This window comes from Aeromicrobium sp. Leaf289 (assembly GCF_001423335.1).
Taxonomy (GTDB): Bacteria; Actinomycetota; Actinomycetes; order Propionibacteriales; family Nocardioidaceae; genus Aeromicrobium.
In genome coordinates this window covers 1-111,480 of sequence record NZ_LMNK01000002.1, presented here as the reverse complement: position 1 = coordinate 111,480, position 111,480 = coordinate 1, and the positions used below count along the sequence as shown (strand labels likewise).

At 73.2% G+C, this 111,480-nt stretch carries 108 protein-coding genes, 1 pseudogene and 4 riboswitches (1 of these 113 only partly in view); of the genes and pseudogenes, 66 read left to right on the top strand and 43 right to left on the bottom strand.

The features are described 5' to 3' along the window. Together ASF37_RS04460 and ASF37_RS04455 are read right to left on the bottom strand one after the other, a co-directional pair. On the bottom strand, nt 1-1,355 hold the 5' portion of the coding sequence (locus tag ASF37_RS04460) for an APC family permease (RefSeq protein WP_056579261.1). Its footprint begins 52 nt before the window's first position; 1,355 of the gene's 1,407 nt are visible here — the first part of the coding sequence; its start codon is at nt 1,353-1,355; its stop codon lies off the left edge, out of view. Beyond that, a complete protein-coding gene (locus ASF37_RS04455) occupies nt 1,352-2,578 on the bottom strand; it encodes a S9 family peptidase (protein ID WP_056579259.1) in 1,227 nt (408 codons plus the stop codon). Before ASF37_RS04455 ends, ASF37_RS04460 begins: the two co-directional genes overlap by 4 nt. Before the next feature lie 76 nt (nt 2,579-2,654). On the opposite strand from ASF37_RS04455, the gene ASF37_RS04450 reads away from it, so the two are divergent. Then, nucleotides 2,655-3,251 (top strand): TetR/AcrR family transcriptional regulator, encoded by a 597-nt coding sequence (locus tag ASF37_RS04450; RefSeq protein WP_056579258.1) that lies wholly within the window; start codon nt 2,655-2,657, stop codon nt 3,249-3,251. A 9-nt stretch (nt 3,252-3,260) separates the two neighbouring features. Here the strand turns inward: ASF37_RS04450 and ASF37_RS04445 are convergent, their stop codons facing one another. After that, complete coding sequence (locus ASF37_RS04445) at nt 3,261-3,818, bottom strand: TetR/AcrR family transcriptional regulator (protein WP_056579257.1); 558 nt, start codon at nt 3,816-3,818, stop codon at nt 3,261-3,263. 63 nt (nt 3,819-3,881) lie between these two features. On the opposite strand from ASF37_RS04445, the gene ASF37_RS04440 reads away from it, so the two are divergent. The 5 genes from ASF37_RS04440 (at nt 3,882) to ASF37_RS04420 (ending at nt 7,288) form a co-directional block, all read left to right on the top strand. Then, on the top strand, nt 3,882-4,733 hold the full coding sequence (locus ASF37_RS04440; RefSeq protein ID WP_056579256.1) for a hypothetical protein: 852 nt from the start codon (nt 3,882-3,884) through the stop codon (nt 4,731-4,733). After that, nucleotides 4,730-5,110 (top strand): nuclear transport factor 2 family protein, encoded by a 381-nt coding sequence (locus tag ASF37_RS04435; protein ID WP_056579254.1) that lies wholly within the window; start codon nt 4,730-4,732, stop codon nt 5,108-5,110. Before ASF37_RS04440 ends, ASF37_RS04435 begins: the two co-directional genes overlap by 4 nt. 76 nt (nt 5,111-5,186) lie before the next feature. Then, on the top strand, nt 5,187-5,462 hold the full coding sequence (locus ASF37_RS04430) for a hypothetical protein (RefSeq protein ID WP_056579252.1): 276 nt from the start codon (nt 5,187-5,189) through the stop codon (nt 5,460-5,462). A 51-nt stretch (nt 5,463-5,513) separates the two neighbouring features. Further along, nucleotides 5,514-6,326, top strand: a complete 813-nt coding sequence (gene yidC, locus ASF37_RS04425; RefSeq protein ID WP_056579249.1) for a membrane protein insertase YidC — start codon at nt 5,514-5,516, stop codon at nt 6,324-6,326. Nucleotides 6,327-6,391: 65 nt separating this feature from the next. Beyond that, the gene (locus tag ASF37_RS04420) at nt 6,392-7,288 is read left to right on the top strand and encodes an SDR family NAD(P)-dependent oxidoreductase (RefSeq protein WP_162239938.1); all 897 of its coding nucleotides are present in this window, start codon (nt 6,392-6,394) and stop codon (nt 7,286-7,288) included. A 52-nt stretch (nt 7,289-7,340) separates the two neighbouring features. On the opposite strand, the gene ASF37_RS04415 is transcribed toward ASF37_RS04420, so the two are convergent. Continuing rightward, complete coding sequence (locus ASF37_RS04415; protein ID WP_056579246.1) at nt 7,341-9,038, bottom strand: endo-1,4-beta-xylanase; 1,698 nt, start codon at nt 9,036-9,038, stop codon at nt 7,341-7,343. A gap of 217 nt (nt 9,039-9,255) precedes the next feature. Here ASF37_RS04415 and ASF37_RS04410 point away from each other — a divergent pair, with 217 nt between their 5' ends. Beyond that, the gene (locus ASF37_RS04410; protein ID WP_156368125.1) at nt 9,256-10,329 is read left to right on the top strand and encodes a hypothetical protein; all 1,074 of its coding nucleotides are present in this window, start codon (nt 9,256-9,258) and stop codon (nt 10,327-10,329) included. Between the two features lie 8 nt (nt 10,330-10,337). On the opposite strand, the gene ASF37_RS04405 is transcribed toward ASF37_RS04410, so the two are convergent. Beyond that, nucleotides 10,338-11,342, bottom strand: a complete 1,005-nt coding sequence (locus ASF37_RS04405; protein ID WP_056579242.1) for a hypothetical protein — start codon at nt 11,340-11,342, stop codon at nt 10,338-10,340. Nucleotides 11,343-11,375: 33 nt separating this feature from the next. On the opposite strand from ASF37_RS04405, the gene ASF37_RS04400 reads away from it, so the two are divergent. Beyond that, entirely contained in the window at nt 11,376-12,542 is a 1,167-nt protein-coding gene (locus ASF37_RS04400) for a DUF4185 domain-containing protein (RefSeq protein ID WP_056579240.1), read from the top strand. Here ASF37_RS04400 and ASF37_RS04395 read toward each other — a convergent pair. Continuing rightward, a complete protein-coding gene (locus tag ASF37_RS04395; protein ID WP_056579238.1) occupies nt 12,506-13,270 on the bottom strand; it encodes a hypothetical protein in 765 nt (254 codons plus the stop codon). The two genes, ASF37_RS04400 and ASF37_RS04395, sit on opposite strands and share 37 nt — an antisense overlap. A 75-nt stretch (nt 13,271-13,345) precedes the next feature. Between ASF37_RS04395 and ASF37_RS04390 the strand changes: the two genes are divergently transcribed. Beyond that, nucleotides 13,346-15,037 (top strand): acyl-CoA dehydrogenase family protein, encoded by a 1,692-nt coding sequence (locus tag ASF37_RS04390; RefSeq protein ID WP_082495274.1) that lies wholly within the window; start codon nt 13,346-13,348, stop codon nt 15,035-15,037. Between the two features lie 36 nt (nt 15,038-15,073). Here the strand turns inward: ASF37_RS04390 and ASF37_RS04385 are convergent, their stop codons facing one another. Both ASF37_RS04385 and ASF37_RS04380 read right to left on the bottom strand, forming a co-directional pair. After that, nucleotides 15,074-16,468: an FAD-binding oxidoreductase gene (locus tag ASF37_RS04385; protein ID WP_235499953.1), complete on the bottom strand. Its 1,395-nt coding sequence runs from the start codon at nt 16,466-16,468 to the stop codon at nt 15,074-15,076. Then, a complete protein-coding gene (locus ASF37_RS04380) occupies nt 16,435-16,821 on the bottom strand; it encodes a universal stress protein (RefSeq protein WP_056551926.1) in 387 nt (128 codons plus the stop codon). Before ASF37_RS04380 ends, ASF37_RS04385 begins: the two co-directional genes overlap by 34 nt. Nucleotides 16,822-17,015: 194 nt before the next feature. On the opposite strand from ASF37_RS04380, the gene ASF37_RS04375 reads away from it, so the two are divergent. The 4 genes from ASF37_RS04375 (at nt 17,016) to ASF37_RS04360 (ending at nt 20,076) form a co-directional block, all read left to right on the top strand. Next, complete coding sequence (locus tag ASF37_RS04375) at nt 17,016-18,311, top strand: family 16 glycosylhydrolase (protein WP_156368124.1); 1,296 nt, start codon at nt 17,016-17,018, stop codon at nt 18,309-18,311. Between the two features lie 28 nt (nt 18,312-18,339). Continuing rightward, nucleotides 18,340-18,795 (top strand): type II 3-dehydroquinate dehydratase, encoded by a 456-nt coding sequence (gene aroQ, locus ASF37_RS04370; protein ID WP_082506391.1) that lies wholly within the window; start codon nt 18,340-18,342, stop codon nt 18,793-18,795. Then, nucleotides 18,792-19,169 carry a hypothetical protein gene (locus ASF37_RS04365; protein ID WP_056551921.1) on the top strand — a complete coding sequence of 126 codons (378 nt, stop codon included), beginning with the start codon at nt 18,792-18,794 and terminating at the stop codon, nt 19,167-19,169. Before aroQ ends, ASF37_RS04365 begins: the two co-directional genes overlap by 4 nt. 310 nt (nt 19,170-19,479) lie before the next feature. Further along, a complete protein-coding gene (locus ASF37_RS04360; protein ID WP_055961231.1) occupies nt 19,480-20,076 on the top strand; it encodes a hypothetical protein in 597 nt (198 codons plus the stop codon). Here ASF37_RS04360 and ASF37_RS04355 read toward each other — a convergent pair. Continuing rightward, nucleotides 20,018-20,881 (bottom strand): S9 family peptidase, encoded by an 864-nt coding sequence (locus ASF37_RS04355; protein WP_056579235.1) that lies wholly within the window; start codon nt 20,879-20,881, stop codon nt 20,018-20,020. The genes ASF37_RS04360 and ASF37_RS04355 overlap by 59 nt on opposite strands. A gap of 94 nt (nt 20,882-20,975) precedes the next feature. Between ASF37_RS04355 and ASF37_RS04350 the strand changes: the two genes are divergently transcribed. After that, nucleotides 20,976-22,466 carry a potassium/proton antiporter gene (locus ASF37_RS04350; RefSeq protein ID WP_055961225.1) on the top strand — a complete coding sequence of 497 codons (1,491 nt, stop codon included), beginning with the start codon at nt 20,976-20,978 and terminating at the stop codon, nt 22,464-22,466. 43 nt (nt 22,467-22,509) lie between these two features. On the opposite strand, the gene ASF37_RS04345 is transcribed toward ASF37_RS04350, so the two are convergent. Both ASF37_RS04345 and ASF37_RS04340 read right to left on the bottom strand, forming a co-directional pair. After that, the gene (locus ASF37_RS04345; RefSeq protein WP_056551915.1) at nt 22,510-23,034 is read right to left on the bottom strand and encodes a LytR C-terminal domain-containing protein; all 525 of its coding nucleotides are present in this window, start codon (nt 23,032-23,034) and stop codon (nt 22,510-22,512) included. Next, a complete protein-coding gene (locus ASF37_RS04340) occupies nt 23,031-23,333 on the bottom strand; it encodes a type II toxin-antitoxin system VapB family antitoxin (RefSeq protein WP_055961218.1) in 303 nt (100 codons plus the stop codon). Before ASF37_RS04340 ends, ASF37_RS04345 begins: the two co-directional genes overlap by 4 nt. Before the next feature lie 49 nt (nt 23,334-23,382). On the opposite strand from ASF37_RS04340, the gene ASF37_RS04335 reads away from it, so the two are divergent. The 3 genes from ASF37_RS04335 (at nt 23,383) to ASF37_RS04325 (ending at nt 26,661) form a co-directional block, all read left to right on the top strand. Continuing rightward, nucleotides 23,383-25,197 (top strand): helicase HerA-like domain-containing protein, encoded by a 1,815-nt coding sequence (locus ASF37_RS04335; RefSeq protein WP_056579234.1) that lies wholly within the window; start codon nt 23,383-23,385, stop codon nt 25,195-25,197. A gap of 125 nt (nt 25,198-25,322) precedes the next feature. Continuing rightward, entirely contained in the window at nt 25,323-26,093 is a 771-nt protein-coding gene (locus tag ASF37_RS04330; RefSeq protein ID WP_156364620.1) for a phosphatase PAP2 family protein, read from the top strand. 10 nt (nt 26,094-26,103) lie between these two features. After that, nucleotides 26,104-26,661: an antibiotic biosynthesis monooxygenase gene (locus ASF37_RS04325; RefSeq protein ID WP_056579233.1), complete on the top strand. Its 558-nt coding sequence runs from the start codon at nt 26,104-26,106 to the stop codon at nt 26,659-26,661. A gap of 4 nt (nt 26,662-26,665) precedes the next feature. Here ASF37_RS04325 and ASF37_RS04320 read toward each other — a convergent pair whose 3' ends face one another. The 5 genes from ASF37_RS04320 to ASF37_RS04300 form a co-directional block, all read right to left on the bottom strand. Further along, nucleotides 26,666-27,130 carry a universal stress protein gene (locus ASF37_RS04320; protein WP_055961205.1) on the bottom strand — a complete coding sequence of 155 codons (465 nt, stop codon included), beginning with the start codon at nt 27,128-27,130 and terminating at the stop codon, nt 26,666-26,668. A 31-nt stretch (nt 27,131-27,161) separates the two neighbouring features. Then, nucleotides 27,162-28,550 (bottom strand): APC family permease, encoded by a 1,389-nt coding sequence (locus ASF37_RS04315; protein WP_082506390.1) that lies wholly within the window; start codon nt 28,548-28,550, stop codon nt 27,162-27,164. Nucleotides 28,551-28,626: 76 nt separating this feature from the next. Then, nucleotides 28,627-28,812: a CstA-like transporter-associated (seleno)protein gene (locus ASF37_RS04310; protein ID WP_055961200.1), complete on the bottom strand. Its 186-nt coding sequence runs from the start codon at nt 28,810-28,812 to the stop codon at nt 28,627-28,629. Further along, complete coding sequence (locus ASF37_RS04305) at nt 28,809-31,001, bottom strand: carbon starvation CstA family protein (protein WP_056552116.1); 2,193 nt, start codon at nt 30,999-31,001, stop codon at nt 28,809-28,811. The genes ASF37_RS04310 and ASF37_RS04305 overlap by 4 nt, the downstream gene beginning before the upstream one ends. A 173-nt stretch (nt 31,002-31,174) precedes the next feature. Continuing rightward, on the bottom strand, nt 31,175-32,839 hold the full coding sequence (locus ASF37_RS04300) for an LPXTG cell wall anchor domain-containing protein (RefSeq protein WP_056579230.1): 1,665 nt from the start codon (nt 32,837-32,839) through the stop codon (nt 31,175-31,177). A gap of 140 nt (nt 32,840-32,979) precedes the next feature. On the opposite strand from ASF37_RS04300, the gene cobU reads away from it, so the two are divergent. Genes cobU through ASF37_RS04285 form a run of 3 tightly spaced genes read left to right on the top strand, consistent with a single transcriptional unit; the run spans nt 32,980 to nt 36,459 of the window. Next, nucleotides 32,980-33,522: a bifunctional adenosylcobinamide kinase/adenosylcobinamide-phosphate guanylyltransferase gene (gene cobU, locus ASF37_RS04295; RefSeq protein WP_055961195.1), complete on the top strand. Its 543-nt coding sequence runs from the start codon at nt 32,980-32,982 to the stop codon at nt 33,520-33,522. 52 nt (nt 33,523-33,574) lie between these two features. After that, on the top strand, nt 33,575-34,927 hold the full coding sequence (locus ASF37_RS04290) for a M20/M25/M40 family metallo-hydrolase (protein WP_056579228.1): 1,353 nt from the start codon (nt 33,575-33,577) through the stop codon (nt 34,925-34,927). Continuing rightward, entirely contained in the window at nt 34,924-36,459 is a 1,536-nt protein-coding gene (locus ASF37_RS04285) for an MFS transporter (RefSeq protein WP_235499952.1), read from the top strand. The genes ASF37_RS04290 and ASF37_RS04285 overlap by 4 nt, the downstream gene beginning before the upstream one ends. Here the strand turns inward: ASF37_RS04285 and ASF37_RS04280 are convergent, their stop codons facing one another. Further along, nucleotides 36,460-37,296, bottom strand: coding sequence for a hypothetical protein (locus ASF37_RS04280; RefSeq protein WP_056579226.1), 837 nt, complete (start codon nt 37,294-37,296; stop codon nt 36,460-36,462). It lies immediately after the preceding gene. A 105-nt stretch (nt 37,297-37,401) separates the two neighbouring features. Here ASF37_RS04280 and ASF37_RS04275 point away from each other — a divergent pair, with 105 nt between their 5' ends. The 6 genes from ASF37_RS04275 (at nt 37,402) to ASF37_RS04250 (ending at nt 45,134) form a co-directional block, all read left to right on the top strand. Beyond that, on the top strand, nt 37,402-38,883 hold the full coding sequence (locus ASF37_RS04275) for an aspartate aminotransferase family protein (RefSeq protein WP_056579223.1): 1,482 nt from the start codon (nt 37,402-37,404) through the stop codon (nt 38,881-38,883). Then, the gene (locus ASF37_RS04270; protein WP_082480859.1) at nt 38,880-40,244 is read left to right on the top strand and encodes a lysine N(6)-hydroxylase/L-ornithine N(5)-oxygenase family protein; all 1,365 of its coding nucleotides are present in this window, start codon (nt 38,880-38,882) and stop codon (nt 40,242-40,244) included. Before ASF37_RS04275 ends, ASF37_RS04270 begins: the two co-directional genes overlap by 4 nt. Nucleotides 40,245-40,270: 26 nt before the next feature. Beyond that, a complete protein-coding gene (locus ASF37_RS04265; RefSeq protein ID WP_056574862.1) occupies nt 40,271-40,873 on the top strand; it encodes a GNAT family N-acetyltransferase in 603 nt (200 codons plus the stop codon). Then, nucleotides 40,870-42,717: an IucA/IucC family siderophore biosynthesis protein gene (locus ASF37_RS04260; protein WP_056579222.1), complete on the top strand. Its 1,848-nt coding sequence runs from the start codon at nt 40,870-40,872 to the stop codon at nt 42,715-42,717. The genes ASF37_RS04265 and ASF37_RS04260 overlap by 4 nt, the downstream gene beginning before the upstream one ends. Before the next feature lie 94 nt (nt 42,718-42,811). Then, nucleotides 42,812-44,611, top strand: a complete 1,800-nt coding sequence (locus tag ASF37_RS04255) for a penicillin acylase family protein (protein WP_082506388.1) — start codon at nt 42,812-42,814, stop codon at nt 44,609-44,611. A gap of 1 nt (nt 44,612) precedes the next feature. Then, nucleotides 44,613-45,134, top strand: coding sequence for a GNAT family N-acetyltransferase (locus ASF37_RS04250; protein WP_056579216.1), 522 nt, complete (start codon nt 44,613-44,615; stop codon nt 45,132-45,134). On the opposite strand, the gene ASF37_RS04245 is transcribed toward ASF37_RS04250, so the two are convergent. From ASF37_RS04245 to ASF37_RS04225, 5 genes are all read right to left on the bottom strand, one after another. Beyond that, nucleotides 45,131-45,721, bottom strand: coding sequence for a hypothetical protein (locus ASF37_RS04245; protein ID WP_056579214.1), 591 nt, complete (start codon nt 45,719-45,721; stop codon nt 45,131-45,133). The two genes, ASF37_RS04250 and ASF37_RS04245, sit on opposite strands and share 4 nt — an antisense overlap. Then, nucleotides 45,718-46,677: an NADPH:quinone oxidoreductase family protein gene (locus tag ASF37_RS04240; protein WP_055961164.1), complete on the bottom strand. Its 960-nt coding sequence runs from the start codon at nt 46,675-46,677 to the stop codon at nt 45,718-45,720. The genes ASF37_RS04245 and ASF37_RS04240 overlap by 4 nt, the downstream gene beginning before the upstream one ends. A gap of 80 nt (nt 46,678-46,757) precedes the next feature. Then, nucleotides 46,758-48,017, bottom strand: coding sequence for an NADH:flavin oxidoreductase/NADH oxidase family protein (locus ASF37_RS04235; RefSeq protein WP_056579212.1), 1,260 nt, complete (start codon nt 48,015-48,017; stop codon nt 46,758-46,760). A 58-nt stretch (nt 48,018-48,075) separates the two neighbouring features. Next, nucleotides 48,076-49,473, bottom strand: coding sequence for a cytochrome P450 (locus ASF37_RS04230; protein WP_255353922.1), 1,398 nt, complete (start codon nt 49,471-49,473; stop codon nt 48,076-48,078). 1 nt (nt 49,474) lies between these two features. Continuing rightward, entirely contained in the window at nt 49,475-50,941 is a 1,467-nt protein-coding gene (locus tag ASF37_RS04225) for an NAD(P)/FAD-dependent oxidoreductase (RefSeq protein ID WP_056579211.1), read from the bottom strand. Between the two features lie 67 nt (nt 50,942-51,008). Between ASF37_RS04225 and ASF37_RS04220 the strand changes: the two genes are divergently transcribed. Continuing rightward, nucleotides 51,009-51,623 carry a TetR/AcrR family transcriptional regulator gene (locus tag ASF37_RS04220; protein ID WP_055961153.1) on the top strand — a complete coding sequence of 205 codons (615 nt, stop codon included), beginning with the start codon at nt 51,009-51,011 and terminating at the stop codon, nt 51,621-51,623. 461 nt (nt 51,624-52,084) lie between these two features. Here the strand turns inward: ASF37_RS04220 and ASF37_RS04215 are convergent, their stop codons facing one another. Beyond that, nucleotides 52,085-52,576, bottom strand: a complete 492-nt coding sequence (locus ASF37_RS04215; protein ID WP_055961150.1) for an inorganic diphosphatase — start codon at nt 52,574-52,576, stop codon at nt 52,085-52,087. Nucleotides 52,577-52,675: 99 nt separating this feature from the next. Between ASF37_RS04215 and dacB the strand changes: the two genes are divergently transcribed. From dacB to ASF37_RS04185, 6 genes are all read left to right on the top strand, one after another. Further along, on the top strand, nt 52,676-54,109 hold the full coding sequence (dacB, locus tag ASF37_RS04210) for a D-alanyl-D-alanine carboxypeptidase/D-alanyl-D-alanine-endopeptidase (RefSeq protein WP_056579210.1): 1,434 nt from the start codon (nt 52,676-52,678) through the stop codon (nt 54,107-54,109). A 134-nt stretch (nt 54,110-54,243) separates the two neighbouring features. Then, nucleotides 54,244-55,395 (top strand): peptidoglycan-binding protein, encoded by a 1,152-nt coding sequence (locus tag ASF37_RS04205; RefSeq protein WP_056579209.1) that lies wholly within the window; start codon nt 54,244-54,246, stop codon nt 55,393-55,395. A gap of 61 nt (nt 55,396-55,456) precedes the next feature. Next, entirely contained in the window at nt 55,457-56,143 is a 687-nt protein-coding gene (locus ASF37_RS04200) for a hypothetical protein (protein WP_056574836.1), read from the top strand. 79 nt (nt 56,144-56,222) lie between these two features. Beyond that, complete coding sequence (locus ASF37_RS04195) at nt 56,223-56,465, top strand: hypothetical protein (protein ID WP_055961137.1); 243 nt, start codon at nt 56,223-56,225, stop codon at nt 56,463-56,465. Between the two features lie 3 nt (nt 56,466-56,468). After that, nucleotides 56,469-57,692, top strand: a complete 1,224-nt coding sequence (locus ASF37_RS04190; protein ID WP_082495268.1) for a cupin domain-containing protein — start codon at nt 56,469-56,471, stop codon at nt 57,690-57,692. A gap of 27 nt (nt 57,693-57,719) precedes the next feature. Continuing rightward, complete coding sequence (locus tag ASF37_RS04185) at nt 57,720-58,628, top strand: sucrase ferredoxin (RefSeq protein ID WP_056579208.1); 909 nt, start codon at nt 57,720-57,722, stop codon at nt 58,626-58,628. 6 nt (nt 58,629-58,634) lie between these two features. Here the strand turns inward: ASF37_RS04185 and ASF37_RS04180 are convergent, their stop codons facing one another. Further along, nucleotides 58,635-59,513, bottom strand: coding sequence for an SDR family oxidoreductase (locus ASF37_RS04180; protein WP_056579206.1), 879 nt, complete (start codon nt 59,511-59,513; stop codon nt 58,635-58,637). Between the two features lie 479 nt (nt 59,514-59,992). Here ASF37_RS04180 and ASF37_RS04175 point away from each other — a divergent pair, with 479 nt between their 5' ends. Then, a complete protein-coding gene (locus ASF37_RS04175) occupies nt 59,993-60,847 on the top strand; it encodes an exonuclease domain-containing protein (protein WP_056551865.1) in 855 nt (284 codons plus the stop codon). 7 nt (nt 60,848-60,854) lie between these two features. On the opposite strand, the gene ASF37_RS04170 is transcribed toward ASF37_RS04175, so the two are convergent. From ASF37_RS04170 to ASF37_RS04155, 4 genes are read right to left on the bottom strand one after another with little or no spacing between them, the layout of a single operon-like run. Next, entirely contained in the window at nt 60,855-61,706 is an 852-nt protein-coding gene (locus tag ASF37_RS04170) for an alpha/beta fold hydrolase (RefSeq protein ID WP_056579204.1), read from the bottom strand. 32 nt (nt 61,707-61,738) lie between these two features. Next, the gene (locus ASF37_RS04165; protein WP_055961122.1) at nt 61,739-62,539 is read right to left on the bottom strand and encodes a 1-acyl-sn-glycerol-3-phosphate acyltransferase; all 801 of its coding nucleotides are present in this window, start codon (nt 62,537-62,539) and stop codon (nt 61,739-61,741) included. Nucleotide 62,540: 1 nt separating this feature from the next. Then, nucleotides 62,541-63,251 (bottom strand): lysoplasmalogenase family protein, encoded by a 711-nt coding sequence (locus ASF37_RS04160; RefSeq protein ID WP_055961120.1) that lies wholly within the window; start codon nt 63,249-63,251, stop codon nt 62,541-62,543. Nucleotides 63,252-63,260: 9 nt separating this feature from the next. Then, nucleotides 63,261-64,247: a GGDEF domain-containing protein gene (locus ASF37_RS04155; protein ID WP_055961117.1), complete on the bottom strand. Its 987-nt coding sequence runs from the start codon at nt 64,245-64,247 to the stop codon at nt 63,261-63,263. 128 nt (nt 64,248-64,375) lie between these two features. Here ASF37_RS04155 and ASF37_RS04150 point away from each other — a divergent pair, with 128 nt between their 5' ends. From ASF37_RS04150 to ASF37_RS04140, 3 genes are read left to right on the top strand one after another with little or no spacing between them, the layout of a single operon-like run. Next, nucleotides 64,376-65,515, top strand: coding sequence for an acyl-CoA dehydrogenase family protein (locus ASF37_RS04150; RefSeq protein ID WP_056580377.1), 1,140 nt, complete (start codon nt 64,376-64,378; stop codon nt 65,513-65,515). 18 nt (nt 65,516-65,533) lie between these two features. Beyond that, a complete protein-coding gene (locus tag ASF37_RS04145; protein ID WP_056579202.1) occupies nt 65,534-66,295 on the top strand; it encodes an SDR family NAD(P)-dependent oxidoreductase in 762 nt (253 codons plus the stop codon). Beyond that, a complete protein-coding gene (locus ASF37_RS04140; protein ID WP_056574817.1) occupies nt 66,292-67,074 on the top strand; it encodes an enoyl-CoA hydratase/isomerase family protein in 783 nt (260 codons plus the stop codon). Before ASF37_RS04145 ends, ASF37_RS04140 begins: the two co-directional genes overlap by 4 nt. Here ASF37_RS04140 and ASF37_RS04135 read toward each other — a convergent pair. Continuing rightward, on the bottom strand, nt 67,046-67,720 hold the full coding sequence (locus ASF37_RS04135; RefSeq protein ID WP_056551858.1) for a TetR/AcrR family transcriptional regulator: 675 nt from the start codon (nt 67,718-67,720) through the stop codon (nt 67,046-67,048). The genes ASF37_RS04140 and ASF37_RS04135 overlap by 29 nt on opposite strands. 76 nt (nt 67,721-67,796) lie before the next feature. Here ASF37_RS04135 and ASF37_RS04130 point away from each other — a divergent pair, with 76 nt between their 5' ends. After that, a complete protein-coding gene (locus ASF37_RS04130; RefSeq protein WP_156368122.1) occupies nt 67,797-68,432 on the top strand; it encodes a hypothetical protein in 636 nt (211 codons plus the stop codon). Nucleotides 68,433-68,523: 91 nt separating this feature from the next. Here ASF37_RS04130 and ASF37_RS04125 read toward each other — a convergent pair whose 3' ends face one another. Next, nucleotides 68,524-69,102 (bottom strand): TetR/AcrR family transcriptional regulator, encoded by a 579-nt coding sequence (locus tag ASF37_RS04125; protein ID WP_055961103.1) that lies wholly within the window; start codon nt 69,100-69,102, stop codon nt 68,524-68,526. Between the two features lie 125 nt (nt 69,103-69,227). Between ASF37_RS04125 and ASF37_RS04120 the strand changes: the two genes are divergently transcribed. Both ASF37_RS04120 and ASF37_RS04115 read left to right on the top strand, forming a co-directional pair. Beyond that, on the top strand, nt 69,228-72,245 hold the full coding sequence (locus tag ASF37_RS04120) for a BTAD domain-containing putative transcriptional regulator (protein WP_162239937.1): 3,018 nt from the start codon (nt 69,228-69,230) through the stop codon (nt 72,243-72,245). Nucleotides 72,246-72,378: 133 nt separating this feature from the next. Further along, nucleotides 72,379-72,960, top strand: coding sequence for a M23 family metallopeptidase (locus tag ASF37_RS04115; protein WP_056579198.1), 582 nt, complete (start codon nt 72,379-72,381; stop codon nt 72,958-72,960). Between the two features lie 61 nt (nt 72,961-73,021). Here ASF37_RS04115 and ASF37_RS04110 read toward each other — a convergent pair whose 3' ends face one another. Then, nucleotides 73,022-73,861, bottom strand: a complete 840-nt coding sequence (locus tag ASF37_RS04110; RefSeq protein ID WP_056579197.1) for an NAD(P)H-binding protein — start codon at nt 73,859-73,861, stop codon at nt 73,022-73,024. Nucleotides 73,862-73,942: 81 nt separating this feature from the next. On the opposite strand from ASF37_RS04110, the gene ASF37_RS04105 reads away from it, so the two are divergent. Continuing rightward, the gene (locus tag ASF37_RS04105; RefSeq protein WP_056579190.1) at nt 73,943-74,374 is read left to right on the top strand and encodes an Rrf2 family transcriptional regulator; all 432 of its coding nucleotides are present in this window, start codon (nt 73,943-73,945) and stop codon (nt 74,372-74,374) included. On the opposite strand, the gene ASF37_RS04100 is transcribed toward ASF37_RS04105, so the two are convergent. Beyond that, nucleotides 74,371-75,081: a TetR/AcrR family transcriptional regulator gene (locus tag ASF37_RS04100; protein ID WP_055961088.1), complete on the bottom strand. Its 711-nt coding sequence runs from the start codon at nt 75,079-75,081 to the stop codon at nt 74,371-74,373. The two genes, ASF37_RS04105 and ASF37_RS04100, sit on opposite strands and share 4 nt — an antisense overlap. A 101-nt stretch (nt 75,082-75,182) precedes the next feature. On the opposite strand from ASF37_RS04100, the gene ASF37_RS04095 reads away from it, so the two are divergent. Continuing rightward, nucleotides 75,183-76,646, top strand: a complete 1,464-nt coding sequence (locus ASF37_RS04095) for an MFS transporter (RefSeq protein ID WP_056579189.1) — start codon at nt 75,183-75,185, stop codon at nt 76,644-76,646. 46 nt (nt 76,647-76,692) lie between these two features. On the opposite strand, the gene cobF is transcribed toward ASF37_RS04095, so the two are convergent. The 4 genes from cobF to ASF37_RS04075 form a co-directional block, all read right to left on the bottom strand. Further along, entirely contained in the window at nt 76,693-77,415 is a 723-nt protein-coding gene (cobF, locus tag ASF37_RS04090; protein WP_235499951.1) for a precorrin-6A synthase (deacetylating), read from the bottom strand. Between the two features lie 44 nt (nt 77,416-77,459). Next, nucleotides 77,460-81,053: a cobaltochelatase subunit CobN gene (gene cobN / locus ASF37_RS04085; protein WP_056579188.1), complete on the bottom strand. Its 3,594-nt coding sequence runs from the start codon at nt 81,051-81,053 to the stop codon at nt 77,460-77,462. Nucleotides 81,054-81,082: 29 nt separating this feature from the next. Further along, a riboswitch (cobalamin riboswitch) is annotated at nt 81,083-81,195 on the bottom strand. 4 nt (nt 81,196-81,199) lie between these two features. After that, nucleotides 81,200-81,838, bottom strand: coding sequence for a (2Fe-2S)-binding protein (locus ASF37_RS04080; protein WP_056579187.1), 639 nt, complete (start codon nt 81,836-81,838; stop codon nt 81,200-81,202). Beyond that, nucleotides 81,835-82,362: an SRPBCC family protein gene (locus ASF37_RS04075; protein ID WP_055961072.1), complete on the bottom strand. Its 528-nt coding sequence runs from the start codon at nt 82,360-82,362 to the stop codon at nt 81,835-81,837. Before ASF37_RS04075 ends, ASF37_RS04080 begins: the two co-directional genes overlap by 4 nt. Before the next feature lie 81 nt (nt 82,363-82,443). On the opposite strand from ASF37_RS04075, the gene ASF37_RS04070 reads away from it, so the two are divergent. From ASF37_RS04070 to ASF37_RS04035, 8 genes are all read left to right on the top strand, one after another. Continuing rightward, nucleotides 82,444-82,950 carry a hypothetical protein gene (locus ASF37_RS04070; protein ID WP_056579186.1) on the top strand — a complete coding sequence of 169 codons (507 nt, stop codon included), beginning with the start codon at nt 82,444-82,446 and terminating at the stop codon, nt 82,948-82,950. Between the two features lie 33 nt (nt 82,951-82,983). After that, a complete protein-coding gene (gene cobT, locus ASF37_RS04065; RefSeq protein ID WP_235492832.1) occupies nt 82,984-84,063 on the top strand; it encodes a nicotinate-nucleotide--dimethylbenzimidazole phosphoribosyltransferase in 1,080 nt (359 codons plus the stop codon). An 11-nt stretch (nt 84,064-84,074) separates the two neighbouring features. After that, nucleotides 84,075-84,198, top strand: a riboswitch (cobalamin riboswitch). Nucleotides 84,199-84,250: 52 nt separating this feature from the next. Beyond that, nucleotides 84,251-85,285 carry an ABC transporter substrate-binding protein gene (locus ASF37_RS04060; RefSeq protein WP_056579185.1) on the top strand — a complete coding sequence of 345 codons (1,035 nt, stop codon included), beginning with the start codon at nt 84,251-84,253 and terminating at the stop codon, nt 85,283-85,285. Then, on the top strand, nt 85,282-86,367 hold the full coding sequence (locus tag ASF37_RS04055; protein ID WP_235499950.1) for an iron ABC transporter permease: 1,086 nt from the start codon (nt 85,282-85,284) through the stop codon (nt 86,365-86,367). The genes ASF37_RS04060 and ASF37_RS04055 overlap by 4 nt, the downstream gene beginning before the upstream one ends. After that, nucleotides 86,364-87,131 (top strand): ABC transporter ATP-binding protein, encoded by a 768-nt coding sequence (locus tag ASF37_RS04050; RefSeq protein WP_056551822.1) that lies wholly within the window; start codon nt 86,364-86,366, stop codon nt 87,129-87,131. The genes ASF37_RS04055 and ASF37_RS04050 overlap by 4 nt, the downstream gene beginning before the upstream one ends. Nucleotides 87,132-87,369: 238 nt before the next feature. Then, nucleotides 87,370-88,272 (top strand): hypothetical protein, encoded by a 903-nt coding sequence (locus ASF37_RS04045; protein ID WP_055961058.1) that lies wholly within the window; start codon nt 87,370-87,372, stop codon nt 88,270-88,272. Then, nucleotides 88,269-88,925 carry a precorrin-8X methylmutase gene (locus ASF37_RS04040; RefSeq protein ID WP_055961054.1) on the top strand — a complete coding sequence of 219 codons (657 nt, stop codon included), beginning with the start codon at nt 88,269-88,271 and terminating at the stop codon, nt 88,923-88,925. Before ASF37_RS04045 ends, ASF37_RS04040 begins: the two co-directional genes overlap by 4 nt. A gap of 4 nt (nt 88,926-88,929) precedes the next feature. Continuing rightward, a complete protein-coding gene (locus ASF37_RS04035) occupies nt 88,930-90,435 on the top strand; it encodes a precorrin-2 C(20)-methyltransferase (protein ID WP_056579184.1) in 1,506 nt (501 codons plus the stop codon). A gap of 80 nt (nt 90,436-90,515) precedes the next feature. On the opposite strand, the gene ASF37_RS04030 is transcribed toward ASF37_RS04035, so the two are convergent. Both ASF37_RS04030 and cbiE read right to left on the bottom strand, forming a co-directional pair. Beyond that, nucleotides 90,516-91,268 (bottom strand): cobalt-precorrin-4/precorrin-4 C(11)-methyltransferase, encoded by a 753-nt coding sequence (locus tag ASF37_RS04030; RefSeq protein WP_056574783.1) that lies wholly within the window; start codon nt 91,266-91,268, stop codon nt 90,516-90,518. Next, nucleotides 91,265-92,488 (bottom strand): precorrin-6y C5,15-methyltransferase (decarboxylating) subunit CbiE, encoded by a 1,224-nt coding sequence (cbiE, locus tag ASF37_RS04025; protein ID WP_056579183.1) that lies wholly within the window; start codon nt 92,486-92,488, stop codon nt 91,265-91,267. Before cbiE ends, ASF37_RS04030 begins: the two co-directional genes overlap by 4 nt. A gap of 61 nt (nt 92,489-92,549) precedes the next feature. Then, nucleotides 92,550-92,682: riboswitch (cobalamin riboswitch) on the top strand. Nucleotides 92,683-92,703: 21 nt separating this feature from the next. On the opposite strand from cbiE, the gene ASF37_RS04020 reads away from it, so the two are divergent. The 10 genes and pseudogenes from ASF37_RS04020 (at nt 92,704) to ASF37_RS03980 (ending at nt 102,399) form a co-directional block, all read left to right on the top strand. Then, entirely contained in the window at nt 92,704-94,737 is a 2,034-nt protein-coding gene (locus ASF37_RS04020; RefSeq protein ID WP_056579182.1) for a VWA domain-containing protein, read from the top strand. Then, complete coding sequence (gene cobO, locus ASF37_RS04015; protein WP_055961035.1) at nt 94,737-95,351, top strand: cob(I)yrinic acid a,c-diamide adenosyltransferase; 615 nt, start codon at nt 94,737-94,739, stop codon at nt 95,349-95,351. The genes ASF37_RS04020 and cobO overlap by 1 nt, the downstream gene beginning before the upstream one ends. Next, nucleotides 95,348-97,807: a cobyrinate a,c-diamide synthase gene (locus ASF37_RS04010; protein WP_056580369.1), complete on the top strand. Its 2,460-nt coding sequence runs from the start codon at nt 95,348-95,350 to the stop codon at nt 97,805-97,807. The genes cobO and ASF37_RS04010 overlap by 4 nt, the downstream gene beginning before the upstream one ends. Beyond that, nucleotides 97,804-98,007: pseudogene (locus ASF37_RS17550) on the top strand (NAD(P)-dependent oxidoreductase); the annotation flags it as partial. The gene ASF37_RS04010 and the pseudogene ASF37_RS17550, both read left to right, overlap by 4 nt. Continuing rightward, nucleotides 98,008-98,805 (top strand): uroporphyrinogen-III C-methyltransferase, encoded by a 798-nt coding sequence (gene cobA, locus ASF37_RS04005; protein ID WP_255353934.1) that lies wholly within the window; start codon nt 98,008-98,010, stop codon nt 98,803-98,805. A 4-nt stretch (nt 98,806-98,809) separates the two neighbouring features. After that, the gene (locus tag ASF37_RS04000; protein WP_056579180.1) at nt 98,810-99,241 is read left to right on the top strand and encodes a histidine phosphatase family protein; all 432 of its coding nucleotides are present in this window, start codon (nt 98,810-98,812) and stop codon (nt 99,239-99,241) included. 69 nt (nt 99,242-99,310) lie between these two features. Beyond that, a riboswitch (cobalamin riboswitch) is annotated at nt 99,311-99,378 on the top strand. 59 nt (nt 99,379-99,437) lie between these two features. Next, the gene (locus ASF37_RS03995; protein WP_055961027.1) at nt 99,438-99,659 is read left to right on the top strand and encodes a CbtB-domain containing protein; all 222 of its coding nucleotides are present in this window, start codon (nt 99,438-99,440) and stop codon (nt 99,657-99,659) included. A 130-nt stretch (nt 99,660-99,789) separates the two neighbouring features. After that, the gene (locus tag ASF37_RS03990) at nt 99,790-100,623 is read left to right on the top strand and encodes a CbtA family protein (protein WP_082506386.1); all 834 of its coding nucleotides are present in this window, start codon (nt 99,790-99,792) and stop codon (nt 100,621-100,623) included. A gap of 28 nt (nt 100,624-100,651) precedes the next feature. Then, on the top strand, nt 100,652-101,419 hold the full coding sequence (locus ASF37_RS03985; RefSeq protein ID WP_056551801.1) for an adenosylcobinamide-GDP ribazoletransferase: 768 nt from the start codon (nt 100,652-100,654) through the stop codon (nt 101,417-101,419). Beyond that, entirely contained in the window at nt 101,416-102,399 is a 984-nt protein-coding gene (locus ASF37_RS03980; RefSeq protein ID WP_055961014.1) for a cobalamin biosynthesis protein, read from the top strand. Before ASF37_RS03985 ends, ASF37_RS03980 begins: the two co-directional genes overlap by 4 nt. Here ASF37_RS03980 and ASF37_RS03975 read toward each other — a convergent pair. Together ASF37_RS03975 and ASF37_RS03970 are read right to left on the bottom strand one after the other, a co-directional pair. Then, nucleotides 102,341-103,090, bottom strand: coding sequence for a cobalt-precorrin-6A reductase (locus ASF37_RS03975; protein ID WP_056579179.1), 750 nt, complete (start codon nt 103,088-103,090; stop codon nt 102,341-102,343). The genes ASF37_RS03980 and ASF37_RS03975 overlap by 59 nt on opposite strands. Then, a complete protein-coding gene (locus ASF37_RS03970; RefSeq protein ID WP_055961008.1) occupies nt 103,087-104,595 on the bottom strand; it encodes a cobyric acid synthase in 1,509 nt (502 codons plus the stop codon). The genes ASF37_RS03975 and ASF37_RS03970 overlap by 4 nt, the downstream gene beginning before the upstream one ends. Before the next feature lie 39 nt (nt 104,596-104,634). Here ASF37_RS03970 and ASF37_RS03965 point away from each other — a divergent pair, with 39 nt between their 5' ends. Continuing rightward, complete coding sequence (locus ASF37_RS03965) at nt 104,635-105,174, top strand: GNAT family N-acetyltransferase (protein WP_056579178.1); 540 nt, start codon at nt 104,635-104,637, stop codon at nt 105,172-105,174. 7 nt (nt 105,175-105,181) lie between these two features. Here the strand turns inward: ASF37_RS03965 and ASF37_RS03960 are convergent, their stop codons facing one another. Next, complete coding sequence (locus ASF37_RS03960) at nt 105,182-105,577, bottom strand: pyridoxamine 5'-phosphate oxidase family protein (RefSeq protein WP_156368120.1); 396 nt, start codon at nt 105,575-105,577, stop codon at nt 105,182-105,184. 102 nt (nt 105,578-105,679) lie between these two features. Here ASF37_RS03960 and ASF37_RS03955 point away from each other — a divergent pair, with 102 nt between their 5' ends. After that, the gene (locus ASF37_RS03955) at nt 105,680-106,828 is read left to right on the top strand and encodes a zinc-binding dehydrogenase (RefSeq protein WP_056575369.1); all 1,149 of its coding nucleotides are present in this window, start codon (nt 105,680-105,682) and stop codon (nt 106,826-106,828) included. A 14-nt stretch (nt 106,829-106,842) separates the two neighbouring features. Here ASF37_RS03955 and ASF37_RS03950 read toward each other — a convergent pair whose 3' ends face one another. Together ASF37_RS03950 and ASF37_RS03945 are read right to left on the bottom strand one after the other, a co-directional pair. After that, nucleotides 106,843-107,436, bottom strand: coding sequence for a flavin reductase family protein (locus ASF37_RS03950; RefSeq protein WP_235492830.1), 594 nt, complete (start codon nt 107,434-107,436; stop codon nt 106,843-106,845). Then, nucleotides 107,433-108,482 (bottom strand): NAD(P)-dependent alcohol dehydrogenase, encoded by a 1,050-nt coding sequence (locus tag ASF37_RS03945; protein ID WP_055960999.1) that lies wholly within the window; start codon nt 108,480-108,482, stop codon nt 107,433-107,435. Before ASF37_RS03945 ends, ASF37_RS03950 begins: the two co-directional genes overlap by 4 nt. A 139-nt stretch (nt 108,483-108,621) precedes the next feature. On the opposite strand from ASF37_RS03945, the gene ASF37_RS03940 reads away from it, so the two are divergent. The 4 genes from ASF37_RS03940 (at nt 108,622) to ASF37_RS03925 (ending at nt 110,976) form a co-directional block, all read left to right on the top strand. Then, entirely contained in the window at nt 108,622-109,155 is a 534-nt protein-coding gene (locus ASF37_RS03940) for a DinB family protein (RefSeq protein ID WP_056574760.1), read from the top strand. 49 nt (nt 109,156-109,204) lie between these two features. Then, a complete protein-coding gene (locus tag ASF37_RS03935; RefSeq protein WP_055960993.1) occupies nt 109,205-109,384 on the top strand; it encodes a hypothetical protein in 180 nt (59 codons plus the stop codon). A gap of 73 nt (nt 109,385-109,457) precedes the next feature. Then, nucleotides 109,458-109,937 carry a hypothetical protein gene (locus tag ASF37_RS03930; RefSeq protein ID WP_056574757.1) on the top strand — a complete coding sequence of 160 codons (480 nt, stop codon included), beginning with the start codon at nt 109,458-109,460 and terminating at the stop codon, nt 109,935-109,937. A 73-nt stretch (nt 109,938-110,010) separates the two neighbouring features. After that, nucleotides 110,011-110,976 carry an NAD(P)-dependent oxidoreductase gene (locus tag ASF37_RS03925; RefSeq protein ID WP_056574753.1) on the top strand — a complete coding sequence of 322 codons (966 nt, stop codon included), beginning with the start codon at nt 110,011-110,013 and terminating at the stop codon, nt 110,974-110,976. Nucleotides 110,977-111,480 lie beyond the last annotated feature (504 nt).

The window sequence follows — 111,480 nt, the reverse complement described above, 5'->3', positions numbered from 1 at the left end:
ACGACCTGCCAGGCGACGAGACCAATGATCGGGAAAACGACCGGCATCAGCGAGATGGCGAGGGCGTCGCTCCCGGTGACGGTCGAGTAGTTGGTCGCGATCAGCACGCCGACGGCGCCCAGACCGACGGCGGACACGATGGGAGCCCAGCGGGTCTGCAGCGCCGGCCCCGGAAGGCGCCCACGAAACGCCGCGACGGCCGCGCTGATCGACGTCATGCACGTCAGCACGATGAATCCGAGTGACGTGATGCCGCTGGCCGCCGGGAAGACGGTCGACAGCGGGGCCGCGCCGGAGGCCGCAGCGCCGGTCAGGATCACGGCGCAGATCGCCACCTGGGTGAGCACCGCCGTCACCGGTGTGCCGCGTCGGCTCGTACGCGCCCACGCCCGAGGCAGGAGTCGAGCCCGGGCGAGGGCGAAGAAGTACCGCACAGAAAGGTTGTGGAAGGAGACGGCGGCGGCGAAGAAGCTGACGGCGACCGTCACGGTGATGACGGCGCCGACGTCGGAGCCGAGGAGCCTCTCGGCCGCTCCGTTCAGCAGGGCACCCGGGTCGGCAGCCGCTGCCGTCGGTGCGTCGTCGTAGGCCGCGATGAGCGCCCACGTCGAGGTCAGGAACACCAGGACCAGGACTCCGAGGGCGATGTACGTGGCGCGCTTGATCTTCTGGTGAGGGGCGTTGCACTCCTCGCCGTAGGAGGCTGCCGCCTCGTAGCACGCGAAGGAGAGGAGCACGAACACGAGGGTGAGCGAGAAGTTGCCGCTGAAGACCTCGCTCGGTGTGAAGCCGGCGGCATCGAACCTGGACGGGCTGTCAAGGAGGACCGCGACCACGAACACCACGAGGAGCACCAGCTGCAGCAGCGAGATCGCTGCCGTGACGCGCGTGGAGACGTCGGCTCCGACGAATCCGAGCAGTCCGACGATCCCCAAGGCCGCTGCTGCGTACAAGAACCATGGGAGGTCCAGGCCCACGTACTGCGACAGGGCGACGTCGATGAAGAATCCGAAGGCGGTGACCATGGCCAGCGTCGCCACGTTGTACGCGAGCAGCGCGACGTAGGCCACCGCCGCGCCGAGCGTCGTGCCCAGGCCGTAGGTCACGAAGGCGTGGTAGGCGCCGGCGCTGACGACCTGCTGGCTCAGTGCGACATACCCCGCGGTGAAGACGGCCAGCAGACCGCCGACGAGGACGATCCAGCCCAACGTGCCGACCCCGGCGCCCGCTCCCACGCTGAGCGCGAGGTTGGAGGCCATCGCGGTGAGCGGTGCGGCGGCGGCGATGACCATGAAGACCATGCCGGGGACCCCGATCACGCCTCGGCGCAGGGGGGGCGACGTGAGGTCGCTCATGACAGCACCCCGTCCAGCCAGTTGAAGATCACAGCGTTGGCCTGACGGAACACGTCCACCTGGTTGTGAAGCGATCCTCCGTGCTCCGCGCTGAAGCTGACGAGCTCCGAGGGTGCGGTCAGGTGGGCCATCAGCATCTCCGGCTGCCCCTGGAAGGCGAAGTCGTCGCTTGCCTCGAGCACAAGGACGGGGCAAGCGATCGACTCCGCCACGCCGTCCCGGAGGTGGAAGTCGCCGTAGCGATCGAAGAGCGCCCTGCCGTGCTCGGCTCCCATGACCCACGTCCCGTGGTCGATGACCCAGCGGATGGTGTCCCGCTCGGCCGCGAGTTGCTCCAGCAGCAGGTCCAGCTCCTCGTCCTCCTCCGCGCGCAGGCGTCGGCGCAGCTCGGTCGGTTCGATCCCGGCGTCGCGGAAGACCAGGTCGCTGGGCACCAGGCCTCCGTCGTAGACCCCGTCCCAGGCGACGACGGCAGCGAGGCGGGGCTCGAAGGCTGCTGCTCGAGCCGCGAGGACCCCGCCGAGGCTGATGCCGATCAGGGCGATGCGCTGGTCGTCGACATCGTCGCGCTTCGAGGCGTAGTCGACGACCGGCGACACGACCTTCTCCCAGTCCGGGCGGAAGGGCAGGCCCTGCTCGCGGATGACGCGCCCCTGGCCGGGGCCCTCGAAGGCGATCACGTGGAACCCCCGCTCCTGTCCGGCGCGTCCGCCGAAGGACCACACCTCCTCTCCCGTGCCGTCGAAGCCGTTGTGGATCAACACGGTCGGGCGGGGCTCGCCATCCCGCGCGCCGTCGGCGCGGTAGAAGTAGCCGGGCAGGGTCGTGTCGCCGTACGGGATCTCGACAGGGGTCACTGGGGAGGGCATCAGGCTGGTCGCACGGCGGAAGGACTCGACGGCGTGGCGTGAGGCGGCGGTGATGCGCTCGTCGGCCGGGTCGGCGTGCAGGAAGAACTCCGAGGTCCTGAAGTAGTTGGACGACCGGAGGAACCCCTCGCGGGCTGAAACGACGTGGCCGCTGCGCTCGGCCTTTGCGGCGACGTCGTACAACCAGGACGCCGTCGAGTGCCAGGCGTCGTGCCATGAGTCGACGTCGCCGTGGACCACGCGCTGGGCAGTGGCGAAGCACTCGCCGATCTCGGCAGCCCCGTACGCCACCTGGCCCATCGTGCGCTGGAGCTCGAACTCGAACTGCGAGCCCGCCGGGAATCCGCTGGTCATAATGGTGTCCTCCGTCTCGTAACGAAACGGGTGCGTTTCGTTTGGATTCGGCTAAGATAAGCGTGTGACCCGTGTCATGTCAACGGATTCCATCCAGGGCCAGACTCCGCGGCTTCGCCACCGCGTCACCGATGCCGTGGTGGCAGCGGTGCTCGAGGAGCTCGCCGAGGCGGGCTACGGGGCCCTCACCATGGAGTCCGTGGCTCGTCGTGCCGGCGCCAGCAAGGCCACGCTCTATCGACGCTGGGGTGCCAAGGAGGAGATGGTCCTCGACGCCGTCGCGAGTGTGAGCCAGCCGCCAGAGTCGTCGGGGGACGCGACTGACGTCCGTTCGGCGATCGTGGAGATCCTGGCAGGCGTCGCCGCCTGGCTCGGCGACCCCATGATCCGCCGGATCCTCCCGGACCTACTCGCGGAGGGCCTGAGGAGTGAGGCGATGGGCCGGGCGCTGACCGCCCACATCGGCGAGCCGCGGCGGTCGGCTGTCGAGCGCGCCCTCGAGGGGGCCCGGCGGACGGGTGAGGTCCGACCCGACGTGCACCTCGAGCTCCTGCTCGACCTGACGGCGGCACCGATCTACTGGCGTATCAGCGGCCTTCGCTCCGAGGTCGACGAGGAGTACCTCGCGGAGCTCGCCGACCTGATCCACCGGTACGTCGCGCCATCGCCGTGATCCGCCTGCTCAAGCCGGTGTCCCGAGCAGCTGCAGCGTCGTCCTCCTGACGGACGTGCGCAGCTCTTCCGGCGTCCAGCCGCGCGAGCCGAGGAGGTGCTCGACGAGGTCCGACCTGACGGACCCCAGGATCAGGTGCGTGGTGAAGTCGACCGACCCGGCTCCGGACGAGACGACGCAGTCACGGATGGTGTCGAACCACCATGCATAGTGGGTCGCGTCGAACGGGCTCCCGGCTCCGACCTCCTCGAGGGCGAGCGCCAGTCGCCGGTGCCGCACCTTCAGGTCGAGGAGGGCCTCGACGATCGACACCAGTCGCTCGGTCGGGTCGTCGGTGCTTCGCGCCGCGAGGTGGGCCATCGTCGGCTCCGCGCAGGCGGCCATCGCTGCTCGCAGGAGTCCGGCCTTGTCGCCGAACGCGCGGAACACGGTGCCCTTGCCGACCCCGGCGCGCGCCGCGATGGCGTCGACGGACACCGGCACACCGGTCCTGGCCTCGGCGTGGAGGTCGATGGTGGCGGCCAGGACGACGCGATCGTTCCGTTCCGCATCGGCTCGTTCTCGCACCCCGGCATCATCGCACCTCCCGCTGAAGCGGACCGCCAGTCCGTATCTGCTACCGTCGGCGGCATGACGTCTGACCGAGAGAGAGTCCTGGTGACGGGAGCGACCGGGACGACCGGGCGACTGCTCCTTCGAGGTCTGGCTCTGCACGCCGACGTGGTGCCGGCGAGTCGCACCGCCGACAGGTCGGTCCCCAGCGGCGTTCGGTTCGTCTGGGGCGAGCCGCAGACGTACGTCCAGGCCCTCGCCGGAGTGAGCGCCGTCTACCTCGTCCCGCCGACCGGGGTGCCTGACCCGGCCGGCCTGATCACCGAGTTCGTGCGACTCGCCACCGATCGGGGAGTGCGCCGCGTGGTCCTGCACGGGGCGCAGTCCATCTCCTCGTCCGACCCGGGTCTGGGCGCCGTGCAACGGGCCCTTCCGTCGCTCGCGCCCGAATGGGCGGTGCTCCGACCGTCGTGGTTCATGCAGAACCTGGTGGGCGACCACCACCTCGCACGGACGCTGCGAGAGGAGTCGGTCCTCCGCACGGCGACGGCCAAGGGTCGGGTGGCCTTCGTCGACGTCGAGGACCTGGCCGCCGTGGGGGTGGCGGCGCTGGTTGGTGGTCGACTGGACCGTGAGGTCGTCGTCACCGGACCGGAAGCCCTTGGCTACGACGAGGTCGCCGCAGTCCTCAGCTCCGAGACCGGACGGAAGGTCCGGCACGTGTCCGTGGACGAGGACAGCCTGGCAGCGAGCCTTGCCCCCGCGTTCGGCCCCGCGTTCGGTCGGCTGCTCGCCGGCATGGACACGCGGATCGGTGCGGGGGAGTGGAATGACCCGACCGACGAGGTCCTGAGAGTCGCAGGAAGGCCACCGGCGACGCTGCGGGACTTCGTCCGTCGTCACGCCTCCGAGCTGGGGGCGAGCCGGTGAACGGGGTGCCTGCCGTCTACCTCGAACACGTCCAGGCGGCGGCGTCGGGCGACGGTGCTGCGCTGTCGCGCGTCTGGGCTGCCGACGGTGTGGTCGAGTTTCCGTACGCGGCGAGCATCGGCACCGCGGTGCGTCTGGACGGCCTCGAGGCGATCGTCGGGTACTTCGATGGCCTCGACGTCTTCGGCGAGTTCGCGTTCGGGACGCGTCAGGGGTGGCAGCTCGAGGAACGGCACTGGCTGGTGGAGATGCATGCGTCGAGCACCATCAGGGCGACGGGAGCGTTCTACGAGCAGGACTACGTGGTGCGGTTCAGGACGCACGCGGACGGTCGGATGGCCTGGATGCGTGAGTACTTCGACCCGACCCGCATGTAGCCCGCGACGCGGCGGGTCGACGACCGGAAGACGTCAGCGGCACCCCGGTCGTCGGATCGGGCTCTATGCTGATCGGGTGGGAGAGACCGCGATGCTGAGCCGGATGGCCGGCCTGCTCGCGTTCGTCCTCTGTCTCACCGCGACCGGCGAGTCCGCCACCACGGTGGGCGTCGCGGTCGTGCTGGCCGCGGCGCTGCTCGTCTCCGCCAGCTCGCGCGTGGTCGTGGCGCATCGCACCGGCGGAGTCGGGGTGGTCCGCGGCGAGGTCGCGGTGCCGGTTCCCGTGCTCTCGTCGCGCATCGCGGACCCGGTGCGTCAGCCGGTGCGTCCGCGCGCTCCCGGTCTGGTCTGAGGTCGCCTTCGGGCGACGCGCCCGATCCGACCCTCAGACCAGGAGATCCCCATGCTCGACCCGTTGAAGCACGTCCTGTCCACCCTCATGTCCACCGCCCACGCCCTTGCCGAGAACCTCGGGGCCGACCCCGGTGGTGCCGTCGGCTGGTGCCTCAGCATCGCCGCGATCGTGGTGGTGGTGCGTGGTCTGCTGCTGCCGCTCACGGTCCACCAGGTGCGCAACGCGCGGCGCATGGCGGTCGCCAGGCCCCACCTGCAGGAGATCGCCCAGCGCTACAAGGGACGCACCGACCCCGACAGCCTGCGCGCCATGATGGAGGAGAGGCGCGCCCTGTCAGCCGAGCACGGGGTCTCGAGGCTCGGGTGCCTGCCCGTGCTGGTGCAGCTGCCCGTCTGGTTCGCGCTGTACCACTTGATCTCCGACGTTGCCGCCGGCTCGGCCGTCGGGTCGATGGACGCCGACCAGGTGGCGCTGTTCGACCGCGCCCAGCTGTTCGGCGCCGGCCTGGCCGACAGCGGCGTGCTCGGTCAGGACGGCTCGCACCTCGCCGTGGTGCTGACCCTCGCCGTCGTGGCCGCGGCCGTGTCGTTCGCGACGCAGCACTTCTTCGCCCTGCCCAACACGACGACGGACGGCATGCCGGAGGCGGTGCAGCAGGCCACGCGCCTGATGCCCACGCTGTCCTCCGTCGGGCTGCTGGCGGCGGGCGCCTTCGTGCCGGTGGGGCTCCTCGTCTACTGGGTCTTCAGCCAGGTGTGGACGCTGGGTCAGTCATTCGTGGTGTGGCGCTGGTTCCCGACGCCGGGCACGCGGGCGGCGGAACGATCGTCAGCGCGACGGACGTCGGCCGTCGAGGGCTGAAGGGCGACGGTGGCACGATGGGTCCGGCTCGTCCGCCCGGAGGAGCCGGACCCGAGGAGTCGAGCATGGCGCGACACCACCAGGACCTGAGCGTCGTCGACGGTGCGACGGTGCTCGTCACCGGCGCCAACAGCGGCATCGGGTTCCACGCCGCCCGGCAGCTGGCCGGCGCCGGTGCTCAGGTGGTCCTGGCGTGCCGCGACGTGGCAGCGGGGCAGGCAGCGGCGGACGAGATCGGCCGCGGTGCCCTCGTGGAGCATCTCGACCTGGCGTCGCTGGACTCCGTGCGTGCGCTCGTCGACCGATGGGGCGGGCCGCTCGACCTCCTGGTGAACAACGCCGGGGTCATGGCCCCGCCGACGCGGCGGTCGACCCAGGACGGCTTCGAGCTGCAGTACGGCACGAACCACCTGGGCCACGTCGCGCTCACGGCCGGACTGCTCCCCGTGCTGCTGGAGTCCGAGCGGGCACGCGTGGTCACGGTCGCGTCACTGGCGCACCACGCAGGAGACGGCTCCATCCTCGAGGCCGGCCATCCCGCGTCCTACGACGCGCGGCGCGCGTACGGCAACAGCAAGCTGGGCAACGTGTTCCTCGGCCACGAGCTGCACCGCCTCGCCGCGGAGGCCGGGGCGCCGCTCGCGTCGGTGGTGTGCCACCCGGGCGTCTCCTCGACGCGGCTGTTCTCCAGTCGCGACGGCATGGGGGCGCGGGCCGCCGTGCGCATCGCCGCCCGCCTGGCCGGACCGGTCTTCCTGCAGTCGTCGGCGCAGGGGGCGACGGCGATCCTCGACGCCGCCACGACGGCGCCCTCGGGCGCCTACCGCGGTCCGCAGCGGCTCAAGGAGACCCGCGGCCCGATCGGCGACGCCAGGCTTAGCGACCACGCGCTCGACCTCGACCTCCAGCGGCGGGCGATCGCACTGGCGCTGGAGCAGACCGGGTCGACTCTCGCGCTGTAGACGGCCGGCGCCGTGCGGTCCCCCCGCCGAGACAGCCCGCACTGCTCGACGGTCAGTCGGCGAGGACGCTCATGACCGCGTCGTACGCGGGCGTCGGCTCTCCGTCGTCGAACAGGAGGTCGTGGCCCTGCTGCACGCCGTCGTCGTCGAGGTACCAGTCGTACCGATCGTCCACCCCCCATGTCGTGTAGGAGACGCAGGCGTCCGATCGGAGGCAGGAGGCGAGGACCGTGGCGTACTGCTCCGCCTGGGCGTCCTGCCCCTCGCTGTCCGTGACGTCGTTCTCGGAGATCCGGACGTCCAGCCCGGCATCGTCGAAGCTGTCGAACGTCGTGGCGAGGTCATCGGCCGAGATCGCATCGGTGTCGAGGTCGTAGACGTGAGCCTGGAGGCCCACGCCGTCGATGTGTCCACCCCGAGCGTTCGTGTCGAGAGCCAGCTGGAGGAGGGCGTCCTGGCGGGGACCCGGCACGTCGGCGCCGTTCTCGTTGATGAACTGCCTGACGTCCGGGTCGGCGTCGTGAACCGCCTGCGAGACGACCACCGGGTAGGTCGGCCCGAAGACACGGTGCCAGACGTTCTCCTGCAGGAAGGTTCCCTGGTCGACGTCGAACGGTTCGTTGACGACGTCGAGCGACTCGAGCCGACCCTTGAAGTGCGTGACGACGGTGGTCACGTAGTCGAGCAGGACCTCGGCACTGGCCTGGCGCTCCTCCTCGGAGCCGGTGGGGAGCTCCCGCATCCACCGGGGCATCGCCTCGGTGAAGGCGATCGTGTGGCCGTGCACGGCGATTCCCTTGCTCTCCGCGAGGTCGAGGAGGGCATCGGCCTCCTCGAAGCGGTACTCCCCCTGCCGCGGGGAGAGCGCCTGCGGCTTCATCGCGTTCTCCGGGGTGAGGGCGCCGAAGTTGCCCACGAAGCTGCTCGCGTAGTCCTCGTCCGAGGCGAGCGGACCCAGTGCCACGGCCGCGCCGATCAGGAAGTCCGGACGAGAACGGGCGGCACGAGCCTGCAGCCCGTCGGGAGCCACGCTCGCGTCGGCCGCCACGGGAGCTGCGGTGCTCAGGGAGGCGCCACGCGGCGCCGCGGCCGTGAGCGAACGGACCGCGAAGGACCCCTTCTCGCTCGACAGGCCCAACCACAGCGCGCCAGAGTCGAAGACGTCGCCGAGGGGCAGGGAGGACACCGTGTCCCCACCGCTCGCGATGTCGAGCCGGTCGCCGGAACGGTGCACGGAGAGCTCCGCCTCGGGGTCGGGAACCGTGGCGCGCACGTCCCGCACAGGCTGAGGGTCGGCCACGTCCTGCTGGGGGGAGCCGTCGAAGAGTGCGATCCGCAGGTCGTCGCCGCGGAGCGTGAGGTGAAGTCCCGCGGGCTCGATCCGGAACTCGTCGGCGATCACCGGTGGGCTGTCGTAGAGCGACAGGGTGGCATCGGCGGTCACCTCCGCGAACGACACCCCGAGCGTGAAGTCGTCCGCGGTCGCCAGATGCGTTCCCAGGTCGACCGGCGGGTTCGCCTGCCTCCTCCCGCCGTCCTGCTCGACGATGCTCCTCCCCGTCGCCGTCACCTGGAGACCGTCGGTGTCCTCGACGATCCCGGGCACGTGCCGCCAGTCCTCCTGCAGCAGGTCGATGACGGTGCCCGGTCTGGTCGCCATGTCCGGCGAGCTGCCGCCGGCCAGGGCGAGGACCAGGCTCGCCGACGCCAGGCTCGCGACGCGCCATCGCCGAGCGGTCAGGACCGTCATCGACGAACACCGTCATGGGAAGCCGGAGACGTCGCGTCAGTCGACGTGCAGCGCCGCGTCCTCATCGGTGGTGAACACGCACCGACACCACGAAGGCGAGCCACGAGGAGAACCTAGCAAGCCTCGATCGTGCGATCGCCCGGGTCGCGTCTGGTGGTCAGCACGTTGACCGTGACCCCGGACGCATCGCGGGCCGACGGCGGGGAACGTCCGTGACATGAGCAGCTCTCCCGCTGGACGAAGCCGACTGGCCGCCCAGGTCCGCGACGGCGTCGCGCGCCATCCCCGCGTACCGAGAGCGGCCAAGGCGGCGGTGGCCGCCGTGCTGGCGTGGCTCGCGGTCCAGCCCCTCGGCGGTGCTGCCGACGAGTACCCGTACTACGCCCCGCTGGGCGCGGTCATCGCCGTCTCCGTGACGGTGGCCGACTCCGTCAAGGCGTCCGTGCAGGGGGTGATGGCCATCCTGCTCGGGGCCGCGCTCGCCGTCGTGGCTGCCGCCGTGGTGCCGACGGTGCCGGGCCTGGCCGTCGTGGTGCTCCTCGGCACGCTCGCGGCAGGGTGGTGGCGCTTCGGCGAGATGGGCGACTGGGTGCCGATCGCAGCCCTGTTCGTCCTCATCATCGGCAGCAGCGGTCTGGTCGACTACCTCATCGGCTACGTGCTGCTCACCGGGCTGGGCGCGGCCGTCGGGGTCGCGGTGAACGCAGCCCTTCCGCCGATGCCGCTGGTGCCGGGGGACCGTCAGATCATCGTCGCCCGCGAGGCGCTCGCCGCGCAGCTCGACGACCTCGCCGACGCACTGCGCAGCGACCCGCCGCTGGACCGCGAGCAGTGGCTCGCCCGGCACCACGACATCCGTCCGCGCGCGCAGGCCATGGGACGGCTCGTCACCCAGGCCACGCAGGTGCGTCGGGTGAACTGGCGCGCCCGCCGGTGGCAGGAGTGGGCCGACCGCCAGGTCGAGCACGCACGGGCGCTCGAGCGCCTCTCGCTGGTGGTCGACGACCTCGCCGGCCTGCTGGCGATGACCGAGCACGCCGACCGCGAGGACGTCGCGCTCGGTCCGCGTCTGCGGCAGCCCGCGGCCGAGGCCATGGAGGCGGTCGCCGTGATGCTGCGTGAGGAGAAGGACGAGGACGGTCCGCCGTCCCAGGACGTGCGCGACCGCGCCGACGCCGCCGTCGAGGTGCTGGCCGACTCCGTGACGGAGCGGGTGCGGGCCGGGGTCACCGAGGTGCTCGCGGCCGGGGCCGTGGTCACCGCCCTCCGGCAGCTGGTCGCATCGGTGTGACGGTGCGGCTACCGGGTCCGGCGGTGCTCGACGTGGCCGTCCCCGCGGTCGTCGGACCTGGACGACTCCTCGTCGCGCCGACGCTCCCGCCGAGCCAGGGCCGATGTGGCGAAGGAGGCCGCCACCCAGGCGACGAGCACCCCGAGCGACGTCGCGACGCCCGCCCCTTGGCGGAAGGCCACGGCGCGGGCAGCGTCGAGGCCGGCCGCGTGCGGCAGCCATGACGTCACCGAGCGCCAGGCGACCGGTTGCTGCCACGGGTCGGTCCCGGCGAGCGCCGGCAGTGCGGTCAGGAGCAGGACCGCGATCGCCACGGCCAGGCCCCAGACGTCGAGCACGCTGAGCAGGGCCTGTGCGACCGCGCAGGCCGCCAGCGTCGTGGCGCCCAGCACCAGCCACCATCCGAGCCAAGGGCCGGACGTGGCCGCGGCCGCGGCGATGGCGAGCGCGAGCCCGACCACGGCGCTGAGCACCACCGAGGCCGCGGCCCGACGGACCCCGTCCTGCGCGGTGCGCGCCTGCGGTCCGCGCCACCAGGCGAGGGCCGCGACGCCGAGCATCCCCGCCGCCACCGCCGCCAGCGGGGCGAGGTCGACCACGCGTCGATCGAGCACGGAGGCCCTCGGTGGCACCTCCTCGACGTCGAGGGTTCGACCCAGGGACGCGGAGAGGGCTCGCACGTGCGCCACCACGGCAGCGGTCAGCTGAGGATCCTGCGACCCAGGGACCAGCACGAGGTCGCGCTCGGTCGCCAGGTCGACGACCACCACGGCCGTGGCTGCACCCGACTCCAGTCGGTCCACGCCCTCGCGACGGTCCTGCGTGGTGGACGCGTCGAGGATGCCCGCGGCGTCGGCGCGGTCGGCGAGCGCCTGCCCGACGACGGCCGGCGCGACGATCGTCACCGGCGCCTCGTGGGGGTCGTCGCCGACCACGAGGGCCGAGACGAGGACCAGGCCGACCACCTGGGTCACCACGACGAGGGCGAGCGGCACCCAGCGTCGTCCGGACATGGCTGGACCCTACCGACGTGAGATCGTGACGGCATGGTCCTGCCGCGTGCCCCGTGGCGCGTGCGGGTCCTCGCCGTCACGGTTCCGGCCCTGGTGGCCATGCTGGCCCTCGCCTCGCTCGCCGCCCCCGACGTCGAGGAACCGGCGCGCGTGGGTGCGGCCGAACAGACCCGGTGCCTGCCGATCGAGCCGATCCGCTCGGTCGCGGACCTCAACGACCTGGTCGCGAAGGTGCGGGGCCGGGGAGAGTTCGAGGGCGCCGACGTCGGCGCGGACGTCACGCTGCAGGACGGCCGACGGCTGTGGGTCTTCGGCGACACCCTCCGCTCGGCCGACTTCGACGGCCAGCGCTTCGTGCGCAACTCCATGCTGGTCTTCGACGACGAGTGCGCCGAGGTGGTGCTGCCGCCTGACAAGGGCGCGCTGATCCCGGACCGCGCCGACGGCGTGGGCTACTGGCCGATGTCGATCGCGAAGGTCGAGCGCACCGGCTACGACCTGGTCGGCGTGAGCGCCCAACGGGTCGAGGGCGCCTCCGCCCCGGACGGTGAGCTCGCGTTCGACAACCTCGGCCCCGCGATCGCCCTGTTCATCGTGCCGCGCGGCCGCACGCCGCAGCTGCTGTCGGTCCGCGACGTCGGCGCGGACCGGTCCGGCACCGAGCGGCCCACGTGGGGTGCCGCCGCGACGGTCCACGACGGCTGGGTCTACCTCTACGGCACCGCGAACCCGGGCGAGCGGCTGGTGTTCGGCTTCGACCTCCGCGTGGCGAGGGTGCGTCCCGACGACATCCTCGACGTCGGTCGGTGGCGCTACTGGGACGGCGAGTCGTGGGGCCGCAGGGCCGAGGACGCCGCGTTGCTGGTTCCTGCGCAGGGTGGGGTGTCGCAGACGTTGAGCGTGTTCGAGCGCGCCGGCCGGTGGTACGCCGTGAGCAAGCGCGACGAGTTCCTGGGCACCGACCTCGTGATCTGGTCCGCGCCCTCGCCGACCGGTCCCTTCACGGCGGGGCCGCCGCTGGCGTCGATCCCGTCGTCGTCGAAGGGGCGGCTGCGCTACATGCCGTTGGCGCACCCGGACCTGCTGCCCGAGGAGGGCAGCGTGGTCGTCTCCTACAGCCAGAACGACACCGATCCCGCGGTCGTGGCCGAGGACCCGTTCCTCTACCGGCCGCGGTTCCTGCGGGTTCCGCTGCCCTGACGCGTGGCGGGAGGCTCGCTGACCGGGGCCAGCACCGCTGCCAGCTCCGCCTGGTAGGCGGCGTAGGCGGTCGCCAGGGCCGGACCGTTCCAGGTCTTCGGTCGCAGCGACGGGGGCAGGGCGGGGTCGGTCCGCAGGTGCCGAACCAGCGCGGCAGCGACGGCGAGCCGGTCGGCGGGCGAGAGGTCCTCTGCGAGCGCCGCGAGCAGTGCATCGCCGGTGCGCGTCCAGGAGTCGAGGTCCCACAGCCGGCCGACGAGCGCGCGGACGTCGGACGGGTTCGACGTCGCGACCACGGCCAGGTCCGCCGACCAGTCGGGCAGGGGGCGGTCCAGGTTCGCCGGCCGCGTCCACACGCCCTCGCGCAGCTCCGCCAGCCGCAGCTGCTCCATCTCCAGGCGGAACGCCACCCGGTCGCCGGCCGCGCGGCCCGTGGCCACCACGACGACGGTCTCCCAGGTGCCGTCCCACGAGCGGTAGGGCGGGTCGAGCGCGGCGTCCTGGAACCGTTGGCGCGCCCGGAGCCGTTCGCCGATCCTGTGCACCCCGTCGGTGCGCTCGAGGTCGCCGGCCGCCACCAGCCGGGTGAGTGCCGCCCGCACCGTGGACTCGGGGACGTCGAAGACCTCGCCGAGGGCGACGAGCTGGGCGGCCGTCAGCTCGGGAGGGTGTACGGCGAGCAGCAGGCTGAGCACGATCGACCGCGCGCTGAGGGGGCGGACCTCCATCGGTCTCCCCCCTCGATCGAGCGACTGGACATTGCACTTTCTTGACAACTGTAGCGATGATGCAATGCTTGGTGCATGACCACCACGCCGTACCCCGCCGCCGACGGCCACGCTACTGCTCCGACCGGTGTGCAGGACGCCAACCAGGCCCCGCCCCTCGCGCCCTACGACGCCTCCGCCGACGTGGCACTCCTGGAGGCCCTGCACCGCGAGGGAGCCGGCTGGAACGAGGCCGACGTCCGGCGCGTCGGGCAGCTGGCGGGCGGGGTCGAGGCCCAGCAGTGGGCCGAGGACGCCAACCGGTTCGACCCGGAGCTGCGCACCGTCGACCGCTACGGGAACCGCGTGGACGAGGTCGAGTTCCACCCGGCCTGGCACCACCTCATGCGCACCTCGATCGCCGAGGGGATGGGCGGCGCGGCCTGGGTCGACGACCGGCCCGGCGCCCACGCGGCCCGCACCGCGAGGGGGCTCGTGTGGGGTCACACGGAGGCCGGGCACGGCTGCCCCGTGACCATGACGTACGCGGTCGTGCCGGCGCTGCGCCACCAGCCCGAGCTCGCCGCCGTGTACGAGCCGCTGCTCACGTCGCGCATCTACGACCCGGGGCTGCGGACCCCCTCGACGAAGCGCGGCCTGCTCGCCGGCATGGGCATGACGGAGCGCCAGGGCGGGTCCGACGTGCGCACCAACTCCACGGTCGCCCGACCCACCGGCGAGCCGGGTGTCTTCACGCTGCACGGCGCGAAGTGGTTCACGTCGGCCCCGATGTGCGACGTCTTCCTCGTGCTCGCGCAGTCGCCCGGCGGCCTGTCCTGCTTCCTGGTGCCGCGGATCCTGCCCGACGGCACGCGCAACCCGTTCCACATCGTCCGCCTCAAGGACAAGCTGGGCAACCGGTCCAACGCGTCGTCGGAGCCGGAGTTCGACGGCACGGTCGCCTGGCTCGTGGGCGACGAGGGGCGTGGTGTCCGCACCATCATCGACATGGTCGGCTGCACCCGTCTGGACTGCGCGGCCGGCACCAGCACCCTCATGCGCAAGGCGCTGGTGGAGGCCGGGCACCACGTGTCGCACCGCTCCGCCTTCGGCGCGCTGCTCGTCGACCAGCCCCTCATGCGCAACGTCCTGGCCGACCTCGCCGTCGAGTCCGAGGCTGCGACGTCGCTGACCATGCGGCTGGCGGGTGCCACCGACCGGGCGCTCCGGGGCGACGAGCAGGAGCAGGCGTTCCGGCGCATCGGCACCGCCCTCGGCAAGTACTGGATCACCAAGCGTGGCCCGGCCTTCACCGCCGAGGCCATGGAGTGCCTCGGGGGCAACGGGTACGTCGAGGAGTCGGGCATGCCGCGGCTCTACCGCGAGGCCCCGCTCAACTCCATCTGGGAGGGCTCGGGCAACGTGAACGCGCTCGACGTCCTGCGCGCGCTCGGACGGGAGCCGGTCGTGGCCGACGTGCTCATGCACGAGATCGGGCTCGGGAAGGGTGCGAACCGCCACCTCGATGCCGCGGCCGACCGACTGGGCGCCGACCTCACCGCGGCAACGGCCGACCTCTCGAGCATCGAGTTCCGTGCGCGTCGGCTCGTGGAGCAGATGGCACTGGCACTCCAGGGCTCGCTGCTCGTGCGGCACTCCACGCCGGCCGTGGCCGACGCCTTCTGCTCGTCGCGCCTCGGCGGGCAGGGCGGGCTGGCCTTCGGGACGCTCGACGTCGGGGTCGACACGGCCGCGATCCTCGAGCGCGCGCTCCCCGACGCCTCCTGAGCCCTCCCACGTCGGCCGGGCGGCGGTGGCCGCGGCTCAGCCCTCGGGGCGTGGCGACAGGACGTTGCCGGGGTTGAGGCGCCCGGCGGGGTCGAACGCGGCTTTCACGGCGTGGTGCACGTCGAGGGCCACGGGGTCGAGCTCGCGCGTGAGCCAGCCGGACTTGAGCCGGCCCACGCCGTGCTCGCCGGTGACCGTCCCACCCAGCTCGAGGGCCAGGGCGGTGATCGCGTCGAAGGCGCGGTGCGCCGCCGCCACGTCGGCCGGGTCGCGCCGGTCGAAGATGATCGTGGGGTGCATGTTGCCGTCGCCGGCGTGCCCGAACACCCCGATCCTCAGGTCCTCGTCCGCGGCGACCCGCTGGATGCCGGTGACCAGGTCGACGACGGCCCGCCGCGGGACGCACACGTCGTCGAGCAGCCAGTCGCCCAGGCGCTCGAGAGCAGGAAGCGCCTGGCGTCTGGCCTCGAGCAGCTGCGCGCCCTCGGCGGCATCCGTGGTGAGCGCCACGTCGACCGCTCCGGAGGCGTCGCAGATGCGGCGCACGGCCTCCACGGTGGTCTGCGCCTCGGGCAGGTCGGTCTGCACCAGCAGCATCGCGGCGGCGTCGATGCCCATGTGGGTGTGTGCGTCGACGGCCGCGAGCGTGGTGGCGTCGAGGAGCTCGAGCATCGAGAGGTCGATGGCGTCGGCGGAGAGCCGTTCCACCGCCCGGCCGGCGTCCTCCAGGTCGGCGAAGGTCGCGACGACGGTCGAGGGTGGAGGGGGAGCGGGTCGCAGGCGGAGCGTGACCTCGGTGATCACGCCCAGCGTGCCCTCGGAGCCGACGAGCAGGCTGGTCAGGTCGTAGCCGGCGACCCCCTTCACGGTGCGTCGCCCGGTGCGCATCACGCGTCCGTCGGCGAGGACCGCCTCCAGGCCGAGCACGTAGTCACCGGTCACCCCGTACTTCACGCAGCACATGCCGCCGGCGTTCGTGGCCACGTTGCCGCCGATGGTGGAGATCGCGACGCTGCCCGGGTCGGGTGGGTAGAACAGCCCGACGTCGGCCACGGCCGTGCGCAGGTCGGCGGTGATCACGCCGGGCTGCACCACCGCGACACGCTCCTCGACGTCGATCGAGAGGATCCGGTCGAGCCGACGGGTGCTGAGGACCACCGACCCGGCGGGAGCGTTGGCGCCGCCGGCCAGTCCGGTGCCGGCCCCGCGGGTGACGACCGCCAGGCCTGCCTCGTCGGCCGCGACCACGCAGGCCGCGACCTCGCGGGTCGTGCGTGGCGACAGCACCGCCACCGGCAGCGCGCGCTCCACCAGCTGGGCCTCGTCGTGCGCGAACCCGGCCACGACGTCGGGGTCGGTCTGCACCACCTCGGCGGGCAGGCGGCCGAGCGCGGAGGTCAGCGTGGTGCCTTGACCGCCACGACGGGGCACTCGGCCTCGAGGAGGATCCGCTGCGACGTGGAGCCGAGCACGAGCTTGCCCACGGGCGAGCGGCGTCGCTGACCGATCACGACGAGCGAGGCGTCGTGGCGGTGGGCGTTGTCGAGGATCGAGTCCGCGGCACCGCTGGAGCCCACGAAGTGCACCACCTCGTGCTCGACGCCGGCGTCGGCCAGGCGCGACTCGAGCTGCTCGACGACCGACTCGGGCGTGACGTCGGGGTGGGGCGTGTCCGAGGCGATCACCACCACCTTCGCGCCCACGGCGGCAGCGTGCTCGACACCCCAGCTCCAGGCGGCCTCACCCTCGGGCGTGGCGACGTATCCGACGACGATCGTGGTCATTCGCTCCTCCTTCGCGCTGCCTCCACGGTACCGGTCGAACGTCTTCCGCGATCGGGATGCGAGATGGGGCCGAAAAGGACTAAAGTCCCGATTGAAACCGGGACAACGTCCGCATGTGGTGGTTGGGAGGCCGCCATAGGGCACGAGTGACGCGCAGAGCGTTGGGCGTTGTTCCGCAACAGAGGGAGAACACCATGCAGACCGCCGTCAGGCGGCGCTGCGCGGGCGGGGCGACACGTGTCGTCCTGCTCGTCGTCGGCGCCTTGTTGATGTCCACGCTCGTGGCGCCGAGTGCCGACGCCGCCCGTCGGTACACGGTGACGGCGAAGAAGAGCGCCACCGCCACCTCGACCGTGACCCGGTCGGCCGTCCACGACGGGTACCGGGGCACGGCGACGATCCGACGGACCGCCCGCGCGGTCGCAGCCGCCAAGGCGACCAGCACGAGCAAGAAGAAGGCCACGTCCTTGGCCCGGTCGCGGGCTCTCTCGCGGGCACGGGCCACGGCCAGGAAGCGGGCCACCGCCAGCGCCAGTGCAGCGGCCACCTCGCTCGCGCGGTCGCGCGCCGTGGCCGCTGCGAAGGCCAAGCCCGCGCCGAAGCCTTCTGCCTCGCCGACCCCCACTCCGACGGCGACGCCCACGCCCACGCCGACCCCGACCCCGACGCCGACCCCGACGCCGACGCCTGTCCCGACCACCGGGTCCGACGCGTCCGCCGACGCCTGCGGCCCCACGCGGCTCAAGACCGACGGCTCGGCCTGGAGCTGCACCTTCAGCGACGACTTCGACGGCGACGCCCTCGACAGCAGCAAGTGGCTCGTCGCCACGAGCGAGGCCACCGGCCTCACCTACGGCGACTGCTGGGTCGACCGCCCGGAGAACCTGAGCGTCGCGGACGGCAGCCTGCGCCTGACCACGCGGATGGAGGACGAGCCGGTCACGTGCACCGCCGAGGGCAAGACCGTGACCACCCGCTACACGTCGGGCTCGGTCACCACCTGGGGCCGGTACACGCTCGACCGCGGACGAGTCGAGATCCGGGCCAAGATGCCCACCACCACGCAGCCCGGCGTGCAGAGCGCGCTCTGGCTCTTCCCGGAGACGATGAAGTACTGGGACGTCGCCGGCTCGGGCGAGATGGACATCGCCGAGTTCTACTCGCAGTACCCGGACCGGCTCATCCCGACCATGCACTACGCCACGACGTCGCCCGGCTTCACGAACTACTACTGCATGGTCCAGGACCCCACCCAGTGGCACACCTACTCGCTGGAGTGGGACCGCGACCGGATCCGGGTCGAGTACGACGGCGCGGTCTGCCTCGACCACAAGATCACGCTCGTGGGCCAGCTCCTCCAGGGCCAGCCCTTCGACCAGGACTACACGATCAACCTCACCCAGATGCTGGGCTCGGGAGCCAATGCGCCCACGTCGGACACGCAGCTCCCTGCGACGATGGAGGTCGACCACGTGCGGGTCTGGCAGTGAGGTGAGCAGGGCCCGATAGCGTGACCACGTGAACGACGTGTCTGCGCGCCGCCTGCTCCTGGTCAACGGTCCCAACCTCAACCTGCTCGGCACCCGCGAGCCCGAGGTCTACGGCAGCGCCACGCTCGCCGACGTCGTCGCGCTCGTGGAGCGCACGGCCGACGAGCTCGGGTACGCGGTGAGCGCGATGCAGAGCAACCACGAGGGTGTGCTCATCGACGCCGTCCACGACGCGCGAGGCACCTGCGCCGGCATCGTCATCAACCCCGGTGGCCTGACGCACACGTCGGTGGCGCTGCGTGACGCGCTCACCGGAGTGGCGCTCCCGTTCGCCGAGGTGCACGTGTCCGACGTGCACGCCCGCGAGGAGTTCCGCCACTTCTCGTACCTGACCGACGTCGCCGCCCTGACCGTGGTGGGCGAAGGGGTCGACGGCTACGCCCGCGCCGTGCGCGAGCTCGTGGCGCAGCTGGAGTCCCGGTGAGCGGCCCGCGCAACGTCCCGCACAAGAAGCAGCTGGCGGTCTCGCGGCGGGTGCGGGTGCCCGGCCCCGACGCGGACTGGTCGGCGCTGCACGGGTTCGCCCAGACCTTCGACGCGGCGTTCTTCCTGTCCTCCTCGACCGCGACGATCGTGCAGACCGCGTACCGGCCCGCCTTCGACGCGGTGGAGCGCGGCGAGGACCTCGACGGCTCCCTGGGCATCGCGCTGCTGCGTGCGGCGCTGTGGTTCCAGGCCCGATCCGACACCTTCTCCGGGGCCACGGACTTCTCCGGCCCCGAGGTCGAGCGCTTCTACCGGGCGGTCTGCGCGGAGCTGCACTCCCGCACCCACGGCTGGGTCGACGACCAGTCCTGACCGACGTCCCCCAGGCCTTCGCGGATCCTGGGCTGCGCTGCGCGGCTCGTCGTCGGTCGATCGTCAACCGCAGAAGCCGTCCTGAGGTGGAGGATCCACCGATGGACGGCGTGCTCGGCCGCACCGGGCGCCCCTGCTCCGTCGAGGCCTCTCGGAGACCAGGCCCGCACGGAGTGGAAGGCAGCGCAGCCGCAGGCCCGGCCCGAGTGGAGGCAGCGCAGCCGCAGGTCCAGCTCGAGTGGAGGCGGCGCAGCCGCAGGTCCGGCCCGCTCGTCCGGCGGGAGGGGCCGATCCTGCCTACCGTGGGCGGATGAGCCGCTACCTGATGATCGTCGCCGTGGCCGTGCCGCCGTTGTTCACGGCGGTCCTGGGGCTGACCCACCCGGCCGTGCTCACCGTCGAGGACGCCGGGCACTGGCAGATGATGCACACCGTGCTGCTGCCGGTCTTCCCGCTGCTCGCCCTCGGACCATGGCTGGTGGCGCGCACCCACGATCGCGTGGTCGGGGTGGTCGTGGGCGTGCTCGCCTACGTCTACGCCTGCTTCTACACGAGCCTCGACGTGCTGGCCGGCATCGCCGGCGGTGCCATCAAGGACGCGGAGGCCGGCGGACTGGGCATCGTGTTCCCGGTGGCGGGTGACCTGGGGGCCATCGGGTCCTACGCCTACATCGGCGCCACCGCGCTGGCCGTCGGGGTGGCCAGCCGGGCCGGGGTCGTGCGGGCGCTGCCCGGTGCCGTCCTGGTGCTCGTCGGGTCGGTCATGTTCTGGCAGGAGCACGTCTACCGTCCGTGGGGCGTGCTCTCCATGGTGCTGCTCGCCGCGGGCTGGACGTGGCTCGTGGTCGCTACAGCCCCTCGAGCACGTTCAGCGTCGACGCCCACGCCTCGCTCTGCGGGTCGATGACGACGAAGTGGTCGCCGTCGACCGGCGCGAGGTTCGCGTCGGCACCGGCGGCCCGCGCCGCGTCGACGTAGGTGCGCGACTGCGAGTACGGCACGTTCGTGTCGGCGCGACCGTGCACGCACCACACCGGCACGTCGAGAGGGACCTGCTGCAGGGGATCGGCGTCGGGGACGTCGGCGACCGGTGCACCGAGGAAGGCCTCGACCGCTCCGGCCCCCAGGTCCTCGCGGACCGCTCCCACGAGGTCGAGCACGCCCGCCTGCGAGACGGCCGCCGTCACCGGCACGCGCGCGTCGCGCCAGCGGTCGAGGCGCTGACGTCCCGCGGCCCACACCGCGAGGTGCCCGCCGGCCGAGTGCCCGAGGGTGACCACCCGGCTGAGGTCGAGGTCCTCGACGTCGGCCAGCGCGTCGATGCCGGCGCTCACGTCGTCGGGCGTCTGCGGCCAGCCACCGCCGGAACCCTTCCCGCTCCCGACCCGTCGGTACTCCAGGTTCCACGCCGTCCACCCCTGCGCCGCCAGCGACGCGGCGAGCGGACGTCCGAGGGACAGGTCGTACTCCGCCCGCCAGAAGCCGCCGTGGATCACGACGACGACGCCTCGTGACTCGCCGGTCGGCCGGGTCAGCTCCGCGAACTGCGCGGGGTCGGTGCCGTAGGTGATGCGCTCCACGGAGCCCATCGTCGCACCGCCGTCCCCACCGCTGGGGCCGCCTCCGGACGAGCAGGCCGCGAGCACGCCTCCGCCCAGCACCGTCGAGCCGACGACCGCGGAGCCGAGGGACAGGAACCGACGTCGACGCATCCGTCCATCCCACCGCACGCAGCTCGTCCCTGCAGGTTAACGGGCGGTCGGCGGCCGATAGGATCAGCACTCGGCGAGCGCGGGAGGCCCGGAGATGGACATCCACGACCTCGACGCGTTCCTGCTCGTCGGGTCGGCCGTCCTCATCGCCGCGATCCTCGCCGTGCGGCTCTCGGTCACCGCCGGCCTCCCCTCGCTCCTGGTGTACCTGGGCATCGGCCTGCTCATCGGCGAGGAAGGTCTCGGCGTGCAGTTCGACGACGCCGACCTGGCCCTGGCCATGGGCTTCGGCGCGCTCGTCCTGATCCTCGCCGAGGGCGGTCTCACCACCCGCTGGGAGCACGTGCGCCCGTCGATCGGCCTGGGCCTGCTGCTGGCCACGCTCGGCTCCGTGGTCAGCGTGCTGGTGGTCGCCCTGGCGGCCCACTACGTGCTCGACCTGCGCTGGGAGATCGCGGTGCTCCTCGCCGCCGTCCTCACCCCCACCGACGCGGCCGCGGTCTTCTCGGTGCTGCGAGCCGTGCCGCTCACCCCGCGCGTCAAGGGGGTGCTGGAGGCGGAGTCCGGCCTCAACGACGCTCCCATCGTCGTGCTCGTCACCGCGATCAGTGCAGGCCAGATCGCCGACGGGGGCATCGCGTCGTTCGCGGGACTGATCGTGTTCGAGATCGTCGTCGGCGGCATCGTCGGCCTGGTCGTCGGCTTCGGCGCGGGCCGGCTGCTGCGCAGCATGGCGCTGCCCGCCTCGGGCCTCTACCCGCTCATCGTGCTCGCGTTCACCGTCCTGGCGTACGGGCTCGCGGTGCTGGGCCACGCCAGCGGCTTCGCGGCGGTCTACCTGTGTGCCCTCGTGCTCGGCAACACCGAGCTGCCGCACCGCGTGGCGACCCGCTCCTTCGTGGAGGGCGTCGGCTGGCTCGCCCAGATCGGGCTGTTCGTCATGCTCGGCCTGCTCGCTAGCCCCTCGGAGTTCACCCTGTGGCACATCTGGACCGGTCTGGTCGTCGGCGCCGTGCTCACCTTCGTGGCCCGGCCGCTCTCGGTCGCCAGCTGTGCGGTCTGGTTCCGCGTGGGCTGGCGCGAGCAGCTGTTCGTGGGGTGGGCCGGCCTGCGTGGCGCGGTGCCGATCATCCTGGCCACCATCCCGCTCGCCGCCGACGTGCCCGGCTCGCGCGACCTGTTCGACATCGTGTTCGTGGCCGTCGTGGTCTACACGCTCGTCCAGGCCGCACCCCTGTCGCGGCTGGCCCGCTGGTGCGGGGTGCTCCACGACGAGGTGCGCGACGTCGAGGTGGAGGCGGCACCGCTCGAACGGATCTCGGCCGACCTGCTGCAGGTGCACGTCCCGAGGAAGTCGCGGCTCGCCGGCGTCGAGGTGGGCGAGCTGCGGCTGCCGCAGGGCGCGTCGGTCTCGCTCGTCGTCCGCGACGGTGAGCCGTTCGTGCCGCACCGCACCACCCGCCTGGTCCGGGGCGACGACCTGCTGGTCGTGGCCACGCGTGACGTGCGCGAGGCCACGGAGCAGCGGCTGCTCGCCGTCGGGCGCCACGGTCGGCTCGCGGGCTGGGACCGCGAGGAACCCTGACCGGGTCGGGCGGCGGGTACGACGGCTGGGTCAGACGGCTGGGTCAGACAGCTGGGACGGTGGGCAGGCAGACCGTGAAGCGGCGGTCGTTCTTCGTCGTGCGCACGTCCTTGCCGAGCTTCTTGAAGTCGTCGCCGACGATCACCGTCACGGAGTCGCCGTCGACCTCGATGTCGGGCTCGGCGTACTGGACCTTGGAGCCGAACTGCGCGGCCACCAGCCGGACCCGCGGGTCGTCGCGGTCGTTGGTGAGCACCACGGCGACGTCGGCGTCGACCTTGCTCGTGGAGTTGCCGATCTGGCCGGCCAGGAACCCGCGACGCTGGAGGTTGATGCTGACCCGGTTGGCTAGGCCCGCGCGGGAGCTGGCGTTGTAGACGTCGACGGTGATCAGGTTGCTCGTGACCTCGTCCTCGGCCGCGACCACGCGCGTCTCGCACGTGGGCCCGGCGTCGATCGTCTCGGCCGACGCGGTCAGCAGGCGGAAGCCCACGAAGAGCCCGGCGACGAGCACCACGACGCTGCCGAGCAGCACGAGCGGTCCGGCGGCACCGCTGCGGGCGTTCATCGGGACCCGCTCAGGGTGTAGACGCGGGCGTGGAGCATGGCGCGCTGCTGGAGCGCTGCGCGGACCGCACGGTGCAGGCCGTCCTCGAGGAACAGCTCGCCCTTCCAGGCCACGACGTGCGCGAACAGGTCGCCGAAGTAGGTGGAGTCCTCGTCGAGCAGGTTCTCGAGGTCGAGCTGCGTCTTGGTGGTGGTGAGGTCGGCGAGCCGGACCTGGCTGGGCGAGACGTCGGCCCACTCACGCTGCGACAGGCCGTGGTCGGGGTACGGCCGCCCGTCGTTCACCCTCCGGAAGATCACCTCGTCAGTGTAGACAGGTGTGCCGTCGCCGAGCGGTAGCCTGACCGGCATGAGCAGCCCGGACGAGGTCGGAGCCCCGAAGTCGGCGCAGCAGGCCGCCGAGGAGGCCGCGCAGGCCGCTGCCGCCGCCGAGACCGTAGCCGCGGAGGCCAGGCGCCGCGCCGACGAGCTCGCTCGCGCCGCCGCGGAGCAGGAGCAGCAGCGGGCCCAGACCGAGCCGGCCCAGACCGAGCCGACCCAGACCGAGCCGACCCAGACCGCGCCGACCCAGACCGCGCCGGCCGTCGCCGGCGACCTGAGCGAGCACGCGGAGCTCGTGCGCAGCGGCTACGCCTTCGAGGGCTCGGTGCTGGAGATTGGCGCCCTCGTGGAGGCCGACGTCGCCGTGCCGGGGGCCCAGGTCCGGATCCCGCTCGGCATGCTCAACCGGCACGGCCTGGTCGCCGGAGCCACCGGCACTGGGAAGACCAAGACCCTCCAGGTGCTCGCCGAGCAGGTGGCCGCCCAGGGCGTGCCGGTGTTCGCCGCCGACATCAAGGGCGACCTCTCGGGCATCGCCGTCCCGGGCACGCCGAACGAGAAGCTGGCCGCACGGTGCGAGAGCATCGGCCAGACCTGGCAGCCGACCGCCTCGGCCACCGAGTTCTTCACCCTCGGCGGCCTCGGCACGGGGGTCCCGATCCGCGCGAGCATCGACTCGTTCGGGCCGCTGCTGCTGTCGAAGGTGTTGGGCCTGAACGCCACCCAGGAGTCGTCGCTGGCGCTCGTCTTCCACTACGCCAGGAACAAGGGGCACGCCCTGGTCGATCTCGGCGACCTCCGGTCGGTGCTCACCTGGCTCACCGGCGACGGCAAGCCGGAGCTCAAGGAGCTGGGAGGGCTCTCGGCCTCCACCGCCGGGGTGATCCTCCGCGAGCTCATCGCCTTCTCCGACCAGGGCGCCGACGTGTTCTTCGGTCGACCCGAGATCGACGTGTCCGACTTCCTGCGCACCGCGCCCGACGGCAGGGGGATCGTCTCGCTGCTCGAGGTCCCGTCGGTCCAGGACAAGCCGGCCCTGTTCTCGACCTTCCTGCTGTACCTGCTGAGCACGCTGTTCGAGACCCTGCCCGAGGTCGGCGACGCCGACAAGCCGCGCCTGGTGTTCTTCTTCGACGAGGCCCACCTGCTGTTCAAGGACGCCTCGAAGGACTTCCTCGACCAGGTCACGCAGACCGTGCGGCTGATCCGGTCCAAGGGCGTCGGCGTGGTGTTCGTGACCCAGACCCCGAAGGACGTCCCGTCCGACGTGCTCGCCCAGCTCGGATCGCGCATCCAGCACCAGCTGCGGGCGCACACCCCCGACGACGCCAAGGCCCTGCGCTCCACCGTGTCGACCTACCCGACGTCGACGTACGACCTGGAGGAGGTGCTCACCCAGCTCGCCATCGGCGAGGCCATCGTCACGGTCATGAACGAGAAGGGGGCACCCACGCCGGTCGCGTGGACCCGGGTGCGGGCACCGCAGGGCTCGATGGATCCGGCGCCGGCCGCTCACGTCGCCGCCGCGGTGCAGGCCTCCTCGCTCATGGCCCGCTACGGCACGCCCGTCGACCCACCGTCCGCGTCGGAGTCCATCGACGCCGCCCGCGCCGCCGCAGGAGCCCAGGCCGATGCCGACGCCCGGGCCGAGCAGGCGTCGAAGGAGGCCGAGCGGGTCGCGCGCGAGGCCGACCGGATCGCACGGGAGTCGGGAGGTCGTGCACCGCGGTCCCGGCGCACGACCCGCTCGAGGCGGTCCGAGCCCGGTCAGTCCGCCCTCGACGAGGCGTCCCGCGTGATCGCCCGCGAGATCGGCAAGCGGATCTTCGGTCGTCGGCGCTGACCTCCCTGCGCCGTTGCTGCGGCCTCGACCCCGACGGACCCTGAGGCGTCCCGGGGTCGGTGTCGGTGGTGGATCGGGGGTCGTCCCCGAGGTGCGATCGTGGACGGTCGCGCCATGCTGGAGCGGTGAACAGGACGCGACTCGCCCGTGGATCGCGGGTGACGCCACGCTTCGTGGTGCTCGAGGTGTCCCTGCTGGCCGTGCTCTACGTCGGCTACAGCGCGTCGCGGCTGCTGGCGTCGGACGACCGGGCCGAGGCGCTCGACCGGGCGCGCGCCCTGCTGGGGCTCGAGCAGACGTGGCACCTCGACCTCGAGCGGGAGCTCAACACCTGGCTCGCGCAGCACGACCTCCTCGCCGTCGCCTCGAGCTACTGGTACGCCACGGCGCACTACGTGGTCACCGCGGCCGTGCTCGTGTGGTTGTTCGTGCGTCGCCCGGGGCTCTATCCGCGCGCCCGGACGGCCCTGGTCGTGGCCTCGCTGGCCGGCCTGGCGTGCTACCTCACCATGCCGATGGCGCCGCCGCGGTTCGTCGAGGGCTACTCCGACGTGCTCGCGCTGCACTCCCAGGCCGGGTGGTGGGGCGGCGACGCATCGGCGCCCAAGGGACTGGGCGACATCACCAACCAGCTCGCCGCGTTCCCGTCGCTGCACGCGGGCTGGGCGCTGTGGGTGGCGATCGTGGTCGCGAACGCCGGGGTGCACCGCGCCTGGCGGGCCGTCGGCGTGGTCTACGCCCTCGTCACGGCGTTCGTGGTGGTCGCCACCGGCAACCACTGGGTGCTCGACGTCGTGGCGGGCTGGGCGGTCGTCGCCGTGGCCTGGGTCGTCGTGGAGATCGTGGTGCTCCGGCGCGGGGCGGTCGGCGAACGCGTGGAGTCAGCGACTTCCTAGGCTGGGGTGCATGAGCGTCCCCGTCACCGTGTCCGTCACGCGCCACGTCGACCCGGCGCACGAGGACCAGATGCTCGCCTGGCTGCGCGCCGGCTCCGAGCTCGCCGAGCGCTTCGACGGGTTCCTGGGCTCGGGCTGGGTGCGGCCGGCGCCCACGTCGAGCGAGTGGCACATGCTGTTCCGCTTCGCCAGCGCCGACGACCTGGAGGTGTGGATGTCGTCGAGTCAGCGTCGCTGGTGGCTCGACAGCGCCCAGGGCATCGTCGACGAGTCGCGCCTGGAGAAGCGCACCGGCATCGAGGGCTGGTTCGACGAGCCGTCGGGGGTCGACGTCGAGGACCTGCGCCCGCCCGTCTCCGCACCGCCGCGCTGGAAGCAGATGGTCTCCATCTTCCTGGTCTTCTTCCCGCTGAGCCTGGCGGCCAACGCGCTGGGCGCGCACCTCGTGCCGGACCTGTGGCTGCCGTGGCGCGTGCTGCTCACCGTGTGCGTCATGACGCCGCTCATGACCTACGTGCTGCTGCCGTGGATCACCCGGCTGCTGGCGCCCTGGCTGCACCGGACCTGAGGCGCTACGCCTTCTTCTTGGTGCGTCGGGCGGGCTTGGGTCCGGGACGGTGCACGAGCACCGGGCAGGTGGCCTGGTTGAGCACCTTGTGCGACACCGAGCCCATGAGCACGGCCTGGGTGCGGGTGCTCTGGCTGGCCAGCACGATCAGGCCGGAGTCGAAGCGCTTGGCGGCCTTGATGATCTCGTTGGCCGGGGAGCCGCTGTAGACGTGGGTGGTGACCGTCGGGCCCCAGCCGTCGAGCGCCTCGGCGACCTTGAGAGTGGCCTGCTCGGCCTCGCGGCGGAACGACATCTCCACGCCGCCGCCGTCCTTGCTGCCCTCGGTGGCGAACGGGACGGCCGCGAGCGGGCTCACGACCGCGACCACGCTGACCTTCGTGACGGCCTCGTGGTCGACGAGGTTGCGCAGGTACTTGGCGGACTCGAGGGACTGCTTCGAGCCGTCGGTGGCGACGAGCACGTGCATGGCTACTCCTGAGTGGGTCGGTGCGGGGAGACTATCCGGCGAGGTCGCTGGGGTCGAGGGGCTCGGGATCGGCAGAACGTGGATCGGCCTTCATGGCGAAGGCGTTGACGAAGTACATGGCCACGCCGATCGCGAGGATGGCGGCGCACCACACGATCGACCCGGGGTCGTCGATCATCGTGTGGATGAGGATGCCGAGGTTGGCGACGACGCCGGCGTACAGGATCAGGGTCGGCGCGGAGTAGTGGTCGTGGTCGACGGCGGTGCCGCGGAGCTTGAGCGCCGCCAGGCACACCATGCCGTAGACGACGATGAGGAACAGCACCGTCACCGTGGCCAGGCGGTCGACGTCGGCGATGGCCAGCAGCAGGCAGACCAGCGCGGCGGTGAAGATGATCGAGACCCACGGGGTGCGCCGCGTGGCGTGCGTGCGGGCGAAGACGCGCGGCACGATGCCCTGGCGGGCCATGCCGTACATGATGCGGGACTGCGCGACCAGCGAGACGAGCGTCGTGTTGGTGACCGCCACCAGGGCGATGGCCGAGAACACCATCTCGGGCACGGGGATCGGCCCGGCCTGCACGACGGTGAGGAGGCTGCCGTCCTCGCCTCCGTTGGCGGCCAGCTCGTCGATCGGCGCCACCATCGAGGCGATGAACGCGATGACCATGTAGAGGACGCCGGCGAGCGTCATGCCGCCGAGGAGTGCCTTGGGGAACGTTCGGCTCGGGTCCTGAGTCTCCTCGGCGATGTTGGCGGCGTTCTCGAAGCCGGTCATCGCGAAGAAGGCCAGGGCCACGCCGCTGAGCACGACGATCGCGGGGTTGCCGTCGTTGAGCTGGAACGGCTGCTCGAGGTTCGCGTCGCCCTCGGCCACCACGACGGCACCGACGGCCAGGATGATGAGCAGGCCGGCGGTCTCGATGATCGTCATGATCATGTTGGTCCACACGGACTCGGTGATGCCGCGGAAGTTCAGCAGCGACAGCGCGACGATGAACAGGATGGCCACGAGCGTGACCGGCACGCCCTCGACGAACGACGTGAAGTAGGTCCCGCCGAACACCCGCGCCAGGGTGCCCGCCGCGGCGATCGTGGCCGCGAGCAGCGAGAACGTGACCATGAAGGTGAGGAACCGGTTGCCGAACGCCTTGTGCGTGTAGAGAGCGGCGCCGGCGGCCTGCGGGTACTTGGTGATCAGCTCCGCGTAGGCGAACCCCGTCAGCAGGGCGACGGTGACGCCGACGACGAACGAGAGCCAGAACGCACCACCGACGGTGAACGCCATGACGCCGATGAGCGCGTAGATCCCGGAGCCGAGCACGTCGCCCAGCACGTAGAAGAACAGCAGGCGGCCGGAGATGGAGCGCTTGAGCTCCTCCTGCTGGCCCCCCGGCGTGGTGTCGGTCCGCTCGGACATGACGCCCCTCCCGCATCGCGTGTTCCGATGATCGTGGCCCCACCCGTGCGGGTCCGCAACCCCAGCCGCGGCCGAATCAGCAGCAGCGCGCCATGGGGGCGTGCTCCACCTGGTCGGCACGGTGCCGCTCGAACGCCCGCCGGGTGGTGGGCTCGACCCCGTCGCGCTCGCACGCGTCGAGGTAGTCGTCCCACGCCGCCTCGCCGGTGAACTCGCGGACGAGGCGGCGCAGGCCCGCGAGCCGCTCGCCCAGGCGGCTCATCGTCGGCCTCCCACGCGGGAGGGGTCGCGCTCCTTCTCCCACGCGGCCACGGCCTCCTTCTCCTCGCGGGTGGCGATGAAGTCGGCCGGTGCGACGATCTGCGACGGGGTGTGCGGCACCTCCGTCGTGGGCAGCGACCCGGCCTTGATCGCCCGCACCCAGATGACCACCGCGTTGGCCACGATCACGATCACCAGCAGGGCGAAGGTGGCCTGGATGACGCCGTTGGTCGTGGAGTTGCGGATGATCTGGTCCATCTGGCTCGCGTCGGCGGCCGGGGCCAGCACCTCGCCGGAGTCGCGTGCGGTGCGGTAGCGGTCGGCCTGGGCGAAGTAGCCGATGGCGGGGTTGTCGCTGAACACCTTCTGCCAGCTGGCCGTCATCGTCACGATCAGGTCCCACGCGAGCGGGATGCCCGGGACCCAGGCGTACTTCACCTTGCCGTGCTTGATGAACAGCGTGACGCACAGCGTGAGCGCGATCGCGGCGAGCAGCTGGTTGGCGATGCCGAACAGCGGGAACAGCTGGTTGATGCCGCCGAGGGGGTCGCTGATGCCGATCCAGAGGAAGTAGCCCCAGGCGCCCACCGTGACCGCGCTGGCCGCCCAGGCGGCGGGACGCCAGGAGACGTCGCCGAAGCGGGTCCACACGTTGCCGATCGTGTCCTGCAGCATGAACCGACCCACGCGGGTGCCGGCGTCGACCGCGGTGAGGATGAACAGCGCCTCGAACATGATCGCGAAGTGGTACCAGAACGCCCGGAGCCCGCCGCCGAACGCGTCGGAGAAGATCTGCGAGAGACCGAAGGCGAGGGTCGGGGCGCCGCCGGTGCGCGAGATGATGGTCGACTCCTCGATCGAGGCCGCGGCCGCGGTGAGGTCGCCCGGGGAGAGCGTGAAGCCGAGCTGGCTGACGAACGCCGCGGCCCCCTCGGGCGTGCCGCCGGTCGCGCCGGCGGGGGCGTTCATGGCGTAGTAGAAGCCCTGGTCGATGACGACCGCGGCGATGAGCGCGCTGATGGCGACGAACGACTCCATCAGCATGCCGCCGTAGCCGATCATCCGGACGTGGCTCTCCTTCTGGATCATCTTCGGCGTCGTGCCGGAGGCGATCAGTGCGTGGAAGCCCGACAGCGCGCCGCAGGCGATCGTGATGAACACGAACGGGAACACCTTGCCCGCGAACACCGGGCCGTCGCCGTCGGTGGCGAAGCTCGTGACCGCGTCTGCCTGCAGGGTGGGTGCGGCGATGACGAGGCCGACGGCCAGCAGGACGATGACGCCGATCTTCATGAACGTCGACAGGTAGTCGCGGGGCGTCAGGAGCATCCACACCGGCAGGATCGAGGCGACGAAGCCGTACACGACCAGCGCGACGACGAGGCTCTCCTTGCTCAGGGTCAGCGTGTCCGCCAGGCCGGTCTGGTCGATCCAGCCGCCGCCGATGATCGCGAGCAGGAGCAGGACGACACCGATGACCGTGACCTCGAGGACGCGCCCGGGCCGGATGTAGCGCAGGTAGAAGCCCATGAACAGGGCGATCGGGATGGTCAGGCCGATGGAGAACACGCCCCACGGCGACTCGGCGAGCGCGTTCACGACCACCAGGGCGAGGACCGCGAGGATGATGATCATGATCGCGAAGACGGCGATGAGCGCGGCCGTTCCGCCGATCACGCCGATCTCCTCGCGCACCATCTGGCCGAGGCTCTTGCCGTCGCGCCGCATCGAGAGGAACAGGACGACCATGTCCTGGACGGCGCCGGCCAGGATCACGCCGACGATGATCCAGATCGTGCCGGGCAGGTAGCCCATCTGCGCGGCGAGCACGGGCCCGACGAGCGGCCCGGCGCCGGCGATGGCCGCGAAGTGGTGGCCGAACAGCACGCGTCGGTCGGTGACCTCGTAGTCGACGCCGTTGTCGAGGCGCTCCGCCGGCGTGGCGCGGGTGTCGTCGACCTCGAGCACCTTCCTCGCGATGAAGCGGGAGTAGAAGCGGTAGGCGATGGCGTACGACGACAGTGCGGCGAACAGGATCCACAGGGCCGACACGTCCTCGCCGCGCGAGAGCGCGAGGACGGCCCAGCAGACCGCTCCCACGAGGGCGACGGCCGACCAGACGACGATCGTGCGGACCCGGCTGCCGCCGGTGTCGGCGGGGCTCGGTGCGGACGGAGCTCGGGTGCTCATGGGTTCCCCCTCAGGACGCGTGACGGCGCGCAGGACCACCGCGCCGACCCATCCGACCACGGGTGACGCCGCTCACGCCAGTTGCGTACGTTGCGTCGCGCCGAGCGGCACCGTCCCCGCGGCGAGCGGCCCCCATCGGTGGATCCGCAACAGCTGGCGTCGGGGGCGCAGGGTCAGGCGCTGCGGCGTCGACGCGCGACGAAGGTGGCACCGCCGGCGAGGAGCAGGCCGGCGCCGAGGGCGAGGAGTGCCGGCTGCACGGGCGCGCCGGTGTCCGGCAGGGCCGAGCCGGACCCACCCGGGCCGGACCCGTCCGAGCCCGCGGCGACGACGTCGAAGGGCTGCCAGGCCGTCACGATGCCGGTGGACGGGTCGATCGCTCCGACGTGATGCCGACCCGAGAAGCCGGTGGGCACGTCGACGCTGACGGCGCCGGACGGCAGCGGGCCGGTGAAGACGACCTCGATCGTCGAGGCGCGGACGATCACGCGGAGCTGGTCCTGCTGGGCTTGCTGCATCTCCGTGATGAAGCCGATGATCTGCCGCATCATCTCCTCCAGCGCCTGCTGCTGCTCCTTGGTCGCGTCCCCCAGCTGCTGCTCGTAGGCGGCCTTGGCCTCCTCGAGCTGCGCGTCACGTTCATCCTCCACGGGCCGGGGATCGAAGCCGATCGAGCCGCCGGGGCGCGAGCCGATCGGCGCCCGGGTGGGCATCTTCGCGCCGACGACCTGCTCGGTGAGCTCGAGCTGCGCGTCGATGGACTTCTTGAGCTCGTCTGCCAGCCGGGGGCCGGGACTCGCCGCCAGTCTCGCGAGCTGCTCCTGCACGTCCTGCGCCGCCTGCTTGGCGTCCTGGGTGGCCTGCCCCACCTGCTCGAGGCGGCGCACCTGCGACTCGCTGAGGCCCGGCCCCGCGGGATCGGTGCCGCCGGATCCCCCGGGGTCGAGGGTGCGGGTGATGCTGCCTGCCGTGCCGGTGAGGGTGAGGGCACGGCTGCCCGCCAGGGCGCTGAACTCGACCCGACCCGAGCTGTCGGACTGCGCGCCGCGCCGGGTGCTGCCGTCGACCAGCGTCACGTCGGTGCCCGGCTCGAACCCGGTGCCCACCACGGCGCCACCACCCTCGCGCACGGTCAGGCCGAGCACGGTGGTGCGCACCTCGGTCGATCCCACGGCGCCGTTCTCGAGCTCGAGGATCGCGCGGTTCACGCCGGGCTGGGCGAGGAACTCGTCGCCGTCGTTGCGGACCGTGACGTCGACCCGTCCATCGCCACCGGCCGTCCCTCGGGCGACGTTGTCACCCAGGTAGCCGCTCGCGCCGATCGCGGCCGGCAGGCCCTGGGCCGAGAGGCGGACCCCGTCGGCGGCGAGCTTGTCGGCGGTGACCCAGGCCGGGGAGGCCGTCACGACGAAGGGGTCGGGCAGCACCTCGATGGTCTGCGCCGCCAGCTGCGCGTCGCCGTCGTGGAGGGTCAGGCGGTGGGTTCCGACGCTGATGGTCGGGAAGGTGACGTACTCGTCGAACCCGCCTCCCGTGACGCCGAACGTCTCGACCGCGGTGCCGTCGAGCCTCAGCTCCACGGACTCCGCCCGGACGTCGGAGGCCGACACCGGGACGCCGAGGTACCGGTAGCGGGTGAGGCCGTCCGGCGTGCGCGCGTCCAGGCTCGCCTGTGCGGGCAGGGGTGCCGTCGTGGTGGGGGACGAGCTCGCCGACGCGACGGCCGCCCTCGGGGCGGACCCGTCGTCGGGAGCGGTGGCGGCCGAGGTCACGGCCGGGACGGCGACCATCACGAGACCGGTCAGGACGACGAGGACGAGGGCACGCAGGAACGACACGGAGTCTCCAGGGACGAGGCAGACGCCGGCCGGGTGCTCGACCGGTCGCTCGAAGCCTAGGGAACCGAGGCTCCCGGCGTCCGCCGAACGCACGAAGAACTTCCAGGTTCGGCGGGACCGCGCGGGAGTAGGGTCGCGGCATGAAGGCTCTGGTCACAGGTGGGGTGCGGTCGGGCAAGTCGTTCCACGCGGAGTCGCTGGTGGTCGCGCACGAACGGGTCGTCTACGTGGCGCCCGGCCCGGCGGCCGACCCCGACGAGGACCCCGAGTGGGCGCAGCGGGTGGCTCGGCACCAGGAGCGACGGCCCTCGCACTGGACGACCGTCGAGACCACCGAGCTCGTCGGCGCGATCGAGGGCGGTGACGCCGACGCCGACACGGCGGTGCTCATCGACTGCCTCGGCACCTGGCTCACGAGCCAGATCGACGAGCTCGACGGCTGGGACGCCATCCGCGAGGAGTGGGAGCAGGTGCTGCTCGACCGCGTCGACGCCGCGGTCGAGGCCCTCGCCCGGACGCAGCGCACGGTGGTGCTCGTGACGAACGAGGTGGGGCTCGGCGTGGTGCCCGAGCACCGGTCCGGCCGGATCTTCCGCGACCTGCTCGGTGTCGTGAACCAGCGCTTCGCCGCCGAGTGCGACGAGGTGCTGCTCGTCGTGGCCGGCCGGGTCATCACCCTCTGACGCCGTCCGGCTCGCGGGGCGGGTGACCCCGGCCGCGGGCTAGCGTCGGGGAGTGCATCCTGACGTCGAGGTCCTGCGCGCGACGATCCGCGTGCCCACCGTCGCCGAGCGTGACCCTGACCTGACCGACCCGGCGCCCTTCGACCAGCTGCACGCGCTCCTCGCCGAGCACTTCCCGCTGCTGCACGAGCGGCTCGAGCGGGTCGACCTGGGCGAGGCCGCACCGCGCGCGCTGCTGTGGCGGTGGGCCGGGACGTCCTCGGACCGTCCGGTCGTGCTCATGGCCCACCAGGACGTGGTGCCGGTGACGCCCGACGACCCGTGGACGCACCCCGCCTTCGCCGCCGACGTCGTCGAGACCCCCGAGGGACCGGCGATCTGGGGCCGAGGCACCCTCGACGACAAGGGGCAGCTGGTGGCGATCTGCACCGCCGTCGAGCGTCTGCTCGCCGACGGTCTCACGCCGGCGCAGGACGTGTGGCTGTCCTTCGGTGCCGACGAGGAGGTGTCCGGACCGTCGGCACCCGCGGCGGTCGACGAGCTGCGGCGACGCGGCGTCGAGCCGTGGTTCGTCCTCGACGAGGGCGGCGCCGTGGCGGGCCAGGCCTTTCCCGGCGTGGGTGCCCCGGTCGCCGTCGTCGGCGCCACGGAGAAGGGCACCACCACGCTCTCGCTCACCGTCACCGGGCGCGGGGGTCACTCGTCCACGCCCGCGCCCAAGGGCCCGACCGCCCGCCTCGGACGCGCGCTGTGGCGCCTCGACCAGAAGCAGTTCCCGATCAACGTCCCGGGCCCCACGGTCGACCTGCTGCGTCGGCTGGCCGGCCACCTGCCGCTGCCGCTGCGTGCTCTCCTGACCGGCGCCACCCGGACCCCGCCCGGCGTGCTCGGTCGTGCGCTCGTCGCGGCCGGGCCCGAGACCGCCGCCATGGTGCGGACGACCATGGTGGCCACCACGCTGTCCGGTGCGCCCGCCCACAACGTCATCGCCGCCCGGGCGCGGGCCGAGGTGAACCTGCGGATCATGCCGGGGGAGAGCGTGGCGTCGGCGCTCGACCACGTGCGCGACGCCGTCGGCGACCAGCAGGTGGCGGTCGACGTGGTCGAGGCCAACGAGCCGAGTCCCCTCTCGCCCACGACCGAGCCCGAGGCCCTGGGTGCATTCGCGCTGCTGGAGCGCACGATCGCCGACGTCTTCCCCGACGCGATCGTGACGCCCTACGTGATGATGGCCGGCACCGACAGCCGCTTCTTCTGCGACATCTGCCCCCGCGTCTACCGGTTCGCCCCGCTGCGGATGAGCAAGGAGCAACGCGCCTCCATCCACTCCTTCGACGAGCACGTGCACGTGGCCGCCTGGCTCGAGGGCGTCGACTGGTACGTCGCGCTGCTGAGGTCGCTGTGAGCACCCCGGCGGGGGTGCCGGGCCGTGGGCGGCAGAGCACCCCGGCGGGGGTGCCGGGCCGTGGGCGGCAGAGCACCCCGGCGGGCGTGCCGGGCCGTGGGCGGCAGGTCAACACTGGCCTGTGGGCGGTGGTCGGCTTCCTCGTGGCCGTCGAGGTCGTGAGCGGCATCCTGCAGGGCTTCTACACGCCGATCTTCTCCGACATCGCGCGTCACCTGGGCATCCGCGACGCCGACGTGAACTGGTTCGAGGCCGCGCAGCTGGTGCTGTCGGCGCTCGCGGTGCCGCTGCTGTCGCGGCTGGGCGACCTGTGGGGCCACCGCAACGTCCTGCTCGTGTCGACGGCGGTCACGGCGGTCGGCTCCTGGGCCCTGGCCTTCGCGCCCGGCTTCTCCACGTTCCTCGTCGGCTGGGCGCTGCAGGGTGCGTACGTGGTGTGGCTGCCCGTGGAGGTGGCGATCATCCACCGCCGCACGGCCGGCTCGCCCGACCAGCACCGCCTCACCCGTCGGTCGGCCGCCTTCCTGGTGGCGGCGCTCGAGACCGGCGTGATCGTCGGTGCGCTCACGTCGGGCGCCCTGGTGGAGTCGACGTCGATGACGGTGCTGCTGTCGCTGCCCGCCGTGGCCGTGACGCTGTGCCTCGCGATCGTGTGGTTCGGCATCGAGCGTGACCGCGGACAGGCGTCGGGCGGGTACGACTACGGCGGGCTCGCGTGGCTCACGGTGACCCTCGGGCTGCTCATGGGCGGGCTCATCGCCATCCGGCTGATGGGCGTCGGCTCCCCGGTCCCGTGGTCGCTCGTCCTGCTCTCGTTCGCGGCGCTCTCCGTGCTCGTCCGGTACGAGCGAGGGCTGGCCGCCCGACCCGACGACGGGGTCGCTCCGCTCATCGACGTGCACACGTTCGTCCGCGCGGCCCAGTGGCCGGTGCAGCTGACCGCGTTCCTGTTCGGCATGTCGGTGCTGGGCGCGCAGATCCCGCTGTCCACCTTCGCGCGGACCGATCCCGACGTCGCGGGCTTCGGCCTCGGCGCGTCCGCGGCCTTCGTGTCCACGCTCATCGGCGTCTACGTCGTGACGATGGTGGTGGGTGCCCTGCTCCTGCCGGTGCTCTCGCGCACGCTCGGCCCGCGCGGGGCTATGGTGGCGGGCTGCACCGTCGTCGGTGTCGGCTACGGACTGTTCCTGCCGCTGCACGACACGACCACCCAGACGCTCACCAACATGGGCGTCGCCGGCGTCGGGTCCGGGCTGCTCGTGGCGGCGCTCCCGGCCGCGGCCGCTGCAGCCGCGCCGCCGGAGGCCACCGGCTTCGCGACCGGCATGACCAACGCGACCAAGACGGTGGGTGGCGCGATCGCGTCGGCCGTGTTCGCCATCGCCCTGGCGTCGACCGGGTCGATCGACGACCCGACGCTCGGCACCGCGCCCCTCTCGGGCTACCTGACCGTGTGGGCCGTGTGCTCGGTGAGCGCCTTCGCGGCCGCCGTCGTGCTGACCTTGACCCGCAGGACGTCCGAGACGCGGTGACTAGGGGGCCTGGGCGCCGATGGGGTTGGGGTAGGTGATGGCACCGGCGGCGACCACGGCGCGGGCGGCGGCGACCAGGTCGGACTCCACCGACACCGCGTGCGCCGTGGCCTCGGTGTCGAGGGCGGCGTCGACGGCACGGTCCGTGGCGTCCTCGAGTCGCTCGCGGGCGGCCCGGCCGGTGTCGGTGGGTGCGCCGTCGGCGTCGACCCAGCCGCGACGGCGCAGGTCCTCCAGCGCCTCGGCCCACTCGTCCTCGGTCCAGCCTCGGACCGAGCGCTGACGCTCCGGAGCCCGGCCGAGCGCCACCTGCAGGGCGTTCGAGGCGGCCCCGCCGAGACCGGCGGTGACGAGCACCGACACGTGGGCGTCGCCGCGCAGCTCGCGCAGCACGCTCGCGTGGCGCCACAGGGCACCGACCGCGTCGTCGGGCACGGCCAGCGACGACTCGGCCGCGGCCAGCGGCTTCCCCGCGAGGTCGGCGCGACCGACCACCTGCGCGAGGCGCGCGGCCAGACGCTCGACGTCGTGCGCGGCGAGGGCGGGACCGAGCACGTCACGGGCGATCGCGAGCCGCTCCGCCAGCACCGCCTGCGGGTCGGCCATCCGCCACGCGTCGGGGACGGCCCGCTCGACGAGTCGCGGCGCGAAGCCGTGGAAGGTGGCCACGACCACTGCGGCGGCGGGAGTGCCGAGGGCGCCGGCGCGCGAGGCGGCGTAGCCCATCCAGTAGCCCTTCAGCCCCAGGGACTCGTAGCGGGACTGGGCATCGGGGGCGAAGTAGACCACGGAGTGCAGGGCCTCGATCGAGCGCCAGAAACCGGTGAGCGGGTGCACGGGCGTCTCCGAGGGGTGAGGTGTGACGTGGCTCCCAGCAGGTTGCCGGGGCGGTCCGGGTTTGCTTAGGTAAGGCTTGCCTACACGATCTTCGGGGGAAGGAGCATGGTGGACGACCACCTGTTCAGCCCGGCCAACGCCGAGCACTATGCCACGACCATGCGCGCCGGGCTCGACGTGCTCACCGAGCACCTCGGCAGCGTCCGGACGCCCTTCAGCGGACGCTCGGTCACCGACGTCGCACGCGCCGTCGACGCCGTCGACCTGGACCGGCCCGTCGACGTCGACGCCGCGCTCGCCGAGCTCCGCGACGTGTACCTCGACGACGCAGTCTGGTTCCACGACCCCGGATACGCCGCCCACCTGAACTGCCCCGTGGTCGTCCCGGCGCTGCTGGCCGAGCTCTTCGTCTCGGCCGTGAACTCCTCGCTCGACACCTGGGACCAGAGCGCGGGCGGCACGCTCATCGAGCGCCGGCTGGTGGACTGGACCGCCGGACGCATCGGGTTCGCCGTCCCCGCCGAGGGCGGGACCGCCGATGGCGTGTTCACGTCGGGCGGCACGCAGTCGAACCTGCAGGCGCTGCTCATGGCACGCGGCGAGACCTTCCTGCGCGGCCACGTCGACCCGGGGCTCGCCTACGCCGACTCGCTCGCTCGCTTCCGGGTGTTCTGCTCGGCCGACGCGCACTTCAGCGTGCAGAAGTCGGCCACGATCCTCGGCCTCGACGCCGATGCGGTGGTGCCCGTCGACGTCGACGCCCGGCATCGGATGGACCCCGTCGCCCTGGAGCGGGCGCTGCACGACTGCCTCGCCCGCGGCCTCGTCCCCATGGCCGTGGTGGCCACGGCGGGGACCACCGACCTGGGTGCGATCGACCCGCTCGGGGCCGTCGCCGACCTGTGCGCCGAGCACGGCGTGTGGATGCACGTCGACGCCGCGTACGGGGGTGGGCTGCTCGCGTCGCCTCGACGTCGGCACCGGCTCGACGGCATCGAGCGGGCCGACTCGGTCACCGTCGACTTCCACAAGACGTTCTTCCAGCCCGTGAGCGCGAGCGCCGTCCTGGTGCGCGACACGGGGGTCCTGCGGCACGTGACCTACCACGCCGAGTACCTCAACCCGCGGACGGCCGACCTGCCGAACCAGGTCGACAAGAGCCTGCAGACCACCCGCCGGTTCGACGCGCTCAAGCTCTGGCTCACGCTGCGCGTCATGGGTGCCGACGCGATCGGGCAGGGCTTCGACACCGCGATCGACCTCGCCCACGCGACGGCGGACTGGGTCCGCGAGCAGGACGACCTGCAGCTGCGGGCCGAGCCCGAGCTGAGCACCGTCGTGTTCCGCTACCGGCCCGACGGCCTCGCCGACGACCTCGCCGACGACCTCAACCCCCGGATCCGGCGCACCCTCTGGGGCGACGGTCGCGCGGTCGTCGCCGGCACGAAGGTCGACGGGCGGGCGTGGCTCAAGCTCACCCTGCTCAACCCGGCCGCCACGCTCGAGGACGTCGTGGCCGTGCTCGAGCGGGTGCGCTCGACCGGTGAGGACCTGCTCGAGCGCGACCACGAGGAGGTCGACGCATGACTGTGCCTGATCGCCGCCCACGGCCCGGCACCCCCGCCGGGCGGGGCCGGCAGGAGGTCCTCGACTTCGTGGCCGTCGGCGCCGGACCGTTCAACCTCGGACTGGCCGCCCTCGCCGAGCCCACCGGCCTGCGGGGCGTGGTGCTGGAGTCCCGCGACGACGTGTCGTGGCACGCGGGCATGATGCTGCCCGAGGCCACGCTGCAGGTGCCGTTCATGGCCGACCTCGTGACCATGGCCGACCCGACGTCGCCCTACTCGTTCCTGGCCTACCTCAAGCAGGTCGGGCGGCTGTACCCGTTCTACATCCGCGAGAGCTTCTACCCGCTCCGCCGCGAGTACGACCGCTACCTGCGCTGGGCCGCCGAGCGGCTGCCCGTGCGCCTGGGTCACCACGTCCAGTCGGTCCGCCGCGACGGCGAGCTGTTCACGGTGACCGCCTTGACGGCCGACGGCCCCACCACGCTGACGGCCCGCCACGTGGTGCTCGGCGTGGGCACGCGTCCGCACGTGCCCGACGCGGCGCGCGCGCTGCTCGAGGGTGGGCACGGTGGGACCGTCGTCCACACCGCCGACTACCTGCCGCGCAAGGAGGCGCTCCAGGCCACCGACTCCATCACGGTCGTCGGCAGCGGGCAGAGCGCCGCCGAGGTGTACCGCGACCTGCTGGAGGACGCCGGGCGGTGCGGCTACCACCTCACGTGGGTGACGAGGTCGCCGCGCTTCTTCCCGATGGAGTACACGAAGCTGACGCTGGAGATGACGTCGCCGGAGTACACGGCGTACTTCCAGGCGCTGCCGACGCAGGTCCGCGACCGGCTGGTCGGCGAGCACAAGCCGCTCTACAAGGGCATCAGCGGCGACCTCGTCGACGACATCTACGACACGCTCTACCGGTTGAGCGTCGACGGCCCGGTCACGACCGACCTGCTGGCCGGCACCACGCTCACGTCGGCGTCGTGGGACACGCAGGCGGGTCGGGTCGGCCTGGAGCTGCGCCACGACGAGACCGACGTGCCGTTCCGCACCACCACGGCGTCGCTCGTGCTGGCCACCGGGTATCGGGCCGGCCTGCCCGACCTGGTGGAACCGCTGCACGACCACGTCAGGTGGGACGAGCGCGGCCGGTACGCCGTCGCGTCGGACTACACGATCGACGCCGACCACCGGGTCTTCGTGCAGAACGCCGAGGAGCACACGCACGGCTTCGTCGCCCCCGACCTGGGCATGGGGGCCTTCCGGTCGTCGGTGATCGTCAACGCGATGGCGGGCCGGGAGGTGTACCCGGTGGAGGAGCGCATCGCCTTCCAGACGTTCGGGGCACCCGCCGACGACCGCGCCCTGTCGGGGGTGGACCGATGAGGCCCGGGTCGATGAGGCCCGGATCGATGAGGATCGGGCTGGAGCCGCTCGACGTCGACCGCCACGCCCCGCTGCTGCACGCGTGGGTGACCCACCCGCGGTCGGTGTTCTGGATGATGCAGGGCGCGAGCGTCGACGACGTGCGACGCGAGTACGCCGACATCGTCGCGAGCCCCCACCACGACGCCTGGCTGGGCCGGACCGGCCCCGGCGGGGGTGCCGGGGCGTGGCCGGCAGAAGGTACCCCCTCGTTCCTGGCCGAGACCTACGACCCGGCGCACTCTCCCCTGGCGTCGATCCACAGGACGCAGCCGGGCGACCTCGGCATGCACGTGCTGGTGGCGCCGACGGACACGCCGGTGCACGGCTTCACGGCGGCCGTCTTCGCGGCCGTCGTGCGGCACTGCTTCACGCTCCCGGGCCACGACGGCGTCACGACCCGCCGGGTGGTGGTGGAGCCCGACGCCCGCAACACCGCCATCCACGACCTCAACGCCCGAGCCGGCTTCGTGGCCGAGCGCGAGATCGACCTGCCCGACAAGCGGGCGCTGCTGAGCACCTGCACGGCGGAGGGCTTCGCCGCCAGCGAGCTCGGCGCGACCGACGACCCGACGGGAGACGTCGCATGACCCCCACCGCCCTGCTGGGGACGCCACACATCCTCGAACCCCAGGCCCTGGACACCGCCGACCACCTGGAGCCGGTGACGCTCGAGCGCGCCCAGCGTCGGCTCGTCGCGAAGGCCCTGGGCGAGCTCACGCACGAGCGCCTCCTGTCGCCCGAGCCGGTGGCCGATGCGGGGGGCTGGTGGGAGGTGCGCACCACCTCCTCGAGGTGGCGGTTCCACGCCCACGTGCACGAGCCGGAGCACTGGTCGGTCGACCCGTGGTCGGTGCTGCGGTCCGACGACTCCACCGAGGGGGGCGAGGCGACGCTGCCGGTCGACGTGCTCGAGCTGGTGGCCGAGCTGCACGACGAGCTCGGCATCCCCGACCACCTGGTGGCGGTGTACCTGGAGGAGCTGAGTGCCACGCTCGCGGCGGCGTGCTGGGCCGACACCCACCACGCGCACACCGTCGAGGACCTGCTCGACGCGGACCTCGCCACGGTCGAGGCCGCCATGCACGAGGGGCATCCCGCGTTCCTCGCCACGAACGGTCGGATCGGGTACGGGCTCGACGACTACCGCGCGTTCGCGCCCGAGACCGGCAGCGACGTGCAGCTGGTGTGGCTGGGCGTCCGCCGTGAGCACGCCGTGCTGGCCCTGGGGGAGGGTCTCGACGAGGACGCGCTCTACGCCGACGAGCTCGACGCGGACCAGCGCGACGCCTTCGACACGCGGCTGCGCGACCTCGGTCTCGATCCCCGCGACTACCTCCTGGTGCCGGCGCACCCCTGGCAGTGGACGAACAAGCTGGCCGTGACCTTCGCGGCCGACGTCGCCCGACGTGACGTGGTGCCGCTCGGCACGAGCCGCGACGCCTACCGTGCGCAGCAGTCGGTGCGGACGTTCCTCAACGTGTCCGACCCGTCGCGCATGTACGTCAAGACGGCGCTGTCGGTGCAGAACATGGGCTTCATGCGGGGGCTGTCGCCGCACTACATGCGCGGCACGCCCGCCATCAACGACTGGGTGCACGCCCTCGTCGAGGACGACGCCGAGCTGCGTCGGTGCGGGTTCACGGTGCTGCGCGAGCGGGCCGCCGTCGGCTACACCGGTGGGGTCTACCAGCGCGTGGCCGGTGCACGCCGCGGGCCGTACCAGAAGATGTTCGCCGCGCTGTGGCGCGAGACGCCGCGGCTCGGGGCTGGGGAGCGGGCCGCGACCATGGCGTCGCTCCTGCACCGCGACCGCGAGGGGCGGAGCCTGGCCGCAGCGACGATCCGGGCGTCGGGGCTGGCGCCGGCGGACTGGGTGCGCCGCTACCTCGACGCCTACCTGCGGCCGGTCGCGCACTGCCTGTGGGCGCACGACCTGGCCTTCATGCCGCACGGGGAGAACCTGATCCTCGTGCTGCGGGACCACGTGCCCGTGCGCGCGGTCATGAAGGACGTGGGCGAGGAGGTCGCGCTGCTCGCGGGAGACGGACCCGAGGCACACCCGCTCGACTCCCTGCCCGAGGCCGTGCAGCGGATCCGGGCCCGGGTGCCGGAGGGCCAGCAGGCGCTGGCCGTGCTCACCGACGTGCTCGACGGCTTCCTGAGGTTCCTCGCGGCGATCCTCGCCGACGACGGGGTGCTGTCGGGAGAGGAGTTCTGGACCGTGGCGGCGGCGTGCCTGCGCGACCTGCAGGCCGACCACCCCGAGCTGGCCACCCAGTACGCGCGGTACGACCTGCTGGCACCCGACTTCGAGCACTCGTGCCTGAACCGGCTGCAGCTGCGCAACACCCTCGAGATGGTCGACCTCGCCGACCAGGCGCAGTCGCTGCAGCTCGTCGGACGCCTGGCCAACCCCCTCCACGGCCGATGACCCCGGCCCCCACCCCGCCTCCCGAAGGGTTGTCGACGGCTCTCTCGGGCGGGAACCGTCGGCAACCCTTCGGGACGCGGGTCGGGGGTTCGTCGTGACGGTGCTGAGGGTCGAGGCGACGTCGCTGGAGGGGCTGGCGTTCGCGCAGGGTCGGGCGACGGCCGAGGTGTCGCGGGAGCGTCTGCTCGAGGACCTCGCGCACGTGGAGTCGACCACGAGCACGCCGTGGGACGCGTTCTGCGCCCGGTCGCTGCTGGCGCGGACGGCCCGGCGCGCCCACGAGCGGCTCGACGACGAGACGCGGGCGTTCGTCGACGCCTACGCCGCGGGCGTCCGCGCGGGTGGGCTCGACGCCTGGCGTGACTGGACGTCGCTCGGTGTGATGGCCGTGCACCACGCTCTGTTCGGCAGCCTCGGCCACCACCTCTGGCGTCGGCACGTGGCGCGGGTGCTGGGACCCGATGCCGTCACGACGCTCGCGCAGGAGGTGCCGGCACTGTCGGGCAGCAACGCCTGGGTCGTCGGTGGGCGGCGCTCGGCCGACGGGCTGCCGCTCGTCGGTGCCGACCCGCACCGCATCGTCACCGTGCCGGGCGTCTACCAGCAGGTACGGCTCGTCACCACGGACGAGGACGTCGACGTCGTCGGCCTCACCTTCCCGGGGGTGCCGGGCGTGCAGCACTTCGGGCACACCGGCACGGTGGCGTGGGCCATCACCAACGCGATGGCCGACACCCAGCAGCTCACCGACGTGTCGGCGCAGGAGCCGCGCGACGTGGTCGACGGCGTGCCGGTGACGGCGCACGGGCCGCTGGTCCTCGAGCACCCGGACGGCTCCGGCGTGGCCGTGCGCACCGTGCCCTGGCTCGTCGATGACCTCGGCCTCGCCGCGCTGCTGCCGCTGCTGCGGGCCCGGTCGGTGGCCGACGTCGACGCCGCGCTCGACCACTGGGTGGAGCCGGTCAACGACGTGCTGGTGGCCGACGTCGAGGGTGCGGTCCTGCACCGCGTGGCCGGCCGGGTTCCTTGGCGCGCTGCCTCGGGGGAGTGGGCCGGATGGGTCGTGCCGCACCGCCGCGAGGTCGGGGCCGACGAGCACCAGGTGACGGCCAACCACCGCCAGGGCGAGCACAGCGCGGCGCTCGCCGACGAGCTCGCCCCGCCGCACCGTGCGCGCCGGCTCGAGCAGCTGATCGACGAGCGCCCCGTGCTCGACGTGGAGCAGGCCGCGGCCCTGCACGCCGACACGCTGCTGCTGCCGGCCGAACACTGGCAGCGCCGGCTCGCCGGCCTGGACCTCGCAGGCGAGCCCGAGCAGGTGCGCGAGCTGCGTGACCGGATCGTCGCGTGGGACCGGCGCATGGACGCCGACTCGGTGGACGCCGCACTCTTCGCGGCGCTGCGCTCGGCCGTGGTGCGTCGCCTCGTCGAGCACCCGGCGCTCGCCCCGCTGCGGGAGCCGTCGGCGGACCTGTGGACCGGGCCCGGCGAGCTGTTCGCCCCCTGGCTGCGCCCCGAGCCGCGGGTGGCGCTGGCCCTGGATCGATGGCTGGAGCCCGCCGGTGTGCCGGTGCCGGGAGTGGACCTGGAGGAGGTCCTGCGCCTGGCACTGCGCGAGGCGGCTCCGCAGCTGTCGGCGCCGACGGCGTGGGGCGACGTGCACACCTTCACCCCGCTCGGCGGGCCGGCCCTCCGACTGGGCGGTGACGAGGGGTGCGTGCTGTCGACGTCGTCGGTGCCGGGCGTCGACGACCGCGTGTGGCGGGGGCCGGTCGCGCGCCTCGTGTGGTGCCTGGCCGACCGGTCCCGCAGCCGGTGGACCGTCCCCGACGACCTGGAGGTGTGGGCCGCCGGGTCCACGTCGCCGATGCAGCCCGACCACGAGGAGCCCTGACATGGCGGACACGCCCCCCTTCACGCACAGACCCGTCGACCCCGTGGGCGACCTCGACCTGCTGCACGGCTGGGTGACGCAGGAGCGTGCCCGGTTCTGGGGCATGACCGACCACACCCGCGACGAGGTCGGCGAGGTCTACGCCTACCTCGACTCCCTGGGGACGCACCACGCCTACCTGGTCCACGAGCACCGGGCCGACACCGTCCCGGTCGCCGTCTTCCAGACCTACGAGCCCGAGCACGACCCGGTGGGGGAGGCCTACGACGTGCAGCCGGGTGACCTGGGGGTGCACCTGTTCGTGGGCCCCGGGGAGCGTCGGCCGGGCTTCACCGGCTCGCTCGCGAGGTACCTGCTCGGCGTGGTGCTCGAGGATCCGTCGGTGCGGCGCATCGTCGTGGAGCCAGACGTGCTCAACGAGCGGTCGGTGGCCCGGTTCCGTCGTGAGGGCTTCGAGGTCGGTCCCGTGGTCGACCTCGGGCACAAGACGGCGCAGCTCGCGTTCCTCCCGCGTCCCCGCTAGGGCGTGTGGGCGAACGGGTCCCCGGTGGCCGCGTCGTAGAGCTCGACGTCCGACAGCGGGACGGTGCGGCGGGAGACGCCGACCTTCGTCCAGGCGAAGCCCTCCGGCGGGTCCTCGCCGACGGCGACCAGGTGCACGCCGTCGACACCGTCCTCGAACGCGGCCACGTAGTCACCTCCACCCGCGTAGCGGGCCCGCAGGCCGACGTGCTGCGCGGGCCGCACGTCGCCGCGGCCGTTGCGCCAGCCGTAGGCGGGGGTGTCGTAGTACGAGACGACTCGACGTCGACCGTCGGCCTCGAGCCGCCAGAGCTCGGTGCCCGACGGCGCGCGCGTCTCGGTGAGCACGCCGTCGCGCACCTCGACCCCCGGCAGCTCCGGGACCACGAGGAAGTCGACGAACCGACCCGCGCCCGGAGCCGGCGCGGGGTGGCCGAACGCCGCCCGTGCCGCGTCGGCGTCGGCGTAGGTGGCCTCCGCGAGCAGCACGACCGGACCGACGACGACGTCGAGGCCCGCGAGCATGATCCCGGTGGTCTGCCCCGGAGTGAGCAGCGCGAACCAGCGGCGTCGGGCGGAGTGCGTCACGGGGTGAGCAGCACCTTGCCGGTGGCGCGTCGCTCGTCGATGGTGGCGAGTGCCTGAGCCGCCTCGTCGAGGCCGAACGTGGCGCCGATCGGCGGCGTGAGCGCACCCGACTCCAGGTGCGGGGCGATGGCCGCCCACTCCTGGGCGACGTGCCCGGGACGGGCGAGCGCGTAGGCGCCCCAGCCGACGCCCACGACGCTGAGGTTGTTGAGCAGCAGCCGGTTGACCTTCACCTCGGGGATGTCGCCGGCGGTGAAGCCGATGACGAGCAGGCGGCCGTCCTCGCGGAGGCTGCGCAGGGAGTCGGTGAAGCGGTCGCCGCCCACCGGGTCGACGACGAGGTCGACCTTGCCGGACGCCTTGACCGCGTCGAGGAAGCCGTCGGCCAGCACGAACTCGTCGGCGCCGGCGTCGATGGCCACGGCGCCCTTCTCGGCGGTCGACGTGACGGCGATGACGTGGCCGGCGCCGAACGCCTTGGCCACCTGGATGGATGCCGTGCCGACGCCTCCGGCGGCCCCGTGCACGAGCACGCGCTCACCCGGTGCGATCCGCCCGCGCTCGACGAGGGCGAAGTAGGCCGTGAGGTAGTTGAGCGGCACCGACGCGCCCTGCTCGAAGGAGACGGCGTCGGGGAGGTGGAACGTCATGTCGGGCTGGGTGACGGCGTACTCGGCGAACCCGCCGAGCATGCAGAACCCGGCCACCCGGTCGCCGGGGGAGAAGCCGGACCCCTCGGGGGCGGTGACGACCTCGCCCGCGACCTCCGAGCCCGGCACGAACGGCAGCTCCGGCTTGAGCTGGTACAGCCCGCGGGTCTGCAGCACCTCGGGGAACGAGACGCCGGCGGCCCGCACCCGCACGAGCACCTGCCCGTCGGCGGCGGTGGGGTCGGGGAGCTCGGTGACCTCGACGGCCGAAGGCCCGTCGAGCGTCGTGATCTGCACGGCACGCATGGCCCGACCCTAGGGCCGTGGAGCACCGCTAAGCAAGCGCTTAGTGAGAGTTCGTGGCGTCGCGCCGGAATCGTTCGGGGTCAGTGCCCGCGACGCAGACGGATGCTGTCGCGGCCGTTGGTCGCGAGGTACCGGGTGACGTTGAGCAGCGCGTGCCGGTCGGGTGCGGGCTCCTTGCCGTCGGCCATCCGCCACATCTGGACGGTGTAGTAGGTCAGCTCGGTGAGGTTGTCGAGCATGCGGATCCCGCTGCGCCGGGGGCGGACCGTGCTCGCGTCGGCCCGTCCGTCGAGCAGCCGGCCGGGGACGTCGGGCTCCACGGTGAGCGGGCGGCCGAGCCCCACGAGGTCGATGCCGCCGTCGCCGAGGGCGTCGGCCATGCCCTCGACGGTGCGGAACCCACCGGTGACCATGAGCGGGAGGTCGGGGAGCTCGGCGCGGACCTGCTCGGCGAACGCGAGGAAGTAGGCCTCGCGCCGTCGGGTGGAGTCCTTGAGGCTGGGGTCGACGCCGAGCATCGCGGCCGAGGCGTACGTGCCGCCGGAGACCTCGAGCAGGTCGATGCCCTCCGCGGCGAGCGCGTGGACGACGGCGAGCGACTCGGCCTCGTCGAAGCCGCCCTTCTGGAAGTCGGCGGAGTTGAGCTTGACCGAGACCGGGACGTCGGGACCGACGGCGGCGCGCACGGCGCGGACGACCTCCAGCAGGAAGCGACGGCGCTTCTCGGGCGTCACGCCCCACGCGTCGGTGCGGCGGTTCGACAGCGGCGACAGGAACTGGCTGACGAGGTAGCCGTGCGCGCCGTGGATCTGCACGCCGTCGAACCCGGCCTGGGTGACGACGCGGGCAGCGGTGGCGAACCGGGCGACGACGTCCTCGATCTCGGCGCTCGTCAGCGCGCGCGGCTCGGCGAAGACGCCTGCCGTGCCGGGCACGGCGACGTCCGAAGGTGCGACCGGGTGCGCGGACAGCGAGCGCGGGACCTGGCGGCCGGGGTGGTTGAGCTGCACCCACGCCGCGCTGCCGCCGGACTTCATGACCTGCGCCCAGGCGGCGAGGTCGGCGGCGTCGCGGTCGTCCTCGACGACGACGTTGCCGGGCTCGCCGATCGCCCGGCGGTCGACCATGACGTTGCCGGTGATCATGAGCCCCGTGCCGCTGTGGGCCCAGCGGGCGTAGAGGCGCCGCAGCCGACTGCCCGGCGAGTGGTCGCGGCGGGCGAGCCCCTCGCTCAGGGCGGCCTTGACCAGCCGGTTGGGCAGGGTCGAGCCGCTGGGCAGCGTGAGCGGCGCAGTGAGCACCGACCGGTCGACGGTCGCGGGGGCAGGGTTCGTGGACATGGGTCCTCCGACGCAGTGGTCTGTCAGGGATGCGGGTCAGCGGGAGCGCAGCACGGTGTCATCGCGCGCGGAGCACGACGGGCGCCTTGTCGTCCGGGACGTTCGTGATGTTGCGCAGGCGCGGCCCGGTGGGCTTCTCGGTGTGCACCTCGAAGCGCTGCAGCACCTCGCGCAGCACCACCGTGCCCTCCATGAGCGAGAACGCGGCGCCGATGCAGCGCCGCACGCCACCGCCGAAGGGGATCCAGGTGCCGGCCGTGACCTCGCCGTCGAGGAACCGGCCGGGACGGAACGCGTGGGCGTCGGCGAACGAGGACTCGCGGCTGTGCGACAGCATGATCGACGGGGTGACCGTGGTGCCCCTCGGGAGACGTCGGCCCGCGACGACCTGGTCGCTCTGCAGGGACCGCGCCACGAAGTCGATGATCGGGTGCAGCCGCATGGCCTCCTTCAGGCACGCCTCCAGGAAGGTCTCGTCGCCCTCGTCGGCGGCTCGCGTGGCCCGGGCCAGCAGCACCGGGTCCTTGCCCAGCTCGTGCAGCGTCCACGACAGCGCCGACGCCGTCGTCTCGTGCCCGGCCAGCAGGAGTGTGACGAGCTGGTCGCGCAGCTCCTCGTCGCTCAGCCCGTCGGTGCCGTCCGCCGCGCGTGGCCCGGCATCCCCGCCGGGGGCGGCCTCGGGGTCGTCACCGGCGCGCAGCAGCCGCGACAGCACGTCGTCGCGACCCTCGAGGTCGCCCCGTTCGTGCTCGGCGCGACGCTCCCGGATCTCGGCGTAGAGCAGGTCGTCGACCTCGCGCAGGTTGGTGAAGAAGCCGCGCCACGGCGGGACCTTGCGCAGCCGCGGGAAGATCCACGACAGCAGGATGCCCGCGTCGATGTCGACGATCCGTGTGACCTTGGGACGCAGCACCGAGAGCCGCTCCTCGTCGGTCACGCCGAAGACCACCTGGAGGATGACCTCGAGGGTGATCGCGTTCATCGCGTCGAGCGTGACCAGCCGCTGCCCGTCGTGCCAGCCCTGGACGGCCTCCTTGGCCAGACCCTCCACGAGCGGTCGGTAGCTGCGCATCGCCGGGCCCGTGAACGCCGGCATCAACAGCTTGCGGCCGCGCTGGTGCTCGGCGTCGTCGGTGAGCAGGAGCGAGTGCTCGCCCATCACCGGCTTGAGGATCGCGTTGCCCTCGCCGGCGTGGAACTGCGCCGGGTCGGCGGCGAAGATCTCCTTCACGTCTGCGGGGTCGGAGTGGATCACGAGGGTGCGCGGTCCGGGCAGGATCTGCACCGAGAACGTGTCGCCGTACGTGGCGTGGGCGTCGCGGATCAGCGGCCCCCGCTTGCGCATGAACCGCATGGTCATGAGCAGCGGGTTCCCGCGCGGACCCGGAGGAACGTCGTAGCTCTGCTGGTCCGCCGCCCCGGCCGGTCGTGGGGTCCCGGCACCCCCGCCGGTCACGTCAGGCCGCCTTCTCCCACGCGAAGTCCTGGGCCTCGACCTTGCGGGTCACCCACCAGTAGCGGAAGGTGAAGCCCGGCCAGATGGTGCGGTTCTTGCCCTGGCTGTCGAGGTACCAGCTGGTGCAGCCACCCTGGCTCCACACGCCCTTGCTGACCTTCTCCTGCAGGGCGTCGTTGAACTGGCGCTGCGCCTGCGGCGTGGGCTCCACGGCCTGGGCGCCGCGCTCGTCCATCTCGTCGAGCATCGACAGGATCCACTTCGTCTGCTGCTCGATCATGAACACGACCGAGTTGTGGCCGAGGGCCGTGTTGGGGCCGAGCAGGAAGAAGAAGTTCGGGAAGTCGGTGACCGAGATGCCCAGGTAGGTCTCGATCCCCTTCTCCTTGAACGTCTTCGACAGGTCGCGGCCACCCTTGCCGGTGACGTGCACCCACTCGAACGCGTCGGTCACGTGGAAGCCGGTGCCGTAGATGATCACGTCGGCCTCGCGGAACGTGCCGTCCTTCGCGCGGATGCCGTCGGCGGTGATCTCCTCGATGCCGTCGGTGACGAGCTCGACGTTCTCGCGGTTGTAGACCGGGATGTAGTTGTCGGTCTTCAGCACGCGCTTGCAGCCGAGGCGGTAGTCGGGGATGAGCTTCTCGGCCACCGCGGGGTCCTTCACCGTCCTGCGGATGTAGCCCGAGACCTTCTTCTCCATGACGCTGGTGATGTTCTGCAGCGGTCCGGTGAAGCCCAGCTGCTGCGCCTCGTTGAGCCAGTACATGGCGTTGCGGTAGGCGCGCGTGCCGCCGGGCAGCTTCTTGATGAAGGCCTTCTTGCGGCCCTCGATGTCGTGGTTGTGCTTCGGGACGACCCAGGGGGCGCTGCGCTGGTAGACGTCGAGCTGGGCGACGTCGCCGACGATCTGCGGGATGAACTGGATGGCGCTGGCGCCGGTGCCGATGACGGCGACCTTCTTGCCGGTCAGGTCGACGTCGTGCTGCCACTGCGCGGAGTGGAAGCGAGCACCCGCGAAGCTCTCGGCGCCCGGCAGGTCGGGGATGTTCGGGATGTGCAGGCCGCCGATCCCGGACACGACCACCCGGGCGTCGTAGGTCTCCTTGGAGGTGCTGACGGTCCAGCGCAGGCGCTCCTCGTCCCACTCGGCGCCGGTGACCTCCGTGCCGAAGTGGATGACGTCGTAGAGGTCGTGCTTCGTCGCGACGCCGCGCATGTACTGCCAGATCTCCTGCTGCCCGGAGTACTCGCGGCTCCATCCGGGGTTGAGCTCGTAGGAGAAGGAGTACATGTGGGACTGGATGTCGCACTCGGCGCCGGGGTAGGTGTTGTCGCGCCAGGTGCCGCCGACGTCGTCGGCCTTCTCGATGACGACGAAGTCGTCGCGTCCGGCCTCGCGCAGCTTCATGGCCATGCCCATGCCGCTGAAACCGGTGCCGATGACCAGGATGTCCGTGGAGATCATGTTTCGGATACTATCGGTATCTGAGTCCCGTGACCAGGTGGTGCGGGACACGTCGAGGGAGGCAGCGATGACCGTCGAGAGCGAGCGCACCGTCACACGGGCGCAACGTCAGGCGCAGACCCGCGAACGCCTCGTCGAGGTCGCCCGCGAGCTGTTCCTCGCCGACGGCTACAACGCCACGTCCCTCGACAAGGTGGCCGTCGCGGCCGGCTTCTCCAAGGGTGCGGTGTACTCCAACTTCTCCGGCAAGGAGGAGCTCTGCATGGCGGTGCTCGACACGATCCACGAGGAGCAGATCTCCGGGGTCGTCGCCGCCTTCACGGTCGACGCCGACCTCGACGGCCGCATCGACGCCTTCGCCTCCTGGGCCCGCGAGAAGCTGGGCCACCCGCGCTGGACCGCGCTCGAGGTGGAGTTCGCGGCCGTCGCGCGGCAGAGCCCCTGGGTCGCCACCGAGCTGGTCAAGCGGCACCGCATGCTCGTGGCCGCCAGCGCCGACCTCATCGAGCGGGTCATGGCCGACGCCGGACTCGCCCTCGGCATGGAGGCCCGCAAGGCCGCCACCGCCCTGCTCAGCCTCGGCATCGGTCTGGGCGCCATGCGCTCGCTCGACGGCGAGCTCGACGTCGACGTCTTCGCCGAGACCATGCGCGCCCTGCTCCGCGGCTCCACGTCGGCCTGACGCGCGACCAGGCTCAGTCCCTCCGTTTCGGACAGTTCCGGGGCGGTCCGGGGCCCACGTGTGCCCCGTACCTGTCCGAAGCGTGTGGCCCGCGGCTGCGCTGCTGCGGGTGGGTCCGGGCGCGGTCTCCGAAAGGGCCTCGACGGTGCGGGTGCGTCGGGCTCGGCCGAGCTCCCCGGCCCCCGCCAGGCGTTATGACGCTTTGAGGTCGATCTTGACGGCGCGGACCGACCTCAACGCGTCAAGACGTCCGTTTCGGACACTTGCGGGGCGGTTCGGGACCCATCAGTGCCCCGGAAGTGTCCGAAACGGGAGGCGCAGCCCGGGAGCCCGGTCGGCGCGCTGGTGGCGTTCCGGTCGAGGCCCTTTCGGAGGCCGCCTCGCGACGGATCTCAGCCGACGCAGCCGCAGGTCGAGACGGACCCGAGCCGACGCAGCCGCAGGGCCGCGCCGGAGGAAGGTCAGTAGCCGCCGTTGTCCTTGAAGCGGTCGAAGCTGCGGTTGACCTCGGCCTCGGCCTCGACGCGGCCGGTCCAGGTGGAGCCCTCGACGGACTTGCCGGGCTCGAGGTCCTTGTAGACCGTGAAGAAGTGCTCGATCTCGAGGCGGTCGAACTCGGGCACGTGGTGGATGTCGCGCAGGTGCTCCTGGCGCGGGTCCGTGGCCGGGACGCAGAGGACCTTGTCGTCGCCGCCGGCCTCGTCGGTCATGCGGAACATGCCGATCGCGCGGCAGGTGATGACGCAGCCGGGGAACGTCGGCGACGGCAGCAGCACCAGGGCGTCGAGCGGGTCGCCGTCGAGGCCGAGGGTGTCGTCGATGAAGCCGTAGTCGGCGGGGTACTGCGTGGCGGTGAACAGCGTGCGGTCGAGCCGGATGCGGTGGCTCTTGTGGTCGACCTCGTACTTGTTGCGCTCACCCTTGGGGATTTCCACGGTGACATCGAAGATCACGGGTCGGGCCTCTCGTCGCTGCTGGTTGCCTGAGCGCACCGGGCGACCGCCGTCGGGCGGGACCGCAGGGATGGGCGCTTCGTGCATAGTCTGGCCCATGTGACGCGACGAGATCGAGGCAGGGTCGCTCTGCCGTGGGCGCTGGGCGGGCTGTTCCTCGCCGTCGTGCTCGTCGCCGGAGTCGGCCTCGGCTGGACGTCGGGCCGGCTCAACCCCGTCGTGTGCGGCGGCCCGTGCGGGCCCGAGGCGGTCGCCCCGCCGGAGGCGCTCACCCTCGATGCCGCCCCGCAGCGCGTTCAGCCCGATCCCGTCATGACCGGCGCCCTCGACCCCGACGCCGTGCGTGCCGCCGTCCAGCCGCTCCTCGAGGACCCTGCCCGCCGCGCCGAGCTGGGCGACCGGCTCGGCGTCGCCGTGGTGGGGCTCGACGGCACGTCGGTGTTCGCCCGCGACGCCGCCGAGGCGTTCGTGCCGGCCTCGACGACGAAGCTGCTCACGGCGTACGCCGCGCTCTCCCTTCTCGAACCCGGATCGCGCTTCAGCACCTCGACCGTGCTCGACGGCAACGAGGTCGTGCTCGTCGGCGGCGGTGACCCGTACCTGGCGTCGAGCCGACCCGAGCGGCCCACGCGCGTGGACCGCGCCGACCTGCGCACGTTGGCCGAGCGCACCGCCGCGGCGCTCGACGACGCCGGCGTCGGTGAGGTGTCTCTCGGCTACGACGCCGGCCTCTTCACGGGTCCGTCGGTGAGTCCGGGCTGGGAGGACTCCTACGTGCCCGGGCAGGTCGTCACGCCGGTGAGTGCGCTGTGGGCCGACCAGGGGGTGCGCGACGGGATCCGGTCCGGGGACCCGGCCCGCGCCGCGGCCGACCGGTTCGCAGGCTACCTGCAGGACGAGGGCATCGACGTCGACGGCGACCCGGACCGGGCCGACGCGCCGCCGGACCCGCAGCGGGTGCTCGCCGCCGTGCAGAGCGCCACCGTCGCCCAGATCGTCGACGCCACGCTGGTCCGCAGCGACAACGAGGCCGCCGAGGTCCTCCTGCGGCACGTGGGACTGGCGGCGGGCGGCCCGGGCAGCTTCGAGGGCGGCACTGACGCGGTGGCGGCCACGCTCACCGAGGCGGGCGTGCCCGTCCAGGGCCTGCGGCTCGACGACGGCAGCGGTCTGGCGCGGTCGAACCGGATCGCCCCCGAGACCCTGGCCGGGGTGCTGCGCGTGGCGGCGTCGCGCGCCTCCACGTCGGAGCTGCTCGCCGACCTGCCGGTCGGCGGACTCACCGGCACCCTCGAGGACCGCTTCGACGAGGACTCCGCGGGTCGGGGTCTCGTGCGCGCGAAGACCGGCACGCTCACCGGTGTGCACTCGCTGGCCGGGTACGCCACCGACGCCAGAGGGGTGCCGATCGTCTTCGCGGTCATGGTCGACGACACCGAGGGCGTGAACCCGTTCGTCACGCAGGCCGCGATCGACGACGTGGCGGCGGCGCTGGCGGCCTGCACCTGCGGTCCCGACGCGACCCAGTCCTGATCTCGGCCGCCCTGACCCCACTGCCCCGCGAAGAACAGTCCTGTAGTTCACGCGAAGCCGTGACACGTGTGACGGATGAGACGCACGATGGTCGTCCGCCGGGTGGGGAAGCCCGACGGGCGAGGGAGATCATCATGCGCAGGCTCGGGCTCGCGTGCGCCGCCGCACTCATGTGCGCGGCCACGCTCACCGCCGTCGGTGGCACGTCGGCGGCGGCCCAAGCCGCGACCGGGACGACACCGGTGCCGCTCCCCGCGAAGCCGAAGGGGCTCAAGGCCCCCGTCGCGCTGCCCAAGGCCGTCGACCCGCCGTCGGCGTACGCGCCGCAGGTCGCGTGCCAGCCCGGCACGCCGGCCGGTGTCGCGAAGACACGCGACCTCGTCATGCGGACCTACGGCGTCGGGGGGAAGGGCAACACGGCGCGAGGCTGCTCCGAGGGGGTGTCCGAGCACGCCGACGGGCGGGCCTGGGACTGGATGGTGGACGTGAAGGACGCCGAGGAGAAGAAGGCCGCCGCCGACTTCCTCGCCTGGCTGACGAAGGACGGCGGCACCAACGCCCGGCGTCTCGGCATCATGTACGTCATCTACAACGAGAAGATCTGGGCCGTCTACCGGTCCAAGGAGGGCTGGCGCCCGAGCTCGGGCCACCGCGACCACGTCCACCTGTCGTTCAGCTGGAACGGCGCCCGAGGAACCACCAGCTTCTGGACCGGGAAGGTCCACCCCGTCGACCACGGGCCGTGCTCCCGCTTCGCCGGGCAGCCGGCCGTCATGAACTCGAAGGCGCGCACCACCCGCTGCTACGCGGCCGTCCCCCTGGTCAAGAGGACGTCGTGGGCCACGATCGCGCTCGGGTCCCGCGCGGGCACCGTGAAGACCGCCCAGAAGGCGCTCGGCGTCAAGCAGACCGGGACCTTCGACGCCGCCACCCGCGAGGCCGTCAAGGCGTACCAGAAGAAGCACGACCTGCCCTGGACCGGGACCATCGACCAGCCGACGTGGGCCTCGCTCGTGCCCGCGAAGGTCACCTCGGACGTGGCCAAGGGCCTCTCGGCCGCCGAGGCCGCGGCCTACGGTGCGGAGCGCTACACCTCCTCGATGCCCGAGCGGACCACCGGGAAGGCCGTGCTGGTGCTGCAGGTCGCGCTCGGCATGAAGCGCGCGGACCGCAACGGGTACTACGGACCCCTCACGGTCGCGGCGGTCCGGGCCCGGCAGAAGGCGATGGGCCGCTCCCAGACCGGCACCTGGACGAAGGGCGACTGGGCGGCCCTCGCCTCGTGACGTGGCCGACAACCCCGTCGTTGGAGTGGTGCGGCGAGGCGGTGCGCGGGATCATCGAGGCATGAGCGAAGACGAGGGACGTCAGCCAGACGAGCGCGCCGGCGAGCGCGATCGCACCCACGGCAAGGACGAGCGCCGGTACGTCCCGTCCGACGTCGACCCCCAGCGGTGGGTCAAGCGGCTCGTGTGGGCCCTCGTGCTCGTCGCGGTCGTGTACGCCGGGGCCCTGGTCGCGTCGGCGTTCTTCCCGCGGTGGTGGGCCCAGCGCATCGGCGACCAGGTGAACGGCGACCTCACGAGCGGCATCCTGTGGGGCCTGTTCTACGGGTTCGTCTTCACGATCGTCCCCCTGATGATCGTCGTGCAGCTGCGTCGCCGGTTCTTCAACTGGACGTGGCGGGGCATCCTGCTGGTCGTGGCGATCGTCCTGGCGGTGCCGAACTGGCTGACCCTCGCGGTCGTGCTGGGCACGGGCAACGCGGCGCACGCGGGCGAGCGCATCATGGACGTCGAGGCTCCTGGGTTCCGGATCGCGACGGCGATCGGTGCCGTGGGTGCTGCCGGACTGGTGGTGGTGCTGCTCGTGACGGGCGTCGTCGCGACCCACCGACGCAAGCAGGTGCGCACGCTGAAGGGCCGGCTCGACGAGCGCGAGAGCGGCCCGGTCGACGGTTCCCGCGACGGCACCGGCGCCGGCCCGGGGACTGGCACCGGGACTGGCGCCGGGCGACGCACCGACCGGTCCTGACGCCGAGTTGCGAGCCGCGGCCACGGTGCCAATGTGGGAACCGCGGCACCCGCCGCACAGTCGACCCCAGGAGGAACACATGAGCGAGCTCAACCCAGAAGGTCCCGCTGACGGTGGCGCCGAGGGCACGCCGGGCGTGCAGGACGGTGGCGCTGACGGTGGCGCCGAGGGTCCCGCCGACGGTGGCGCCGAGGGCACGCCGGGCGTGCAGGACGGTGGCGCCGACGGTGGCGCCGAGGGTCCCGCCGACGGTGGCGCCGAGGGCACCCCGGGCGTCCAGGACGGTGGCGCCGACGGTGGCGCCGACGGTTCGGCCCAGTAGGTCGTGACCACCACCGAGCAGGGAGGGGTGGCCGGTCTGCGGACCGGTCACCCTGCCCTGCGTCGTCTCGTCGTCGACCCCGTCGGCTTCGCCGCCGACACGTGGGGTCGGGCGCCGCTGCTCACCCGCGCGGCCGACCTGCCCGCGCGGTTCGACGACCTGTTCGGCGAGTCCGCCGTCGACGAGCTCGTGTCGACGCACGGGCTGCGGACACCGTTCCTGCGCGTGGCCAAGGACGGCACGACGCTGAACACGCGCGCGTTCACGTCGGGCGGTGGCGTGGGGGCCGGCATCGCCGACCAGGTCGACGACACCCGCCTCACGTCGTTGTTCGCCGACGGCGCCACGCTCGTGCTGCAGGCGCTGCACCGCACGTGGCCCGCCGTCGTCTCGTTCTCCCAGGCCCTGGTGGCCGACCTCGGGCACCCGGTCCAGGTCAACGCCTACGTCACGCCACCGCAGTCCCGCGGGTTCGACGACCACTACGACGTGCACGACGTCTTCGTGCTGCAGATCTCCGGAGCCAAGCACTGGCGGATCCACGCCCCGGTGCACGAGGCGCCGCTGCGTGACCAGCCCTGGACCGACCGTCGTGACGCGGTGCGGGTCGAGGCGGAGCGCGAGCCGCTCATCGACGCCGTGCTCGAGCCCGGCGACGTGCTCTACCTGCCGCGCGGCACGCTGCACGCTGCCACCGCGCTGGGCGACGTGAGCACGCACCTGACCTTCGGCGTCCACACCTGGCACCGGCACCACGTGGCCGAGGAGCTGGTCACGGCCGCGCTCGCGGTGGTCGCTGACGACCCCGACGTTCGTACGTCGCTGCCCCTGGGCGTCGACGTCGCCGAGGCAGGCGACCTCGAGGCGCACGCCGAGCTGGTGCGCGACCGGCTGCTGTCGGCGCTGCGCTCCGTGCCCGTCGAGACCCTGGCGGCCGCTCTCGGGGCGCGCGACGACGCATCCGGGCGCCCTGAGCCGGTGGGCCCGCTGGCCCAGCTGCGCACGGCGCAGAGCCTCCACGACACCACGCCGCTGAGGCTGCGCGAGCAGCTGGGCGCACGCCTCGACGGCACCACGCTCACCGGCCGCGCCGGAGCGGTCGACGTGTCCGCCGTCGACCCCGGGGCGGTCGCCGCCCTGCTCGACGGCCAGGCCGTCCCGGCCGGGTCGCTGGGTCTCGACGCAGCCCGCCGGCTGGTGTCGGCCGGCGTCGTCGTGCCCGCGTGACCTGCTGCGCTGAGAGAGGATCGGCTCGTGGCCGACCTCGATGACCTGTGCGCGGCGCGGGCCCGTGAGCGGTCCGACCCGCTCATCGGCACGGCCCTGCACGTCCGTCGGTTCCTGCTCGTGGAGCACCAGGGACCGTGGCCCTTCCACGCGCTCGAGTCCGAGGGTCTCGACCCGGACGTGGTCGCCCGGCTGGTGGCCGCCACGCGAGAGGTCGGCGCGCGCACGATCCTGATCCGTCGTCCGGGTCGGCGGTCCGAGGCGTCGGGCCGTCGGGCGTGGGCAGTGGCGGACGTGGAGGACGGCCGCATCCGCTGGGGCGCCTGGACCGATGCCGCGGACCTCCTCGAGGCGTGCGCGGTGCTGCGCGAGGACTCGGGCGGACCCGGCTGGAGCGACGAGGCCGCGGTGCTGGTGTGCGCGCACGGACGGCACGACACGTGCTGCGCCGTGCGCGGTCGCCCGGTGGCCGCTGCGCTGGCCGAGCGGCTCGGCGACGTCGTGTGGGAGTGCAGCCACGTCGGTGGCGACCGGTTCGCGGCCAACGTCGTGGTGGTGCCCGACGGCACCTTCTACGGCGGTCTCGACGCCGACACCGCGGTCGGCGTCGTCGAGGAGCACCTGGCCGGGCGGGTCACGACCGCGCTCCTGCGTGGCAGCAGCGCCCTGCCGCCGGCTGCGCAGGCCGCGGCCGTCGCGGTGCACGAGCGATGGGGCCCGGCGGGCCCGCGTGACGTCCGCTCGGCGCAGGTGGACGACCTCGGTGACGGACGCTGGAGGGTCCGGCTCGACTGCTCCGGTCCGTTGCCGTCGGCCGTGGTCGCCGACGTCCGCGCGGTGCACCGCGACCCTGCCGTGCTCACCTGCCAGGCGCCCCGTGCGACCTCCGCCCGTGCGTTCGTCGTCGACGCGCTGAGCCCTGCAGCGTCGGCCTGAGTCGGGTCAGCGCGGCACGAGCGGCTCGTCGCGGGTGCGACGCAGCACCGTGGAGGCCTTGCGGTTGAGCAGGCGCATGGCGGTCGTGTAGCCGAACGGCGCGAAGCGCTGCGCCAGGTGCCCGACCTGGATGTCGCGCGACGTGAAGACGAGGTAGCGCCCCTTCTCGATGCCGCGGAGCATGGCGTCGGCTGCCTCCTCGGGGGACACGGCGTGCTTCTCGAACCGTCCGACGGCCTTGGCGACCCGGGGGTCGTCGCGGTCCACGCCGACGATGTCGACGGTGCCGACGAGCGGCGTCCGGACCGCGCCGGGGCAGACCAGGGTCACGCCGATCCCGTGCTGCTCGAGGTCGAAGCGCAGGACCTCGCTCACCCCCCGCAGGCCGAACTTGGCCGCGCTGTAGGGCGCGTGCAGGGGCAGTCCGAACAGGCCCGCCGCGGACGAGACGTTGGCGACGTGCCCGCCGCGACCGGCCTCGATCATGCGGGGCACGAAGGAGCTGAGCACGTGGATGGGACCCATGAGGTCGATCTCGACGGTGCGTCGCCAGTGCTCGGGGCGCAGGTCCTCGATACGTCCCCAGGTGGAGATGCCGGCGACGTTCAGCACCACGTCGACCGCGCCGACGTGACCGTGCACCTCGTCGGCGAACGCGCTCACGGCGTCGAGGTCGCTGATGTCGAACGCCGCGTGGTGCAGCACCGAACCGCCGGCGGCGTGCACGAGTGCGACGGTCTCGTCGAGCCCGTCGGCGGCGACGTCGGTGAGCACGAGGCGCCCGCCCCTCGGGGCCAGGCGCAGCGCCGTGGCGCGACCGATGCCGCTGGCGGCACCGGTGATCACGACGGTCTTGCCCTCCAGGGAGGTGCGGGTGCGGGCCATGGTCGTTCCTCTCGACGAAACCAGTGCGATCGTACCAGTTGGTGTCGGGTGGGGCGACGGTTCTGGTCGAACGATGGCGAGCCCTCGACCTGCGGCTGCGTCGGCTGCGGTCGACGTCGCGGCGGCCTCCGAAAGGGCCTCGACCGGAGCGGGACCAGCGCCCTGCCCGAGCCCACGGGCTGCGGCATCCGTCTCGGACAGTTCCGGGGCACGTTTCGGGGTCGAAGGGCCCCGCAGCTGTCCGAATCGGCGCGGGCTAGGGGCGGGGCCGGGGAGGTCGGGTGGGTCCGGTGCCCCTCCTCCGTCGAGGCCCTTTCGGAGGCCACCTTCGAATCCCGCCGCGCCGACGCAGCCGCAGGTCCACTCTTCGGACAGTTCCGGGGCGGTCACCCCGGTCCCGACGCCCCGGAAGTGTCCGAATCGGAGGGACGCGACCGGCCGCGCGTCGGTGCCGGAAAGCGTCCGCCTCGACCCCTAGCGTGATCCCCGAGGACGACGGAGAGGCAGGTGGTCGGGCGATGCGGGCCAACCGGTTCGACGGCTTCTGCTCCGCGTGCGCCCAGCACGTGCACGCCGGGGCCGGGCACCTCACCGGCACGCCCGGGGCCTGGCGCACGTGGTGCGTCGCCTGCTCGCCGCGGCCTCCGCAGCGCGGCGACCACGACGGGTGGCACCGGCTGCCCCTGGCCTCGCTCGACCTCGAGACCACCGGCACCGACCCCCTGCGCGACCGGGTCGTCAGCTACGCGCTGCTCGACGAGCCCGGGTTCGAGATCACCGGGCTCGTGCAGCCCGGTGTCCCCGTGCCCGAGGCGGCGGCGCAGGTGCACGGCATCACCGACGCGATGCTGGCCGACGCGCCCACGCCCGCCGAGGCGCTGCCGGTCGTGCTCGACTGGGTGCAGACGCTCGTCGAGCGCCGGGTCGGTCTCGTGGTCTTCAACGCCTGCTACGACCTCTCCATGCTGCGCGCCGAGGCGGTGCGGCACGGGCTGACCCAGCCGGACTGGGACCGGCTGCTCGTCGTCGATCCCTATGTCGTCGACTGGGGCGTCGAGCGAGGCGGTCTCGGACGTCGGCGGCTCGGCGACGTCGCCGCCTACTACGGGGTCACGCTCGACGGTGCGCACGACGCCACGTGCGACGCGGTCGCCGCGCGGCAGGTCGCGGTCGAGCTGGCCGCCCGGCACGCGCACGTGGGCGGCCTCGACCTCGACACCCTCATGGCCAGCCAGCGGTCGTGGTACGCCGAGCGCGCCGAGGACTGGAACGCCTACGCCCGCAAGGCCGGGCGCGACCTCGACGACCCCGCCGGCTGGCCGCTCGTCGGCTGACGGGCGCCTACGCCGCGACGGTGCCGCGGACCCGGGCGAGGATCGCGGCGGCTGCGGCCGCCGGCTCCTCCTCGGGGATCCAGTGCGACGTGCCCTCGAGCACCGTGTAGCGGTAGTCGGCCGTCACGTGCTCGCCGCACGCGTCGGCACCGGACCGGCCGATGGCCAGGTCGTCGGTGCTCCACACGTAGGTGGTGGGCACCTCGACGTCGGGCAGGTCGCCCAGGTCGGACGTCATGGCGCGGTACCAGGCCAGCGCCGCGGTGAGCGCGCCCGGCTCCTGCAGCTGCGCGACGTAGGCGTCGACGAGCTGGTCCGGGACCGCGCCCTGGTACATCGCCCGCAGACGTCGGGCGTCGTCCTCCAGCAGCAGGGTCTCGGCCTTGCCCTCCTGGCGCAGGAGCCCGATGTAGGAGGCCTTGTCCTTCGCCTCCTCGTCGCCGCGCAGGGCGGCGTTGTAGGCGGCCAGGTGGGGGACCGAGAACGTGGTCAGGGTCCGCAGCCGGTGTCCGTGGTGGGCGGCGACGTACCAGGCCACCGCCGCACCCCAGTCGTGGCCGACGAGGTGGAAGGTCTCGAGGCCGAGCGCGTCGGCGAGGTCGACCACGTCCTGGGCGAGCGCAGCCGTCGTGTAGGCCTCGACCGCGTCGGGTCGAGCGTGGGGGGAGTAGCCCCGCTGGTCCGGCGCGACGACGCGCAGGCCGGCCTCGGCGAGCACCGGTGCCACCTCCGACCACGTCAGGGAGGTCGCGGGGAAGCCGTGCAGCAGCACCACGGGCTCGCCGGAGTCGGGGCCGGTCGTGCGCACGTCGAACGTCAGGTCGCGGACGGGGACGGGCTCGGTCTCGTCGAACGTCATGCACCCATCCTCACGCACGGCGGGGCCGCCGGTCAGGAGGGCGGGGCGCCGATGCGCTGGAGCGCCGCCGCGTCGAGCGCGGCGCCGGTGGCGACGTCGGGCGCGGTGCCGCCGCGGTCGGCGTGCACCCACCAGCGGTCCGCGTCCGAGGCCGGCTCCTGGGGGTAGTGCGCGACGGCGTCGTCGAGCAGGTCCTCGAGGGCGGTCCTCAGGCGCATCGTCAGGTCGTGGACGCTCTCACCCTCGAGGGGCAGCAGGGCCTCGCCCACGACCACGTCCACCACCACGCCGCGGCGCAGGGTGCGTCGGCCGTCGACGGTGAGCAGCCGGTGTCCGCCCCACACGACGCACGGCACGAGCGGCACCGGGGCGCCCGTCACGCGCGCCCCGTGGAGGGCGAGCCCGGCCGCGCCCGGCTTGAGCGCCTTGACCCGGAACGAGCGGCTGATCGTGGCCTCCGGGAACACGCCCACCGCCTCGCCGTCGGCCACGAGACGCCGGGCGCGTCGGTAGGCGCTCGCCCCGGCCCAGCGCTCCACCGGGACGTGGCCCATGGCCCGCATGGCCCGGCCGACCAGCGGCAGCTCGAACACCGAGGCCTTGCTCATGAAGCGGACCAGGCGGCCACGCTCGCGCGCGGCCCAGCCGACCAGCACGAAGTCGAGGAAGCCGGTGTGGTTGCTCGCCAGCACCACGGGACCCGCTGCGGGGAGGTTCTCCAGACCGCGTCCTCGCAGTCGGACGCCCCATAGGCGCAGCACGACGGCGCCCAGCCGGTTCACGACCCGGTAGGTGCGATCGGTGCGGTGGTGTCCGCCGGTGCCACGTGCCACGTCAGGGGTTCGGCGCGGACGGGGTCTCGGACGGGAAGCAGTCCGTGGCGCGCGCGACGTGACCGGTGCGCAGGCCCCCGGCCGCCAGCAGCAGGATCGCCGCGCCGTAGAGCGCCATGATCGGCACCGACACCACGGCCGACCCGGGATCGACCCGACCGGCCTCGCCGAGGGCGATGATGCCGTCGGAGACCAGGAACAGCCCGCCACCGATCCCCGCCAGTCGGTCGACGGTCGAGGCGGTCACCGCCGTGGCCAGCAGGAGCGCCGCGTAGACGGGGATCACCGGGCGCAGGTCGGCGGCGAGTCCGCCCCACGCCCACGCGACGACCACGACGCCGGCCACGAGGTACAGCGCGACCAGCGCGGCGGACGGCCGGTGCACCCGCAGGGCCCCGGCGCGCACGAAGAGCGTCACGAAGCACACGTGGGCCGCGGCGAACGAGGCCATCCCGGCGACGAACAGGTCGTCGAGCTCGAGGAGGAGGTCGCCCCCGAGGCAGAGCAGGAGTGCCAGGGCGAGCAGGCGTGGACCGCGGGAGGTCAGCACCCAGGCGACGAGGACGGGGGCGAGCAGGCACTTGGTGACGCTGTCCCAGGGGGTCACGTCGGCGGCCAGCAGCACGAGGTGCACGACGAGCACCCCGAGGAAGGCCGCGACGAACGGGGTGGCCGCGCGCCACGGCGCACGAGCGGTCTCGAGCAGGCTCATCGGCGCAGGCTACCCCGCGGGGGCGAGGTCGCGCGGGTCGTCGGTGACCCCGTTCTCGACGCGGCGGGAACGCTTGTCCTCGTACATCGAGACGTCGGCCCGCCGGAACGCGGCGTCGGCCGGTTCGTCGCCGGGGTACACGAGCGACCACCCCACGGAGACCTCCACGTCGTGCTGCGCGAAGGACGCGCGATAGCGCCGCAGCATCTCCCCGAGCGACCGTGGGGACACGTCCTCGACCAGCACGGCGAACTCGTCGCCGCCGTACCGGGCTGCGGTCTCCCCGTCGCGTCGTGCCGCGGTCAGGGCGGCGGCGACTCGTCGCAGGACGGCGTCTCCCTCGGTGTGGCCGAGGTCGTCGTTGACCGCCTTGAGACCGTCGACGTCGGCGACGACCACGGCGGCGAGATCGCCGTACGCGCTCGTGCGCACGGCCGCGTCGGCCAGCAGGGCGTCCCAGCCGCGTCGGTTGACCAGGCCGGTGAGCGCATCGGTCTGGGCCAGCGCCTCCGCGGAGCGCCGCGCGCGGTCGCCGCTCTCGAGCCGGCGCGCCAGGGACACGTGGGCGCCGAGCAGGTGGCTCAGCAGGCCCAGGAGCTCGACGTCGACGTCGGCCGACTGCTGGAGCGGTTCGACTCCGAGACCGCAGAGCATGCCGAACATCTCGCCCTCGGCGTCGATGATGGGCTGGCTCGCGTAGCTGCGCGTGGCCCCGATCGTGAGGTCGCGGTAGTCCGGGTGGGTCGTCACGTCCTCGACGACCGGGTCGGCGCCCAGGTCGACGACCCGCCGGCAGAAGCTGTCGGCCCAGTCGCGCCGGTCGCCGACGGCGATGAGGCTCTCGCCGCCGACGTGCAGGTGGACCTGCTCGCCCCCGACGACCCGGTTGACGGACCAGTCGCTGATGGGGGTGTGCTTCCGCAGGTACGCCACGACCCGGTTCGCGACGGCGCTGAACGTGTCGGAACCTTCGGGCGGGAGGTCGAGGGTGGTCATGCACCCATCCTGCCCGGGTCCCGGTGGCCGTGAGGTGCGAACCGGAACGTGGCCGGTACCAGAACGGGAGCGACGGTACTCACCCTGGTACGCTCGGGCTCGTCCAGACCATGGAGGGGAAGGCCGTCATGCCCGTCGAACGCCTCATGCCGACCGAGGAGTCGGCCGACCTGGTCGCGCTGACCCGCGAGCTCGTCGACGACAAGCTGCGACCGCGCGTGGCCGAGGCGGAGGCCACCGCCACGTTCCCGCGCGACGTGTTCGCCACCCTCGGTCGCGCCGGCCTGCTCGGGCTGCCGTACCCCCAGGAGCTCGGCGGAGGAGGGCAGCCCTACGAGGTCTACCTGCAGGTCGTCGAGGAGATCGCCTCCGCCTGGGCCAGCGTCGGCGTCGGCGTCAGCGTGCACGCCCTCTCGTGCTTCGGGCTGTTCGAGGCCGGCACGGACGAGCAGAAGCAGCGGTGGATGCCCGACATGCTGGGCGGTGAGCTGCTCGGTGCCTACTGCCTGTCGGAGGCCCACGCCGGCTCCGACCCCGCCGCCATGCGCACGAAGGCCGTGCGTGAGGGGGACGACTACGTCATCAGCGGCGCCAAGGCCTGGACCACCCACGGCGGGCAGGCCGACTTCTACAAGGTCATGGCCCGCACCTCCGACGACGGCGGGAGGGGCATCTCCTGCTTCCTCGTCCCGGCCGACGCCGAGGGCCTCACGGCCGACGTCCCCGAGCAGAAGATGGGCCTCATGGGCTCCACCACCGCCACGATGCTGTTCGACGGGGTGCGCGTGCCGGCCGAGCGACGCCTCGGGGCGGAGGGCCAGGGGCTGGCGATCGCGCTGGCGGGGCTCGACGCCGGACGCCTCGGGATCGCCGCCGTGGCCGTCGGGGTGGCCCAGGGCGCGCTCGACGCCGCCGTCGCGTACGCCAAGGAGCGCGAGACCTTCGGGAAGGCGATCATCGACCACCAGGGCCTCGGGTTCGTGCTGGCCGACATGGCCGCGGCCGTCGACTCGGCCCGTGCCACCTACCTGCACGCCGCCCGCCTCAAGGACGCCGGCCGTCCCTACGGTCGCGCGGCGTCGGTGGCCAAGCTCGTGGCCACCGACAACGCCATGAAGGTCACCACCGACGCCGTCCAGGTGCTCGGCGGCGCCGGCTACACGAAGGACTTCCCGGTCGAGCGCTACATGCGCGAGACCAAGGTCATGCAGATCTTCGAGGGCACCAACCAGATCCAGCGGCTCGTCATCAGTCGTCACCTGAAGTAGAGAGAGAAGGACACCCCCATGCAGCTCACCGGAACGTCTGCCGTCGTCACCGGCGGTGCCTCGGGCCTCGGCGCGGCCACCGCCGCCGAGCTGGCCGCCGCCGGCGCCACCGTCGTCGCGATCGACCTGGCGCAGTCCATCGAGAAGGCGCCCGACGTGGACGGCGTCGTCTACGTCGAGGCCGACGTGACCGACGAGGGCCAGGTGCGCAACGCCGTCGCCGCCGCCGGTGAGCACGGTCCGCTGCGCGTGGCCGTCAACTGCGCCGGCATCGGCACCGCCGGGCGCGTGCTCGGCAAGGGCGGTCAGGGCATCCACGACCTCGCCGCGTTCGCGCGGACGATCAACGTCAACCTCGTCGGGTCGTTCACCGTGCTGGCCGTCGCCGCCGAGGCGATGGCCGCCACCGAGCCCCTCGAGCACGGCCAGCGTGGCGTGGTGGTGAACACCGCGTCGATCGCGGCCTTCGACGGCCAGATCGGGCAGGCCGCCTACTCCGCCAGCAAGGGCGGCGTCGTGGGCATGACCCTGCCGGTCGCGCGCGACCTCGCGCAGTACGGGATCCGCGTCAACACCATCGCCCCCGGCATCATCGACACCCCCATGCTCGCCGCGGTGGGCGACGACATCCGCGCGGCGCTGGCCAAGGGCGTCCCCTTCCCGCAGCGACTCGGTCGTCCCGAGGAGTACGCCCAGCTGGTGCGCATGATCGTGGAGCACGACTACCTGAACGGCGAGACCATCCGCATGGACGGCTCACTGCGGATGGCGCCGCGATGAGTGGGGCCGTGGACGGTGGGGCCCCCGTCCTGCTGAGCGTCGCCGACGGCGTCGCCCACGTCGAGCTGAACCGGCCCGACGCCTCGAACACGATCGACCTGCCGTGGACCGAGGCGTTCACGAGCGCGCTGCAGCAGGTGGGCGACGACGACACCGTGCGTGTCGTGCTGCTCACCGGTCGGGGCCGCATGTTCTGCGCCGGGGGCGACCTCGGCGCCATGGACGCGGCGCCCGACCGGTCGGCGTACCTGCAGGAGCTGGCCGACGCTCTGCACGTGGGGGTGCGTCTGCTCGACGGCCTCGACAAGCCGGTGGTCGTCGGGGTGCACGGCGCTGCGGCGGGCGCGGGCCTGTCGCTCGTGCTCGGCGGCGACCTGGTCGTGGCCGGTCGGTCGGCGTCCTTCGTCACCGCCTACACGTCGGTCGGCCTGACGCCCGACGGAGGGCAGTCGTGGCTGCTGCCCCGGGTGGTCGGGCTCCAGCGTGCGCTCGAGCTCACCCTCACGCCGCGTCGGCTCTCGGCCGACGAGGCCCAGGAGTGGGGGATCGTCGGGCGCGTCGTGGAGGACGAGGCGGTGGCCGACGAGGCGCACGCGCTCGCTCGACGTCTGGCCGACGGTCCGGCCGCGGCGTTCGGCCGGGCGCGACGTCTGCTGCGCAGCTCCTACGACACCGGGCTGTCGGACCGGCTCGACGTCGAGGCGCGCACCATCGCGGCCTCGGTGGCCGAGCCCGAGAGCACTGCGCTGATCACGCGGTTCCTGTCACCCCGTCGCTGACGACGCCGCCGGCGGCGGCCCCGCCGAGCACGGGCTCGATGCACAGCTGGAGCACGTCGACCAGGGCGTCGACCAGGTCCTCGCGGGAGCGCGCGCCCGGGTCGGCGAGCCAGCGCGACACGACAGCGTCGGCGAGTCCCACGAGCCCGGTGGCGTAGACGTCGCGCAGGGGCAGCCGGCCGGAGGCGTCGGGACCGAGGAGCTCGCCGGCGATGGACGCCACGACGGTGACGACCACGTCGGTGATGCGATCGACCGGGCTGCCGGACCCGGGAGCCGACGGGAGCGCGCGCACGAAGTCGTAGAGCGGGCGGTGGTCGAGGACGAAGTCGAGGTAGGCGTCGAGCGTCCCCCGCAGGCCCGCCTCGATGCCGTGGTCCGCGGTCATGCGGGCGATCACGTGCTCGAGCAGCATCGACACCACGCGGTCGGCGATCGCGACGTCGAGGTCGTGCCGGTTCTCGAACTGGCGGTAGAGCACCTGCCGCGTCACGCCGCAGGCGCGGGCGATGGACTCCACGGGGGCGTCGGGGCCTTCGCGGTCGAGCACCTCGATCGCCGTCCCGGTGATCTCCTCGCGCCGGCGCTCCCGGTGCCCGACCCAGCGGCTCGCGCGGCCGTCGGGCGGGCCGGGTGGCGTGGTCATGGACACACCCTATTCGCGATGCTGTGACGACGTGTAACTGTTACGTTCTGTAGCAGTCACTCTCCCGGAGGTCGTCGTGTCCCCTCTCGCCGCCATGCCCGCCTGGGCCGCCCGCGTCATCGCCGTGCAGATCATCGCGGTGCTGACGATGATCGCGATCGGCCTGGTCGTCCTGCTGCCCTACCTCCCGCGGCTCGCGGCTGCCGGCGCGGCGCTGCCCCAGATCACCGAGTCGGCCGAGCGGTCGCCGACGACCCTCGACCAGGTGGAGCGCATCGACGGCAACGTCGAGAAGGTGGTGCCCCCGGTGCTCGAGGCCGTGGCGGTGCTTCCGGAGGTCGGGGAGCAGCTCACCGAGCTGCTCGGGGTCGCACGCTCCCTCGGGTCCGCCGCCGACGGCGTCGTCGCCGCGGCCGAACCGTTGGCCGCCGTCGGCACCGACATCCGCGCGCTGCAGGAGCGGCTCGACGGCCTGGAGACGCAGCTGGGCAAGCTCGAGGCGCTCGGTGAGCCGCTCGACTCCCTCGCGGCGTCGGCCGAGCCGCTCCCCGGCCAGCTCGAGCAGCTCACCACGGCGGCGACGGCCATCGCGTCGCTCGTGGACGTCGTCGACCAGCTGGTGGCCTCGATCGGCCGCATCGAGCAGCACGCGGCCAACCTCGACCGCAAGACCGGCCCCGTCCTGCTCCCGGACCTCACCGGCGTCCGCTGACGACCCGGCTCGTCTCCCCGTTTCGGACACTTCCGGGGCGGTTCGGGGCGTCGAGGTGCCCCGGAAGTGTCCGAAACGCGGGGACGAGCGGTCAGTCGGAGCGGGTGGCGTGGTCGACCAGCACGGCCAGCTGGTGGAAGGCGGCCGCGTCGTCGAGGCCCGTGTCGGCCTCCACGGCACCGCGGTGGATCGCCTCCAGCACGAGCCCGGCGACCGCGCCGACGAAGCGTGGGTCGAGGCGTCGCCGCCCCGAGGCCTCGACGAGCTCCTTGACCCGCTGTGCCGCCAGGCGCACGTTGGTGCGGTAGACGTCGCGGGCGGGCTCGTAGGCGTCGAGGTCGGCGAAGTAGGTGGGACCGGCGGGGGCGAGCTCCTCGGCGATCGCGTCGAGGTACACGCTGATGCGCCGGCCGGTGTCGGGCTCGGCGGCCACGCGACGCTCGACCGCCTCGGTGGAGCGTCGGAACGACTCGCGCACGGTCGCCTGGATGATCTGCTCCTTGCTCGCGGCGACCACGTAGAGCGTGGACTTGGAGCAGCCGAGACGGCGGGCGAGGTCCTCGAGGCTGAAGGCCAGGAAGCCCTCGGCGTGGAACAGTGGGATGAGCTCGTCGAGGAGGGCGCCGCGGCGTGCGTCGTCGCGGGCGGCGACGCTCGTCGGACGGACCATCGCACCAGGATACCCGGCGCAGTACCACAGGGGCTGTGTCGGTACTGGGAGCGTCGTGTCCACCGACTGGACGACGGCCCGGGCGAGGTCTGCCGGGTCCCGGGACAGGCACTACTGTCGGCAGCGTGGCACGGGGGCGTCGGGTCGAGGTGGCCGTGCTCGCGACCGTTGTCCTGCACGTCGACGACGAACCCGTCCGGCTGTCCGGTCTCGAGCGAGCGGTCCTAGCGCGCATCGCCCTGACGAGGTCGGCCACCGCCGCCTCCCTGCTGACGTGGCTGTACGGCGAGGACCCGCCGGCGTCGGCGCCGAACCGCGTGCAGGCGTTGATCTCGGGGATCCGACGCAAGTGCTCTGCCCCGGTGATCGAGACCACGCCGGGCGGGTACCGCCTCGTCCCCGACGTGCAGGTCGACGTCGAGCGGCTGGCGGTGCTGCGGGACCGCGCCCGTGAGCTGGCGGCGGTCGCGGACCCGGCCTGCCTGCGGTCCTTCCGCGAGGCGTCGACGCTCCTGGGTGACGAGTCGTTGCAGGACGTGCCGTCCACGGCCGCCGTCGAGATCGAGCGGTCCCGGCTCGACGCCGAGCGGCTCGCCCTGTGGGAGGAGCACGCCGCCGCCGCGCTCGCGCTGGGCCGCGCCGACCAGGTGGTCGCCGACCTCGCCACGCTGACGGCTCGGCACCCGTTCCACGAGGCGTTGCTCGCCCAGTACGTGCTCGTCCTGGCGTCGACGGGGCAGCAGGAGCGTGCTCTCGGGGTCTACCGCGAGGCCTACGACCGGCTCGACAGCGAGCTCGGGGTCGAGCCCTCCGCGCGGCTCCGGGAGGCGCATGCCGAGGTGCTGCGGGGGCCCCAGGTGCCCGCGCCGGCCGGTCGGGTCGCCCACGTCCCGCGCACCCTGCCGCGGCGGGCGCCCGGCTTCGTCGGTCGAGACGAGGAGATCGACCGCATCGTCGGGGCCGTCGCCCAGGTCGACGACGCGCCCCTCGTCGTCCACCTCACCGGTCTGGCCGGCATGGGCAAGAGCGCGCTGGCCGTGGAGGTCGGCCAGCGCCTGCGCGACGACTTCCCGGACGGCTCTCTGCACCTCGAGGCCGGCAGCGCGCCCGCGCTCGAGGTCGGTGCGGTCCTCGCCACCTTCCTGCGCCTGCTCGGGGTGCACCCCGACGCCGTCCCTGGCGGCACCGCCGAACGGGCCGCCCTCTACCGGTCGCTGCTCGACGAGCGGCGCGTCCTCGTGGTGCTCGACGGCGTCGACGCACACGCCGGGGCGACGTCGAGCGAGCTGTCGCTCCTGCTTCCGGCGTCGCCGGGGTCGATGGCGATCGTGTGCTCGCGCTACGACCTCGCCTGGTTGCAGCCGGACCTCCACGTGCAGGTGGGGCCGCTGTCCGGCACCTCCGGCCGAGCGCTCCTGGCCGGGGTGCTGGGGGACGACCGGATCCGTGCGGACCATGACGGTGCCGACCGGCTCGTCTCCACGCTGGGCGGCATGCCGCTCGCGCTGCGCCTCGCCGCCGGACGCGCGCGGCAGCGTCCGGACGTGGGGCTCTCACGCCTGGCCGAACGGCTGTCGTCCGGGGGACTGGGCACCGACGACGTGGCCGCCGCACTGGCGACGAGCCTCTCCGACGTGTGGGAGCGCGTGCCCGAGAGCGTGCAGGAGGTGGCCCGACGGGTCGCGCGACTGCCGGTGGCGACCTTCAGCGCCTGGGTCCCTGGCGCGCTGCTCGGCGACGACGCGGCAGGAGAGCACGCGATCGACGCGCTGTGCGCGGCGCACCTCGTGGAGCCGGTGCGCCGCAGCGGCCAGACCCCCCAGTTCCGACTCCACGACGTCGTGGCCCGGTTCCTCGTGGGCTCGCACGACGACGATGTCGACGTGGCCGACGTGGCACTCGTCGCCGAGCAGCTGCTGGCACGTGCGGTGGTGCCGTACCGGGACCATCCGACCCAGCTCGTCCCGGTCCCACCGGCACCGGGTCGGGCCGTCGGCGACGGTCCTCGGCGGGGCACGCCGGCCCTCCAGGAGCGCGAGTCGGCCGTGGCGTTCTTCGCGACGGAGAACGCCACGGCGCGGACCCTCGCGAGGACGCTCGCGCCGGTGCGGGCCGACCTCGCGTGGAGGCTGCTGGCGATCACGGCCCCGGCGCACCACGTGTCGCCGTCCGAGGGCGACTGGCTCGACGCCCTCGACGTGGTCGAGAAGCACCTCGACGCCATGGACGGCGACCGTCGACTCGGTGCGGCCCACCTCGACCTGTGCCGTGCGTGGCACCTGCAGTCCCGGGCCTCCTCCTCGGAGCCGGCGCGGGCACTCGCCGACGCCGCACGTCGGCGGCTCGTCGAGCAGGGGGCGCACGCACCTGCGACCGCCGCAGCCGTCGTGGCGGCGTCGTCGGCGCTCTCCGTGGGTCGGCGCGACCTGGCGGAGGCCGACCTCGCCGGGGCCGACGAGTCGCTGGACCACCTCGACGACGCGGTGCTCGCAGGCTGGGTCGAGATCATGCGTGGCACCGTCCACCACGACTACGACGAGCTCGACGCCGCAGCGGGTGCCTTCACCCGCGCCCGCGAGCTCCTGGCCGCCACCGCGGCGCGCGGCGCGTTCCGCCAGGCCACCCTCGAGCTGTCGCGCACCTGCCGGCGGCGGGGCTCGATCGACGCCGCCGAGGCGCTGATCGTCGAGGCGCTGGAGCTCTTCGACGGCGGGGTCGACGACCACGTCCACGGCTACGTCGTCGACGCCCGCGCCGAGGTCGCCGTCGCCCACGGCCAGGCGACGGAGGCGTTCGAGCGGGCGCAGGAGGCGCGGGCGTGGGCCCGGCGTGCTCGCGACGCCTTCCTGGCGGCCCGGTCGCGCCGCTCGCTCGCCGGCGCGCTGCGCCTGCTCGGCCGCCTCGAGGAGGCCGAGTCCGAGCTGGTGGCCAGCGTGGAGGAGCTCACCGCCCTCGGCCGGACGCTCAGCGCCGCTGCGTCGCTGCGCGACCTCGCCGTGCTGCTGGAGCTGATGGGCAGACCCGACGACGCCGGGGAGGCGTCGCGGCGCGAGCGTGAGGCGCGCGCCGCGGCGCGCCTGCACCGTTCACGGGTGGATCCCACGGGACCGACCCCTCGTGCGGTCCCGTCCGGCTCCTCCTAGGTCGTCCACGTCGTCGATCGTCGCGGACGCCGCTGCGAGGACGCTGCGAACGACGCGGAGCAGGATCGCAGCGCCGGTCGACAGCCTGGTGGGGTTGGCGCGGCAGAGGCTGCGCCCCGACATCGGAGGACCCATGAACACACGACGCACCCTCGTGGCCGCCGCGGCCGGCTCGATGGCCTCGGCCGCCCTGCTCGCCGGATCACTGGCCACCGGAACGGCCACCGCCTCCACGGTCTCGACGGAGGCCGAGGCGTCGCCCCAGGCCCGTCCGGCCTTCAAGGTGCCGTTCCGCTGCGGCCAGACCTGGCGAGCCGACACCCGCGACGGCCACAGCCCGTCGAGGTACGCGATCGACTTCAACCGAGGTGGCGGCAACGACGACCTCGGGCTGCCCGCGGTCGCGAGCGCGGCCGGCACCGTGACGAAGGTGCGTCGCCTGACGACCAGCTACGGCCACTACGTCGAGATCTCCCACGGCGGCGGCTGGTCGACGCTCTACGCGCACCTGCAGGAGGGCAGCATCAACGTCTCGGAGGGTCAGCGCGTCACGGCGACCACGCTGGTGGGCAAGGTGGGCAGCTCCGGCGGGGACTTCACGTCCCACCTGCACTACGAGCAGAAGCTCAACGGCGCGGTGCAGCCGGCGGTCATGGGTGGACGCGCCGCCACGTACCCGGCCACGCCCGGACCGAGCTTCACCCGCCCCTGCTGATCGGGGTCGCACGACGTCGGGGTCCGCACCTCAGCGGGCCCCGACGTCGTCGTGCGGGCGCTCAGGCCAGCGCGGTCGCCAGCGGGGTGGCCGGCCGGCCGGTGAGGTCCTCCACCGCGGAGGTGACCTCGGCGAGGCGGCCCTCGCGGATGGCCGTGCCGAACGAGGCGAGGAGCTCGGCCACGAAGGTGGGCAGTCCGGCCTGCTCCAGTCCTGCGACGTAGGCGGCGTCGTCGACCTGGACGACCTGGACCGGCTCACCCCGGCGCTCGGCGGCGAGGGCGGCGATGTCGGCGGCCGTCACCGACGTGGGTCCCGTGACATCGAGTGCCGTGTCGTCGACGTCGGTGCTCAGGAGGGCGCCCACTGCGGCGGCCGCGCAGTCGGCCCTCGTCACGTACGCGGCGCCGGCCTCGCCCGTGTTGGTCACGTAGGTGCCGGACGCCGCGGCCTGCGCCACCACGTCGGACTGCATGTCGGCGTAGAGGTTGTTGCGCAGGAAGGTCCAGCGCAGGCCGCTGTCACGCAGTGCCTGCTCGGTGCCGAGGTGGTCGGGCGTCACGAGCGCGGGGTTGTCCTCGCTCGGGTCGGGCAAGGACGTGTAGAGCACGCGGCGGACGCCGGCCTTCGTGGCGGCCTCCACGGCGGCGCGCTGGCCCTCCAGTCGGGAGCCGACGACGTCGGTGGAGACGAGGAGGAGCTCATCGATGCCGGTGAACGCCTCCACGAGGCCCTCGGGGCTGTCGAAGTCGGCCGCGCGGGTGGTGGCGCCTGCGGCGGCGATCTTCTCGGGGGAGCGGCTGAGGAGGACGACGTCGGCGGGGGCGACCTTCTGGAGGAGGAGCTCCGCAGCGAGCGAGCCGAGCTGTCCGGTCGCGCCGGTGATGCCGTAGGTGGTCATGAAGGTTCCTTACTGTCATCAGTCTGGTTGCTGTTGGTCACAACTATAACCACACTGGTGGCGGTATGGCATCATGGGGGCATGGCCAGCCCGCAGAGCACCCAGTTCGCCGTGGCCGTGCACGTCCTCACCTACCTCGCAGGAAGCGGGGCGGGGCCGTCGTCGCCGCATCCTCGCACCGTGGGTGCGACGGAGCTCGCGGCCAGCACGCAGGTGACGCCCGTGCACGTGCGACGTGTGCTCGCTCCCCTGAGGGAGGCCGGCATCCTGGCGTCCACGCCCGGCGCCCGCGGCGGCTGGCGCCTGCTCGTGGAGCCCGAGCGGATCACGCTCGACACCGTGTGGCGCCTCGTCCGCGGGGACGAGCCGGTGCTGGCGATCCACCTGCCGAGCCCGAGGTGCCCTGTCGGGCGCAGCATCCAGGACGGCCTGCACGACGTCGACGCGGCGGTCGCGCGCGCCACCGAGGAGGCCCTGGCGCGGACGACCGTCGCCGACCTCGTCCCGGCCTAGTCGCCCGCCTGCAGGCGCAGGCCTGCGAGCAGGAGGTCCAGGCCGGCGACGAACTGTGCGCTGTCGTCGTGGTCGGCGAACACGTCCAGGATCGTGTGGAGGAACGGCCACGTCGCAGGATCGAGGCCTCTCCACTCGTCCACCGTGCGGCTCATGTACTCCGCGCGGGTGGTGCTGCCGTCGATGACCTCCTCGGGCGGCTGCTGTCCGAGGTCGGCGGCGATCCCGACGACGTAGCCGACCACGGCCGACGCCGCGTTGAAGGTCTCGAGGGGACCCAGTCCGAGCCGCAGGACCTGCTGGCCCACGCGCTCGTAGTAGCGGAGCGAGTTGGGCTGGGACCCGGTGTTGCGCATGAAGTAGGCGCCGAGCCACGGCCGGTCGACCACGGCCTCGAAGAGCGCGATGGCCGTGCTGCGCAGGTCGTCGATCGGGTCGCCGTCGACGAAGTCCTCGGTGGCCTCGAGCACGCCCTCGAGGACGAAGTCGGCGGCCCGCTCGAGCAGCTCGTCGCGACTAGAGACGTACCAGTAGATGCTGCCCACGCCGCCGCCCATGCGTGCGGCGAGGGCGCGGAACGTGAGGGCGGAGTCGCCGGCCTCGTCGAGCAGTCGCACGGCCTCGGTCATGACCGACTCCATGGAGTGCGAGGCGCGGCGGCGCTGCTTGAGGCGGTCGTCCGGACCTCGGTTGCGCGGCGGCGTCACGATCGGCGTCTCCTCATGCCTTGCATCGTACCGAACGTTGTTCTATCGTATCGAACGTCGTTCGAGAACCGAACGGCGTTCGATGCCTCCGGAGGTGCGCCATGAGCCACGACACCGCGTCCCCGACGACCCGCACCTACACCTCGCTGCGTGCCGCCTGGATACCCCTGACCGCCCTCTGTCTCGCCTTCTTCGTCGAGATGGTCGACAACACGCTGCTGTCGATCGCGCTGCCCACGATCGGCCGCGACCTGCACGGCACCACCACGTCCCTGCAGTGGGTCACCGGCGCCTACGCGCTCACCTTCGGCGGGCTCATGCTCACCGCGGGCTCGGTGGCCGACCGCTTCGGTCGACGCCGCGTCCTGCTCGTCGGCCTCGTCGCCTTCGGCACCATCAGCCTCGGCGCCCTGCTCGTCGAGTCGACGGCCGAGCTGATCGCCCTGCGTGCCGCGCTCGGCCTGTGCGCCGCCGCGATGGCGCCGATCACCAACTCGCTCGTGTTCCGGCTGTTCGACGACGAGGACCTGCGGCGGCGCGCGTTCCCGCTCATGATGATGGTCGGCATGGCCGGGTTCGTCCTCGGACCGGTGCTGGGCGGCTCCGCGCTCGAGCACGTCGGGTGGGAGTGGCTGCTGGCCGTGAACGCCCCCATCGCCCTCGTCGCATGGATCGGTGTCCGGATCGGAGTCTCGGCCGACCACCCCGACGACCTCACCGACGACGCCCTCGACCTGCCCGGCGCGTTCCTCAGCGTGATGGCCATCGGCCTCGGGGCCTACGCCCTGACGAGCGGGGTGGAGCGCGGCTGGCTCTCGGCCGTCACCCTCGCCTGCGTCCTGGGATCGCTCGCCGCCGCGGCCACGTTCGTCCGGCACGAGCGCCGTACCACGTCACCGATGCTCGATCTGCGGGTCTTCTCGCGTGGCACGGTGCGGGGCGCGACGATCGCCCAGGTGGGCACGTCGGTCGCGATGACGGGCGTCCTGTTCGCGCTCGTGCTGCACTTCCAGTACGCCTACGGCTGGAGCCCGGTGCGCGCCGGTCTGGCGAACCTGCCGATGATCGCCACCATGCTCGCGTCCAACCCGCTCACCGAGGTGATGGTCCGACGGCTCGGCCACCGCATCGCCTGCCTCGTGGGTGCCGGCCTGCTCGCCGCCGGCCTCGTGTGGATGGCGTTCGCCGTGGAGCACGGCTACCTGGCGATCGTCGTCGGCATGGTCGTGATGTTCGTCGGCCTGCGCACGGTGATGATGACCTGCGCCGTCGCGCTCATCGGGGCCATGCCCGGCAACCGCACCTCGCTCGGCGCCGCGTTGAACGACACCGCGCAGGAGGTCGGCACCAGTCTCGGCACCGCCCTCGTCGGCACGCTGCTCGCCACCCTGGTGGTGCAGGTCCTGCCGACCGGGAGGTGGAGCGCCGAGCTCGTGCAGTCGTTCTTCGACGGGGAGCGGGTCGTCTTCCTGGTGCTCGCCGTGCTGGCCGGCGGGATCGCGGCCTACGGGGCGAGCACGTTGACGGACTCCCGAGCCACCGAGGAGGAGCCGGCGACCGCATGACCGGGGTCGCTGCGCCGGTGGACGAGGATCGCTCGGCACTGATGGATCAGAGCTGGCGGAGCAGGAAGAGGTCCATCACCCAGCCGGCCTCGGCCTTCGCTGCGACACGCTCCGCGGTGATCTCGGCCGCGACGTCCTTGACGGCACCGGAGACGAGGTGTTCGGACGGCGATCCGAGGTTCGCGCCCCACCAGACGTGCCAGTCGTCGAGGCCGCTCAGGTCCGTGCCCGACGTCAGGAAGACGACGACGTTGTCCTGCCCCTGCTCGAGGGCCTCGCGGAGCCGGCGCTCGGTGGTCACGTGGATCGGCTGCCCGACCTCGTGCAGCACGATCCGGTGCCGGGCGGCGAGCAGCTGCAGGGCGGAGATGCCGGGCAGCACGTCCCAGTCGAACGTCAGGTTCCCGCGCGCCAGTACTCGTTCGACCACGCGGATCGTCGAGTCGTAGAAGGCGGGGTCGCCCCAGACGAGCAGCACGGCGTCGCCCGGGTGGGCGAGCAGCGCCGACTCCCAGGCCTCGGCCCGTGCCTCGTGCCAGTCGCCGACCGCGGACTCGTAGTCGAGGGCTGTCCTGTCCCGCGGTGGATCGACGACCTCGATCACGCGCAGGTCGGGCGCGTGGTGGGCCAGCAGCTCCCGGCGCGCGGCGGCGAGCGGGTCACCGGCCCGCTTCACCGTCACCAGCGCGACCGACGCCGACCGCAGCGCCGCGACCGCCTCGACGGTCAGGTGGTCGGGGTGGCCGAGACCGATCCCGACCAGGGTCACTCGCCGCCCAGGGCCCGGCACCCCTGCCGGCGTCACTCGCCGCGTCACGCGTGGCGGTCCTCGAGGTCTCCCTCGAGGTCGAGGTAGACCTGCTGCATCGCGGCGACGACCTCGGGGTCGGGCTCGGCCCAGAGGCCGCGCTCGGCCGCCTCGCCCAGCCGCTCGACGATGCCGCGCAGCGCCCAGGGGTTCGACTTCCGCATGAACTCCTGGTTGGTCTCGTCGAGGACGTACTCCTTGGCGAGCGACTCGTACATCCAGTCGTGCACGACGCCGGCGGTGGCGTCGAATCCGAAAAGGTAGTCCACCGTGGCGGCCAGCTCGAACGCGCCCTTGTAGCCGTGGCGCTGCATCGCGCCGATCCAGCGCGGGTTCACCACGCGGGCACGGAACACCCGGTTGGTCTCCTCCTGCAGCGTGCGCGTGCGCACCGCGTCGGGCGACGTCGAGTCGCCGACGTAGGCCTTGGGCTCGGCGCCGGTCAGCGCGCGGACCGTCGCGATCATGCCGCCGTGGTACTGGAAGTAGTCGTCGGAGTCGGCGATGTCGTGCTCGCGGGTGTCGATGTTCTTCGCCGCCACCGCGATGCGGCGGTAGTTGGCACGCATGTCCTCCGACGCCGGGGCGCCGTCGAGGTCGCGACCGTAGGCGAAGCCGCCCCACGCCGTGTAGACCTCGGCGAGGTCGTCGTCGGTCTTCCAGTTGCCGGCCTCGATGACCTGCAGGATCCCGGCACCGTACGAGCCCGGCTTCGAGCCGTAGATGCGCGTCGTGGCCCGGCGCTCGTCGCCGTGCTCGGCGAGGTCGGCCTGGGCGTGGGCACGCACGAAGTTCTGCTCGAGCGGCTCGTCGAGCTCGGCCACCTGGCGGATGGCGTCGTCGAGGATGCCGATGACGTGCGGGAACGCGTCGCGGAAGAAGCCGGAGATGCGGACCGTGACGTCGATGCGCGGACGCCCCAGCTCCTCCAGCGGGACGACGCGCAGGCCGTTGACGCGGCGCGAGGCCGGGTCCCACTCGGGCTCGACGCCGATGAGGGCCAGCACCTCGGCGATGTCGTCGCCCGAGGTGCGCATGGCCGACGTGCCCCAGACCGAGAGGCCCACGGATCGCGGGTACTCGTCGGTGTCGGCGAGGTGCCGCTCCACGAGCGACTCGGCCATCGAGCGGCCGGTCTCCCACGCCAGCCGCGACGGGACGGCCTTCGGGTCGACGGTGTAGAAGTTGCGGCCCGTGGGCAGCACGTTGACGAGTCCGCGCAGCGGGGAGCCGGACGGACCGGCGGGGATGAAGCCGCCGTCGAGCGCGTGCAGCACGTGGTCGAGCTCGTCGGTGGTCTGCGCGAGGCGCGGGACCACCTGCGTGGCGGCGAAGTGCAGGACGTCGCGGACGACGGGGTCGTCGTGCAGGCCGTCGACGGCGGAGGGGTCCCAACCGGCCTCCTCCATGCCCTGCACCAGGGCGTGCGCCTGCTGCTCGATCTCGTCGATGGCGCGCAGGGCGTCCTCCCCCTCCTTGAGCCCCAGGGCCGACCGCAGGCCGGGGACGGCTCCGGTCTCGCCGCCCCAGATCTGGCTCGCCCGCAGGATCGAGAGCACGAGGTTCACGCGCGCCTCGCCCGCCGGAGCCTGGCCGAGGACGTGCAGGCCGTCGCGGATCTGGGCGTCCTTGATCTCGCAGAGCCAGCCGTCGACGTTGAAGATGAAGTCGTCGAAGTCGTCCTCGTCCGGGATGTCGTCCAGGCCGAGGTCGCGGTGCATCTCGGCGGCCCGCATGTGCGTCCAGATCTGCGAGCGGATCGCCGGCAGCTTGGCCGGGTCCATGGCGGCGATGTTGGCGTACTCGTCGAGCAGCTGCTCCAGCTTCGCGATGTCGCCGTAGCTCTCGGCCCGCGCCATGGGCGGGATGAGGTGGTCGACGATCGTGGCGTGGGCGCGTCGCTTGGCCTGCGCCCCCTCGCCCGGGTCGTTGACGAGGAACGGGTAGATCAGCGGCAGGTTGCCGATGGCGGCGTCGGTGCCGCACGACGCCGACAGGGCCGCGTTCTTGCCCGGCAGCCACTCCATCGAGCCGTGCTTGCCCAGGTGCACGACGGCGTGCGCACCGAATTCCTCCTCCACCCAGCGGTAGGCGGCGAGGTAGTGGTGCGAGGGCGCCATGTCGGGGTCGTGGTAGATCGCGACCGGGTTCTCGCCGTAGCCGCGGGGCGGCTGGATCATGAGCACGACGTTGCCGGCGCGGATCGTCGCGAGCACGATCTCCTGCTCATCGTTGACGAACAGCTTGCCGGGGGCGGGGCCCCAGGCCTCGAGCATCCCGTCGCGCAGGTCGGGGTGGAAGCCGTCGAACCACTCGGCGTACCGGGCGGCGGGGATGCGCACGTGGCTCTCGGTGAGCTGCGTGTGCGTGAGCCACTCCTCGTCCTGGCCGCCGGCGTCGATGAGCGCGTGGATGAGGGCGTCGCCGGCCTCGGTGAGGTCGTCGAGCTCCAGACCGGGGATCTGTCCGGGCTCGCCGAGGTCGTAGCCGGCGTCACGCAGCTCGCGCAGCAGACGGATCGTCGAGACGGGGGTGTCGAGGCCGACGGCGTTGCCCACCCGGCTGTGCTTCGTCGGGTAGGCCGACAGCATGAGCACGACCTTGCGCTCGGCCGGCGGGGTGTGGCGCAGGCGGGCGTGGGCGGCGGCGATGCCGGCCACGCGCGCGCTGCGCTCGGGGTCGGCCACGTAGCGGGGGAGACCGTCCTCGTCGACCTCCTTGAAGGAGAACGGGGCGGTGATGATCCGACCGTCGAACTCCGGGATCGCGATCTGGTTGGCCGAGTCGAGCGGCGAGACGCCGTCGTCGGAGGCCTCCCACTCGGCGCGGCTCGAGGTGAGGCTGAGGCCCTGGAGGATCGGGATGTCGAGGGCCTTGAGACGCGCGACGTCCCACGACTCGTCGTCGCCGCCGGCGCTGACGGTGCCCGGCTTCGTGCCGCCGGCCGCGAGCACCGTGACGATGAGGGCGTCGAGGTTCGCCATCTCCTCGAACAGCGCGTCGGGGGCGGCGCGCAGCGACGAGCTGAAGATCGGGACGCCGACGGCGTCGCCGGTGTCGTCGATCGCGTCGGCCAGCGCGTGCGCGAAGCCGGCGTTGCCGCTGGCCTCGTGGGCGCGGTAGTACAGCACGCCGATCCTGGCCTTGCCCGTCTCGTCGTCGCCCTGCGGGCGAGGAGCAAGACCCCATTCCGGCAGGACCTTCGGGGGCTCGAACCCCTCGCCGGTCAGCATCACGGTGTCGGAGAGGAAGGCGTGCAGCTGGGCGAGGTTCTCGGGGCCGCCCTCCGCGAGGTACACGTGGGCGTCGGCGCAGACGCCGATCGGGACGGTCGACTGCTCCATCAGCTCGGCGCTGGGCGACTGCTCGCCGCCGAGCACCACCATCGGCTTGCCCGTGGCGCGGATGCGCGCGAAGCCCGAGCAGAGGTCCTGCGGCGAGCCGAGGATGCGCGCGACCACGAGGTCGGCCGCCTCGATCGCGGCGGCCATGTCCTGGTGGCCGGGCTTCGCCGGGTTGGCGTAGACGTAGTCGGCGCCGCTCGCGCGGGCCGAGAGCAGGTCGGTGTCGGACGTCGAGAGCAGCGCGATACGCGTCATCAGGGTTCCTCCTCGGGGTTCTCGCCCCGTGCGGTGGGAGTCGCCGCGGAAGGTGTCTGGCTGGCCTGCAGGCAGGCGTCACAGTGGCGGAACCGCGCCGGACTCGCACCGGCTTCCCTGATCCGCGGCGACGGATCGCGGTCAGCCTAGCGGCCTCGCGCCGGGATCACGCAGTCGCCGCAGTACCCGCCGCCGGGGATCCGGTAGTAGAGGCAGCAGGAGCGGCGCACGTACGGCGGTCCCACGTCGCCGGTGCCCGCGAGGTAGGGGTGGGTGAGCGCGTCGGCGCCGACGTCGAGCGCGGCGTCGCGCAGGTCGGGCCGGGCGAGCGTGGCCATCTTCAGCGCACCGAACGCCGCGGACGACGCGTTGCCCGCCAGCACCTGCTCCGACAGGCCATGGGCGTCGTGCAGACGACGGGCGAGGGGCTCGACCACGTCGGACAGGACGGCGTGAAGGTCGGCCGGACCCCAGGCGCCGGCCGCGAGAGGGAAGGTCCCGGTGGGCTGCTCACGCCAGTGGAGGTCGGCCGGGGCGTCGACGTCGAGCAGCAGCGCCCCGATCGTCGGCGACAGCAGCCGGGCGAAGAGACCGAGCGATGCGATCGAGGCGGCCACACGGGGTTCCACCTCCGCGTTCGAGCGCGACCGGAGGACCAGGTGCGCCGCGACGACGCGGTGGTCCGGGAACGGGCCGTCGAGCAGCTCCGCGAGGGGGTGCCAGCCCTCGCCCGTCACGGTCTGCTCGACGGCGAAGAACTCGCCCAGCCGGGCGAGCGCGGTCACTCGGGTGACCCGGGCTCACGCTCCCGGTCCGCCTCCAGCTCGCGCTTGAGCCGGTCGAGCGTGCGCCGGATGTTGCCGCGCTGGAACGTGGCGAAGGAGTCCCGCCCGGTGGCCACGCGGTCGAACACCGAGGCCGTCCAGTCGGGCCAGCCCTTGCGGCCGTCGACCCAGGTCTCCGTGACGAGCGTGCCTCCCACGGCCGGCTCGAACGCGTACTCCCACGTGGCGACGCGCACCGGCAGCAGCCGCTCGCCCAGTCCCCACGCACGCACGTCGAAGGCGAACCGTCGGCCGGGCTCGGCGATGGTCACGACGCACCGGGTCCTCCACCGGCCGCGACCGCGCTTGTTGTCGCCGACGAACACCGTGCCCTTGACCACGGGAGCGTCGGGATCGGCAAGCGTCGCGCCGGTGTTCTCGGGACTCCAGCGCCCCATCTGCCGCACGTCGCTGACCGCGGCGTAGGCGGTCTCCGGGTCGACGCCGACGACCACGGTGTCGCTGACGGTGAGGGCTCGGGACATGCAGGGGAGGCTACTCGCGTGCACGTGCTCGCACCGAGGGAAGGTGTGACGTCGTGACGCGGCTCGCACCCCCGTGCCAGCATGACCGCCATGGACCTGCGCGAGGTGACCGACAGCACCAGCTGGCGCGACCCTGCCCCGCCGCGCCTGCCCGCCGTCGACGTGCCGTCGTGCACGCACCCGCCGGACGCCGAGATCGGTGCCGGCCGGGTGGACCTGTTCGGCATCGACCACGACGACGTCGCCCGGTTCCACCGCACGAGTCGAGGTCTCACCCATGCCTACACGGCCGGCCGCCCGCACGACGGGGCCGTCCTGAGGCACGTCCCGATGGGCTACACCCAGCTCTACGACCACGAGAAGGTCGCCGTGGTCGTCGACGGGCGGGTGCTGCGGCTCTGGGCCGCTCGCGGCACCGTCCAGGCCTTCGACCTCGTGGTGCCGCCGTCGTCGGGGCAGGACCTGCTGGTACTGGGAGCGTCGCACCCCGTTCGGTATGCGGTGGGGGAGGCCTGCAACCTCTCGGCGCGGCTGCCCGGCGTCCCTGTGCTGGTCGCGCGACGTCTCGCCGAGCACGGCTGGCACTGATGAGGTCCGCTGGGCACTCGGTACGGTTCCCCCGTGCCTGACCACACTGCGCCCGACCACAGCGTGCCTGACCTGACGTCCCCCACCTCCGTGCGCCCGCCGGACGCCGCGGCCCACGCCGCTGCCGCCGCCCGACTGGCCGACCTCGCCACGCCCCCCGGCGCGCTCGGACGTCTCGGCGACCTGGCCTGCTGGATCGCCGCCACACAGGGCGAGGTGCCGCCGCGTCCGGTCGAGAACGTTCGGGCCGTCGTGCTCGCCGGCGACCACGGCGTGGTCGGCTCGGGCGTCTCCGCGTTCCCGAGCGCCGTCACCCCCGCCATGGTCCGGACCTTCGCGTCCGGCCGGGCCGGCGTGAGCGTGCTCGCCGCCCAGCACGGCGTGAGCCTGCGCGTGCTCGACCTCGGCGTCGACGACGACCTCGACGGCCTGCCCGACGAGGTCCGCGTCTTCAAGGTGCGGCGCGGCTGCGGCTCCATCGACGTCGAGGACGCGCTCACGTCCGAGGAGACGGGTCTGGCGATCGAGCACGGTCGCACGATCGCGGCGCAGGAGATCGCGTCGGGTGCGCAGCTGCTGGTCACCGGCGACATGGGCATCGGCAACACGACCCCGTCGGCCGCGCTCGTGGCCGCGTCGCTCGGCCTCCCCGGCGTCGAGGTCGTGGGTCGCGGGACCGGCATCGACGACGCAGGTCTGGCCCGCAAGGCCGAGGTCGTCCAGACCGCGCTGGACCGTGCCGGCGAGCGTGTGGCCGACCCCGTCGACCGGCTCACCGCGCTCGGCAGTGCCGACCTCGCCGCGACCGTCGGCTTCCTCGTCGCCGCGGCCGAGGCGGGTGTCCCCGTGCTGCTCGACGGACTCATCTCCGTGGCCTGCGCCCTGACCGCCGACGACCTCGCACCCGGTGCAGCCGCCTGGTTCGCCGCCGGCCACCGCTCCACCGAGCCGGCGCAGGGCTTCGCCCTCGAGAAGCTCGGCCTGGAGCCCCTGCTCGACCTCGGCATGCGGCTCGGTGAGGGCAGCGGCGCCGTCGCCGCCGTGCCGCTGGTGCGCTCCGCGGCGCTGCTCCTGCGCGACGTCGCGCTGCTGTCGGAGGTCCTGGGCGGCTGAGTCGGCCGGGCGTCGAACGGGAGTGCTACGGTGCGGCTGCCACGCGAGGGAACCCGGTGAGAGTCCGGGACTGACGCGCAACGGTATGGGCGGCGACGCCTGAGTCCGACACCCGCTGGCGACCCGCGGCACTCGCCGTGGGGCTCCACCGGGTCTCGCGCAACGGACCCCCGAGCGAAGGATCGCGATGCGACCACGCTTCAGCCCCTCCCTCTCCGCCGCCCTGCTGGCGGCCACGCTCCTCGCCGCGTGCGGCTCGTCGACCGACTCAGGGTCCTCGACGTCGGCCGCGTCCACGAGCGGCTTCCCGGTCACGGTCGAACGCTGCGACCGTGACGTCACCGTCGAGAGCCCGCCGCAGCGCATCGTGTCCCTGAACCAGGGCACCACCGAGATCCTGCTGAGCCTCGGCGTGGCCGACCGCATGGCGGGTGCCGCGGGCTGGACCGACCCGATCCTGCCGTCGCTGGCCGAGGAGAACGCGACGGTCGAGCGTCTCGCGGACCAGGCGCCGTCGTACGAGGACCTGCTCGCGACCGAGCCCGACCTCGTGACCGCGTCGTTCGCGAACACCCTCAGCGAGGGCGGCGTGACCACGCCCGAGAAGCTGGCCGGCTTGGGCGTCCCCGCCTACCTGTCGGCCGTCGAGTGCGAGAAGTCCGACTTCGGCGCCGGTGACGGCACCCGTGACGAGCCGCTCGAGATGGAGTCGATCTACACGGAGGTCCGCGACCTCGCCGCGCTCGTGGGCGAGGAGCAGGCCGGCGAGGACCTCGTCGCCTCGCTCGAGGATCGCATGGCCGCCGCCGCCGCGGCCGACTTCGACGGCACGTCGGTCTTCTACTGGTTCGCCAACTCCGAGGCGCCCTACGCCGCGGGCTGCTGCGGGGGGCCGGGCATCATCACGCGAGCGCTGGGCCTGGACAACGTGTTCGAGGGCGAGCAGGACGAGTGGCCGCAGATCGGGTGGGAGTCGATCGCGGCCACCGATCCCGACGTCCTCGTCATCGGGGACCTGACCCGCAGGAGCCAGACCGCGGAGAGCGGCAAGGCCAAGATCGCGTTCCTGGAGTCCAACCCGGTCACGCGGGAGATGACCGCGGTCAAGGAGAAGCGCTACGTGCTGCTGGCCGGCGCCGAGCTCAACCCGTCGATCCGCACGGTCGACGCCGTCGAGAAGGTCGCGGAGGGCCTGCGCGACCTGGGGATCTCAGCGTCGTGACCTCCCTGCTGGTCGACGAGCGCGAGGCCCCGGGCGACGTCGCGACACCGCCCGACCGGGGGGCTCGGGGCTCCCGACGCGGTCTGGTGCTGGGCGTGGTGACTCTCGCCGCGCTCGCGGTGTCGATCGCGGTCGCCACCACGATCGGGCCGTCGGACCTCGGCCCGCGCGACGCCGTGGCGGTCGCGCTGGCCAAGGTCGGGCTCGGGTCGTCGGGCCTCACCGGCATCCAGGAGGCGATCGTGTGGGACCTGCGCCTCCCGCGGGCGGTGCTGGCCGCAGCCTGCGGGGCCGGGCTGGCCCTGTGCGGCGTGGTGCTGCAGTCGCTGCTGCGCAACCCGCTGGCCGACCCGTTCGTGCTCGGCATCTCCTCGGGCGCATCCACCGGTGCCGTGGCCATCGTGGTGCTGGGTGTCGGAGCCGGCTCGGCCACGCTGGCCTCCGGGGCGTTCGCCGGGGCGCTGCTGGCCTTCGGGCTCGTGCTCGTCCTGGGCATGGCCTCCGGCGGGACGACCGACCGGATGATCCTCGCGGGCGTCGCGGCCACCCAGCTGTTCGCCGCGCTCACGTCGTTCATCGTGTTCACCGCCGCCGACGCCGAGCAGACCAGGGGCGTGCTGTTCTGGCTGCTCGGGTCGCTCGGCACCGCCTCGTGGCGCGACGTCCTGGTGTGCGGGGGGCTGGTGCTGGCGGGCCTGGTGGTCTGCTGGCTCGCGGCCGGGGCGCTCGACGCGTTCACCTTCGGCGAGGACGCGGCGGCCGCGCTGGGGGTCTCCGTGCTGCGCATCCGGCTGCTGCTCCTCGTGGTCACGGCCCTGATGACCGCCGTCATCGTGTCGACGTCCGGCGCCATCGGGTTCGTCGGGCTGGTGCTGCCGCACGCCGCACGAGCCGTGGTGGGGGCGCGGCACCGGGTGCTCGTGCCCGTCTCCGCCGTGCTGGGCGCGATCTTCCTGGTGTGGGTCGACGTCGGCGCGCGCACGGTCATCGCTCCGCAGGAGCTGCCGGTCGGCGTGGCCACGGCGCTCGTGGGCGTGCCGGCGTTCGTCGTGATCCTCCTGCGGCGGAGGCAGCGCTCATGAGCATCAGCGCCCGCACCGTCTCGTGGGGGGTGCGCGACCGGCTGATCGTCGACGGCGTGGACCTCGACGTCCGGCCCGGCAGCACCGTCGGCCTGCTCGGCCCCAACGGGTCCGGCAAGTCGTCGCTGCTGCGACTCCTCGCCGGTCTGCGACCGGCCTCCTCGGGGGTCGTGCGTCTGGGTGAGGACGACGTGACGCAGCTGAGCCGACGGCAGGTGGCGCGTCGTCTCGCCGTGGTCGACCAGGACGTCACCACCGACACCCAGCCGACCGTGCGCGACGTCATCGGTCTCGGACGGCTGCCACACCGCTCGACGTGGGCTCCCACGTCCGCCGCGGACCGGGCCGTCGTCGAGCGGGCCGCCCGCACCACGCGCACGTCGCACGTGCTCGACCGCGCCTACTCGACGCTCTCCGGGGGCGAGCGCCAGCGGGTGCAGATCGCCAGGGCGTTGGCCCAGGAGCCGACCGAGCTGCTGCTCGACGAGCCCACCAACCACCTCGACGTCCGCCACCAGCTGGAGCTCCTGGAGCTGGTGCGGGCGGCACGCACCACCACCGTGATGGCGCTGCACGACCTCAACCTGGCGGCCACGTACTGCGACACCCTCGTCGTGCTGGCCGACGGTCGGGTCCGGGTCGCGGGGCCACCCGCCGAGGTGCTCACCGCCGAGCTCGTGGCCGACGTCTACGACGTGCAGGCGGTCGTGACCGTCGTGGACGAGGTGCCGCACGTGAGGTTCACCGGGGTGACCGGCGCATGACGTCCGGGGAGCTTCCCTGTGGGGCCGGGTCGTACCGCCCTGGGAGAAGGCGTCGACCCGGCCCACCCGGCACGCGGCGTTGGGAGTGGTGCACGCGCGCCGTCACTGCGTACAACGTGGTTGAAGACGAAACGACACCCCTGGTGTGGGGTGATCCACGTCGCGGTCGTCGCGACCCGTCCGTCCACGCATCGGCGACGAACGTCACTCCCCGCCATCGTCGAACGAGGATGGAGCCATGAGCCCCGGCCCTGACGGCAGCGCTCGCGACCGCGCCGACCGATGCCCCGGTGTGCTGCGTCCCTGGATCGCCGACGACGGCGCGCTCGTGCGGCTCAGGCTGGTCGGCGGGCGGCTGCCGTCGCGTGCGCTCGCGCGGCTCGTCGACGTGGCCGAGCGGCACGGCGACGGGACGGTCGCGCTGACCCGGCGGGCGAACCTGCAGGTCCGTGGGCTGGCTGCCCCCGACGGTCTCGTCCCCCCGGTCGTGGTGGCCGAACTCGAGTCCACCGGCCTCCTGCCGAGCCGCACCCACGAGCTGGTGCGCAACGTCATGGTGTCCCCGCTGTCGGGACGCAGCGGCGGGCTCGCCGACCTTCGCCCCGTCGCCGAGCGGTACGACGCGCTGCTGCGCGGTGACGACGCCCTGGCCGAGCTGTCCGCGCGGTTCCTCGTCGTCCTCGACGACGGCCGCGGCGACCTCGTCGACCGGACCCTCGACCTCGGAGCCGTGGCGGTCGACGCAGGCCACGCGCAGGTCCGGGCCGGTCGGCACTGGGGCGAGGTCGTGCCGCTCGACGTCCTGCCGGACGTGCTCATGGCACTGGCCCACCGGTTCCAGCGGGTCCGTCCGGACGTCGGCACCTGGCACGTCGACGACCTGCCGGAGCACGGCGCCGCGGTCATGGGCGACCTGCACGCCCGCGACCTGCGCACCCAGGTGCGCGCCCTGCCCCTGCCCGAGGGCGTCGGCCGCCAGGACGACGGGCTCGCCTACGAGCACGTCACCGTGCCCGGCGGCGTGCTGCGCCGTCCCGACGTCGACGCGCTGCTCGCCCGCGCCGGCGCCGAGCTGGTGGTCACACCGTGGCGCAGCGTCGTCCTGCCCGATCTGCCCGCACGACCTCCGGAGACCGCATGAGAGCCCCCACCCGACGCTTCGACTACGAGGGCAGCGGCGCTGCCATCTACGTCGACTCCTTCGCGACGATCCGGCGGGAGACCGACCTGTCGCGCATCCCCGCCGACGCCGAGAAGGTGGCGGTGCGGATGATCCACGGCACCGGGCAGACGGACCTGGTCGACGACCTCGTGGTCCACCCGCGGCTGGTGTCGTCGGCGCGAGCGGCGCTGCGGTCGGGCGCACCGATCCTGTGCGACGCGACGATGGTGGCCTCCGGAGTCACCCGGGCGCGGCTCCCGCAGGACAACGACGTGCTGTGCCTGCTGCGTGACGAGCGGGTGCCGGACCTGGCGCGGGAGTGGGGGACCACCCGGTCGGCGGCCGCGCTCTCGTTGTGGGGCGACCGGCTCGACGGTGCGGTCGTGGCGATCGGCAACGCGCCCACGGCCCTGTTCCACCTGCTGGAGCTGCTGGCCGACGGTGCGCCCAGACCGGCGGCCGTCGTGGGGGTGCCAGTGGGCTTCATCGGTGCTGCCGAGTCGAAGGACGCGCTCGCGTCGTTCGCCGACACCCACGGCATCGACGTGCCGTTCGTGACCGTGCGCGGGCGTCGGGGTGGCTCGGCCATGGCGGCGTCGGCCCTCAACGCGCTGGCGCAGGAGGAGGAGTAGCCCCATGTCGGGACGACTGTTCGGCGTCGGGGTCGGTCCCGGCGACCCGGAGCTGGTGACGCTCAAGACCGCTCGGCTCATCCGCGACGCGGACGTCGTCGCCTACCACCAGGGCGTCGGCAAGCGCTCGAACGCGCGGCGGATCGTCGACGACCTGGTGCCCGAGGGCGTTACCGAGGAGGTGCTGCAGTACCCGGTCACCACGGGAGAGGTGCAGCACCCCGGTGGCTACGCGGGCGCGATGGCCGACTTCTACGAGGAGTGCGCCGAGCGCCTGCGTGCCCACCTGGCTGCGGGCCGCGACGTCGTGGTGCTCGCCGAGGGCGACCCGATGTTCTACGGCTCGTTCATGTACCTGCACGACCGGCTGTCCGGCGACTTCGAGACGGAGGTGGTGGCCGGGGTCCCGGCGTTCGCCGCCGCCACGGCGCTGGCCGCCACCCCGTTGGTGCGCCAGACCGACGTGCTGACCGTGCTGCCCGGGACGCTCCCGGAGGCCGAGCTGGCCCGACGGCTCGCCGACACCGACGGGGCGATCATCATGAAGCTCGGCCGCACGTTCCCGGCCGTCCGCTCCGCGCTGGAGCAGGCCGGACGGCTCGACACGGCGCTCTACGTCGAGCGCGCCTCCATGCCCGAGCAGCGGTGGATGCCCGTCGCCGACGTCGACGCGTCGTCGGTGCCGTACTTCTCGCTCGTCGTGGTCCCGGGCGACGGCCACGGCCGGCGCTACGACGCCCCGGAGCCGTCCGCGGGTGTGGCCGAGGCCGCTCAGGGAGAGGTCGTCGTGGTCGGGCTGGGCCCCGGGCCCGACGGCTGGCTCACGCCCGAGGCGTCCGACGAGCTGTCGCGCGTGGGGCACGTGGTCGGCTACGCGCCGTACGTGGCGAGGGTGCCGCAGCGGGTCGGGCTCGTCCGGCACGCGTCGGGGAACACGGTCGAGATCGACCGCGCCACCCACGCGCTGGAGCTCGCTCGGGCGGGTGAGCGGGTGGCCGTCGTGTCGGGCGGCGACGCGGGCGTGTTCGGCATGGCCACCGCGGTGCTGGAGGCGCAGGAGGCGCGCTCGGACCTGCACGACGTCGTGGTCCGGGTGGTGCCGGGCGTCTCCGCCGTCCAGGCCGTGGCGGCGCGGGCGGGGGCACCGATCGGCGGTGACTTCGCGGTCATGAGCCTGTCGGACCGGCTGAAGCCGTGGTCGGTCGTCGAGAGGCGGCTGCGCGCCGTGGCTGACGCCGACCTCGTGCTGGCCGTCTACAACCCGCGGTCCCGCTCGCGCACCACCCAGGTCGCGGACATGCGGCGCATCCTGCTCGAGCACCGCGACCCCGGCACCGTGGTGGTCGTGGGCCGCGACGTCGGCCGCGCCGAGGAGTCCCTCGTCGTGACCACCCTGCAGGAGCTGGACCCGGAGTCGATCGACATGAAGTGCCTGCTGGTCGTCGGCTCCTCGACCACCCGGGTCAGCCCCACCGGCGCCGTCTGGACACCCCGCTCCGTCGAGCCCTGACCGCCTGGTCCCCACGTTTCGGACAGCTCCGGGGCACTCGGGATGCCTTCAGTGCCCCGGAACTGTCCGAAACGGAGTGACTAGCGGCGCTTGGTGGACCGGTCGCGGGTGGGGGAGTAGAGGTAGGACTCCGCTCCGTCCGGTCGCGAGACCGCCGGCCCGACGAGGATGACGGCGGCCTGGCGCAGGCCCGCGGCCTCCACCTGGTCCGCCACGTCGGCGAGGGTGCCGCGCAGCACCATCTCGGCGTCCTGCGACGCGTTCGCGACGACCGCCACGGGCGTCTCGGCACCGAGCACGGCCGCGAGCCGGTCGGCCAGGTCACGGGTGCGGGTGATGGCCAGGTGCAGGCACAACGTGGCACCCGTCGCCGCGAAGGTCTCCAGCTCCTCGCTCGACGGCATCGCGGTGGAGCGCGCCTGGGTGCGGGTGAGGACCACCGACTGCACCACCTCGGGCACGGTCAGCTCGACCCCCAAGCGGGCCGCGGCCGCGGCGTAGGCCGGTACCCCGGGGGTGACGTCCCACGACACGCCGGCGGCGTCGAGCCGACGCGTCAGCTCGTGCAGCGCCGAGTACACCGACGGGTCGCCCGACGACAGCCGCACCACCTCGAGTCCCGCCGCGTGCCCGTCGACGCACGTGGCCGTGATCGCGTCGAGGTCGAGGTCCTGGGTGTCGACGAGGCGTGCGTCGGGTCGGCAGTGCTCGAGCACGGCGTCGACGTAGGTGCCGGCGTACAGCACGACGTCGGCGTGCTCGAGGAGCCGGACGGCCCGCACCGTCAGGAGGTCCGCGGCACCGGGTCCGGCGCCCACCACGTGCACGGTCATGCGCGTCCTTCCTTCACGACCGACCACTGCGTCACCGCACGGGCCGGGGTCCACGACGTGAACGACCCGAGGGGTGCGGCCGTCTCGACGAGCAGCCGCACCAGCTCGCCGCCGTGCTCGGCATGCCACGCGACGAGCAGCTGCTCGGTCTCGAGCGTGACGCCGTGCACCACCAGGCGTCCACCCGGGCGCAGCGCCCCCCAGCAGGCGTCGAGCACGCCGCGGACCGTCGCACCGCCACCGACGAACACCGCGTCGGGGGTGTCCAGGTCGGCGAGCGCATCGGGCGCCGCGCCCGTGACCACCTGCACCTCGGGCACGCCGAGGGTGCGGGTGTTGCGGACGATCCGCTCGGCACGCTCGGCGTCCCGCTCGACGGCGACGGCCCGGCACCTCGGGTGGGTGCGCGCCCACTCCACTGACACCGACCCGGCGCCCGCGCCGACGTCCCACAGCAGGGCGCCGGGCGTCGGGGCCAGGCGCGCGAGGGCGCTGGCCCGCACGTCGCGCTTGGTGACCTGGCCGTCGTGCTCGAAGGCGTCGTCGGGCAGGCCGGGCACGAGCGGCAGCACACGCGCACCCGCGTCGCGGACCTCGACGGCCAGCACGGTCAGCGCGCCGACGTCGTCCGTCCAGGTGGTCGCGACACCCTCGGTGCGGGACTCGGTCTCGGCACCCAGGTCGGTGAGCGCGGTCAGCGTGCTCGTGCCGTAGCCGTGCGACGCGAGCAGCGCGGCCACCGCCGCGGGCGTCGACGCGTCCGAGCACAGCACCAGCAGACGGGCCCCCGGGGCGAAGGCGGTCACGAGTCGGTGCACGTCGCGGCCCACCACGGTCACGACGTCCGACGACTCCGCCGACCAGCGCATCCGGGCCCGCGCCAGGGCGGCGGACGAGACGCCCGGCAGCACCTCGACGGCGTCGGCGCCGAGCAGGCCGACGAGCGTGGTGCCGATGCCTGAGACCAGCGGGTCGCCCGACGCGAGCGCCACCAGGCGCCGCCCCTCGAACCTGGAGACCAGGTCCGGAAGCCCGTCGCGCAGGGGCGAGGGCCACGGCACGCGCTCGGCCGGCACGTCCGCGGGGACCATCGCCAGGTGCCGCTCGCCTCCCAGGAGGACGTCGGCCGACTCGACCGCGGTCCGGCGGGCGGCATCGAGCCCGGGCCAGCCGTCGGCACCGATCCCGACGACCAGGAGGGGGGAGCGAGCGGAGGTCATGTCTCGCGAGGCTAGTGGGTTGCCGCACCACGTCGGCGCACCGGTAGCCTGGCGCCCGACCAAACTTCACATGACGCGAGGTGCCCCAGAACCTGGGGAGAATCGGGAAGCCGGTGCAAGTCCGGCACAGGGTCCGCTGCGGTGACCACCTGAGGGTGGAAGTCCGAAGACCGGCCTCGCGCTCAACCAGCCATGGCGATCGAGCGGGAGCCCTCATGCCACAGCACTACCCCTTCACGGCCGTCGTCGGAGCCGAGCCCGACCAGCTCGACGACATGGCCCTCGCCCTCGTCCTCACGACGATCTCGCCCGCCATCGGCGGCGTGCTCGTACGAGGGGAGAAGGGCACGGCGAAGTCGACCCTCGTGCGTGCCCTCGCGGCCGTGCTGCCGCCGATCGAGGTGGTCGCGGGCGACCGGTTCTCCAGCGATCCTGCCGACTCCGCCCTGTCGCCCGACGGTCCGTTCGGGCCGGACGCACCGGTCGAGTCCCGCCCCGTGCGGCTCGTCGAGCTGCCCGTCGGCGCCACCGAGGACCGCGTGCTCGGCTCCCTCGACCTCGAGCAGGCCCTCGGCAGCGGCGTCACCCGCTACGAGCCCGGCCTGCTGGCTCGCGCGCACCGCGGCGTGCTCTACGTGGACGAGGTCAACCTGCTGCACGACCACCTGGTCGACCTCCTGCTCGACGCGGCCGCGATGGGCCGCTCCACGGTGGAGCGCGACGGCGTGTCCGTGGAGCACGCCGCCCGGTTCGTCCTCATCGGCACGATGAACCCCGAGGAGGGCGAGCTGCGGCCCCAGCTGCTGGACCGCTTCGGCCTCGCCGTGGAGGTGGCCGCGCCGCGCGAGCCGGCCACCCGCGCCGAGGTCGTGCGTCGCCGGCTGGCCTTCGACGCCGACCCGACCGGCTTCGCGGTGCGCTTCGCCGACGCCGAGGCCGCGCTCACCGCCAGGATCAGTGCCGCCCAGGACCTCGTGACCCAGGTGCCGCTCGACGACGCGACCCTGGTCTCCATCGCGGAGCTGTGCTCGGCGTTCGGGGTCGACGGCCTGCGTGCCGACATCGTGACGGCCCGCACCGCTGCCGCCCACGCGGCGTGGCACGGGCGCACCACCATCACCCGCGACGACGTGCGCGCGGCCGCCCGCCTCGCGCTGCCGCACCGTCGTCGGCGCAACCCCTTCGACGAGACCGGGCTCGACGAGTCCGAGCTCGACGACCTGCTCGGCCCGGACGAGCCGCCCGCGGGCGGCCCCGACGACGGGGGCTCCGACGGTCCTGACGACGAGGGCCCTGACGACGGGGGTCCCGACGGTGGTGGCCCCGGCGGCGGCAGCGACACCGCGGCCGACGCTCCCGCGCCCGGTGAGGCGCCCGCTCCGTCCGGCGGCGACAGCGGCGAGGGCTCCGGCCAGGCCGCGGAGTCCACGGTCGGTGCCGGGCAGCCGGTGCGGGCCCGCCTGCTGCAGGTCGACGGCGTGGGTGCCGGCGTCTCGGGTCGTCGCTCGCGCGCGGTGACCGACGACGGCCGACGCATCGGTGCGCGCACCCCGGCCGGCCGCAGCGGCTCCTTGCACCTCGTCGAGACGGTCCGTGCCGCCGCGCCGCACCAGCACGCGCGCGGACGCGCCGACGGAGGCCGCGTGCTGCTGCGTCCGGCCGACCTGCGCGTCGCCGTGCGCGAGGGACGCGAGTCCAACCTGGTGCTGCTCTGCGTCGACGCCTCGGGCTCCATGGCGGCCCGGCGCCGGATGGAGCAGGTCAAGACCGCCGTGCTCTCGCTGCTGCTCGACGCCTACCAGCGCCGCGACAAGGTCGGGCTGGTCACCTTCCGCGGCGCCGGCGCCACGCTCGACCTGCCACCCACGTCGTCGGTCGACGTCGCCGCGCGCCGGCTCGAGGAGCTGCCGGCAGGCGGCCGCACCCCGCTGGCCGAGGGCCTCGCCGCTGCCGCGGACGCGCTGCGTCTCGAGCGCATCCGCGACCCGCTGCGCCGACCGCTGCTCGTGGTCGTCACCGACGGTCGGGCCACGTCGGGCCCTGACGCCCTGGCCCGCGCCCACCGGGCGGCCGACCACCTCCACCGCTCCGGCGTGGCGTCGGTGGTCGTCGACTGCGAGACCGGCGGGTTCCGGCTGGGGCTCGCGTCGGTGCTGGCCGACCGGCTCGGCGCCCAGCACCTCCCGCTCGGCGAGGTGAGCGCCGAGAGCCTGACCTCCGCCGTCCGCACGGTGAGGGAGGTGGCCTGATGCCCCAGGGTCAGCCGCTGGTCGTCCCCGACGACGGCCTCACCACCCGCCAGCGCCGCAACCGTCCGCTCGTCATGGTGCACACCGGCCCCGGCAAGGGGAAGTCCACCGCCGCGTTCGGCCTGGCCATGCGCGCCTGGAACCAGGGCTGGAAGGTCGGCGTGTTCCAGTTCGTCAAGTCCGCCAAGTGGCGCGTCGGCGAGCAGTCCGTGCTCGAGCACCTGGGCCGCCTGCACGAGACCGAGGGCCTCGGCGGGCCCGTCGAGTGGCACAAGATGGGCTCGGGCTGGTCGTGGTCGCGCAAGTCCGGCACCGACGACGACCACGCCGTCGCGGCCGCCGAGGGCTGGGCCGAGATCAAGCGCCGTCTCGCCGCCGAGACACACGACCTCTACGTGCTCGACGAGTTCACCTACCCCATGAAGTGGGGCTGGGTCGACGTCGACGACGTCGCCGACACCCTCGCGTCGCGGCCCGGTCGCCAGCACGTGGTGATCACCGGACGCGATGCCGCCCCCCGGCTCCTGGAGGTGGCCGACCTCGTCACGGAGATGACGAAGGTCAAGCACCCCATGGACGCCGGCCAGAAGGGTCAGCGAGGGATCGAGTGGTGACCATCCCGCGCCTGGTCGTCGCCGCGCCCGCGTCGGGCCACGGCAAGACGACGATCGCCACGGGCCTCATGGCGGCGCTCGCCCGCACCGGGCTGCGGGTCTCGGGCCACAAGGTGGGACCGGACTACATCGACCCCGGCTACCACGCGCTGGCCACCGGTCTGCCCGGCCGCAACCTCGACCCCCACCTGGTGGGGGAGGAGCGTCTCGTCCCGCTGCTGCTGCACGGTTCTGCCGGTGCGGACCTCGCGGTCGTCGAGGGCGTCATGGGTCTGCACGACGGCATGCTCGGCACCGACGGCTACGCCTCCACCGCCCACGTGGCCCGCGTGACCGACAGCCCGGTGGTGCTCGTGGTCGACGTGTCCTCGGCGTCGCGCTCCATCGCGGCGCTCGTCCAGGGCATGGTCGCCTTCGACACGTCGGTGCGGGTGGCCGGCGTCGTCCTCAACAAGGTCGGGTCCACGCGGCACGCCGACGAGGTGGTGCGCGCGCTCGAGAGCACCGGGGTGCCGGTGCTCGGCATCGTGCACCGCGACGACGGCGTCGTGGCCCCGTCGCGCCACCTGGGCCTGGTGCCCGCGGCCGAGCGGGAGGACGCGGCGGCCGCGCTCGACCGGCTCGCCACCCGGGTCGCGAAGGCCGTCGACCTGGAGGAGGTCGTGCGCATCGCCCGGTCGGCGCCGACCCTGCAGGGCGCGGCGTGGGACGCCGCCGACGAGGTCGGCCCTCCGCCCGCCGGGCCCCGGCGCGTGGTCGCCGTGGCCGGCGGCCGCTCGTTCACGTTCCGCTACGCCGAGACGGTCGAGCTGCTCGACGCCCTCGGCTGCGACGTGCGGGTGTTCGACCCCCTGCACGACGAGTCCCTGCCGGAGGGCACGTCGGGGCTCTACCTGGGTGGCGGCTTCCCCGAGGTGCACGCGGCGACGATCTCGGCCAACGAGCCCCTGCGCCACGCCATCGCGGACGCCGTGGCCGCCGGGGTGCCGACCGTGGCCGAGTGCGCGGGCCTGCTGTACCTCTGCCGCTCGCTCGACGGCGCGCCCATGGTGGGTGCGCTCCCGGCCGACGCCGCCATGACACCGCGCCTGACCCTCGGCTACCGCACGGCGGTGGCCCCGGTCGAGCACCTGCTCGCCCCCGTCGGCGGCCGCGTGACCGGCCACGAGTTCCACCGCACCCACGTCACGCCGTCGGCCGGCGCCGACGACGCGCTCGGTGTCGCCTGGACGAGCGCCCACGGCGAGGCCGGCTTCGCGAGCCCGACGCTCCACGCCTCGTACCTGCACACGCACTGGGCGGGTCACCCCCGCATGGCGGCGCGCTTCGCCGCGGCGGTCCACGCCGCGCCCGAGCGGTCTCGATCCGCCCCCGAGAGCTCCTTCGTCGCCTCGGCGGCCACTCGACCAGCGGCGGGTGGCAACCGCCGGCCGCGTGTCGAGGCCGTCTCCCCGCCCGACCCGCTCCGCCACCACGGCGACGTCGAGGCCACCGACGGGCTCGTCGACCTCGCGGTCAACGTGCACGACGGGCCGCGTCCGACGTGGCTCGACCGTGCCCTGCGCTCCGCGCTCGACGACGTCGACCGCTACCCCGACGCCCGCGAGGCCGAGGCGGCCGTGGCTCGTCGTCACCTGCGCGCCGACGACGAGGTGCTCGCCACCGCCGGTGCGGCGGAGGCGTTCACGCTGCTGGCCCGCGCCCGCGACTGGCAGCACCCCGTGGTGGTGCACCCGCAGTTCACCGAGCCCGACGTCGCGCTGCGCCAGGCCGGCCACGACCCGCAGCACGTGCGGCTCGGCCACGACTTCGCGCTCGAGCCCGACCGCGTCCCCGACGACGCCGACCTCGTGGTCGTCGGCAACCCCACCAACCCCACCGGGGTGCTGCACCCCGCCTGGGCGATCCGTGCCCTCGCGCGGCCCGGCCGCGTGGTCGTGGTCGACGAGGCGTTCATGGACGCCGTGCCCGGGGAGCAGCACTCGTTCGCAGGCTCGCCCCTTCCCGGGGTGCTGGTCGTGCGCAGCCTGACGAAGCTCTGGAGCATCCCCGGCGTGCGCGCGGGCTACGTCCTCGGCGACCCCGAGCTGCTGGCCGACCTGCGCGCCCAGCAGCCGCCGTGGTCGGTGTCGACGCACGCCGCCGCCGCGATCGTCGCGTGCACGTCCGACGACGCCCGTGCCGAGGCGACCCGTCGTGCCGCCGACGTGGGCCGGCACCGCGCCGTGCTCACCGACGGCCTCGACGAGCTGGGCGTCCACCACCTGCCGTCGTCCGCGCCGTTCGTCCTGGCTCGGGTGGGGCCAGGGGTCCACGGTGCGCTGCGCGACGCCGGGTGGGCGGTGCGGCGCGCCGACACCTTCCCGGGACTCGACGACGCCTGGATCCGCGTCGCCGTGCGCGCTCCTGACGTCACCCGTCGCTTCCTCGCCGCGCTCGCGCAGGTGCGGTCGTGAGTCGGCGCGTGCTCGTGGCCGGCGGCGGCCTGCGCGCCGCAGCGGCAGCGTCGTCGGCCCTGGCCGAGGGCGACACCGTCACGGTCGTGGCCCCCGACCTCGTGGCCACGCTCGAGGACCTCGTCCACCGCGGCCTCGTCTCCTGGCGGCGCGGCGAGCTGTCGCTCGACGACGTGCTCGCGGCCGACGTGGTGCTGCGGGTGCCGGCCGACGGTGCCCATCGCCGCCCGTCGCCCGGCACCCCCGCCGGTGCCCCGGGTGACGTCGTCCTCGTCGGCGCCGGGCCGGGCGACCCCGACCTCATGACCGTGGGTGGCCTGCGCGCCCTGGCCGAGGCCGACGTCGTGGTGACCGATCGGCTCGTCCCGCTCGCCGCGCTCGACGCGGTGCGGCCCGACGCCCAGGTCGTCGACGTCGCGAAGATCCCGGGCGGCCCGTCCACCGGACAGGACGCGATCGACGCGCTGCTCGTGGAGCACGCCCTGGCGGGCCGGCGCGTGGTCCGGCTGAAGGGCGGCGACCCGTTCGTGTTCGGCCGCGGCGGCGAGGAGGCGATCGCCTGCGCCCGCGCGGGTGTGCCGGTGCGGGTGCTGCCCGGCGTCACGTCGTCGGTCTCCGGCCCGGCCCTCGCGGGCATCCCGGTCACCCACCGGGGGCTCACGCAGGGCTTCACCGTGGTCTCGGGCCACGTGCCGCCCGACCACCCCGACTCCACGGTCGACTGGAAGGCGGTCGCGTCGACGGGCACCACGATCGTCGTGCTCATGGGCGTGCGCACCCTCGGCGCCATCGCCGAGGCGCTGGTGGGCGGTGGCCTCGACCCCGACACCCCGGCCGCGGTGGTCGCCGACGCGGGCCTGCCCAGCCAGCGTCGGGTCGACGGCACCGTCGCCACGATCGCGCGCGTCGCTGCCGACGCCGGCATCGGCGCTCCGGCGGTCACGGTCGTCGGCCGCGTGGTCGAGGCGCTGCCGCTCGAGCCGGCACCAGTGGTGTGAGCCGGTGACCCGCCTGCTGTGGATGCGCCACGGCGAGTCCACCTGGAACGTCGCCGGCCGCGAGCAGGGCCGCACGGCCCACCCGCCGCTCACGGACCTGGGGCGGCGCCAGGTGCTCGCTGCCGCCGATCAGCTGGCCGACGCCGACGTCGCCGCCGTGGTGTGCTCGCCCCTGGTCCGTGCCCGCCAGAGTGCCGACCTGGTGGCGGCGCGGCTCGGGCTCGAGGTCGTGGAGGACCCGCGGCTGGTCGAGCGCGGTCACGACGAGACGCTCGACGACGTGCTCGGGCGCCTCGCGGACTTCCTGGCGTCGGGCCCGGCCGACGACACGCTCGTGGTGACCCACGGCGACGTGATCGCCTACGTCGTCGCGGCTCTCGACGGCACGGCACCGTCCCTGCCCGCCAACGCCGAGGTCCGCGTGACGCAGTCGTAGGAATCGATCGTGGGAGACCCTCGCGCAGGACCCCTCGACTGCCCTACGATGACGAACGATCGACGGTGCGGAAGCCGGTGGGAATCCGGCGCAGTAGCGCTACTGTGACGCCTCAGCACGACGGGGCGGAGCCAGACCCAAGCCGACGACAGCCATCCATCCACGGGACGCACTCATCCCTCAGGAAAGGCCTGCCATGTCGCAGCTCTCCCCAGCCCGCTCCGTCGACCTCGTCGGTGTGGCCACGCCCATCTCCGTGCGCGAGCTCGCCCCCTGGGCGCTGTTCGTCGCCCTGTTCGCCGTCCTGGCGCTGTACTTCGTCGGTGCCGAGCAGGGAGCGACCTCCCTGCTCGCGGGCGACACCGTGCACGAGTGGGTCCACGACGGACGCCACCTGCTCGGCTTCCCCTGCCACTGATCAGCACTGTCACTGATCAGCCCTGTCGCTGACCAGCCCGACGTCTGACGGCGCCGCACCGAGCCCCGGTGCGCGACCCGTCCTCCCTGCCTGCGCCCGGCGCGGCCCCCACGCGAGAACGGAACCCTGCATGTCCACGTCCCTGACCCCCCGCACCTTCCTGGTCCACGGCCTCGTCGCCGGCCTCGTCGGCGGCATCCTGGCCTTCGTCGTCGCGTTCGCCGTCGGCGAGCCGCCCGTCGACGACGCGATCGCCCTCGAGGAGTCCGCGTCCGCGCCGGCCGAGGCCGGCGCGCACTCCCACGAGGAAGGCGCGGCGCACTCGCACGGCGAGGAGGAAGGCGCGGCGCACTCGCACGGTGACGACGAGGCGGGCGGCATCACCCGAGGCCAGCAGGCCGGGCCCGGCCTGCTCACGGCGACGGTCCTGTTCGGCCTCGTGGCCGGTGGCGTCGCCGGCATCGCCTCGGCCTTCGCGGTCGGGCGGCTCGGCGGGCTGCGCCCCGTCGCGTCGACCGGTGTCGTCGTGGCCCTGGCCTACCTCGCCTACACCGTCGTCCCGTGGGTGAAGTACCCGCCGAACCCGCCCGCGGTCGGCTCGGGCGACACGATCGGGGAGCGGACCGCGCTCTACTTCGGCTTCGTGGCCGTGTCGTTGCTCGCCGTGGTGGCGGCCGTCCTGCTGGTGCGGGCTCTCCTGGCGCGCGGACCGTGGCTCGCCGTGGTCTCCGGCGTCGCGCTCTACCTCGTGGTCGTCGGCGTGGCGGCCGTGGTGCTCGCGCCGATCGACGAGGTGCCCGACAGCTTCCCGGCGAACACGCTCTACTCCTTCCGGGTCGGCGCGCTCGCCACGTCGACGGCGATGTGGGCGGGGGTGGCGCTCGTGCTCACCGGCCTCACCGCTCGCACGTGGCGGGCCCGCCAGGCCGACGAGCTGCGTCGAGCTCGGGCCGCGGCGCTCTGAGCCCGTCCCGATCCGCGATGATGCGTCCATGACCGCCGCCTCGACCGTCGACGCCTGGCGGCTCGCCGTGGGCACGCTCACCGCGTGGCCGGTGCGGCCGCCCCGGACGGTCGACCACCTGACGGCCGGCCGGGCCATGGTGCTCGCTCCCGTCGCCGTGCTGCCGCTCGCGATCGGGGCGACCGCCCTTGCGCTGGGGGGCCAGGAGCTGGGGCTCTCGCCGCTGGCCACGGGCCTGCTCGTCGTCGGCCTGCTCGCGCTCGGCACCCGGGCCTTCCACCTCGACGGCCTGGCCGACACCGCGGACGGACTCACCTCCTCCTACGACCGCGACCGCACGCTGGCAGTCATGCGATCGGGTGACGTGGGGCCGGCCGGCGCGGCGGCCCTCGTGCTCGTGCTCGGCCTCCAGGCCGCGGGGGCGGCCTCGCTCGTGGCCGCGGGCGACGCGGTGCTGCTCGGTGCCGCGGTCCTGCTGTCGCGGTCCGGCCTGGTGGTCGTGTGCTCACGAGCGGTGCCTGCCGGGGACGGCTCGGGCCTGGGCGCCACCGTGGCGCGGAGCGTCCCGCTGCCCGTCGCGGTCGTCGCCCACGCGGGCTGGTGCGTGCTGCTCGTCGGGGCCTGCGTGCTCGCGGACGTGCCGTGGTGGCACGGGCTGGCCGCAGCGGCGGCCGCCCTGGTCGTCCTCGGCCTGCTGCTGCGTCGCGCCCACCGTCGCATCGGGGGCGTGACGGGCGACGTGATGGGCGCCGGCATCGAGCTCACCCTCGCCACCGTGCTCGTGGTCCTCTCGTGAGACCGGCCTCTGCAGGTCTGGTGCTCGGGTTCGTGGCCGACCGCCTCCTCGGTGACCCCCGCCGGCTGCACCCGGTGGCGGGCTTCGGGCAGGTGGCCGCGGCGCTCGAGCGCCGCACGTACGCCGACCGACGTGGTGCGGGCGTGCTCCACGTGGGCGCGCTCGTCGGGGGCGCGGGCGCGGTCGGTGTGGTCGCCCGCTCCGTCGCGCGCCGCCGAGGACCCGTGGCCGAGGCGGTGCTGACCGCGGCATGCACGTGGGCCGTGCTCGGGGGGCGTTCGCTGGAGCGCGAGGCGCTCGCCGTGCACGCCCTGCTCGACGCCGACGACCTGGACGGCGCCCGACGCCGCGTGACCCATCTCGTGGGCCGCGACCCCAGCACCCTCGACGTCGAGGGCGTGGCCCGTGCGACGGTCGAGTCCGTCGCCGAGAACACGTCCGACGCCGTCGTCGCGCCCCTGGTGGCCGGTGCCGTCGCGGGGGTTCCCGGGCTCCTGGCCTACCGCGCCGCCAACACCCTCGACGCCATGGTGGGCCATCGCACCCCTCGACTCGAACGCTTCGGCTGGGCCGCCGCCCGCCTCGACGACGTGCTCAACCTCGTCCCCGCGCGACTTTCCGCGACCCTGGCCGTCGTCACCGCCCCGCTCGTCGACGGCAGCCCCGTCGCGGCCGCTCGCGCGTGGCGCCGCGACGCCCGCCACCACCCCAGCCCCAACGCCGGGCCGGTCGAGGCCGCCTTCGCCGGTGCGCTCGGGGTGCGGCTCGGCGGCGTGAACGTCTACGCCGGACGCACCGAGGACCGTCACACGCTCGGTGACGGCCGACCCGTCCACCCCGACGACGTCGCCCGCGCGACGAGGCTGGCGCGAGCGGTCGACGTGGGCGCGCTGCTCGTCTGCGTGCTCGGGCCCAGGTCCCTCACGCCCGGTCGGCGGCGCGGTCGGCTGCCCACTCGGCGGCAGTGCGGACGTCGCTGACCGTCTCCACCCCGGGCGGGCTCGGGGGCCGGCGCACGACCACCACGGCCGCGCCCCGCTCGCCCGCCGCGTCGAGCTTGGCGACCGTGTGGCTGCCGCCGGAGTCCTTCGTGACCACCACGTCCACACCGTGCTCGGACAGCAGCGCCCGCTCCGACGCCAGGTCGTAGGGGCCGCGGCTGTGCAGCAGCGTCCAGGCCGGCGGCAGCTCGAGCTCCGGCTCGTCGACCACCCGCACGAGCGCCGCGACGTCCTGCAGCGGCTCCACGAACGGCGCGAGCCCCTGCCGCCCGATGCTGAGGAAGGGGCGGCTGCCGAGTCCGACGGTCAGCGCCGCGGCGTCCGCGTGGGAGTCCACCCAGTGCCACCGGTCGGCGTCGGGGTGCTCGCTCCAGCCCGGCCGCGCGAGCCGCAGCAGCGGGACGTCCTCGGCGTCGCACGCCGCCGCCGCGTTCGCGCTGATGCCCGCCGCGAAGGGATGGGTGGCGTCGACGACCGCCCTCACCCGCTCGTCGCGCAGGTACGACCGGAGGCCGGCGACGCCACCGAACCCGCCGATCCGCGTCTCGCCGACGGGCAGCCGTGGTCGGGCCACCCGCCCGGCCAGCGACGACGTGAGCGCGACGCCGGCGTCGTCCAGTCGTGCCGCGAGGGCGCGCGCCTCCGCGGTGCCGCCGAGCAGCAGGATCATGCGCCCGCCCCCGGCGGGAGCAGGGGCAGGTCGGACGGGGCGCCGTCGCGGGCCAGCCGCTCCAGGGCGTCGACGTCGAGGTGGGTCTCGACCAGGTCGCCCAGTCGGTCGAGCCGCGCCTCGCGCAGGCCCCCGAACGACACGTCCGACGGCGGCAGCACCGTGCCCGCCGCAGCTGCTACGTCGGCCAGCAGCGCCCGGCGGAACGCGTCGCCCTCCAGGCTGCCGTGCCACATCGTGCCCATCACCGCGCCGCTGCGTGCGCCGCCCAGGAACTCCTCGCCCGTCCCCCGGGCGATCCGTCCGTGGTGGATCTCGTAGCCCGACGTCGGCGCCCCCAGCGCCTCGCCGGTCGGCAGGCGCAGCACCTTCTCGGCGCCGAACGTCGTCTCGACGTCGAGCAGGCCCAGGCCCTCGACGCTGCGCGCCGTCGACGCCTCCACCGCGTCGGGGTCGTGGACGTGGCGGCCCAGCATCTGGAAGCCACCGCAGATGCCGAGCACGGGTCGGCCCGCGCGGGCGTGCGCCACGACGGCCCGGTCGAGCCCGCGGGACCGCAGCCACACCAGGTCGTCGATCGTGGCCCGGGTGCCGGGCAGGACGACCAGGTCGGCGTCGGCGACGTCGCGCGGGTCGGAGACGAACACGACGTCGACGCCGGGCTCGACCCCCAGTGCGTCGACGTCGGTGAAGTTGCTGATGCGGGGCAGGCGCACCACGGCCACGCGCAGCGCGCCTGCGGCTCCCGATCGCCGTCCGTCCAGGTCGAGCGCGTCCTCGGAGTCGAGCCACAGCGACGGGTCCCAGGGCAGCACGCCGTAGAACGGGCGCCCGGTCAGCGAGGTCAGCCGCTCGAGGCCCGGATCGAGCAGCGAGACCTCGCCGCGGAACTTGTTGACGACGTAGCCGGCCACCAGCCGCTGGTCGTCGGCGTCGAGCAGTGCGACGGTGCCGTGCAGGGCGGCGAACAGGCCGCCGCGGTCGATGTCGCCCACGACCACCACCGGCAGCTCCGCGTGCTGCGCGAGCCCCAGGTTCACGTAGTCCGACGACCGGAGGTTGATCTCGGTGGGGGAGCCCGCACCCTCGGCCACCACGACGTCGAACCGCCCCGCCAGGTCGTCGAACGCCGCGTGCGCGGCCGCGGCGAGGTGCCGCCGCCCCTCCACGAAGTCCGTCGCGTCGACGGTGCCGCCCGGACGCCCCATGACCACGGCGTGGCTGCGCCGGTCGCTGCCCGGCTTCAGCAGCACCGGGTTCATCGCGACCTCGGGCGTCGCCCGGGCCGCGAGCGCCTGCACCCACTGCGCCCGACCGATCTCCCCGAACCCGTCGGTGGACTCGCCGCCCAGCGGCACGACCATCGAGTTGTTCGACATGTTCTGCGCCTTGTAGGGCGCCACGCGCAGACCGCGCCGCGCGAAGGCCCGGCAGATCCCCGTCGTCACCACGCTCTTGCCGGCGTCGGACGTCGTGCCGGCGACCAGCAGCCCAGGAGTGCGCATCGCAGCACAGCCTAGAGGCGCACGTTCTAGGGTCGGGCCATGCAGGTCACGTTCCGCAGGCTCCAGCCGGGCGACCTGCCGGTCCTCGCGCGCTGGCTCGCTGCCCCGCACGTGCACCGGTGGTGGTTCCAGGAGGCCGACCCCGAGGCGCTGGAGCGCGACTTCGGTGCGGTCATGCGCGGCGAGGAGCCGGCCGAGGACCTCGTGGCCACCGTCGACGGACGTGACGTCGGCCTCTGCCAGCGCGCCCGCTGGGACGACTACCCCGACGACGAGGCCGAGCTCGCGCCGTTCCTCGACCTCCCGTCCGGCGCCGTGACCGTCGACTACCTCATCGGCGACCCCGCCGACACCGGACGCGGCATCGGGCCTGCCGTGATCGCGGCGCTCGTCGCCGACACGTGGGCCTCGTACGCGGACTGCCCCGCCGTGGTCGTGCCGGTCGCCGCGGGCAACCGGCCGTCGTGGCGGGCACTGGAGAAGGCCGGCTTCCGCCACGTGGGCACGGCGCGGCTCGAGCCCGACAACCCGGTGGACCCGCCCGACCACGTGGTGCTGCGGATCGACCGACCCCGCTGACCGCGGCTCAGTGCAGGTGCACCCGGCGGCCGGACACGTGCTCGGGGTGCAGCCGCACCAGCACGTCGCGCACGCCGCCGGCCCAGGTGCGTGGCGGCGCGCCCACCAGGTCGGTGGCGTCCTGCGGGCTCGTGCGGCCCCGCACGGTCACGTTCCAGCCGTGCTGGTCCAGCTCGGCCTGGTGCGACGTGGCGAACGCGACGTCCTCGTGACCGTCGGCCAGCTGGGCGAGGAAGCTGTCGGCGGACGTGCGGAAGATGACGTCACCGTCGCGCACCACGTAGTTGACGGGCACCAGCTGCTGCCCGTCGTCGTCCACGAACGCGACCATGCCCACCGTGCGCACCGCCAGCAGCTCGAGGCACTCCGCCGCGTCGATCGGCCTCAGGTCTCCCTGCTGCATGCTCTCCACTCCTCCCGGTCTTCCCTGACCCCCCGTGTCCTACCCAGTGTGCGCCTGTCGTGGGTGCACACGTCGACCCCGTCGAGGCAGCACACTGTGCTCATGCGTGCCGTCGTCTGCCACCAGCAGCAGCTCCAGCTCACCGACGTCCCCGATCCCGTCCCCGGTCCCGGCCAGGTGCTCCTGAAGGTGCTCCGGTCCGGCATCTGCGGTTCCGACCTGCACGCCCGCGTGCACGGCGACGCGACCGCCGACATGGCCGGCGAGGTGGGGTACGACCACTTCATGCGGTCCACGTCGTCGGTGGTCATGGGCCACGAGTTCGTCGGCGAGGTCGTCTCGTACGGCCCGCGCACCCACGGGCGCTGGAAGCCCGGGACGCGCGTCGTCGCGCTGCCGCTGCTGGAGACCGCCGACGGCCTGCACATGACCGGCCTGAGCGAGCACGCCCCGGGAGGCTACGCCGAGCAGATCCTCGTGTCCGAGGCCGTCGCCTTCGAGGTGCCCGACGGCGTCGACGTCGAGCACGCCGCCACGACCGAGCCGCTCGCCGTGGCCTGGCACGCGGTGCGCAAGGGCCAGGTCGGCCGCAAGGACGTGGCCGTCGTCATCGGCTGCGGGCCCATCGGCCTCGCGGTCATCCTCATGCTCAAGGCCTCCGGTGTGCGGACCGTGGTGGCCAGCGACTTCTCCGCCGGACGCCGTGCGCTCGCGGAGCGCTGCGGCGCCGACGTGGTGGTCGACCCCGCCGTCGAGTCGCCGTGGGACCGCTTCGAGTCCGACAAGCGCTACCTCACGTCGGCCCCGGACTTCATGGACCTCGGCCTGAGCACCATGAAGAAGCTGCGCGCTGTCCCGTTCCTGCCCTGGCCCCGGGTGTTCCAGGCCGCCGAGAAGCTGGGTGCCCTGCCCACGGGACCGGTGGTGTTCGAGTGCGTGGGCGTCCCCGGCATCCTCGAGCAGATCATCACCGCGGCGCCGCTGCAGTCGCGCATCGTCGTCGTCGGCGTGTGCATGGAGCCCGACACCTTCCGCCCCTCGATGGCGATCAACAAGGAGGTCGAGCTGCGGTTCGCCTTCTGCTACGACCCGGCCGAGTTCCACGCCACGCTGCAGATGATCGCCGACGGCAAGGTCGACCCCTCACCCCTGATCACCGGGACGGTCGGGCTCGACGAGGTCGCCGACGCGTTCAGCTGGCTCGCCGACCCCGAGCAGCACGCGAAGATCCTCGTCGACCCGAGCCGCTAGGCGATCGTCGGTCGCTACGGCGCCTCGGTCGGCCGGGGCAGGGTGAACGGCACGCTGGGCGGCGCCCACTCCTCCTTGCCGAGTCGGGTCATGGGCGCCAGCAGGTCGAAGGCGGGGTGGCCCTCGACGAGCACGTGGTCGGCGACGCTGAACAGCAGCACCTCCGCCAGCACGAGGGTCGAGTCACCCAGCTCGGTGGTCGAGTGCAGGCGGCACTCGATCGCCGCGGGCGAGTCGCGGACCCGACGCGGCGTCACGAGCTCGCTCGGCTCCGTCTCCAGGCCCAGCGCCTCGGCCTCGTCGACACCGTGCTCGTAGGGCGCACTGCTGCCGTTGACCGCCTCGGTGAGCGGCTGGGTGGCCAGGTTGACCACCAGCTCCTTCGTCTCCAGGACGTTGCGCAGCGTGTCCTTGCGGCCGACGGAGGTGAACGCCAGGATCGGCGGGTTCGCGCACGCGACGGTGAAGAACGAGTGCGGGGCCAGGTTCCCCCGGCCCTCGCCGTCGACGGTGCTGATCCACGCGATCGGTCGGGGCACGACGAGCGCGGTCATGAGTGGGTAGGGCTGGACGCCCTCGTCGCCGACCCGCAGGCTGGTGCGGTTCACCGGGCGATCGAGGCGACGTCGATGACGGCGCGGTAGCGCACCTTGCCGTCGACGACCTTGTCGTAGTAGTCGCCGACCTGGTCGGCGTCGATGACCTCGACGGTGGCGGTGATGCCGTGCTCGGCGCAGAAGTCGAGCATCTCCTGGGTCTGGGGGAGGCCGCCGACCATCGAGCCCTCGAGCGCACGGCGGAACGAGAGCAGCGAGAACGCGCCCATCTCCAGGCTCTCGGTCGGGGCGCCGAGGTTGACCATGCGGCCACCGCGGTCGAGCAGACCCAGGTACTGGTCGAGCGGGACGGCCGCGCCGACGGTGTTGAGGATGACGTCGAAGGAGCCGCGCAGCTTCCGCAGCGCGCCCTTCTCCTCGGTCGCGACGTAGGCCTTGGCGCCGAACTCGAGGCCGTCGTCCTTCTTCGCGTCGGTGCGGCTGAGGACGGTCACGTCGGCCCCGAGGGCGGCGGCGATCTTGACGGCCACGTGGCCGAGACCGCCCATGCCGATCACGCCGACGCGGGTGCCCTCGGTGACACCGTGCCGCACGAGCGGCGCGTAGGTGGTGATGCCCGCGCACAGCAGCGGGGTGGTGGCGGCGAGGTCGACGCCGTCGGGGATCTTCACGGCGAAGTGGTCGCGCACGACGACCTGCTCGCTATAGCCGCCGTAGGTGATGGCGCCGTCGTAGTCCTTCGCGGAGTACGTCTGCACGACGCCGCGGCTGCAGAACTGCTCCTCGCCGTCGCGGCAGGCGTCGCAGTCGAGGCAGGAGTCGACGAAGCAGCCGACGCCGACGGTGTCGCCGACGGCGTGTGCGGTGACGTCGGAGCCGGTCTCCTCGACGGTGCCGATGATCTCGTGCCCGGGCGTCATGGGAAAGATCCCGCCACCCCACTCGTCGCGGGCCTGGTGGATGTCGGAGTGGCAGATGCCGGCGTAGCGGATCTTGATCCGGACGTCGTTCGGCTTGAGGTCGCGGCGCTCGAGGTCGACGGTCTCGAACGGCTTCCCGGCCTCGGGGACGGACAGTGCGGCAACGGTGGTGGTCATGGAGTCCACGCTAGGCAGGCGCGGGAAGGTCCGCAGGGCGAGGGCACGTGAGATGCCCGACGGAGCTCGTTCCCCGAGCCTGTCGAGGGGCCGACTCGAACCGCTCCGAAGTGTCGGCACGCAGCCCTAGCGTGGTGCCATGGACGCACTCGTGGGCGAACGCGCCGACCTGCTCGACTCGCTGCGCAAGCACCGGGCACTGTTCCTCGGCACCGTCACCGGACTGTCCGACGAGCAGGCCCGCCTCACGCCCACGGCCAGCGAGCTGTGCCTCGGCGGGCTGGTCAAGCACGTGGCCGCCGCAGAGGGGGAGTGGGCGCGCTTCGTGGTCGACGGCCCCGCGCCCCAGCCCGACGTCGACTGGCAGAACATCGACTGGAGCGACCCGCCGCAGGCCGTGCTCGACCGGCAGGACGAGTTCCGACTGCTCGAGCAGGAGACCCTGGCCGGCGTCGTCGCGCTCTACGAGCGCACGGCGCTCGCCACCGACGAGCTGGTCGCCTCCGTCGACCTCGACGCGCGGCAGCCCTTGCCCGACGCCCCGTGGTTCGAGGCGGGCGCGTCGTGGTCGGCACGCCGAGTGTTCCTGCACCTGGTCGCCGAGACCTCCCAGCACGCCGGTCACGCCGACGTCCTGCGCGAGAGCATCGACGGTCGCAGGTCGATGGGCTGACCGTGCTCGTCGGCGCCGCGGCACAGGGCGCCGCGGCTAGGCTTCGGGCATGTCGTCGCAGCTGACCGTCGCCGAGGCCGCCGGCCTGCTCGAGGTCTCGACGGCCGAGGTCCACCGGCTCATCGCCACCGGGCGTCTCGACCACCAGCTGGCCTGCTCAGGGCGGTGCGAGCTGCTCGTCAGCCACGAGTCGGTGGTCGCGGTGAGGAGCGCCCGACAGCCCGGCTGAGCCGCGACCTTCGGCCGAGGGGTCGAGCCTTTCGGCCGGCGTGGCAGCCTCTGCCCGCGCCTAGCGTGCAGTCATGACTGATCCGTCCGTCACCGATCTGCGCATGACCGACACCGACCGCGTGTGGACGTTCGTGCTGCTCGGGGGTGGCGGCGGGGCGCTGCTGCTCGTGCTGCCCTGGCTGCTGGACCTGGTCAGCGGGTTCCCCCTCGTGCCGTTCGAGGCGGTGGCGGAGTGGGTGGCCGGCTTCGACGAGCCCTGGGCGTGGGCGGCGCGGCTCGCCGTCGGCGGTCTGCTCGGCTCGGCGCTGGCGGCGTTCGCGATCGCCGACGAGCACCGGATCCTCCTGGGCGACGACCAGCTCGTCGTCGTGCACGGCAGCGATCAGCGCATCCTGCGCCGCGAGCAGGTCGTCGGCGTCCACCGCGACGGCAAGCGCCTCGTGATCGACGGCGACCACGGTCGGGTGCTGTTCGACGAGACCCTCGAGGCGCCGCGGGACCAGGTGCGCGAGGCCTTCCTCGCGCACGCCTACCCGTGGGAGTCCGCGTAGCGCTGCCGATCGACCTCCCGATGTGCGAGGGTGCGAACGCCCTGGGTCAACGATCGCGGAGGAGCACGTACCGATGGCCGACTACGTCATCACCGGCGCGTCCGGCTTCATCGGCCGTTCCCTCACGGAGCGACTGCGTGCCCGGGGCGACTCCGTGCGTGGCATGGACCTGCACGCCGACCCCGCGCACGACGTGGTCGCCGGGGACGTCACGGACCCGGAGTCGTGGAGCGACGTGATCACCCCGGGGGCGACGGTCGTGCACACGGCCGCGCTCGTGTCCAACCTGCCGACGCTGGAGGAGGCGTGGCGGGTCAACACGCTCGGCACGCGGCGGGTCCTCGACGCGGCGGTCTCGCGTGGGGCCGCGCGCGTCGTCTACCTCTCGTCGGTCCGCGCGTTCTCGGACCTCGGCTTCCCCGACGGCGTCACCGAGGACCATCCCCTGAGGCCCGACGGCAACCCGTACGTCGACACGCGCATCGCCGCGGAGCAGGCAGCGATGCAGGCGCACGCGGCCGGCGAGATCGACGTGACGGTCGTGCGCCCCGGCGACGTCTACGGCCCGGGATCGCGCCCGTGGACCCTGCTGCCCGTGCGGATGATCAAGGCCAACCGCTTCCTGCTTCCCGCGATGGGGCGGGGGATCTTCAGCCCGGTCTTCGTCGACGACCTGGTCTCGGGGCTGGTGCTGGCCGCCGACCGTGGGGAGGCGGCCGGCCAGGTGTTCACGCTCAGCGGTGGGGTGGGCGTGGAGTGCCGGGAGTTCTTCGGCCACTACTACCGGATGCTGGGCAGGCGGGGCCCCGTCGTGATGCCCACGGCGGCGGCCCTGGCGCTGGCATCGGCCGCGGCCAAGGTGAACCGGGTCCGTCGTGCCGACGACGAGACGAACACGACCGCGGTCCGCTACTTCTGCCGGACGGGCACCTACTCGATCGACAAGGCTCGGTCGATGCTCGGCTACGACCCCGCCGTCGACCTGGACGAGGGGATGCGCCGGACAGAGGTGTGGTTGCGCGACGTCGGCGAGCTCTGAGAAGCCCCCGACGGGCGCCGGATCGAGTGCCCCGACGTGCCGAGCCCTGCAATTGCAGGGAACTGGCCCGCGGTCGAGACGTCACAAGGGGGGCGGTTTGACCGGACCGGGGAGGGGTCTGTAATGTTCTTCTTGTTGCGCCGCTCGCCGGAGCACGAGGCCGAAAGGCCGCGTGATCGGAGCGCGCAGAGCTTGTACCGAAACGGTCAACGCCAGGGCTTTCGCCCGGAGACGGACCGCTGACAACGGCAGGCGTCGGATGGAGACAGCAGCAGCATCGCTTCTCCGTCCACCAGGAAGCCTCTGGCTGACCCACCTCACGGTGTGGTCGTGACAGATGTGCGTCTGATCCTTGAGAACTCAACAGTGTGCCAAAAGTCGACGAGATAATCAGTAGTAACCCTCGTCTGTGGTGTCGGGGCCCTTGTGGTCTTGATGCTGTGGCGAGTTTTGAAATTCCGACAATTGACTGTCAGCAGGAGGCTCGTGATGGTGGGGTCGGTG

Coding starts and splice junctions, on each gene's coding strand:
- yidC (WP_056579249.1), top strand. CDS start 5,514: ATGCTCGACCCGTTGAAGCACGTCCTGTCCACCCTCATGTCCACCGCC.
- ASF37_RS04200 (WP_056574836.1), top strand. CDS start 55,457: ATGAGCGAAGACGAGGGACGTCAGCCAGACGAGCGCGCCGGCGAGCGC.
- ASF37_RS04455 (WP_056579259.1), bottom strand. CDS start 2,578: ATGACCAGCGGATTCCCGGCGGGCTCGCAGTTCGAGTTCGAGCTCCAG.
- ASF37_RS04105 (WP_056579190.1), top strand. CDS start 73,943: ATGGCCAGCCCGCAGAGCACCCAGTTCGCCGTGGCCGTGCACGTCCTC.
- ASF37_RS04135 (WP_056551858.1), bottom strand. CDS start 67,720: ATGACCACGCCACCCGGCCCGCCCGACGGCCGCGCGAGCCGCTGGGTC.
- ASF37_RS04275 (WP_056579223.1), top strand. CDS start 37,402: ATGGTGGACGACCACCTGTTCAGCCCGGCCAACGCCGAGCACTATGCC.
- ASF37_RS04325 (WP_056579233.1), top strand. CDS start 26,104: ATGAGCGTCCCCGTCACCGTGTCCGTCACGCGCCACGTCGACCCGGCG.
- ASF37_RS04410 (WP_156368125.1), top strand. CDS start 9,256: ATGAGCAGCTCTCCCGCTGGACGAAGCCGACTGGCCGCCCAGGTCCGC.
- ASF37_RS04360 (WP_055961231.1), top strand. CDS start 19,480: ATGAGCCGCTACCTGATGATCGTCGCCGTGGCCGTGCCGCCGTTGTTC.
- ASF37_RS03940 (WP_056574760.1), top strand. CDS start 108,622: ATGGACGCACTCGTGGGCGAACGCGCCGACCTGCTCGACTCGCTGCGC.
- ASF37_RS04345 (WP_056551915.1), bottom strand. CDS start 23,034: ATGAACGCCCGCAGCGGTGCCGCCGGACCGCTCGTGCTGCTCGGCAGC.
- ASF37_RS03970 (WP_055961008.1), bottom strand. CDS start 104,595: ATGCGCACTCCTGGGCTGCTGGTCGCCGGCACGACGTCCGACGCCGGC.
- ASF37_RS04380 (WP_056551926.1), bottom strand. CDS start 16,821: ATGACCACGATCGTCGTCGGATACGTCGCCACGCCCGAGGGTGAGGCC.
- ASF37_RS04400 (WP_056579240.1), top strand. CDS start 11,376: ATGGTCCTGCCGCGTGCCCCGTGGCGCGTGCGGGTCCTCGCCGTCACG.
- ASF37_RS04315 (WP_082506390.1), bottom strand. CDS start 28,550: ATGTCCGAGCGGACCGACACCACGCCGGGGGGCCAGCAGGAGGAGCTC.
- ASF37_RS04070 (WP_056579186.1), top strand. CDS start 82,444: ATGACCGCCATGGACCTGCGCGAGGTGACCGACAGCACCAGCTGGCGC.
- ASF37_RS04320 (WP_055961205.1), bottom strand. CDS start 27,130: ATGCACGTGCTCGTCGCCACCGACGGCTCGAAGCAGTCCCTCGAGTCC.
- cbiE (WP_056579183.1), bottom strand. CDS start 92,488: ATGACCTCCGCTCGCTCCCCCCTCCTGGTCGTCGGGATCGGTGCCGAC.
- ASF37_RS04390 (WP_082495274.1), top strand. CDS start 13,346: ATGACCACCACGCCGTACCCCGCCGCCGACGGCCACGCTACTGCTCCG.
- ASF37_RS04335 (WP_056579234.1), top strand. CDS start 23,383: ATGAGCAGCCCGGACGAGGTCGGAGCCCCGAAGTCGGCGCAGCAGGCC.
- ASF37_RS04060 (WP_056579185.1), top strand. CDS start 84,251: ATGCGACCACGCTTCAGCCCCTCCCTCTCCGCCGCCCTGCTGGCGGCC.
- ASF37_RS04305 (WP_056552116.1), bottom strand. CDS start 31,001: ATGAGCACCCGAGCTCCGTCCGCACCGAGCCCCGCCGACACCGGCGGC.
- ASF37_RS04415 (WP_056579246.1), bottom strand. CDS start 9,038: ATGACGGTCCTGACCGCTCGGCGATGGCGCGTCGCGAGCCTGGCGTCG.
- ASF37_RS04145 (WP_056579202.1), top strand. CDS start 65,534: ATGCAGCTCACCGGAACGTCTGCCGTCGTCACCGGCGGTGCCTCGGGC.
- ASF37_RS04220 (WP_055961153.1), top strand. CDS start 51,009: ATGACCGTCGAGAGCGAGCGCACCGTCACACGGGCGCAACGTCAGGCG.
- ASF37_RS03955 (WP_056575369.1), top strand. CDS start 105,680: ATGCGTGCCGTCGTCTGCCACCAGCAGCAGCTCCAGCTCACCGACGTC.
- ASF37_RS04030 (WP_056574783.1), bottom strand. CDS start 91,268: ATGACCGTGCACGTGGTGGGCGCCGGACCCGGTGCCGCGGACCTCCTG.
- cobN (WP_056579188.1), bottom strand. CDS start 81,053: ATGACGCGTATCGCGCTGCTCTCGACGTCCGACACCGACCTGCTCTCG.
- ASF37_RS04020 (WP_056579182.1), top strand. CDS start 92,704: ATGCCACAGCACTACCCCTTCACGGCCGTCGTCGGAGCCGAGCCCGAC.
- ASF37_RS04225 (WP_056579211.1), bottom strand. CDS start 50,941: ATGATCTCCACGGACATCCTGGTCATCGGCACCGGTTTCAGCGGCATG.
- ASF37_RS03975 (WP_056579179.1), bottom strand. CDS start 103,090: ATGATCCTGCTGCTCGGCGGCACCGCGGAGGCGCGCGCCCTCGCGGCA.
- ASF37_RS04265 (WP_056574862.1), top strand. CDS start 40,271: ATGAGGATCGGGCTGGAGCCGCTCGACGTCGACCGCCACGCCCCGCTG.
- ASF37_RS04050 (WP_056551822.1), top strand. CDS start 86,364: ATGAGCATCAGCGCCCGCACCGTCTCGTGGGGGGTGCGCGACCGGCTG.
- ASF37_RS04235 (WP_056579212.1), bottom strand. CDS start 48,017: ATGTCCACGAACCCTGCCCCCGCGACCGTCGACCGGTCGGTGCTCACT.
- ASF37_RS03930 (WP_056574757.1), top strand. CDS start 109,458: ATGACTGATCCGTCCGTCACCGATCTGCGCATGACCGACACCGACCGC.
- ASF37_RS04270 (WP_082480859.1), top strand. CDS start 38,880: ATGACTGTGCCTGATCGCCGCCCACGGCCCGGCACCCCCGCCGGGCGG.
- ASF37_RS04240 (WP_055961164.1), bottom strand. CDS start 46,677: ATGCGTGCCGTGCAGATCACGACGCTCGACGGGCCTTCGGCCGTCGAG.
- ASF37_RS04450 (WP_056579258.1), top strand. CDS start 2,655: ATGTCAACGGATTCCATCCAGGGCCAGACTCCGCGGCTTCGCCACCGC.
- ASF37_RS03960 (WP_156368120.1), bottom strand. CDS start 105,577: ATGCAGCAGGGAGACCTGAGGCCGATCGACGCGGCGGAGTGCCTCGAG.
- ASF37_RS04155 (WP_055961117.1), bottom strand. CDS start 64,247: ATGACCACCCTCGACCTCCCGCCCGAAGGTTCCGACACGTTCAGCGCC.
- ASF37_RS04405 (WP_056579242.1), bottom strand. CDS start 11,342: ATGTCCGGACGACGCTGGGTGCCGCTCGCCCTCGTCGTGGTGACCCAG.
- ASF37_RS04075 (WP_055961072.1), bottom strand. CDS start 82,362: ATGTCCCGAGCCCTCACCGTCAGCGACACCGTGGTCGTCGGCGTCGAC.
- ASF37_RS04125 (WP_055961103.1), bottom strand. CDS start 69,102: ATGGTCCGTCCGACGAGCGTCGCCGCCCGCGACGACGCACGCCGCGGC.
- ASF37_RS04040 (WP_055961054.1), top strand. CDS start 88,269: ATGAGAGCCCCCACCCGACGCTTCGACTACGAGGGCAGCGGCGCTGCC.
- ASF37_RS04395 (WP_056579238.1), bottom strand. CDS start 13,270: ATGGAGGTCCGCCCCCTCAGCGCGCGGTCGATCGTGCTCAGCCTGCTG.
- ASF37_RS04180 (WP_056579206.1), bottom strand. CDS start 59,513: ATGGCCCGCACCCGCACCTCCCTGGAGGGCAAGACCGTCGTGATCACC.
- ASF37_RS04170 (WP_056579204.1), bottom strand. CDS start 61,706: ATGACGTTCGACGAGACCGAGCCCGTCCCCGTCCGCGACCTGACGTTC.
- cobU (WP_055961195.1), top strand. CDS start 32,980: ATGAAGGCTCTGGTCACAGGTGGGGTGCGGTCGGGCAAGTCGTTCCAC.
- ASF37_RS04205 (WP_056579209.1), top strand. CDS start 54,244: ATGCGCAGGCTCGGGCTCGCGTGCGCCGCCGCACTCATGTGCGCGGCC.
- ASF37_RS04045 (WP_055961058.1), top strand. CDS start 87,370: ATGAGCCCCGGCCCTGACGGCAGCGCTCGCGACCGCGCCGACCGATGC.
- ASF37_RS04095 (WP_056579189.1), top strand. CDS start 75,183: ATGAGCCACGACACCGCGTCCCCGACGACCCGCACCTACACCTCGCTG.
- ASF37_RS03985 (WP_056551801.1), top strand. CDS start 100,652: ATGACCGCCGCCTCGACCGTCGACGCCTGGCGGCTCGCCGTGGGCACG.
- ASF37_RS03945 (WP_055960999.1), bottom strand. CDS start 108,482: ATGACCACCACCGTTGCCGCACTGTCCGTCCCCGAGGCCGGGAAGCCG.
- ASF37_RS04115 (WP_056579198.1), top strand. CDS start 72,379: ATGAACACACGACGCACCCTCGTGGCCGCCGCGGCCGGCTCGATGGCC.
- ASF37_RS04160 (WP_055961120.1), bottom strand. CDS start 63,251: ATGAGCCTGCTCGAGACCGCTCGTGCGCCGTGGCGCGCGGCCACCCCG.
- ASF37_RS04440 (WP_056579256.1), top strand. CDS start 3,882: ATGACGTCTGACCGAGAGAGAGTCCTGGTGACGGGAGCGACCGGGACG.
- ASF37_RS03995 (WP_055961027.1), top strand. CDS start 99,438: ATGTCGCAGCTCTCCCCAGCCCGCTCCGTCGACCTCGTCGGTGTGGCC.
- ASF37_RS04195 (WP_055961137.1), top strand. CDS start 56,223: ATGAGCGAGCTCAACCCAGAAGGTCCCGCTGACGGTGGCGCCGAGGGC.
- ASF37_RS03935 (WP_055960993.1), top strand. CDS start 109,205: ATGTCGTCGCAGCTGACCGTCGCCGAGGCCGCCGGCCTGCTCGAGGTC.
- ASF37_RS04350 (WP_055961225.1), top strand. CDS start 20,976: ATGGACATCCACGACCTCGACGCGTTCCTGCTCGTCGGGTCGGCCGTC.
- ASF37_RS04260 (WP_056579222.1), top strand. CDS start 40,870: ATGACCCCCACCGCCCTGCTGGGGACGCCACACATCCTCGAACCCCAG.
- ASF37_RS04150 (WP_056580377.1), top strand. CDS start 64,376: ATGCCCGTCGAACGCCTCATGCCGACCGAGGAGTCGGCCGACCTGGTC.
- ASF37_RS04110 (WP_056579197.1), bottom strand. CDS start 73,861: ATGACCACCTACGGCATCACCGGCGCGACCGGACAGCTCGGCTCGCTC.
- ASF37_RS04420 (WP_162239938.1), top strand. CDS start 6,392: ATGGCGCGACACCACCAGGACCTGAGCGTCGTCGACGGTGCGACGGTG.
- cobO (WP_055961035.1), top strand. CDS start 94,737: ATGCCCCAGGGTCAGCCGCTGGTCGTCCCCGACGACGGCCTCACCACC.
- ASF37_RS04375 (WP_156368124.1), top strand. CDS start 17,016: ATGCAGACCGCCGTCAGGCGGCGCTGCGCGGGCGGGGCGACACGTGTC.
- ASF37_RS03925 (WP_056574753.1), top strand. CDS start 110,011: ATGGCCGACTACGTCATCACCGGCGCGTCCGGCTTCATCGGCCGTTCC.
- ASF37_RS03990 (WP_082506386.1), top strand. CDS start 99,790: ATGTCCACGTCCCTGACCCCCCGCACCTTCCTGGTCCACGGCCTCGTC.
- ASF37_RS04250 (WP_056579216.1), top strand. CDS start 44,613: ATGGCGGACACGCCCCCCTTCACGCACAGACCCGTCGACCCCGTGGGC.
- ASF37_RS04035 (WP_056579184.1), top strand. CDS start 88,930: ATGTCGGGACGACTGTTCGGCGTCGGGGTCGGTCCCGGCGACCCGGAG.
- ASF37_RS04355 (WP_056579235.1), bottom strand. CDS start 20,881: ATGCGTCGACGTCGGTTCCTGTCCCTCGGCTCCGCGGTCGTCGGCTCG.
- ASF37_RS04140 (WP_056574817.1), top strand. CDS start 66,292: ATGAGTGGGGCCGTGGACGGTGGGGCCCCCGTCCTGCTGAGCGTCGCC.
- ASF37_RS04310 (WP_055961200.1), bottom strand. CDS start 28,812: ATGAGCCGCCTGGGCGAGCGGCTCGCGGGCCTGCGCCGCCTCGTCCGC.
- ASF37_RS03965 (WP_056579178.1), top strand. CDS start 104,635: ATGCAGGTCACGTTCCGCAGGCTCCAGCCGGGCGACCTGCCGGTCCTC.